This window comes from Leptolyngbya sp. FACHB-321 (assembly GCF_014695975.1).
In the GTDB taxonomy this organism is placed as follows: Bacteria; Cyanobacteriota; Cyanobacteriia; order Leptolyngbyales; family Leptolyngbyaceae; genus Stenomitos.
In genome coordinates this window covers 1-115343 of record NZ_JACJPI010000061.1, presented here as the reverse complement: position 1 = coordinate 115343, position 115343 = coordinate 1, and the positions used below count along the sequence as shown (strand labels likewise).

General features: G+C 50.3%; 86 protein-coding genes, 1 tRNA gene, 2 pseudogenes and 1 CRISPR repeat array. Of the genes and pseudogenes, 45 read left to right on the top strand and 44 right to left on the bottom strand.

The window, feature by feature from the left end:
- Positions 1-232 precede the first annotated feature (232 nt).
- Complete coding sequence (locus H6F76_RS15225; protein WP_190447226.1) at positions 233-436, top strand: hypothetical protein; 204 nt, start codon at positions 233-235, stop codon at positions 434-436.
- A gap of 89 nt (positions 437-525) precedes the next feature.
- On the opposite strand, the gene nblB is transcribed toward H6F76_RS15225, so the two are convergent.
- The 5 genes from nblB to H6F76_RS15200 form a co-directional block, all read right to left on the bottom strand.
- Positions 526-1185, bottom strand: coding sequence for a phycobilisome degradation protein NblB (nblB, locus tag H6F76_RS15220; RefSeq protein WP_190509443.1), 660 nt, complete (start codon positions 1183-1185; stop codon positions 526-528).
- A gap of 100 nt (positions 1186-1285) precedes the next feature.
- On the bottom strand, positions 1286-1753 hold the full coding sequence (locus H6F76_RS15215; RefSeq protein WP_190509441.1) for a CBS domain-containing protein: 468 nt from the start codon (positions 1751-1753) through the stop codon (positions 1286-1288).
- Between the two features lie 235 nt (positions 1754-1988).
- Complete coding sequence (locus tag H6F76_RS15210; protein ID WP_199322133.1) at positions 1989-3038, bottom strand: S-layer homology domain-containing protein; 1050 nt, start codon at positions 3036-3038, stop codon at positions 1989-1991.
- Between the two features lie 203 nt (positions 3039-3241).
- The gene (locus H6F76_RS15205; protein ID WP_190509437.1) at positions 3242-4048 is read right to left on the bottom strand and encodes an RDD family protein; all 807 of its coding nucleotides are present in this window, start codon (positions 4046-4048) and stop codon (positions 3242-3244) included.
- 7 nt (positions 4049-4055) lie between these two features.
- On the bottom strand, positions 4056-5057 hold the full coding sequence (locus H6F76_RS15200; RefSeq protein ID WP_190509435.1) for a DUF975 domain-containing protein: 1002 nt from the start codon (positions 5055-5057) through the stop codon (positions 4056-4058).
- Positions 5058-5141: 84 nt separating this feature from the next.
- On the opposite strand from H6F76_RS15200, the gene H6F76_RS15195 reads away from it, so the two are divergent.
- The 5 genes from H6F76_RS15195 (at position 5142) to H6F76_RS15175 (ending at position 10865) form a co-directional block, all read left to right on the top strand.
- Positions 5142-6116 (top strand): stage II sporulation protein M, encoded by a 975-nt coding sequence (locus H6F76_RS15195; RefSeq protein WP_190509433.1) that lies wholly within the window; start codon positions 5142-5144, stop codon positions 6114-6116.
- A 283-nt stretch (positions 6117-6399) separates the two neighbouring features.
- Positions 6400-7521, top strand: coding sequence for an iron-containing redox enzyme family protein (locus tag H6F76_RS15190; RefSeq protein ID WP_242036676.1), 1122 nt, complete (start codon positions 6400-6402; stop codon positions 7519-7521).
- 190 nt (positions 7522-7711) lie between these two features.
- Positions 7712-8194, top strand: coding sequence for a Fe-S cluster assembly sulfur transfer protein SufU (gene sufU, locus H6F76_RS15185; RefSeq protein ID WP_190509431.1), 483 nt, complete (start codon positions 7712-7714; stop codon positions 8192-8194).
- A 24-nt stretch (positions 8195-8218) separates the two neighbouring features.
- Positions 8219-9496 carry an adenosylmethionine--8-amino-7-oxononanoate transaminase gene (gene bioA / locus H6F76_RS15180; protein ID WP_190509429.1) on the top strand — a complete coding sequence of 426 codons (1278 nt, stop codon included), beginning with the start codon at positions 8219-8221 and terminating at the stop codon, positions 9494-9496.
- 136 nt (positions 9497-9632) lie between these two features.
- A complete protein-coding gene (locus H6F76_RS15175; protein ID WP_347276037.1) occupies positions 9633-10865 on the top strand; it encodes a DUF4336 domain-containing protein in 1233 nt (410 codons plus the stop codon).
- Positions 10866-11064: 199 nt separating this feature from the next.
- On the opposite strand, the gene H6F76_RS15170 is transcribed toward H6F76_RS15175, so the two are convergent.
- The 5 genes from H6F76_RS15170 to H6F76_RS15150 form a co-directional block, all read right to left on the bottom strand.
- Positions 11065-11343, bottom strand: coding sequence for a hypothetical protein (locus tag H6F76_RS15170; RefSeq protein WP_190509427.1), 279 nt, complete (start codon positions 11341-11343; stop codon positions 11065-11067).
- A 218-nt stretch (positions 11344-11561) separates the two neighbouring features.
- Entirely contained in the window at positions 11562-13634 is a 2073-nt protein-coding gene (locus H6F76_RS15165; protein ID WP_190509425.1) for a serine/threonine-protein kinase, read from the bottom strand.
- Positions 13635-14082: 448 nt separating this feature from the next.
- Complete coding sequence (locus tag H6F76_RS15160) at positions 14083-15039, bottom strand: RNA polymerase sigma factor, RpoD/SigA family (RefSeq protein ID WP_190447237.1); 957 nt, start codon at positions 15037-15039, stop codon at positions 14083-14085.
- Between the two features lie 582 nt (positions 15040-15621).
- Entirely contained in the window at positions 15622-18864 is a 3243-nt protein-coding gene (gene carB / locus H6F76_RS15155) for a carbamoyl-phosphate synthase large subunit (protein WP_190509423.1), read from the bottom strand.
- 98 nt (positions 18865-18962) lie between these two features.
- Positions 18963-19355, bottom strand: coding sequence for a nuclear transport factor 2 family protein (locus H6F76_RS15150; protein WP_190509421.1), 393 nt, complete (start codon positions 19353-19355; stop codon positions 18963-18965).
- Positions 19356-19510: 155 nt separating this feature from the next.
- Here H6F76_RS15150 and cysE point away from each other — a divergent pair, with 155 nt between their 5' ends.
- The 3 genes from cysE to H6F76_RS15135 all read left to right on the top strand — a co-directional run bounded on the left by cysE (position 19511) and on the right by H6F76_RS15135 (position 29319).
- Complete coding sequence (gene cysE / locus H6F76_RS15145; RefSeq protein WP_190509419.1) at positions 19511-20335, top strand: serine O-acetyltransferase; 825 nt, start codon at positions 19511-19513, stop codon at positions 20333-20335.
- A 371-nt stretch (positions 20336-20706) separates the two neighbouring features.
- The gene (locus tag H6F76_RS15140) at positions 20707-25686 is read left to right on the top strand and encodes a DUF4347 domain-containing protein (RefSeq protein WP_190509417.1); all 4980 of its coding nucleotides are present in this window, start codon (positions 20707-20709) and stop codon (positions 25684-25686) included.
- 729 nt (positions 25687-26415) lie between these two features.
- Complete coding sequence (locus H6F76_RS15135; RefSeq protein WP_190509414.1) at positions 26416-29319, top strand: DUF4347 domain-containing protein; 2904 nt, start codon at positions 26416-26418, stop codon at positions 29317-29319.
- Between the two features lie 220 nt (positions 29320-29539).
- Here the strand turns inward: H6F76_RS15135 and H6F76_RS15130 are convergent, their stop codons facing one another.
- Complete coding sequence (locus H6F76_RS15130; protein ID WP_190509412.1) at positions 29540-30601, bottom strand: aspartate carbamoyltransferase catalytic subunit; 1062 nt, start codon at positions 30599-30601, stop codon at positions 29540-29542.
- Between the two features lie 246 nt (positions 30602-30847).
- Positions 30848-31399, bottom strand: a complete 552-nt coding sequence (locus H6F76_RS15125; RefSeq protein ID WP_190509410.1) for a peroxiredoxin — start codon at positions 31397-31399, stop codon at positions 30848-30850.
- Positions 31400-31579: 180 nt separating this feature from the next.
- On the opposite strand from H6F76_RS15125, the gene H6F76_RS15120 reads away from it, so the two are divergent.
- Positions 31580-31852 (top strand): hypothetical protein, encoded by a 273-nt coding sequence (locus tag H6F76_RS15120; RefSeq protein WP_190446725.1) that lies wholly within the window; start codon positions 31580-31582, stop codon positions 31850-31852.
- A 161-nt stretch (positions 31853-32013) separates the two neighbouring features.
- Here H6F76_RS15120 and H6F76_RS15115 read toward each other — a convergent pair whose 3' ends face one another.
- From H6F76_RS15115 to H6F76_RS15105, 3 genes are all read right to left on the bottom strand, one after another.
- Positions 32014-32805 (bottom strand): glutathione S-transferase family protein, encoded by a 792-nt coding sequence (locus H6F76_RS15115; protein WP_190509408.1) that lies wholly within the window; start codon positions 32803-32805, stop codon positions 32014-32016.
- Positions 32806-33123: 318 nt separating this feature from the next.
- Positions 33124-35313 (bottom strand): DEAD/DEAH box helicase, encoded by a 2190-nt coding sequence (locus H6F76_RS15110; RefSeq protein ID WP_190509406.1) that lies wholly within the window; start codon positions 35311-35313, stop codon positions 33124-33126.
- Between the two features lie 121 nt (positions 35314-35434).
- Positions 35435-36763 carry an ATP-binding protein gene (locus tag H6F76_RS15105; protein WP_190509404.1) on the bottom strand — a complete coding sequence of 443 codons (1329 nt, stop codon included), beginning with the start codon at positions 36761-36763 and terminating at the stop codon, positions 35435-35437.
- A gap of 817 nt (positions 36764-37580) precedes the next feature.
- Between H6F76_RS15105 and H6F76_RS15100 the strand changes: the two genes are divergently transcribed.
- The 4 genes and pseudogenes from H6F76_RS15100 to H6F76_RS15085 all read left to right on the top strand — a co-directional run bounded on the left by H6F76_RS15100 (position 37581) and on the right by H6F76_RS15085 (position 42587).
- Positions 37581-39596, top strand: a complete 2016-nt coding sequence (locus H6F76_RS15100) for an ATP-binding protein (RefSeq protein WP_190509402.1) — start codon at positions 37581-37583, stop codon at positions 39594-39596.
- A gap of 210 nt (positions 39597-39806) precedes the next feature.
- Entirely contained in the window at positions 39807-40844 is a 1038-nt protein-coding gene (locus tag H6F76_RS15095; protein ID WP_190509400.1) for an aldo/keto reductase, read from the top strand.
- Positions 40845-41063: 219 nt separating this feature from the next.
- A complete protein-coding gene (gene larE, locus H6F76_RS15090; RefSeq protein ID WP_190509398.1) occupies positions 41064-41891 on the top strand; it encodes an ATP-dependent sacrificial sulfur transferase LarE in 828 nt (275 codons plus the stop codon).
- Positions 41892-41897: 6 nt separating this feature from the next.
- Positions 41898-42587, top strand: a pseudogene (locus tag H6F76_RS15085) (Uma2 family endonuclease).
- 43 nt (positions 42588-42630) lie between these two features.
- On the opposite strand, the gene H6F76_RS15080 reads toward H6F76_RS15085, so the two are convergent.
- Positions 42631-43386, bottom strand: a complete 756-nt coding sequence (locus H6F76_RS15080; protein WP_199322131.1) for a VanW family protein — start codon at positions 43384-43386, stop codon at positions 42631-42633.
- A gap of 119 nt (positions 43387-43505) precedes the next feature.
- Entirely contained in the window at positions 43506-43829 is a 324-nt protein-coding gene (locus tag H6F76_RS15075) for a TMEM14 family protein (protein WP_242036675.1), read from the bottom strand.
- 70 nt (positions 43830-43899) lie between these two features.
- Between H6F76_RS15075 and H6F76_RS15070 the strand changes: the two genes are divergently transcribed.
- From H6F76_RS15070 to H6F76_RS15055, 4 genes are all read left to right on the top strand, one after another.
- On the top strand, positions 43900-44856 hold the full coding sequence (locus H6F76_RS15070) for an isopenicillin N synthase family oxygenase (protein WP_190509394.1): 957 nt from the start codon (positions 43900-43902) through the stop codon (positions 44854-44856).
- Positions 44857-45450: 594 nt separating this feature from the next.
- Positions 45451-45804, top strand: coding sequence for a hypothetical protein (locus H6F76_RS15065; protein ID WP_190446734.1), 354 nt, complete (start codon positions 45451-45453; stop codon positions 45802-45804).
- Between the two features lie 56 nt (positions 45805-45860).
- Positions 45861-46475 (top strand): DUF1802 family protein, encoded by a 615-nt coding sequence (locus H6F76_RS15060; RefSeq protein ID WP_190509392.1) that lies wholly within the window; start codon positions 45861-45863, stop codon positions 46473-46475.
- A 179-nt stretch (positions 46476-46654) separates the two neighbouring features.
- Positions 46655-49240, top strand: a complete 2586-nt coding sequence (locus tag H6F76_RS15055; RefSeq protein ID WP_190509390.1) for an AMIN domain-containing protein — start codon at positions 46655-46657, stop codon at positions 49238-49240.
- A gap of 236 nt (positions 49241-49476) precedes the next feature.
- Here the strand turns inward: H6F76_RS15055 and H6F76_RS15050 are convergent, their stop codons facing one another.
- A complete protein-coding gene (locus H6F76_RS15050; protein WP_190509388.1) occupies positions 49477-50070 on the bottom strand; it encodes a DUF3172 domain-containing protein in 594 nt (197 codons plus the stop codon).
- 139 nt (positions 50071-50209) lie between these two features.
- On the bottom strand, positions 50210-50455 hold the full coding sequence (locus H6F76_RS15045; protein WP_199322130.1) for a ChaB family protein: 246 nt from the start codon (positions 50453-50455) through the stop codon (positions 50210-50212).
- 239 nt (positions 50456-50694) lie between these two features.
- On the opposite strand from H6F76_RS15045, the gene H6F76_RS15040 reads away from it, so the two are divergent.
- Entirely contained in the window at positions 50695-51522 is an 828-nt protein-coding gene (locus tag H6F76_RS15040; RefSeq protein WP_190509386.1) for an ABC transporter permease, read from the top strand.
- Positions 51523-51621: 99 nt separating this feature from the next.
- Here the strand turns inward: H6F76_RS15040 and dnaA are convergent, their stop codons facing one another.
- The 5 genes from dnaA to H6F76_RS15015 form a co-directional block, all read right to left on the bottom strand.
- Complete coding sequence (gene dnaA, locus H6F76_RS15035) at positions 51622-53010, bottom strand: chromosomal replication initiator protein DnaA (RefSeq protein WP_190446740.1); 1389 nt, start codon at positions 53008-53010, stop codon at positions 51622-51624.
- 536 nt (positions 53011-53546) lie between these two features.
- Complete coding sequence (locus H6F76_RS15030) at positions 53547-53969, bottom strand: anti-sigma regulatory factor (protein ID WP_190446741.1); 423 nt, start codon at positions 53967-53969, stop codon at positions 53547-53549.
- A gap of 3 nt (positions 53970-53972) precedes the next feature.
- Positions 53973-55679 (bottom strand): SpoIIE family protein phosphatase, encoded by a 1707-nt coding sequence (locus tag H6F76_RS15025; RefSeq protein ID WP_190509384.1) that lies wholly within the window; start codon positions 55677-55679, stop codon positions 53973-53975.
- Between the two features lie 350 nt (positions 55680-56029).
- Positions 56030-56689 carry a chromophore lyase CpcT/CpeT gene (locus tag H6F76_RS15020; RefSeq protein WP_190509382.1) on the bottom strand — a complete coding sequence of 220 codons (660 nt, stop codon included), beginning with the start codon at positions 56687-56689 and terminating at the stop codon, positions 56030-56032.
- Between the two features lie 95 nt (positions 56690-56784).
- Complete coding sequence (locus H6F76_RS15015) at positions 56785-57735, bottom strand: GDSL-type esterase/lipase family protein (RefSeq protein ID WP_190509380.1); 951 nt, start codon at positions 57733-57735, stop codon at positions 56785-56787.
- A gap of 322 nt (positions 57736-58057) precedes the next feature.
- On the opposite strand from H6F76_RS15015, the gene H6F76_RS15010 reads away from it, so the two are divergent.
- Positions 58058-58249, top strand: coding sequence for a hypothetical protein (locus tag H6F76_RS15010; protein WP_199322128.1), 192 nt, complete (start codon positions 58058-58060; stop codon positions 58247-58249).
- A gap of 546 nt (positions 58250-58795) precedes the next feature.
- Here the strand turns inward: H6F76_RS15010 and H6F76_RS15005 are convergent.
- The 3 genes from H6F76_RS15005 to H6F76_RS14995 form a co-directional block, all read right to left on the bottom strand.
- The gene (locus H6F76_RS15005; RefSeq protein WP_190446746.1) at positions 58796-59065 is read right to left on the bottom strand and encodes a GlsB/YeaQ/YmgE family stress response membrane protein; all 270 of its coding nucleotides are present in this window, start codon (positions 59063-59065) and stop codon (positions 58796-58798) included.
- Between the two features lie 372 nt (positions 59066-59437).
- A complete protein-coding gene (locus H6F76_RS15000) occupies positions 59438-60454 on the bottom strand; it encodes a glycosyltransferase family 2 protein (protein ID WP_190509376.1) in 1017 nt (338 codons plus the stop codon).
- Between the two features lie 53 nt (positions 60455-60507).
- Positions 60508-61230 carry a C40 family peptidase gene (locus tag H6F76_RS14995; protein ID WP_347276038.1) on the bottom strand — a complete coding sequence of 241 codons (723 nt, stop codon included), beginning with the start codon at positions 61228-61230 and terminating at the stop codon, positions 60508-60510.
- A gap of 397 nt (positions 61231-61627) precedes the next feature.
- On the opposite strand from H6F76_RS14995, the gene H6F76_RS14990 reads away from it, so the two are divergent.
- The 6 genes from H6F76_RS14990 (at position 61628) to H6F76_RS14965 (ending at position 68462) form a co-directional block, all read left to right on the top strand.
- A complete protein-coding gene (locus H6F76_RS14990) occupies positions 61628-62587 on the top strand; it encodes an RluA family pseudouridine synthase (RefSeq protein ID WP_347276036.1) in 960 nt (319 codons plus the stop codon).
- A 337-nt stretch (positions 62588-62924) separates the two neighbouring features.
- Entirely contained in the window at positions 62925-65204 is a 2280-nt protein-coding gene (locus tag H6F76_RS14985) for an amylo-alpha-1,6-glucosidase (RefSeq protein WP_190509374.1), read from the top strand.
- A gap of 181 nt (positions 65205-65385) precedes the next feature.
- Positions 65386-66000 carry a transcriptional repressor LexA gene (gene lexA / locus H6F76_RS14980; protein ID WP_190446749.1) on the top strand — a complete coding sequence of 205 codons (615 nt, stop codon included), beginning with the start codon at positions 65386-65388 and terminating at the stop codon, positions 65998-66000.
- Between the two features lie 137 nt (positions 66001-66137).
- Positions 66138-67526, top strand: a complete 1389-nt coding sequence (locus H6F76_RS14975) for an AmpG family muropeptide MFS transporter (protein ID WP_199322139.1) — start codon at positions 66138-66140, stop codon at positions 67524-67526.
- 98 nt (positions 67527-67624) lie between these two features.
- Positions 67625-67861 carry a hypothetical protein gene (locus H6F76_RS14970; RefSeq protein WP_190446750.1) on the top strand — a complete coding sequence of 79 codons (237 nt, stop codon included), beginning with the start codon at positions 67625-67627 and terminating at the stop codon, positions 67859-67861.
- 88 nt (positions 67862-67949) lie between these two features.
- Positions 67950-68462: a GNAT family N-acetyltransferase gene (locus H6F76_RS14965; protein WP_199322127.1), complete on the top strand. Its 513-nt coding sequence runs from the start codon at positions 67950-67952 to the stop codon at positions 68460-68462.
- Positions 68463-68484: 22 nt separating this feature from the next.
- On the opposite strand, the gene H6F76_RS14960 is transcribed toward H6F76_RS14965, so the two are convergent.
- The 7 genes from H6F76_RS14960 to H6F76_RS14930 form a co-directional block, all read right to left on the bottom strand.
- Positions 68485-69150 carry a lysophospholipid acyltransferase family protein gene (locus H6F76_RS14960; RefSeq protein ID WP_190509370.1) on the bottom strand — a complete coding sequence of 222 codons (666 nt, stop codon included), beginning with the start codon at positions 69148-69150 and terminating at the stop codon, positions 68485-68487.
- Positions 69151-69272: 122 nt separating this feature from the next.
- Positions 69273-69674 carry a hypothetical protein gene (locus tag H6F76_RS14955; RefSeq protein WP_190509368.1) on the bottom strand — a complete coding sequence of 134 codons (402 nt, stop codon included), beginning with the start codon at positions 69672-69674 and terminating at the stop codon, positions 69273-69275.
- Between the two features lie 83 nt (positions 69675-69757).
- A complete protein-coding gene (locus tag H6F76_RS14950) occupies positions 69758-70567 on the bottom strand; it encodes a YebC/PmpR family DNA-binding transcriptional regulator (RefSeq protein WP_190509366.1) in 810 nt (269 codons plus the stop codon).
- A 132-nt stretch (positions 70568-70699) separates the two neighbouring features.
- Positions 70700-71527, bottom strand: coding sequence for a carbohydrate ABC transporter permease (locus H6F76_RS14945; RefSeq protein ID WP_190509365.1), 828 nt, complete (start codon positions 71525-71527; stop codon positions 70700-70702).
- Positions 71528-71535: 8 nt separating this feature from the next.
- On the bottom strand, positions 71536-72444 hold the full coding sequence (locus tag H6F76_RS14940; RefSeq protein ID WP_190509362.1) for a sugar ABC transporter permease: 909 nt from the start codon (positions 72442-72444) through the stop codon (positions 71536-71538).
- Between the two features lie 285 nt (positions 72445-72729).
- Positions 72730-74343 carry a hypothetical protein gene (locus tag H6F76_RS14935; RefSeq protein ID WP_190509360.1) on the bottom strand — a complete coding sequence of 538 codons (1614 nt, stop codon included), beginning with the start codon at positions 74341-74343 and terminating at the stop codon, positions 72730-72732.
- A 69-nt stretch (positions 74344-74412) separates the two neighbouring features.
- Positions 74413-75153, bottom strand: coding sequence for a DUF928 domain-containing protein (locus H6F76_RS14930; RefSeq protein ID WP_190509359.1), 741 nt, complete (start codon positions 75151-75153; stop codon positions 74413-74415).
- A 218-nt stretch (positions 75154-75371) separates the two neighbouring features.
- On the opposite strand from H6F76_RS14930, the gene H6F76_RS14925 reads away from it, so the two are divergent.
- On the top strand, positions 75372-77192 hold the full coding sequence (locus H6F76_RS14925; RefSeq protein ID WP_190509357.1) for a ShlB/FhaC/HecB family hemolysin secretion/activation protein: 1821 nt from the start codon (positions 75372-75374) through the stop codon (positions 77190-77192).
- A 23-nt stretch (positions 77193-77215) separates the two neighbouring features.
- Here H6F76_RS14925 and H6F76_RS14920 read toward each other — a convergent pair whose 3' ends face one another.
- Positions 77216-79183 (bottom strand): methyl-accepting chemotaxis protein, encoded by a 1968-nt coding sequence (locus H6F76_RS14920; protein ID WP_190509355.1) that lies wholly within the window; start codon positions 79181-79183, stop codon positions 77216-77218.
- Positions 79184-79376: 193 nt separating this feature from the next.
- On the opposite strand from H6F76_RS14920, the gene H6F76_RS14915 reads away from it, so the two are divergent.
- Positions 79377-79604, top strand: coding sequence for a hypothetical protein (locus tag H6F76_RS14915; protein WP_190509526.1), 228 nt, complete (start codon positions 79377-79379; stop codon positions 79602-79604).
- A gap of 55 nt (positions 79605-79659) precedes the next feature.
- Here the strand turns inward: H6F76_RS14915 and H6F76_RS14910 are convergent, their stop codons facing one another.
- Both H6F76_RS14910 and H6F76_RS14905 read right to left on the bottom strand, forming a co-directional pair.
- Positions 79660-80604, bottom strand: a complete 945-nt coding sequence (locus tag H6F76_RS14910; RefSeq protein ID WP_190509353.1) for a peptidoglycan recognition family protein — start codon at positions 80602-80604, stop codon at positions 79660-79662.
- Between the two features lie 66 nt (positions 80605-80670).
- The gene (locus H6F76_RS14905) at positions 80671-84978 is read right to left on the bottom strand and encodes an NB-ARC domain-containing protein (protein WP_190509351.1); all 4308 of its coding nucleotides are present in this window, start codon (positions 84976-84978) and stop codon (positions 80671-80673) included.
- Between the two features lie 511 nt (positions 84979-85489).
- Here H6F76_RS14905 and H6F76_RS14900 point away from each other — a divergent pair.
- The 6 genes from H6F76_RS14900 (at position 85490) to H6F76_RS14875 (ending at position 92463) form a co-directional block, all read left to right on the top strand.
- Complete coding sequence (locus tag H6F76_RS14900) at positions 85490-86683, top strand: BMP family ABC transporter substrate-binding protein (RefSeq protein ID WP_347276035.1); 1194 nt, start codon at positions 85490-85492, stop codon at positions 86681-86683.
- Positions 86684-86686: 3 nt separating this feature from the next.
- Positions 86687-87829, top strand: a complete 1143-nt coding sequence (locus tag H6F76_RS14895; RefSeq protein WP_190509348.1) for an ABC transporter permease — start codon at positions 86687-86689, stop codon at positions 87827-87829.
- 81 nt (positions 87830-87910) lie between these two features.
- A complete protein-coding gene (locus H6F76_RS14890) occupies positions 87911-88861 on the top strand; it encodes an ABC transporter permease (RefSeq protein WP_190509346.1) in 951 nt (316 codons plus the stop codon).
- An 86-nt stretch (positions 88862-88947) separates the two neighbouring features.
- Positions 88948-90513 carry an ABC transporter ATP-binding protein gene (locus H6F76_RS14885; RefSeq protein ID WP_190509344.1) on the top strand — a complete coding sequence of 522 codons (1566 nt, stop codon included), beginning with the start codon at positions 88948-88950 and terminating at the stop codon, positions 90511-90513.
- A gap of 145 nt (positions 90514-90658) precedes the next feature.
- Positions 90659-91351: an isochorismatase family cysteine hydrolase gene (locus H6F76_RS14880; protein ID WP_190509343.1), complete on the top strand. Its 693-nt coding sequence runs from the start codon at positions 90659-90661 to the stop codon at positions 91349-91351.
- Between the two features lie 209 nt (positions 91352-91560).
- Positions 91561-92463 (top strand): sugar ABC transporter permease, encoded by a 903-nt coding sequence (locus tag H6F76_RS14875; RefSeq protein ID WP_199322126.1) that lies wholly within the window; start codon positions 91561-91563, stop codon positions 92461-92463.
- 38 nt (positions 92464-92501) lie between these two features.
- Here the strand turns inward: H6F76_RS14875 and H6F76_RS14870 are convergent, their stop codons facing one another.
- Positions 92502-93179 (bottom strand): DUF1997 domain-containing protein, encoded by a 678-nt coding sequence (locus H6F76_RS14870; RefSeq protein WP_199322137.1) that lies wholly within the window; start codon positions 93177-93179, stop codon positions 92502-92504.
- A 719-nt stretch (positions 93180-93898) separates the two neighbouring features.
- Between H6F76_RS14870 and H6F76_RS14865 the strand changes: the two genes are divergently transcribed.
- On the top strand, positions 93899-94558 hold the full coding sequence (locus tag H6F76_RS14865; RefSeq protein ID WP_190509341.1) for an NAD(P)H-binding protein: 660 nt from the start codon (positions 93899-93901) through the stop codon (positions 94556-94558).
- A gap of 67 nt (positions 94559-94625) precedes the next feature.
- Here the strand turns inward: H6F76_RS14865 and H6F76_RS14860 are convergent, their stop codons facing one another.
- On the bottom strand, positions 94626-96248 hold the full coding sequence (locus H6F76_RS14860; RefSeq protein ID WP_242036680.1) for a Ppx/GppA phosphatase family protein: 1623 nt from the start codon (positions 96246-96248) through the stop codon (positions 94626-94628).
- A 608-nt stretch (positions 96249-96856) separates the two neighbouring features.
- Between H6F76_RS14860 and H6F76_RS14855 the strand changes: the two genes are divergently transcribed.
- Positions 96857-97654: an ATP-binding protein gene (locus tag H6F76_RS14855; RefSeq protein ID WP_190509337.1), complete on the top strand. Its 798-nt coding sequence runs from the start codon at positions 96857-96859 to the stop codon at positions 97652-97654.
- Between the two features lie 31 nt (positions 97655-97685).
- On the opposite strand, the gene H6F76_RS30545 is transcribed toward H6F76_RS14855, so the two are convergent.
- The 3 genes from H6F76_RS30545 to pgl all read right to left on the bottom strand — a co-directional run bounded on the left by H6F76_RS30545 (position 97686) and on the right by pgl (position 101053).
- Positions 97686-99080, bottom strand: coding sequence for an FHA domain-containing protein (locus H6F76_RS30545; RefSeq protein WP_190509334.1), 1395 nt, complete (start codon positions 99078-99080; stop codon positions 97686-97688).
- Between the two features lie 294 nt (positions 99081-99374).
- A complete protein-coding gene (locus tag H6F76_RS14845) occupies positions 99375-100163 on the bottom strand; it encodes an FHA domain-containing protein (RefSeq protein WP_190509333.1) in 789 nt (262 codons plus the stop codon).
- 164 nt (positions 100164-100327) lie between these two features.
- Positions 100328-101053: a 6-phosphogluconolactonase gene (pgl, locus tag H6F76_RS14840; RefSeq protein WP_190509332.1), complete on the bottom strand. Its 726-nt coding sequence runs from the start codon at positions 101051-101053 to the stop codon at positions 100328-100330.
- Between the two features lie 119 nt (positions 101054-101172).
- Between pgl and H6F76_RS14835 the strand changes: the two genes are divergently transcribed.
- The 9 genes from H6F76_RS14835 (at position 101173) to H6F76_RS14795 (ending at position 111734) form a co-directional block, all read left to right on the top strand.
- Positions 101173-101946, top strand: a complete 774-nt coding sequence (locus H6F76_RS14835; protein WP_190509330.1) for an HpsJ family protein — start codon at positions 101173-101175, stop codon at positions 101944-101946.
- A 426-nt stretch (positions 101947-102372) separates the two neighbouring features.
- Positions 102373-103104 carry a DUF502 domain-containing protein gene (locus tag H6F76_RS14830; RefSeq protein WP_190509328.1) on the top strand — a complete coding sequence of 244 codons (732 nt, stop codon included), beginning with the start codon at positions 102373-102375 and terminating at the stop codon, positions 103102-103104.
- A 181-nt stretch (positions 103105-103285) separates the two neighbouring features.
- Entirely contained in the window at positions 103286-103915 is a 630-nt protein-coding gene (gene nusB / locus H6F76_RS14825) for a transcription antitermination factor NusB (RefSeq protein WP_190509326.1), read from the top strand.
- A gap of 55 nt (positions 103916-103970) precedes the next feature.
- On the top strand, positions 103971-105524 hold the full coding sequence (ftsY, locus tag H6F76_RS14820; RefSeq protein WP_190509325.1) for a signal recognition particle-docking protein FtsY: 1554 nt from the start codon (positions 103971-103973) through the stop codon (positions 105522-105524).
- 552 nt (positions 105525-106076) lie between these two features.
- Positions 106077-108779: an ATP-binding protein gene (locus tag H6F76_RS14815; protein ID WP_190509323.1), complete on the top strand. Its 2703-nt coding sequence runs from the start codon at positions 106077-106079 to the stop codon at positions 108777-108779.
- A gap of 108 nt (positions 108780-108887) precedes the next feature.
- Positions 108888-109541, top strand: a complete 654-nt coding sequence (locus H6F76_RS14810; protein ID WP_190509321.1) for a cadmium resistance transporter — start codon at positions 108888-108890, stop codon at positions 109539-109541.
- A 329-nt stretch (positions 109542-109870) separates the two neighbouring features.
- Positions 109871-110740 carry a class I SAM-dependent methyltransferase gene (locus H6F76_RS14805; RefSeq protein ID WP_190509320.1) on the top strand — a complete coding sequence of 290 codons (870 nt, stop codon included), beginning with the start codon at positions 109871-109873 and terminating at the stop codon, positions 110738-110740.
- A gap of 163 nt (positions 110741-110903) precedes the next feature.
- A complete protein-coding gene (locus H6F76_RS14800) occupies positions 110904-111617 on the top strand; it encodes an HAD family phosphatase (RefSeq protein ID WP_190509318.1) in 714 nt (237 codons plus the stop codon).
- A 44-nt stretch (positions 111618-111661) separates the two neighbouring features.
- A tRNA-Ala gene (locus H6F76_RS14795) sits at positions 111662-111734 on the top strand.
- Between the two features lie 355 nt (positions 111735-112089).
- A CRISPR array of direct repeats spans positions 112090-112273; the repeat unit is 33 nt; unit sequence TATCCAGCAACGCCTAGGAAGACATTAGCAACC.
- 602 nt (positions 112274-112875) lie between these two features.
- On the opposite strand, the gene cas12k is transcribed toward H6F76_RS14795, so the two are convergent.
- Positions 112876-115044 (bottom strand): type V CRISPR-associated protein Cas12k, encoded by a 2169-nt coding sequence (gene cas12k / locus H6F76_RS14790; RefSeq protein WP_190509316.1) that lies wholly within the window; start codon positions 115042-115044, stop codon positions 112876-112878.
- Between the two features lie 193 nt (positions 115045-115237).
- Positions 115238-115343, bottom strand: a pseudogene (locus H6F76_RS14785) (IS1 family transposase); the annotation flags it as partial.

Sequence of the window (115343 nt, the reverse complement as noted above, 5' to 3'; positions counted from 1 at the left end):
ATCGCACAGTCTCCATAGAACTATTGCTACAAGAGGCTTAGCGGTGGGAATAATCAATCTACTAGCAACTACTAAGGGACACGGATTAAAGACACGAATTAAATAGAGTTACATTCTTCACATGAAGGCGCGGCATTGTGATGCCCCTACAGCTTGTGAGGTCTACAGATATTTAATTCAGCATCCTATAATTCAGAACCCTAAAAACGCACTGGGTTAAAAAGGGAGCATCATGCGGAGCATTCAAGGTCAGCCAAAGGCAACACTTTATCAACTGGTTGATCACATTCTTGCGGCTGGTGAAATAAGTCGGCAGGATCATCTGCAACTCACCTCCATTCTGCTGGCTGAACAAAAACTTCTGGATAGCGAACGCAACAAAATCAACCGCATTTTCGATCAAATCAGTACTGGTCGTCTAAAACTGATTAATTAAGCAGCCTTACGTTCCGATGCCTCGGTGTTTTGATCACTGTGTAGATGGGGCGTTGCAAGCAACGCCCTTTTTTTGCCTATTTTGAGGTTCTACTTTTTGAGGTAGTTGCGGGCTTCCTGGGCGACCTGCTCCATGTCGTCTTGAGCCAGTGTTTCTAAAGTGGCTTGACCCGTCGCATGATCCAGGTGGGCGAGTGCCTGCACGACTCGATAGCGGATTTGCCAATCGGGATTAGTTGCAAACGGGATGAGCAGTTGAATGGCGCGATCGTCGCCTAATTCGCCTAAAGAGCCGATCGCTGCCGTTTGCAGTAGCTCGTTATCAGACTTCAGCGCTTCTTCTAACAAACCAAACGCCCGATTGTCGCCCAGTTCGCCTAACGTCGCTACAATGCTGAACTTCACCAACCATTCAGAGGTCGTGTGATAAAGCTGTTGCAGATCATCAAACACCTCAGTTAACTGGAGTGCCCCGATCGAATCAGCAGCGGCTGCCTGCACGTCTGTTTCTTCGTCACGCAGGCGCTCGCGTAGGATGGTTGCCACCTGAGGCAAATCTTGCTGTCCCAGCGTAGACAATTGACTGACTGCTGCGTAGCGTACACGCGGGTTGCTATCTTGAATGGCAACCTGAATTAACTTAAAGCCGATCGACGGTTCCAATTGTCTGATTTGGTTCACTGCTCGCAAGCGATCGCCAAAATCCGACGACTCCAACAACACGCCAACCGATTCAGGTGTAATACTCATGCTGATCAATCTCGTTTTTTAATAATGATTTATGGGTGAGGAGGACCGAATGAGGAGTCAGTAGTGAATGCTCAGAAGCAAACTAACTCAAAACCGTCCCCTAGCCGTCCTGCTCTGCTGCCATAACCCGAATCACGTCACCACGGGTAAGAATGCCAACCACTTGCCCTTTAGCATCCAGCACTGGCAGACGATGAATTTTATGGTCGTGCATGAGTTGTGCGGCTTCCCGTAGCGATTTTTCAGGAGTGACAGTAATCGGCTTTTGGCTCATGACTTCCTTAACGGTTTGCCCCAATGCCTTATGCAAGTCGCGCTCGTATTGTCCGGGGTTCTCTAGATAGATCACACTGTCTAGCAGCATGATATAAGGCGGCTGTTTTACTCCGGTTTCGCGCCACATAAGGTCAGTTTCAGAAATGACCCCAACAAGTTTGCCTGTGTTGTCAACAACAGGTAAACCGCTGATCTTCCGATCGGAAATTGTCCGAATAACGTCTGTAAGCGGTGTCTCAGGTGTGACAGTGATGGGGTCACGGGTCATCACATCGGCAACGGTTTTGGGCATACTGCTTCGGCACTCTCGTATCGTTTGCTAGGGCGATCGCTAAACAGGTTGTGGGCATTCAAGGGTCTATGGAGGCATTACTCTAGCTCAGGGAACACCCCTTTAGCCTGCCCTTGCCCAGATAGCGACTGCTCTAAAATCATTGTAGGGAACTGTGAAGACCAACCCGACGCGATTCATAGGATGTTACAGACGGGATGACGGCTGCTCCATACGGTCATTGGTTCAAACGCTCTTAAGGCTTGGAAGGTATCTTAAGTGCATCCTGAGCCGACTGCCCATCACCCTGAAAGCCAAAATACCAGAGCGCAGCAGCAGCTTCGGCACGAGTGACAGCCTTCTTGGGTTGCAACAATGTGGTGTAACCAAACGCACGCCGAAGATTGGCTAAATCGCCGTTTTGGAAATCGGCTAACACCGCTCGCATCGCTTTAGGGTCGATGCGGGCAGCATCTTGAAAGCCCCAGGTTTGCTTAATGGCATCCAGACTAGCAGTTGGCAGTGCTTGACGAGTATCCGCCGGTACTTTCCAGAGAATGAGCGCTTCACGGGTGAGCGGCGCATCGGGACGAAAGGTGACAGTCGTGCTATCACCTGTTAACGGGCTGGGAATCAAGCCTGCTTCTGCTAATCCCTGAATGGCTGAAAAGTCAGGGTCTTGGCGAGGCACGTCCTGAAAGGCAGGTTGGGCAGCATCAGTACTGAGGCGAATTTGTTTAGCAGGTTGGGCAGCATAGAGCCGATTGTTTGCCGCTACTAGCCAGCGCACGTAATCACGACGAGTGATCACGCTATTGGGTTCAAACAGTGTTTTTTCTTTTGCCTGGTTGGCTTTGCTGCTGCTGCTTGCTGGTGTGAGAACGCCCAGTTGTGCCAAATCCGACACATATTGTTGTAGCGCTTTAGGCGCTTTCGTCAGGTCACTAAAGGCGATGGCGCCATCTGTCCCTGTCGCTTGCCCACCATTTGAGTTGTTAGACGCAGTGGTGGTATCAATACTGCCATCAGAATTGCCAGACGCACCAACCACTGTACTGTCTGAGAAGGGAGGGATGCTAGCTTGGCTACCGTTTGTCTGAGGCGTGACCGACGGGGACGGACTCAACGTTGGTGTAGGTGTTTCGCTGCCCTGAATAGATGGTTGAAAGGGAGGTGTTGCGCTTACCGTTGGGGTTTCAGTTGGTTGAGAAGACGCATTTTCTTCTAGTTTAGGGTCAGCAGCAAAGGATTGTTCCAGCGATTCACCGAGCGAACTGTTTGCACAGCTTGTTAGGGGAATTAACAAGCAAGCAGTGAGGAGTAAGGAAGCAGGGGAGCGGCTTAGAAACACAACACACGATCGGGCAAGGGAGCAATTTCTACACTAGCGTAGATCGCTCCGGTCTGTAATTTGCAGCCTGTGACTCGCATCTTGCTACTATCACCAATCGATGGGTCTACGCAGCACTGTCTAACCGATGGTTGCACCGACTGCATTACCAATTCTGGCTAACCTCGATCGCTAAATCCCCTCCCTGCCATCTGCTGATACGCCTCATAGACGGCTTCGAGAAATTGGTCAGGCGTAGTGTTGGGGGGAATAGTTTCGAGCGCAATGACCGTCCGAAGCTGCCGTGCCAGATTCATGCTCAGGTCGTTTTTGGCTTGGGTTTCCATCGTGCGTCGTCGTTGCAGGTAGGCGCGGACAACGGCAAAGTCATCCGGCAGTAGTTGGTTCAGATCTGCCAGCTTGGGTAGATCGATCGCCAGTTGCTTTGCTGGGTCAGAAATGGTCAGCGTGGCTTTGCGATCGCCCCGTTGTTCCTGTACGACGAGCGTTCCGGCTGCCCAATCGCCCAGTCGTTTTTCTTGCTTGCCCAAGAGAATGAAGAAAACGCCAATGAAGAAAAGGTCATCTAGTGGTCGCAATAAAGCACGCATTGCGGCTTGCGCTAGCCCAATCGGTCTACCATCATCGCGGATAACGCGAATTTTGGTCATGCGTTTGCCGGGGGTTTGCCCTTGCCAAATGACCTCAAAAAAAGCGAAGTAGCCTGTAAAGAGGAAGAAACTGATCAGTAGCGCGATCGCCAGTAGCCAGAGTGGAGCTGAGGCGTAGCTGAAATTGGCTTGGCTCAGATAGCTCATCAGTCCAAGGCTAAACACGCTCCAAACCACCCAGAAGCCAACCAGCAACAGACCCAAAATTTGGTAGTCAATCGCTAATGCCAGCGTGCGATTGCCGATACCTGCCAGCGTAAACTCTAGCTCGATGCTTTCTGGTGTGGATAACGAAACTCGGTTGAAGAAACGCATGGGGTGATTAGTTCAATGTGCCGCGATCGTGTGTACCGCGATCGCGCAACTGTAAGCCCAAGCCTTCACGGCGACTCCGCAGATCGTAATATATGACCGCTTTGATGGTCTGCCACAGTGGTATGACGACGATCGAAACGGCGAAGCTCAAAACATACGTGATTACAAGAGACAGCGCGGTATAGCTAGGATCACCAGGCGTAAAACCAGCGGCTTCAATCATCGCATTGGTGGCACTAATCCCAATCTGTACCAGCAGTTGAATGGGCATTGTCACCAAAGACGTGATGAACAAAATGAGAGCAATTCGCCAGGCACTGCCTTTTGTCAGTGACCACATGCGATCGATTGTTTTCGTTGCGGTAACTCCAGGTTCCACTGCTAAAGGGACTTCAGCCGCCACAAAGCGGGCAGCAAACCAGAACAGAAAGACCAAAAATGCCAGCAAGAGGAGGAGAAACAGGAGACCGATTAGCACGAATGTACCACCGTTTGCCGCTAGTGCTTCTGGTGATGGGTTCGAGAAAAGCGACAACCCACCCGCTGCGCTTAACAAACCCACAACGGCGATCGCCAGCACCAGGTAAAAGACAATGGCAACACCCATGCCAATCAAGCCCAGTAGCAGTGACGCGATGAGAAAACTCCACTGACGCGATCGCACATAACGACGAGCATCCTTCAAGGATTCGGGCTGGTTGGTCAGTTCACCAAACGCCAGACGTGCGATCAACGCTAAGTTGGTCAGGTACTTGGCAGTGGCATACAGAAGCAGCACAATCAAGGCAGGAATGATCAAGCCCAGTGTGGCGTAGTAGTTCTGCACTGACACAAAAAATAGAACGACCGGGATGACCGCAGCAAACGGCAGCAGAATCCATAGCGTTGCAAAAAGGGCGATCGTCAAATATTGCTTGGCGTGAGTGCTGTAAAGCTGAAACCCAGCGCTAACAACATTACCCACACTAAGCGGCTGGACGGAACTAGGCGAATTAGAAGGAGAAGCCATGAGCTACACTTTGGCTATTCAGAGCATTAGATGTTGACGCGATTCTAAACGATCTTTCTACGGTCCCAGAAAATATCACAGATTATGAACATTCAGCGCTGGCTGGCGCGGCGGCAACCCAGTTGGGGTGAACTGGATACCCTGCTCAAAAAAGCAGAAAAGCAAGGCTTAAAAGCACTGGATGCCAACGAAATCCGGCAACTTGCTAGCTTGTATCGATCGACCGCTGCTGACCTGGCACGCGCCCGCACTCATGAAGTAGGCGACCTTATTGTGCAAGATTTACAGACGCTGGCAACCCGTAGCTATACCCAAATCTATCAAGGGTCGCGCCGTCAAGAATGGCAAGCCCTCTGGTTGTTCTATCGCTGGGGGTTTCCAGCCGTTGTACAGCAGTCACGAGGTTACATTGCTCTAGCAGCAGGCTTATTCGTCATCGCAGGCTTAGTGTCGTGGTGGTTAGCATGGCGTGATCCTGCCTTTTTAGCGCTAGTGGTGCCAGCCGCAATGATCGAGCAGGTACGCGATCGTGGTGAGCTTTGGATGGGGTCGATCGTTGGTATTGAGCCGTTTGCCTCTACTAACATCATGATCAACAACATCAAGGTTTCGTTTGCGGCAGTCGCAGGCGGCATGACAGGAGGGCTATTTACTACCTATGCCATGCTTCTCAACGGCACCCTGATTGGCACGATCGGCACGTTAGTCGGGCAAAACAACCTTGCCTTGCCGTTCTGGGCGTTTGTGTTTCCCCATGGAGCGTTAGAACTGCCTGCCATCTTTCTTGCGGGTGGCGCTGGTTTCTTGCTTGCTAGAGCGCTACTGTTTCCAGGTGTTTATAAGCGATCGGAGGCGCTCAAGCTCTATGGTATTCAGGCTGTTCAATTGATCTATGGCATTGTGCCCATGCTAGTCATTGCTGGCATCATTGAAGGGTTTTTCTCACCCAATCCTGCGGTACCAGATGTGCTGAAGTACAGCGTAGGCATTGCCTTATTTACTGCCTTGGTCTGGTATTTGAGGCAGAAACCGGGCGATCGACTTGAGGTGAAGAGGTAAGGGGATGAGGGAGTAAAGAGGTGAAGGAGTGAAGAATTAGTAGAAATATGGCAACGCTAACGCCCCTTCCACCTTTCTACCCTTTCACCCTTTTACCTTCCCGCCTTCCCACTCTTCCACCTTCCTACTCTTTCACCTTCCCACCCTTCCACGCCTTTACCAGGTAAGATATTCTCTCTCTAGATACGTATGTAGACGATTAAATCTACTACTCAAGTAGATGAAGTTTATGTAACAAACCATCACGATAAAGGGGTATTCAGGAAAAACTTCAACGAACCTTATGCGCCGTTACCAAGAGATGTCAGACCGCGAAATGTCAGACCGTTTAACGTCAGCAGTTATGCATCATCCACTGACACGTGCAACTGCACCCGACTACGACGAAGCCGAACAGCTATTTCTTACTCTACTCAACACTCCTGCTCTTGATGAAAACCTGGAGCAATTGCTGCCCACGCGCGAGTCTTTCGAGAAGGCAGTGGCAGCGGCGTTAGTAGCGGCTTATGGTGACGTTTACAATTCCAATGAGGCGCATCGGTTTTTGCAGCGCGTGCTTTACCGCATCAACCGTCTCAAGTTCTTCTGGTACGACGCGCTAAGTAACTATGAGAATGAGCGATCGCTCTATTTGCAAACGATCCGCAACCAGATTGAAGCGGCTTGGCAAAGTTGGGAACTGTCTCAGTTGGATGTGGATAGCTTAAAGCAATTGGATGTTGTCAGTGCTCTGCGCGATCGAGTTGCTGCTGACCTTGATCCTGAGCTTTCCGCTACGGGGCGCTACTTTCGAGACGAAATGACCCTTGCAGGTTACCGCAAGCTGTTAGAGATTGCCTCGCTGGACGGTTTGATTGAAGCTAGTCAGCTTTCTCGGATGCTGGGCGGTGTTGCAAACGAGGTTCACAGCGTTCTGACTCGCCTGGTAGTAGAAGAATATGGCGCTGGCAAATTAGCACGCAAGCATTCTACCTACTTTGCCACCATGCTTTCTGACTTAGGGATGAGTACTGAACCAGAAGCTTACTTTGACGCGGTGCCGTGGGAAGTGCTGGCAATCATCAATCACAGTTTCTTACTGTCTGAACGCAAACGTGATTTTCTCCGCTATGCCGGTGGCTTACTCTATGGCGAGCTTTCGGTTCCTGCTGGCTTTAACCCTTATTATGCGGCTGCTCAACGTCTTGGCTTGTCGGACAATGCTATGAGCTACTGGACACTACACATCAAAGTTGATCAGCTTCATGGTCGCTGGATGATGGATGAAGTAGCGTTGCCCCTAGTCGATCGCTATCCTGCAGATGCCTGGGAACTGGTGCTGGGTTACGACCAACAGCGCTTAATGAGCGATCGTGCGGGCGAAGCAACAGCACGGGCGGTACGAGAGGCAGATTTAGAAGGGTAAAGAAGTGAAGGGGTAGAAGGGTGCTGAGTTTTGGCAGCTAAACGCTGGTTGCTGATTCTTAACCCTAGACGCTCTATTCCTGTCCTCCTTCCTCTACCTTCTGAATTTTGCCTTCCTTGCCTGGATGCCCCCACTAACAAAAGACGCTGATAGGATGAAGAAGGATGAATAATGTTTAAAAATTTGACTCATGTCTTCTCTTGGCAATCTGCGCGATCTATACCAGCAAGTCATTCTGGAACGCTACAAGAAGCCTCGGCATCGCGGTACAACTGAGCCGGTTGATCGTCGTCAGCGCGGGCACAATCCTTCTTGTGGTGACACAATCGAGCTTACGGTGCAGCTTGATGCAACGGGTGATCGCATTGAAACGGTCAAATTTGAGGGAGAAGGTTGCGCGATCGCGATGGCATCGGCAGACTTGATGGCAGAAGCAATGCAGGGACGCACCTTGGAGGAAGCATTGGCGATGGTGCAACACTTTCATACCATGATGCAGGGTAAGGACGAGTTCCCGACTGAGTTTCGCAAGCTGAACGTGATGCAAGGTGTGTCGCAATTTCCTGTACGGATTAAATGCGCGACGCTGACCTGGCAGACGCTCAAAGCAGCATTAGAAAACCCTCAAGCCAGCCAGTCAGACGGGTTTGTGAGTAATGAGGAAACGGCTTAGGCGATCGCCGTAGTCCATAAACTTATGCATCCAAACATCTGGTATCCCTATACCCAGGCAAAAACTGCTCCTGAGCCGTTGAAGGTGAAAGCTGCACAAGGGGCATGGCTTGAGCTAGAAACTGGGGAACGAATTCTCGATTGCATTTCGAGCTGGTGGGTCAATCTTCATGGTCATGCCCATCCTAAAATCGCTGAAGCGATTTTTCAGCAAGCCAAACATCTAGAGCACGTGATCTTTGCTGGTTTCACCCATGATCCAGCGGAGCAGCTTGCCGAAAAGTTGGTTAGCCGACTGCCCTCATCCTTGAGCCGTGTGTTCTATTCTGACAATGGCTCTACAGCAGTTGAAGTGGCGCTGAAGATGGCGTATCAGTATTGGACGAATCAGGGGCAACCGCGATCAACCTTTCTGGCGTTTGAAGGTGCGTATCACGGCGATACGTTTGGTGCAATGGCAGTGGGGGCACGATCGCTCTTCTCCCAAGCGTTTGCGCCCTTGTTGTTCGAGGTGGAATTTGTACCCTATCCCATTGCTCACTCTGATGCTGCGCTTGCCACGGCAACGGAGCAGACAATTCTTGATGAGATTGCACAAAAACTGAGCGAGTCGGGCGATCGCTATGCAGGCATTATCATCGAGCCGCTGGTTCAGGGTGCTTCTGGAATGCGGATGGGGCGATCGCAGTTTCTCCAGCAGTTGCAGGAGTTAGCATATGCGCATAATACCCTCCTGATTTTTGATGAAGTAATGACGGGTTTTGGTCGTACAGGTGACTGGTTTGCCTGCACCAAAACCAGAGTGGAACCAGACATTCTTTGCCTGTCAAAAGGCATTACAGGCGGTTTTTTACCCCTCTCAGTCACGGTCTGTTCCGAGGCAATTTACAACGCTTTTTATAGTGACGATCCGCTACAAACGCTTTACCACGGGCATAGCTATGCTGCCAATCCTTTAGGGTGCGCCGCAGGGTTGGCATCGCTCGAACTAATGGTAGAGCATGAACCCGCGTTTCAGCAGATGGAAGCCAAGCACAGACAGCATTTAGCCGCCTTAAGCGATCATCCCCGGCTGACCAATCTACGAGTGACGGGAACGATCGCCGCCATGGACATCATTACCGATCAACCGGGCTACCTGAGCCAACTGTCGATCGACATTCGCCATCGATCGATCGCGCAAGGTTTGCTCCTTCGTCCCTTGGGTAATGTGCTGTATCTCATGCCGCCCTACTGCATCACTGACGATGAGTTGGCTTTTATCTATCGCGGTCTTGGCACTATTCTGAATGAGCTTACCTAAGGAGAATGACTAACAGATCAATAAGTTGACTTAAGTGCAGTCAGTCTCCTTCATGGCACGCTGAACGATTTGCTAAACTTTAGCTTCAGCGATCGCATTTAAACGGCGCAAGCATTGGCATAGGAGGCATCGTGGCGTGAGTAAAACCACGATTGACAGACAGGAACGGCAGCAAGAGCAGCGCTCTAGCGATTGGTTGTGGCGATTTTGGCTTACTGTGCCGCTTTACCCACGTAGCCAGCGACGCACGCTGCGAACAGAAGTTGTGCCAGGGACAGCATGGACTTTTGACCAGATCCAGGGCATCTTTTACGTCGTAGTACCCATTCGGATGACGGTGGTGAAGCTAGATGGAGGCGGGCTGTTGGTGTATGCCCCCATTGCACCTACGCCTGAATGCCTACGGCTAGTTAATGAGCTGGTAGCTCAATACGGCGATGTAAAGTACATTATTTTGCCGACTATTTCGGGGGTTGAGCACAAGGTTTTTGTTGGTCCCTTTGCCAGGCAGTTTCAAAATGCGCACGTTTTCGTCGCACCGCATCAATGGAGCTTTCCACTGAATCTACCGTTAAGCTGGCTAGGGTTGCCTGCTAAACGGACGCACATCTTGCCAGATGACAGCAGCCAAGCGCCGTTTGCGGCTGAATTTGACTACGCCATTTTGGGTCCGATCGCGCTGGGTCCAGGGCGGTTTGCCGAAGTCGCGTTTTTTCACCGACGATCGCGCACTCTGCTTGTCACCGATACCATCGTTTCTATTCCTATCGAACCGCCTGCGATCGTGCAGCTTGACCCCTATCCACTGCTGTTCCACGCGAGAGATAGCGCTGATGATGAGGTGGTAGATAGTCCTGCTAACCGCCGCAAAGGATGGCATCGCATTGCCCTCTTTACGCTTTATTTTCGCCCCAGCGTCCTGGCAGTCAGGACTGCTAGCCAAACGATCTACAACGCCTTTAAAGCTACAGACCGTTCCCAAAAAGGCTATTTTGGACTGTTCCCGTTTCAGTGGGAGAAGGACTGGCTGCAATCGTTCCATGCCCTACAGGGTGATGGACGACTTTTCGTGGCACCGATTTTGCAAACCCTCATCCTTAATCGCGCACCACAAGAGACGCTCGACTGGGCTGACCATGTAGCTAGCTGGCCCATGCAACGCATCATTCCCTGCCACTTTGACGCTCCCATTCAGGCAGAACCGCACCAGTTTCGGCAGGCATTTGCCTTTCTGGAACAGACTCCAGCAGACGGCGAAGCTACACGCCCCCCCTTGCCAGAACAAGATTTCGAGCTGCTCAAGGCGATCGATACAAACCTGCACCGCGTTGGTATCGTACCGCCACCAAAGGAGAAAGTCAGCCGATGAAATGGTCGTAGCAGACACACTTTCTTCTATTGTGTTTTGAGATTAGCCGGCACCATGCCTGCAAGCGGTAGTGCTTAACCCAAACGCTACAAAGTTGCAGATCAAATTGTGATCAAGGGCGCAGTATGTATCGGACGATGGCTCCGTCTATTTCCTGTTGGGCAGCTAGATGCGAGTCGAGCAAAGCGCTGTATGCAGCCTAAACACTACACCAATCAGGACAGGCGCTTTCACTTTGCCAACCGTAGGGATGAAAGCCACAAATCAGCGGCGTACGCGATTCACGGCTGTAGCCATATGCCATCCCATGATAATTTGCACAACCGACACAGGGCTTAGGGCGAGTAGAAACAACGTCAGTAAAGCCTAGCTGCGATCGCAGAATGTGCCGCTTACTTTCCTGCCGCTGCCAGTTTGCATGGTCAGCCTTCCTAAACAAGTAGTGAATCTTCCCAAACGGGTACTGGGCAGAGTCCATAAGGGTACTGGTAGAAGGATATTCCTTCAGACTACCCATAATTAAGGCAGTAGACTATCACCCCTGCGCCTGAGATCGGGAAAGATCTCTCTAAAGGCGTAGATAGTCAAGCACATTTTGTAACAGCTAATACTGTTTGTCCAACCGTTTTAACCTGGGTAAAGAGGGGAAGTAAAGAAAAACTTAGCCTTTAGCATTCATCCCTTCTCTTTCATCCCTTACCCCAACTGCCATACTTTCACCTTGCTATCCGAGCTGCCACTAACCAAAAACTTGCCGTCTGCTGTGAGAGCAACCGCATTAACGGCACTGATATGTTCGGTTAAGCTGCCACTAAGAGTGCCTGTTTCCAGGTTCCAGAGCCGGATAGTTGTGTCGCTACTGCCACTGGCAAGGAGCTTACCATCGCCGCTCATAGCGATCGCGTTCACCGAGTCCATATGCCCTGCCAGGTTACGCACTACAGCACCTGCCGTCAGATCCCATACCTTAATGGTTTTATCTTTGCTGGCGCTAACAAGCGTTTTGCCATCTGGCGCAATCACGACTGCATTCACCGAGTTAAAGTGTCCATTCGGCAGTGTGCGAACTGGCTCATTCGTTTTCAGGCTCCAAAGCTTAATCTGGTTATCCAACCCACCGCTAACAAGAAACTGACCATTGGGGCTAAGAGCAACCGATCGCACCATACCGGCTAAACCAGAAAAGGCACGTAGCATTTCACCTGTAGCCAGATTCCACAGCCGCACTGTGCGGTCTTCACTACCGCTAGCAAGCAGTTGCCCGTCGGTGCTAATGACAACTGAGCTTACATCCCTGGTATGCCCGGTCAGCGAGCGCAGTAAATTACCACTTGCTAAGTGCCAGAGACGAACCGTGTCGTCATCACTGCCGCTAATTAACGTTTGAGCATCCGGGCTAATGCTTAAGCAATTAATGGGCTTGTGGTGCCCAGTCAGGGTTCGCAAGAGTTCGCCTGTAGAACGATCCCAGACTTTAATGCTGTCGTCTAAACCGCCACTGGCGATCGTGCTTCCATCGGCACTAATGGCAACGGCTGTCACCCAGCGAGAATGCCCAGTCAAGGTATGCAGGCAATGCCATTGTTGTGAACCTGATACAGGTTGCCTTGAGAGGGGTGCTTTAGAGACAGGCGCTCTAGAGACAGGCGGTTTGGAGGGTAGCGCACCTGCTGCATGGACTTGATTTGCACCAGGCTGACTCACGTTGGGTCGACTCAGGTTCGGCTGACCCACAGAAGGTTGAATAACAGAAGGTTGGCTAACAGGCGACCGGTTCGCAGACCGACTTGCGCTTGACGACGGAGAAGAGGCATTTGTCACCCCAGATGATCGAACGGCACCGCCAACTGAGCTAGCCACAAGCGGAGGACTAGACAGGGCAGTTCGTAGATCTTTCATGACAGCAGCAGCGGAGGGATAGCGTTCACTAACCAAATCCTTCAACATTTTGTCCAGGATTTGAGCGATCGGTTCGCTGATTGCCCGCCCTTTTTCGCGCAAGCGTTCTCGCCAAAGCCAGCGCCCCTCTAGCGGATCGTACAAATCTTCTGGTTTCACCTGAGTCATCAAAAACAGACAGGTAGCACCCAGACTATAAATATCGCTGGCAGGGTATGCTTTGCCGCTCCGCAGTTGTTCGATCGGTGCGTAGCCTTCGGTGCCAATCTTAGTGCCTGGTTGATTGCTGGCTTCAACAGACAGCAGTTTAGCAACGCCAAAGTCAATTAGCACCAGCTTGTTATCAAACTTGCGGCGAATGATGTTGGATGGGGTGATGTCCCGATGAATAACTTGATGATCATGGACAAATTTGAGAATGGGCAAGATGCCAGCCAGCACTTCACGAATGCGCTGCTCGATAAACACACCGTTCTGAGAAAGTTCTTGCAGTAGCGTATTGCCTTCAATAAACTGCTGCACCAGATAAAGGCGTTTGTCGTGCTCAAAATATGCTAACAGCGCTGGAATTTGAGGATGTTCGCCCAATTCATAGAGCCGCACTGCTTCTTGCTCAAAAAGTTTGACTGCCTTTTCAAGCGATTTTGTGCCTTGAATCTGGGGCGAAAATTGCTTGATAACACAGCGTGCTTTGAGTCGATCGTCGTCCAGCGCCAGATACGTTCTGCCAAAACCACCCTGTCCGATCGGTCGCATAACGCGGTAACGTCCCCGCAGCAGCACTGTCAGTTTTGTACCGCAACTGAGACAGAACTCGACATCGTCGGCATTTTGAGGCTGCTGGCAGTCTGGGTTAAGACAACAGGTCATACTTATGCACCAGGAACTTGTACTTTATTTTCCTCCATTCGCTGCGTTCTACACTATGAACGTCGCGCGATCGACAGGACTCGATGACACAATCATTCCCAGAGCTATCCTAAACTTGAACTGGAGCCACCTTGATCGCACTCAGTTATGAGCGTCACTTGAGATAGGAAACGACCACTATGCCTGAGTGAAGTACGCCCCACGGTGATCGTACGAGTAGTTATAGACTCCAGATGATTAGGAACGCTAAAAAGTCGATGTCAGGCTTTGCAACAGCATCCAAAGAAAATGTTTTAAGCCATAAAGTCTTTTGATTTGTAACGCTTTAGTAACTAATAGCTTGCCTAGTGAAGACCGCATCAGTCCCTATTACCCCTGACCATTCTCTTAAGCAAAACCATGAGAAAGGTCAGGAGTAAAGGCATGGTAGGACGTTTTGTTAACGCTACTAGCTCGCTAAGTACTCGCCGATCGCCGCTTTGCGCTTGCGTAGTTTGGTCAAGGCTTCACGTTCAATTTGGCGCACCCGTTCACGACTGATGCTGAGACGATCGCCAATCTTTGCCAGAGTAAGCGCCTGTCCATCTTCTAGCCCAAACCGAAGCGCTAACACTTCTCGCTGCTGAGGCGTTAGATCTGCCATTAGCGTCTCTAAGTCCGCACGCAACGACGATTGCAATGCAAAGTCTTCTGGTGAAGCGCCTGTGTCTTCCAGCAATTCGCCTAGCTCTGTATCCTGGTTGTCACCCACTCGCAGATCAAGGGAGAGGGGTTGGCGTGATCGCTCTAAATACTCTCGTACCTGGCGAGGAGTTAGCTCCAGTTCGCTGGCAAGTTCAGATGCAGTGGCAGCTCGTCCCAACTGTTGCGAAAGCTGACGCTGTGCTTTCTTAATCTTGTTGAGCTTTTCAGTGATATGGATCGGTAGGCGAATTGTGCGACCCTTCTCAGCGATCGCGCGCGTGATTGCCTGACGAATCCACCAGTAGGCGTAAGTTGAGAAGCGATAGCCCTTAGTGGGATCAAACTTTTCAACACCACGCTGCATCCCGATCGTGCCTTCCTGAATTAGATCCAGCAAGTCAACGTTGCGCTTGGTGTACTTTTTCGCAACTGAGACAACCAGACGCAGGTTTGCTTCGACCATCTTGCGTTTAGCGTTCTCGCCTTCGGCGATCGCGTGCTGTAGTTCAGCTTCAGAAAGATCGACTTTTTGAGTCCACTCAGTTAACGATGGCTCACGATCTAGCTGCTGAGTCAGCGTTTCTTTTACTTCGTATAGTGAGGATAAGCGCTGTACCTGTTTGCCATAGAGAATTTCTTGCTCATGAGTCAGCAGGGGAACACGACCAATTTCTCTTAAGTAAGCGCGTACCAAGTCGGTTGATGTTTGTGCAGTCTTCATAGCGCTATGGAAAAAACGACAGTGGATAGAGGCTGGAGTCAGCAGCCGGTACAACTATGCGAGAGGGTAGAAAAGATAAACGATGTTGAGCGGTCCCAGTCCGAACCGGACAGCCTTTGCTCTTTAACGTTAAGAGCAGGTTTTAAAGGTGATTGAGCGTAGGAGAAGGTTTCAAACAAGAGTGAAGCAGGGTCTTCACATACATGACTGCACTAAAGAATGAACAGGTCTTACACCACGAACTTCATATCAGAATTGCTGATGCAACGTATTAACAAATGTAACATTCATGAGAGAAGACGTATATACCTACGGACGTATTACTTTTAAGCTTGGCTAACTTGTACGATGCGGTGAGTGAGACAAGAGTACCTAGGATAGTGCTTTGTAACTGCATCCCATTAAACAAAATGCACTCCTAGAGCGCCCAACACAAGAAAAGTTCATCTTCTCTTAAGCACTTCAATGTTAAGAAGATTTAAGCTTCTTAATTAAATCGTTTGCTAGATAGACACAGAGATGTTTGCTGACGTACTAACTCAGCTAAGAGTTGCAATGGGGCTCCTAACTGAGTCAGTCGTGCTAATGGATGTAGTCCTGTAGTGCTTTCACAGATAGCGATTGGGACTGGAGCGATCGAATAGCGGCAGTCGTTGCTTTAGCCCCAGCGATCGTTGTCACGATCGGAATTTTGTAGGACAAAGCAGTGCGGCGAATCAAGCGACCATCTGCCTTGGCTTCTTCACCTGAGGGCGTGTTAATAATGAGTTGAATCTTCTCATTTTTAATCGCATCCATGACGTTCGGGCGACCTTCGTGCAACTTCAGCACTAGGTCAACAGTCACCCCGTGTTCGCGTAGCGCTTTGCGGGTGCCTTCAGTAGCGACAATATGGAAGCCAAGTTCCAGTAAGTCTTTGACAACAGTTACTACAGCCGCTTTGTCACGATCGCTGGTGGAAACAAAGACAGTGCCGCTCTGCGGTAAACGCTGCCCTGCTCCCAGTTCAGCTTTGGCAAAGGCAGTACCAAAGTTGTCATCAATGCCCATCACTTCGCCTGTAGAGCGCATTTCGGGACCGAGAATCGTGTCGGTGCCGGGAAACTTTTCAAAGGGCAGTACGGCTTCCTTGACAGCAATATGTTTGGGAATGACTTCTTCCGTGTAGCCTAGTTCTGCCAGAGATTTACCAGACATCACACGGGCTGCCATTTTTGCCAGGGGTACACCAATCGCCTTGGACACAAACGGCACAGTCCGGGACGCCCGAGGATTTGCTTCCAGAATGTAAACCTGTTCGCCCTGCACCGCGTACTGAATATTCATCAGCCCAACCACCTTTAGTGCCTTTGCCAGTGCTACCGTCCAGGTGCGAATTTGAGTTAACACAGTTTCACTCAGAAAAACAGACGGCAGTGAGCAAGCTGAGTCGCCTGAGTGAATCCCCGCTTCCTCAATATGTTCCATAATGCCGCCAATGACGACGTTACCTTCCTGGTCGGCGATCGCGTCTACATCCACCTCCACTGCATTTTCCAGGTACTTGTCAATAAGAATGGGATGATCAGGTTCCACCAAAACTGCTGCCGTCATGTAGCGCTGTAGCTCGGTATCGGAGTAAACGATTTCCATCCCGCGCCCGCCCAGCACGTAACTGGGACGCACAACAACAGGATAGTTAACGCGACGAGCAACTTCTAGCGATTCGCCATAGCTGCGGGCAAGTCCGTTAGCAGGTTGTTTAATATCGAGTTCGCGCAGAATTTTCTCAAAGCGCTCTCGGTCTTCAGCAATGTCGATCGCGTCAGGCGAGGTGCCCCAGATTTTGGTTGCAACAGAGCACTCCTCACTGCTCAGGTACTTTTGCAGGGGTACTGCCAGCTTCAGCGGCGTTTGTCCACCAAACTGGATAATTACCCCTTCAGGCTTTTCGGCTTCGATGATATTGAGGACATCTTCTTTTGTCAGCGGCTCAAAGTAGAGGCGATCGCTGGTGTCGTAGTCGGTCGAAACCGTTTCGGGGTTGGAGTTGACCATGATTGTCTCGAAGCCATCGTCGCCCAGGGAAAACGATGCATGACAGCAGCAGTAGTCAAACTCAATGCCCTGACCAATACGATTGGGACCACCGCCTAAAATCATCACCTTACGTCGGTCAGAGGGAAGAATTTCGTTTTCGCCCTCTTCGTAGGTGGAGTAATAGTAGGGCGTGAGTGCTTCAAATTCAGCCGCGCAGGTATCGACCGTTTTGTAAACAGGGATCACGTTCAGCGACTGGCGATAGGTGCGAACTTCGTCCTCAGTGGTTTTAGTAGCGAAAGCAATCTGACGATCGCTAAAGCCCTGCCGCTTGATGTCAAAAAGCTGCTCTTTGGTCAGACTGCTGAGGGCAGTGCGCTTCAGTCTTTTTTCGGTATCTAGCAGTGCATACAGCTTGTCTAGAAACCAGGGATCGATCGCCGTTAGCTCGTATACCTCATCGACCGTCATGCCAGCCTGAAAGGCATGGTGAATGGTGAAAATGCGCTCTGGATTTGGAGTCCGCAAGCCAGCGCGAATTTGCTCTAGACTCGGCACCTTGTCGTTGCGATCGCAGCCCCAGCCTGCTCGTCCCGTTTCCATGGAGCGCAGCGCTTTTTGAAATGATTCCTGAAACGTACGCCCGATCGCCATTGCCTCGCCCACAGATTTCATCTGAGTTGTGAGGGTCGACGTCGAGCCGGGAAATTTCTCGAAGGCAAAGCGGGGAATTTTGGTAACAACGTAGTCGATCGTGGGTTCAAAGCTGGCAGGCGTTTTCTTGGTGATGTCGTTGGGGATTTCGTCTAGCGTGTAGCCAACCGCAAGTTTTGCCGCCATTTTGGCGATCGGAAAACCTGTTGCTTTGGATGCCAGCGCGGAACTACGCGACACACGGGGGTTCATCTCAATCACCACCACATCGCCATTATCGGGATTGACGGAAAACTGGATGTTGGAGCCACCTGTTTCGACGCCAATTTCGCGGATGATTTTGATCGAGGCATCGCGTAAGCGCTGATATTCCTTGTCAGTTAAGGTTTGGGCTGGCGCAACGGTAATCGAGTCGCCAGTGTGAACGCCCATGGGATCAAGGTTTTCGATCGAGCAGATGATCACCACGTTATCTGCCAGATCACGCATGACTTCGAGTTCGTACTCCTTCCAGCCGAGCAGCGATTTTTCGATCAAGATCTGGGAAACTGGACTGGCATCAAGACCCGACTGCGAAATTTCTTCAAATTCTTCCTGGTTATAGGCAATACCACCACCCGAACCACCCATCGTAAAGGCAGGGCGGATGATCAAGGGATAGCTACCGATTTCATGCCCAATTTGTCGTGCTTCGTCTAATGTCGTGGCTAAGCCAGAGGGACAGACAGCCACACCAATTCGCGCCATCGCTTCTTTAAAGAGCTTTCGATCTTCTGCCATCTCGATCGCAGGCAATTTCGCCCCAATTAGCTCTACGCCATACTTTTCGAGTGTGCCATTTTTTGCGAGCGACACCGCCAGGTTGAGTGCGGTCTGTCCGCCCATTGTCGGTAGCAGGGCATCAGGGCGCTCTTTATCAATAATCTTCGCGACAATTTCTGGGGTTAGCGGCTCAATATAGGTGCGATCGGCCGTTTCCGGGTCAGTCATAATCGTCGCCGGATTGGAGTTTACCAAGACGACTTCATAACCCTCGTCCCGTAAAGCTTTGCAAGCTTGTGTGCCCGAATAGTCAAACTCGCAGGCTTGCCCAATCACAATGGGACCGGAGCCAATCAGCAGAATTTTGTGGAGATCGTTGCGACGTGGCATGGCGTTGTTGAGTCTAGGGCTAAAATCCCACTTATTGTAAAGGCTTTCTTCAATCTAGACGGTAGCCTTTTTTCTAATCCTAGAGTTTGTGATCTGCACTAGTTTGATTTACCATCGCTGCCAAAGTATTCTCGGTAGGCGCAAAGACGATCGCCCCGTACGTCAAACGAGACTGCCACTCGGTTTTTGTAGGGTTGCCCTAACAACAAGCCCTCATCCCGAAACTCAAACACAACGGTTGTTTCATTGCTAGTAACACGGTCAAGCGTGAGCGTCAGACCCTCACTGAAACTCTCTGAAACATACTGGAGGAAGGCGATCGCCCGCTCCTTGCCCACATTTAACCCGTGGTAAGGTCCGACAGGAAACCAGAACGTAAAATCATCGGAGAGCATATTGATAAACCCTTGCCACTCTCCAGTTGCCAACCCATGCTCGAAATGCCCAAACGCTTGATAAGCAACGTTTAATGGGTCTAAATGCTCGGTCATCAGTGACGGTGACGGTTAGGGTGAACGAGACATGAATCGCATGAGACACGTTCTGTTAAAGAGTATGCCATGTTGGCTACCACGACACTCGTTGATTCAAGTCATTCAGACGTTAAGATAGATAGTGATTTGTTCTGCCGCAGGGTTTGTCTCTCGTGCTAACTAACCTTCTTACCGATTTTCGCATTATCTTTGAGCGTGACCCGGCTGCTCGCAATTGGTTAGAGGTTTTGTTCTGCTATCCAGGCTTGCAGGCGCTAGTGTTTCACCGCTTTTCGCATGGGCTGCATCGGTTGGGCTTGCCGTTCTTTCCCCGTTTGCTTTCTCAACTAGCACGGTTTTTGACAGGCATTGAAATTCACCCTGGGGCACAGATTGGGCGAGGCGTTTTTATTGATCACGGCATGGGTGTTGTGATTGGGGAAACGGCGATTATTGGTAACTATGCGCTAATTTACCAGGGCGTGACTCTCGGTGGTACCGGGAAAGAGGGCGGTAAGCGGCATCCAACCTTAGGGGAGAATGTCGTGGTTGGCGCGGGTGCCAAAGTGCTGGGTAATATTCAAATTGGCGATCGCGTTCGCATTGGGGCAGGCTCAGTGGTACTACGGGCAGTCCCTTCAGATTGCACAGTCGTTGGCGTACCGGGTCGCATTGTGCATCGATCGGGCGAACGGGTTGATCCACTTGAGCATGGGCGCTTACCGGACTCCGAAGCACAGGTTATTCGCGCGCTAGTCGATCGCATTGAATCGCTAGAACAACAAATTCAACGCCTGCACACAAAGCAGCCTTTGAACGAATCGCGGGTGCTGGTTTCGGCAGTTGCTGCAACAGCTAATGGTGGCAGTAATGGTAGTACAAACGGCAACGGCTCGTATGTTGCTAACCAGCCTGAGGTGTCTGCTGAGGAGACTTCTCGTAGTTGCCGCATCCGTGACAAGGTAATCGAAGAATTTTTGGACGGTGCTGGCATCTAGGAAGAACAGCGCGACGTTGTTCCGACCATCCCCGTAATACTACTGCTGAAGCGATCAGGTTTCTTTCATGGTGGCTAGTTAGTTGTGAACTAACTAGCCACCATGAAAGTATTGCTGTGGTTTGTTTTTGGGTATGAAGGCGTAATCGTTGCTGCTAGATGGTAGGGACTTCGAAAGGTGGTTTTACCCACGTTATGAGTGATAAGGGACGCTCAAACCTGTGCGAGTCCCTTATCTATTAAAAGCGAGAGTGTAACTACTGTATAAGGCGTTACGGTTTTGGCAAATGACCGTAATTAAACGGATTCTACAAGTAGAGGAAAATCTCATGATCTACTTAATTCCGCCACCAGTCACCCTGGATTTTACCCATGCCTGCTCAAACTACTTCGTTGTCGGCTCTCTCCACGGCTGATTCTGCTCTTTCGATACCCTTGTTGCTTCAGCCTGAGGTCGGTGGGTTAGTTGACCCGCTAGGTGTGAATCGCCCGAATCAGTCAAGCCGATCGCTGCTGTTTGTGGATGGCGGGGTCGCAGATTATCAAACCCTGGTAGCAGGAGCGTCTTCGGGCACAGAAGTGCATATCCTGGACTCTAGCCAGGATGCCGTCACCCAAATTACGAATACGCTTCTAGGGCGAAACGGCATCTCTAGCCTTCACATCGTCTCCCACGGCGAAGCAGGCGGATTGGACTTTGGCACTGGCAAGCTGAACTTGAGCGACCTGCCGGAGTATGCCGCGCAGTTGCAGAGTTGGGGCAAGGCGCTAACAGATGATGCCGACATTTTGCTGTATGGCTGCAACGTGGCGCAGGGGGAACTAGGCAAAGCCTTTACCAGCATCCTCAGCCAGTTAACCGGAGCTGACGTTGCTGCGTCAGATGGTTTAACGGGGAATGTAATCCTTGGCGGCAATTGGGATCTGGAAGTTCATATAGGAAGTATTGAGTCTGCCCTAGTATTCAGTGCTGATAGCATACGGTCTTACCAAATGGTATTACCTATCTTTTTCAGTCAAAATTTTGATGCTGTTTCTGCTGGTACATTACCGTCTGGATGGACAGTTGCTAGTACTGGTGCAGTTCCAGTTTGGACAACAGTTAACTCAAGTAGTAGTTCAGCGCCCAATAGTGCCTTTACCACGGATTTCGGCTCCACCAGTACCAATTACCTGACTTCACCTGTCTTTAACCTGCCTTCAACGACCCCGTTGACCTTTGACCACCGTTATGGAACGGATGGTAGCTTTGACGGTGGCGTTTTAGATATTTCGATTAACGGTGGCGCTTTTACTGACATCCTGTCTGCTGGAGGCAGCTTTGTGCAGGGCGGCTATGTAGGAAATCTGAATGGGGCCGAAAGTAGTCCGTTTGGTATACGGCAAGCCTGGTTTGGGTCTTTAAGCACTTTTTCAACAGTTGTTGTTAACCTACCAGGTGCTGCCGTGGGTCAGAATATCCAATTGCGTTGGGGCTTTAGCGCCGGTTCTTTTGCCGGAGGACTCGGTTGGTTTATTGATAACATTATTGTCGGTTCCAACGCTCCGCCTACGCTTAGTAGTGGTGCTCCATTAACTTACATCGAGAACCAGGTAGCGAAAGCAATTGATCCCGCCATCACGCTCGACGATATAGACAACAACAACTTAGTGGGAGCTACCGTTCAACTCACCAGCGGCTACGTTAACGGTGAAGATTTGCTGGCGTTTACTGATCAACTGGGAATTACAGGCAGTTTTAATGCGATAACAGGTACCCTCGCTCTGACGGGAGACAGCACTCTAGCAAACTATCAAACTGCCTTGCGCACCATCACTTACCAGAACAACAGTGATAATCCCAGCACAGCTACCCGCATAGCTACCTTTACCGCCAATGATGGCAGTTTTAACAACAACTTTGGTACCACAACTCGTAACATCAGTATTACGGCTGTAAACGATGCACCCACTGTCATCGCTTCTGCCGCGATCGCTGTAACTGAAGATGTCACTACCACTCTCTCAGGCATTTCGTTCGCCGATCCAGATGCTGGCAACGGCATCGTAACTGCGACTTTAACCGTTGGTACTGGCACTCTGGGAGCAACCTCTGGTGGTGGCGTGACAGTCGGCGGTACAGCTACGAATCGCACACTCAGCGGCACTCTTGCAGCCATTAACAGCTTTATTACCGGTAACAACCTCACCTACATCACAGACTCGAATGCTACTGCCTCCCAAACACTCAGTGTCAGCATCAATGACAACAGCAGTACTGGCGGTGGGGCACTGTCTTCGGCTGTGACTAACGTGGCATTGAATGTAACAGCGGTAAACGATGCACCTACTGTTACGGCTCCGGCGGCGATCACTGTCATTGAAGACAGCGTTAGCGTACTAGCAGGTATTACGTTTGCTGATGTAGACGCAAGTAGCGGCAGTGTCACCGCCACCTTCACTGTTGGTGCAGGCACTCTGGCTGCGACTTCTGGAGGTGAAGTTACTGTAGGCGGCACTGCCACAAGCCGCACCATCAGCGGCACCATCACCGCTATCAACAGCTTCATTGCAGCTAACAGTCTCACTTACATTCCAGTCCCCGACTCTGTAGCGACTCAAACGCTGAGTGTCAGCATCAATGACAACGGTAATACAGGCACAGGTGGCTCCCTGCCTTCAGGCACGACAAACATTAGTCTCAACATAACTGCTGTAAATGATGCACCGTCATTTACCAAAGGCTCGGACCAGACCATTACAGCCGGAGCCGGGGAGCAAACGATCTCCAACTGGGCAACAGGCTTCAACCCCGGACCTGCTGACGAAGTGAGTCAAACCGTGCAGGCGTATGTCGTCACCGTAGACAACGCGGATATCTTTGCCGTCCCACCGACGATCGACAACGCTGGCAACCTCATCTACACACCTGCCACCAATCTCGCCACTGCCACGACCGCGACGATCAGCGTCAGTGTGCGTGACAGCGGTGGCACTACAAACGATGGTACTGACACCTCCGTTGTGCAAACCTTTACAATTACCGTCAAGCCCCAGCCCATAATCAGCATCACGTCTGTCAGCCAGAGCGAAGATACCACCCCAGGCCCCACTCCTCCTTATACCTTCACCGTCAGCCTGAACGACACCAGCACCCAGGAAGTGCGCGTGAACTATGCCACGGCTGACGGCACCGCCACGCTTGCAGATAATGACTATACAGCCGCATCTGGCACGCTCATCTTTGCCGCAGGTGAAACCAGCAAAACCTTCACTGTCAACGTCAACCCTGATGACAAGTATGAGAACACCGAAGCCTTCTTGGTGAATCTCTCAGATGCCATCAACGGCGTGATCGGTGCTGGCAGTAACAGCGTCAGCGGCACGATCGTTAACGATGACAGCATACCTGTGGCGAATATCATACCTACGCTCATCCAGGCTGAAGGCAACAGCGGTGCTACCGCTTATGGGTTCACAGTCACGCTCTCGAACTCCAGTTTTGAGGCGATCAACATCAACTACACGACTCAGGATGGCACGGCGACTGTTGCTGATGGCGACTACACCGCCGCTACGGGCACGGTCAACTTTGCCCCTGGTGAATATAGCAAAACCATCACGGTTAATGCCACGGGTGACACTAAATTTGAGCCTGATGAAACCTTCCAACTCTCTCTAACGGGCGCGGCGACTATTTCTGGTGCCGTTAATCTTGGCAGTACATCCACTGCTAGCAGCACCATCACCAATGATGACAGCCAGCCGACCATTAGTATTGGCAACGTCAGCCAGACCGAAGGCAACAGCGGCACGACTGCCTATAGCTTTACAGTCAGCCTTTCTAATGCCAGTACCCAAACCGTTGCCGTCAACTACACTACCGCTGATGGCACAGCTACAATGGCTGACAGTGACTATGTTGCTGCTACTGGCACCCTCAGCTTTGCCCCTGGTGAAACCAGCAAAACCATTACCGTACTAGTCAATGGTGACACCAAGTTTGAAGCAGATCAGACCTTTAGCGTCGCATTAAGCAATGCCAGCAATGGCACCCTTGCCAGCAATGGCGGTAGCCTTGGCAATAACATTGGCACTGGCACGATCGTCAATGAAGATACCCGCCCCACGATCAGCATCAACAGCGTTAGTCAAACTGAAGGCAACATTGGCACTACACCGTATGCCTTTACTGCCAGCCTTTCTAATGCCACCGATGAAACGGTCACCATCAGCTATGCGACTGCCAACGGTACCGCAACACTTGCAGACAATGACTATACAGCCACGTCTGGTGTCCTCACCTTTGCCCCCGGTACCACGAGCCAAACCATCACTGTGCTAGGCAAGGGCGACAGTCTCATTGAAGCCAACGAAACCTTCCTGGTCAATCTCACGGCTCTGACCAATGGAACGATCGCGACAGGTACAGGCACAGGCACGATCAATAATGATGATGCTGCCACACTCCTCTGGCGCAATGGCACCACGGGCACAGCTCCCACTGGCACGGGTGAGAACGTGGTCTGGCAACTAAAAGACTTCACACTCCAGAACAGCTACTACATGCCCACCGTGGCTGATTTGAACTGGCAGATTATCAGTACTGCCGACTTTGACCGTAATGGCTTTGCCGACATCGTGTGGCGCAACCAAGTGACGGGTGAGAATGCCCTGTGGCAAATGAACAGCACTGGCTACCAAACGGGCTACTTCCTCACCGCGGTTGCCGATGTGAACTGGCGCATCATGGATACGGGCGACTTCAATGCTGATGGCACGGCTGACCTCGTGTGGCGCAATCAGGTCACGGGTCAAAACGCTATTTGGCAGATGAATGGCTTTAGTATCCAAACGACTGCCTTCCTCACGACTGTAGCTGACGTGAACTGGCAAATTGTCAGTACCGCTGACTTTGACCGTGACGGGGCGACTGACCTCCTCTGGCGTAACCGAGCCACAGGCGAGAATGCCATCTGGCAGATGAATGGCTTGACGACCAAGAGCACCTTCTTCTTCACCCGCGTGGAGGATACCAACTGGCAAGTGGTTGACACCGCTGATATTGATGGGGACGGCACGGCTGACATCGTGTGGCGTAACCGTGCGACGGGACAGAATGCGCTTTGGCAGATGAACAGTACGGGTTTACAGAGTGGCTACTTTGTCACGGCTGTGCCGGATGTGAATTGGCAGCTCGTGGGTGTGGCTGATTTAGGCGGTGACCGGACACCGGAGTTCCTCTGGCACAACGCAGCGCTGGGGCAAACGGACATCTGGCAACTGAATGGCTTTAGCCCTAGCTATTTGCAGTCGTATCAGCTCCCTAGCGTACCGAGTGAGTGGCGCGTCAGACCGTTCGCAGTCGCATAAACCAACATTGCTCAGTTAATCGGTTAACCAGTATTCTATTCAATCGACGATCCTAATTCCTACGGGTTTAGCGATCGTGTTTCAACTAGGTTCAACACGTAATGGTGCAGATTCTGAGTGGCTTTCAACGCTACTCAGAATCTGCTGTTAAGGTCTTTGGTTACCAGGTTAATAGAAGAGCCTGTAAGAGCCTGTCTGGCAGATGCCAAGAGGTTACGACCAGGAACCAAGCGGCAAAATAGAAAGTCCGTGTCAGAGTAGGACAACTCTGCCTAACGAATTGACATATCTTAGAAGCGATTAAAACAGTTGTGCTTAACTGAAGGACTTGGTGACATAGCAGTTAGCGCTGAGGGACAGTTTGAGCTAGCAGCATATCGTGTCATGAAGATGCGAGATGTGACACTAAGTCTTTAGAACAGACTAAAGACTCATAGAGCCTAATTGTCCAACTTGCTCTGTAACATTACTGAAAAAATTGGTTTATCTTAAATTGTTCAGTCACTTCTCTAAGTGCCAATACGGAGTGTAAACTTTTTGTGAAAAATTATTTTGAGGGGTTTAAATGCAATGATTACTCTGCTTGCAAGGTAGGGCACAATCTTAGAGAACAAATTAAAGTGCAGACATACCGGATGATCTCTGTAAGCAAGTACGACTCCTTTGCTGTCGTCTAGCCTATATCGAAGTCTGGTGTTGTCCTGCACTCCATCTCTGGAGCGAAAAACGATGACCTTTGAGCTTCCTCGGTTGACAACAGCTTCTGCTGATGTGCTGTCTACCGCTAATCTTGCACCAGCGTTAGCTACAACCAGTTTGACAACTGTATTGCCAGCGTTAGGACAATCTAGCCAATCCCTCTTGTTTGTTGATGGGGCGGTAGCTGACTATCAGCAGTTGATAGCGGGGGTATCTCCGGGCACCGAAGTCTATGTATTAAACTCTACCCAGGATGCCGTTACTCAAATTACTAATACACTGCTGGGACGCAGCAACGTCTCTAGCCTACAGATTGTTTCTCATGGTGAAGTAGGTGGACTAAACTTTGGCAGTGGCGTACTGAACTTGACAGACTTGCCTCAGTACGCGGCGCAGATTCAATCGTGGAGTCAGGCGCTGACAAATGATGCCGATATTTTGCTTTATGGCTGCAATACGGCGCAGGGCGAACTGGGCGAGGCGTTTGTCTCCATTCTGAGCCAGTTAACAGGAGCAGATGTTGCGGCATCGAATGACTTGACTGGAAGTAGCGCCGTAGGTGGTAACTGGAACCTGGAAGTGTCCACAGGGGAAATTGAATCTTCTTTTGCCTTACAGAATACAGCCCTGGAAAGCTACGAGAACGTTCTAGCCCTGATTGTTGATACAACTTCAGCCTGGAATCCTCGTACTTCAGTCAATCCTTTCGGGGAGGATGGTTCAGCCACCTATGGGCAGGTCTTCACTGTACCCTTTGGAGAAACAACTGTAACCTCTTTCACCTTTTACTTGAACGATACAACTGCAGCGCCAATCAAATTCGGTGCTTACATCATGGCTTGGGACGGAGCAGGAGCAAGACCAACAGGACCCGTACTTTACGAGAGTCCTCAGCGAGCCACTACAGGACAACCTGATTTTGAGGAGTTCAAATTTACCACCGGTGGTACTAATGTCGTTGCAAATTCGCAATATGTTGCTTTTTTGAGTGTTACAGAATACTTGGATGCTGCACCTGACTTTGATTCTGGTAGCATGGGCAGTGTTGCACCCACTACTTACCCTGGTGGAAACCTTGTTTATAGCAACAGCAGAAGTTTTGGTGAATTAATCACGACAGCACCTTGGTTGACAACCCTTAATGTAGATGCTGCTTTCAATCTTCAATTCGGTGTTTTTAGCGATCCTCCTATCGTCACCCTTCCTGGTGCGCCCCTCGCCTACACTGAAAACGGTCCTGCGGCGCCGATTGACCCTACCGCTACTGTAAGGGATGATGATTCTCCCAACCTAAACACAGGTACTCTGACAGCAAACCTCTCCAACACGGCAACGGCTGACGATCGCCTCACCATTTTGAATCAGGGCAGTGCACCCGGTCAAATTGGTGTTTCTGGTAACACCGTGACCTACGGAGGTACTACTATTGGCACCTTTACTGGTGGTGTCGGTACAACACCGTTAGTTGTCACCTTTAATAACGCCTCCACCCCAGTTGCCGCCCAAGCACTACTCCAAAGGGTTGCTTATAGCAATGTCTCAGATGCACCTTCAACCACCAATCGTACGGTCAGTTTTGTGGTAGCGGATGGTGCGAATGGCATCAGTACGGCTGTCAACAAAACGATTACGGTCGCTGCGGTCAACGACGCACCCACTGTTACCGCTCCCCCTAGCGCAACCATCCTTAAGAATACTGCCAGTGCCATTAGTGGTATCACGTTTGCCGATGATGGGGCTGCTGATAGCACCCTCACTGCCACCTTTAGCGTTGCGGCAGGAACCCTTGCTGCTGTCACTGGTAACGGAGTCACTGTTGGCGGTACAGCTACAAACCTTACCCTGGCAGGTACCCTAGCAGCCATCAACAGCTTTATTACTGGTAATAATCTCACCTACAGAGCAAGCCTGAACAATACTACAGCCCAGACGTTGAGTGTTAACATCACTGACAATGGTAATCCTGGTGCTGGTGCACCACTGTCTTCAGCTTTAACAAGCATTACGCTGAATATAGCAGATGCAAACCTGCTGTGGCGTAATGGCACCACGGGCACAGCTCCCACTGGCACGGGTGAGAACGTGGTCTGGCAACTAAAAGACTTCACACTCCAGAACAGCTACTACATGCCCACCGTGGCTGATTTGAACTGGCAGATTATCAGTACTGCCGACTTTGACCGTAATGGCTTTGCCGACATCGTGTGGCGCAACCAAGTGACGGGTGAGAATGCCCTGTGGCAAATGAACAGCACTGGCTACCAAACGGGCTACTTCCTCACCGCGGTTGCCGATGTGAACTGGCGCATCATGGATACGGGCGACTTCAATGCTGATGGCACGGCTGACCTCGTGTGGCGCAATCAGGTCACGGGTCAAAACGCTATTTGGCAGATGAATGGCTTTAGTATCCAAACGACTGCCTTCCTCACGACTGTAGCTGACGTGAACTGGCAAATTGTCAGTACCGCTGACTTTGACCGTGACGGGGCGACTGACCTCCTCTGGCGTAACCGAGCCACAGGCGAGAATGCCATCTGGCAGATGAATGGCTTGACGACCAAGAGCACCTTCTTCTTCACCCGCGTGGAGGATACCAACTGGCAAGTGGTTGACACCGCTGATATTGATGGGGACGGCACGGCTGACATCGTGTGGCGTAACCGTGCGACGGGACAGAATGCGCTTTGGCAGATGAACAGTACGGGTTTACAGAGTGGCTACTTTGTCACGGCTGTGCCGGATGTGAATTGGCAGCTCGTGGGTGTGGCTGATTTAGGCGGTGACCGGACACCGGAGTTCCTCTGGCACAACGCAGCGCTGGGGCAAACGGACATCTGGCAACTGAATGGCTTTAGCCCTAGCTATTTGCAGTCGTATCAGCTCCCTAGCGTACCGAGTGAGTGGCGCGTCAGACCGTTCGCAGTCGCATAAACCAACATTGCTCAGTTAACTGGCATTTAAGTGCTGTGTCTCTGAGTGTCATACAACGGATTAAGGTAGGTGAGGCGATCGCGATCGCCTCACCTACCTTATTTTTGTACCCTAGAGACAACAAGTGACAGCAGGGCAATGTACTGGGTCTGAAAAGTCAGTCAGTAGCTTTCATATTTTGTAAAGCGAGGGGTGAACTCACACCACTCCAAAATGGTCTCTAAACCTTGCTGCTACCCATAAGGTAGAGTAGCGCCATCCGTACTGCGACACCGCTAGTGACTTGTTGTGAAATGAGGCTGAACTGGGGATCATCCATTAGGTCAGAGCTGATTTCGACACCACGATTAACGGGACCGGGATGGAGCAGTTTCACATCAGGATTACAGAGCTTCAGACGATCGCGCGTAATGCCAAACTGCTGGTGATATTCCCGCAAGCTAGGCAACAGATGGCTAGTCATGCGCTCTTTTTGCAGCCGCAGCGTCATCACAAAATCAGCATTACGGAGAGCGGGTTCTAACGACCAATGGAGGAAGAGCTTGCGGGAAAAAGCTAAAGGATTAAGGCTGGAAGATGAATCAGGCTGCTTACTGCTAGCCTTAAGCCCTAAGCCTTCATCCGTAGGCTCCTTGACAAAGTCCGCAAAGAGTTGTGGTACTAATGTTGGTGGTCCTGCTAAATGCACTTCGGCACCGCTAGCAGTAAGACTCCAAAGGTTAGAGCGGGCGACACGGGAGTGCAGAATATCGCCAACGATCGCAATTTTCTTGTCTTTTAGCAAGGACAACTGCGGTTGATTCGGATCTAGAAGTGTGGTGATGGTAAAGAGGTCTAAAAGCGCTTGTGATGGATGCTCATGCTGCCCATCACCCGCATTCAGTACACCAACTTTAACGCCGAGCCGATCCATTTCGTTGGCGATCGCCTGAGGTACTCCAGCTTCGCGGTGACGAATTACCATCATATCGGTGCCCATTGCCAGATAGGTTTTGGCAGTATCCAGAATTGTTTCGCCTTTTGTGAGGGACGAGGAGCCGGGCGCAAAGTTGAGGGTATCGGCAGAAAGACGCTTGGCGGCTAGCTCAAAGCTGCTCCGCGTGCGGGTAGACGATTCAAAAAACAGATTGGCAACGACCTGTCCTTGCAGCGTAGGCACCTTTTTTGTCCGGCGCGACAGCACCTCGCGAAAGCTGTTGGCAGTTTGCAGTACAGTATCGTACTCGTCGGGAGTAAAATCTGCCAGAGAGAGAACGTGATGCCGATTCCAGGTGTCAGTCATAAGCGGGAACAGAGGATGTGACGGCGATCAAAAGTACGATCGCCCAAATGGGTTGAAGCCTTGCACCCGTCATTGTGGTACATCCACAGCACTTCGGTAAGCAAGGCACTCACCTTAAATTACATCCTTTAGACTTCTCACTCGATCGCAGCCATCAGGTTAAACTTGCGGTCGCTTGAGTTTTTAGCAGGACTATGGCTCATAAACCCGCTCAAGCGCTCCGATTTCTGCATGATGTAGCAATTTCTAGGCGTTTGCCTGAAGCTCATCGAGTTTTGCCAGCACCTCAGTACTATGAATCGCTGGATTGACCCCAGTGAACGTTGCACGGAGAATGCCTTCTGGATCAATGACATACGTGTGACGCAGGGCGACGATGCCCATCCATGACCCATAGCGTTTGCTGACAGAGCCATCTGTATCAGCCAGGAGCGGAAATTTTAGCCCTTCAGAATCGCAGAATTCGGCGTGAGAATCAACTGAGTCGGCACTGATGCCAAGAATTTGGGTATTGCGATCGTTATATTTCGGCAAATCTTGCTGAAACCGACGTGCTTCCAGTGTGCAGCTAGAGGTAAAATCTTTGGGATAAAAGTAGACCACAACCCATTTACCCTTATAGTCAGCCAGAGAAACCGTGCCATCGCCTGTATTGGTAGAGAGAGTAAAGGCGGGCGCGGCTTCATTAAGAGGAGGCTGTGAACCGCCCATTGCAGACGCTGCCATCGCTGAACTGAAGGTGGCAAAAGCAGCTAGACAAACTGTAAGCATCAGCTTGAGAAAACCACGACGAGACATGAGCGTTTTGCCTGAATCACTGCTTCATAAGAGTTTACAATAGTTGCACCAATGGCGATCGACCTACTGCCTGAGCTTTTGCAAGAAGTAAACATTCGACCAAGCAGCCCGAATGCTTAAAGAATCCGGAGCCTTTAAACTCTTTAAGGGAGTAACGTTTAACTGACGTTTGACTAATCGATGCAGTACATCAAACCACTGTTAGGGATAGGACTGATCGCGATCGCTCTCTATGTAGGCTTTGTGGGCATCTCGCCCTGGATAATTCTGCTTGTAGGAATAGTATTTACAGCCGCTTACATTCAAGACAAATGGTTTCTGTGGCATGACCTGTTTCAACGGCGCGATCGAGCCTTCTATCAATCGCTGCTGATCACATACTTGATCCAGGTTGTTGTGGTTGCCATTCTCTACCTGTTAGGTCTTGGCATTGGACGTTTGATAGGGCTGTAGTTTACCGCCTAAAAAAGGACATACCTTCAATAGTCAGCCCCATCAGCCCTAAGTGTGATTCATAGCCTCAAGCTTGGGAAGCTTTGGCACCGGGTAATAACGTTGGATAAACACCAGATTCAAGTAAGTCGATCGCCCGTTCAGCCAGCGCTGTTAAACACTTAATCAATGTTGATGGCATTGGGCGAGCGCGCTGAAGACGAGGAGCCAACGAGCGGTTTACGGTACTCAGCATATAGGCGATCACGCCAGCTAAAGAACGGCTCAAATGTACCAACATCGGCAATACCTGGTACGCCTTTACCTTTCAAAGCGTCAGGAATTTCGAGAAAGTCTCCCGTTGGAAACTTCAGGTACATACTCATCCCAGCCACAGCAAAATCTGCAAGTGTGGGGTGGTCAGTCACTAGGTAAGGCTGATCGTGCAAAAGAAAGCAGAGCGATGCTAGATCACGTTTGATCGCTTCAGTTGCTGTTTTGATTGCATCGGGTCCGAAGCCAACGCCCTGTCCCAAAATGCTCAAAAACTCTCCTGGAACCGCACCGACTAAACTCCTGACTACATCTGGGACGGAGCTAGGCAAAAGGGCAGCGCGAAAGCTCTGATCCTGGTTCAGCGCGCCAATCAGCACTTTGCGAGCATTCAAGCCGATCGACTCATCTGCCCATTGTTCCATTAACAGCGTTAAGCCACGGAGTTTTGGTTCGGTAGGAATGATGGGGCGATCGGGGTACTGCCGTTCTAAATACTCGGCGATCGCGGTTGAATCAGCAATAATCTGGCTACCGTCTTGCAATACAGGTACTTGCCGCTGCCCAGACAAACGGTACAAATCGATCTGACCAATGCCGGGTGTGACTTCCACCTTGCGGTACGCCAACCCCTTATAGTCGAGGATTAGCCGCACCTTCTCAACATAGTGGGATAGTTCAAACTGGTGTAGCTCTAACATTGCGGATCTCCTGTGGGGCTTTCGAGAAGCAGCTTGCGGTTTCAGCGACGAAACACTTGGGCTGGTTAACAGCTTTGTAAAGCTATCGTAATTTTCTTCCAAAGCCCAGGACAATACAATCTGCTGAAGGTCTCATCTAGTAGCTGGTCAAGCCCTTTAAAGGCTCTAGAGTCTGTACCGTTCACAGAGCGATCGCAATTTTATCTCTAAGCGGTTTTGCAGACTCTCTGGACTAGAGGCAATTGTCTCAGTTGGTGCACAAGCACCAGACAGCATTGGGAATCTGATCGCGCAGTTCCAGTTGTGCTGCAATGCTGGCTACCAATCGTTGATAAGGCTTCCCAGGGCTGTGACATCTAGTTGGTCGCTTGCAAACGCTCGACGCAGGAGATCGGTCGGTATGAATTCGTCATATTTTTGCAGTTTGGGTGCCTCTTCTTCGCCTAGTAGCTCGATCGCGCTGAGCCGACGATCGTTCAGAGATTTAAGTTCGTGATACAGGCTAACGGTGCTGCATTTGCCCATATTGACGACCAGAAAATAGGGCGATCGTCCCACTACACCTTTGATCTTGAGTGCATCGCGGCAATGGAGACGCAAAAAACGTTCTAGGGTGCGAACTGCGATCGTGCCAGCCCAGGGCAAAATGCAGCAGGCATTCCCTTCCAGAGGAAAGAGGTGACTGCTCTCTAATCCTTCTTTCTGAGCGAGTTTGCGTGCTGCGGCTAACCGAGCTTTGGCACCAGGCTGAAGATAGAGGTATTCAGTCTCTTCTAGTAACGCCTGTCGCATTCGTTGCAGCACACGGGTATGGATGTTGCCGCTGCTGCCGCGCCAGGAAACGGTAGAAACGCCGAGCGCAGGCTTCACCTGAAGCACCTTACGGCTGCTGTTTACTTCAGTCACTTCCCAGGTGCGTCCAGCGAGGGAAAGGCGATCGCCAACGGCTGGCGGCACAACAACCGTACCCAGTTCAATGCCGTCACTCCATACGGCGTAATCTTCCGTGTCGGGGAAGATCGCGTAAAACTTGAAGCTTTTCACAATCCGTTCGGCGGTTAGCCCGATAATCAGTCCGTTTTCCTTAGTGCGCTGGATGTGGTCAAGCTCAATCAGATGGCGCAGCACCTGGCGGAAATCATCCTGAGTGATGGCACGAAAGGGCGGCAAGGTCAGGACGCGCTGCGCCAGGGCTGCGGGAGAGAGTTCACCCAACGCAACTAGAGTGCTCATCGTTTGCTGATACAGGAGGCTAAAGGGATAGTGCAGTGGGGCGATCGGCTCAATCCACTTCTCTTCTAAATAAAGCTGAATGACGGCGATGCACTGAAGCAACTGCCAGGGAATGAGTTCGGGGAGCGATTCACCACCCGTCGGCTTGTCTTCAGCGCAAACAAACCGCATATCGGCAGGGCTACCCCGCCGACCCGATCGCCCCAATCGTTGTAGAAAACTGGCAACCGAGGGTGGTGCTTCAAGTTGAATCACGCGATCGAGCTGCCCCAGATCAATCCCCATCTCAAAGGTGACGGTTGCCGCTGTCACGGTAGGACTAGTCGGATCGCGCATGGCGTTTTCTGCTGCTTCCCTTAGCGGTGCCGCAATGCTGCCGTGATGAACGTGATAGATGTCGGGAGATCCTTTAGCCTGGGCAATTTGTCGCAGTGAGGCGATAACGTTTTCGGTTTCAGACCGTCCGTTGGCAAAGATCAGGCATTTGCGACCCTGGCTTTGCTCAAAAAGGTGACGCTGATACGGGCTAAAAGCTTCATCTCGTGTATCACCGCGTGCCCGCACAACAAGACTGGCTGTGTGGAAGTGCTCTAGCGCCAGTTGAATTTTACGTGGCACTGCTGGCAGATGGGGTGTGGTGACAAGACGATCGGTGCCTGCTCGCAACCAGTCTTCTGCCATACCGTAATCGCCTAGCGTGGCAGATAGCCCAATCCGTCGTGGCTGGTTTTGCGTAATCTGAGCCAGACGAGACAACTGGCAAAGAATTTGCGCCCCACGATCGGAGCCGATAAACGCATGAATTTCGTCAATAATGATAAAGTGCAAGTCACCAAACAGCCGATCGAGTTCGGTACTCTTGTTGATTAACAAGCTTTCTAATGATTCGGGCGTAATTTGAAGAATGCCTCTAGGCTGCCGAAGCACTTGCTTTTTCCGGCTTTGGGCAATATCACCATGCCATGCCGAAACCGGAATATCCGCTTGCTTCAGAAGATCGGAGAGGCGATCGAACTGATCATTAATCAGCGCTTTGATCGGTCCAATGTAAATGGCACCGATACTGGTCGGTGGGTCATCATGCAACAGCGTCAGCACAGGCAAAAAGGCGGCTTCGGTCTTGCCAGAAGCGGTACCGGCTGCAATCAACAGATGCGCGTCAGTTTCAAAGATGACGCGACACGCCTCAAGCTGCACGGGGCGCAGATCAGCCCAGCCCTGATTGTAGATATAGGCTTGAATAAAGGGCGCAAGACGGTGATAGGAGGAAGACATAGCAATTACAAGAAAGGCTCTGGTTTAAAAAGCTCATTCTAAGCTCAGAGTCATGTGACTAAGCCTGGTTATGACTAAGCCCGAGCCTCTTTACGCACAAAGCGTCTTGAGTTTGCACGCTTTAAACCGTAAATTCAGCAAACTCACTGGTTTCGTCGATCGACACATCTTTATGCGCTTTCGATGGCTGAAAACTGGCACTGTGTACAATCTGATTGAGTGTCATTTGCGGGTTCTGCTGCAAGATATTTAACACCCCAATGAAATCGCGCACGACTTCGCCCGGTGTCAGGAGAGTTTCTGCACCCACGCGATTAGTGACGGCTCCTAGAAAATCCTGAAGCTCTCGTTGGGTAAGCTGCGGCTGGCTGGTATGATGAGCCGCATAAATTTCCGTCAGGCGTTGCAGTAGTTGTAGAATATCTTCTTTCGTAAGCGGTTCTAGCCAAATAGCAGGACCCGACATATCCTGAACGCCAGCTTTGACAAAACGACTTTTGGCAGTACGACGCTGCCAAGCTGGATCGCTGTAAAGCCCTCGACGTGGATCTTCCAGCAATTGCGGTGTGCCGCCGATCACTGTGCCCAGGTGACCAACTCGCCCCTGCATGGCATCGTTAAACATTGCCAGCAACTTGTCGTAGTTATTCTGACGGGCGATCGTTGTGTTGATTTTGTACAAATGAATGGCTTCATCCAGAAAGATGAGCAAGCCTTTATAACCCAAATCTGACACGAATCGAGCTACGAGCTTGATGTAGTCGTACCAGGTTTCGTCATCAATAATCACCCGTACGCCTAAAGCCGCCCGCGCTTCCGTTTTGGTCGCAAACTCGCCCCGCAACCAACGGAGTGCCGCTGTTTTCTTGGTGTCATCATCCGTGCGATAGCCCGACCAGTAGGCAATAATGACGTTGGCGAATTCAAAGCCATTCACTAAATCAGCGACATCTTTGACCACTTCGCGAATTTTTGCTTCGACCTGACTGTCAAACCCATCGTCGTTTGGTTTTTTGCCCGTTTCTTGAGCTACCTGCGTCTGTATACCGGCAATCCAACGCTCTAGAATAATCGTCAGTGCGCCACCATCGGGTCTACTTTTCGTTGCCAAGTTGTGCATTAGCTCACGGTACGTAGCAAGACTGGCACCATTGCTGCCTGCCAAACGACGTTCTGGAGTAAGGTCGGCGTCGGCAACGACAAAGCCTTGTTCCATCGCGTGATTGCGAAGCAACTGGAGAGTGAAGCTCTTACCTGCGCCATAGCGCCCCACCACAAAACGAAAGGCTGCTCCACCCCCTGCAATATTGTCAAGGTCTTGCAAAAGTGCCTGTATCTCCCGTTCGCGCCCCACAGCGATGTGTTCTAGCCCAACCCGTGGCACAACACCAGCACTGAGGGCATTAATCAGCGCAGTCGAGACTCGTTTGGAAAGTTTGGGGGGTGACATGGGCGTTTATTTAGTTCATTCGTACCCGGTTCATGTGTACCAGGGCGATCGCATTATTCACCATAGTAAGACTTGAATGGCAATACGCTGCGTCTGTTTAAGCGATTCATCAGCTTGATGCCATCCTACAGGGGCGTAGAAGCTGTACCGAACTGGGAGCTACACAGTAATTTCACGGAGTTTTGTGTCTAATGTTAGCGACGGTTTGTTAACCTGTAGTGAATTGGTAGCTTTGCAAGCAATTGCTGTCCTACTTGTTGCAATAGCGTAGCGGCGTTGAAGGCAGACCAGCTTTATGGGATGTCTACTTTTACGTTAAGGAGATTCCTGAGAAAGAATGTACCGCTTTTAGGGAGCAGGTTTTGCCAGAAGCTTTGCGAATAGCCGATCACGTTGGTATCAAACCTGCCCCTACGGGTATTTTGCTTGCTAGAAATCTCCTGAGCAATGATGAGGGTCTTGGGTCAATGCAGTTGCATCTTTTAGCGTTACGCCCCTACGTTCTATCGTCTGCTAACCCGTCTCATCGTTTAAGAACGCTTTTTTGCAGTCCGTCCCTTTCTGTGCCGCTAGCCATCTTGTTACAGCACTTATTTCCTAAGATTCGACCAGCAGACTTAATGCCTTCAGGCGAATTGATCGCCCACTGCATTAGGTGGACCTGCTCAAGCTACGTAGAACATTGGGCATCTAAGAGATTGGCTGCTTGTAGCACCGGGATCGCAGAGGCTTCACTTTCTTTGCCCTCTTCGATTTCATTGCCTTACCTTGAGAGTCTTGCTTGCCGACTGCTCGTCGGTTAATTGTTAGGAGAGCTATGCTTCAGCCTTCAGATGTGCCGGGACAGGATGGTAAGGGCGCACTATCTCCCCCAATAACGGTGGCTCCCACAACACTAGAAGGAGCGAGGACAGGGCAGCAGCTAGCGGTAGAACTGCAAGCTGAACGATGCTTGAACCAATTAGGGCTGAAACTAAATGCCTGCGTTTCAACCTTCCTTGCTGCTACTTCCCCTCTAGAGACGATCGACTCTACTAGAGTGCATTTAGCACAGATTTTGGTGAATGAGCTGAGTGCAGCACTGAGAGAATGGTGTGCCCTTGCGTTGCAGCCTACAGACGTTTTGAGCGATCGACCGACACCCAACGAACCACCAGCGGCAACATTTACCGTGTGGGCGATCGCCTCTAGTGACTCTCATACAACTGCCCCACTGCCAATTGCCGTTGGTCAAACCCTGAGCGATCGCGATCTCCAATCTTGGCAAGCCTATTCTTCTGCTAGCAGTTGGCAGGTTCGCCACGGTCAGGCTGCTGTGGGCTGGCTGCTCTTGGCTCCGGTTGCTACGGCTCCCCACGAGCGCCTTAGTGAAGCAGAGTCCTACTTGGCGCAGTTGAGACCCTGGCTGCTTGAACAAAGCTGCGATCGCTTCTGTTCTGCTCTGCTTCAGGTCGAGCTAATCCAGGCTCAGCGGCAGCAGCAGCAAGAATTAGTTGCCCGCAACCGAGAACTGAACCAAACCAGCCAGCTCAAAAGCGATTTTTTGGCAAACACTAGCCATGAGATTCGCACCCCTCTTAGCTCGATTCTGGGTTTTACCCATCTCATGCGCGAACAGGGCTTTAACGCCAGTAGCAAGCGGCATCAAGAGTATCTCAACATCATTTTAAGCAGTGGTCAGCATTTACTGGCGCTGATTAACGATATTTTGGATCTCTCGAAAATTGAAGCGAATCAGCTCGATCTATTTTGCGAATCCACTGCCGTGAAAGCGGTTTGTGAAACGGCGATCACATTAGTGCGGGAGAAAGCAAGCGATAAGGGGCTAACGCTGAAACTAGAGATTGCACCACAAGTTGATACCCTCGTCGTCGACGCGCTACGGCTGAAGCAAATGTTGTTTAATCTGTTGTCAAACGCGCTTAAGTTTACCTCTAAAGGTAGTGTGGGGCTGCAAGTCAGCGCGATCAATGGCGGTCTTTGCTTCACTGTTTGGGATACTGGCACAGGCATTTCAGAAGACCAGCAGCAACTATTGTTTCGCCCTTACTCTCAGCTTGTTAACGCAGAGGCTAACCGTGATGAGGGCACGGGTTTGGGGCTGGCGCTGACTCAAAAACTAGCGGAACTCCACGGTGGTTCGGTTGAAGTCAGTTCGACTTTGGGGTTTGGTTCACGCTTTACGATCGTCCTGCCACTGGTGCCTCCTATGCTGGCATCCGGTGAAGATAAGTCCGGTGAAGATAAGTCCAGTGAAGATAAGTCCGGTGAAACTAAATGCAATGAAGAGAAAGCAGTTGAGCGATCGATCGCCCAGCCAAGCTCAGAAATTCATTTTGCAGTACAAGCAGCAGTGACAGGTAAAGGCTCGAAGGTGGTAGAGCGACTACAGGCTGGCAACACTTCCCACGACAATATTTCTCAGATCAGCTCTAAAACAACTAAAACACCGTCCCGATCGAATCATCTTCTGCTCGTCGAAGACAACTACTACAATGCCAAATTAGTGTTGACCTACCTCAGCCGTTTGGGCTATGAGGTGACATGGGTCAAGGACGGCTACGAGATGCGACAAGCCTTATTGCGTGCGCTGCCAGCATTGATTTTGATGGATGTCAACTTGCCCCATGAAGACGGGTTAGCTCTGACGCAAGAACTCAAGCGCGACGCTCGCTATCGATCGATTCCCGTTATTGCTCAAACCGCTATGGCGATGACCGGCGATCGTGACCTTTGTCTAGAAGCTGGCTCCACTGCCTACATTTCTAAGCCGATTGATTTGAAAGCCTTAGCGCAACTCCTAACCCAGCACGTCAAATTGGCTAGAGATTGATTCGTTGTGAATTGATGTGGGACGAGCAGGCATTCACCTTTTATGGGTCTCAGCCGAAGCTGTATTAATCAGGAAGCCTTTGGCTAAAGGGCACGATCGCGCTCATTTTTTGCCAATCGTGATTTCTGTCGATCGTTAGATGCTGGGCAACTGCCACTCTGCCACTTTGAAGGGAATAGATTTAACCATCCCTACAACCAGGAGAGTTTCGTGGAAATCAATCGACGCGATTTGCTGAAGGCTGTTTCGACTTCGAGCGTCGCTGCCGCAGGTGTGGTAGTAGCTGGGGGTTTGTTAAAACCACTTTTGGCTCAAACGACTGCTACTCCCAGTTCAACGAAACAGGGCGAAATGCTGTATCGCACCCTTGGTCGCACCAACGAAAAAGTCTCGTTAATTGGTTTGGGTGGTCATCACATTGGTAGACCCAAAGAGGAGCTAGAGAGCATCAAGCTCATTCAGAGTGCGATCGATCGCGGTATTAACTTCATGGATAACTGCTGGGATTATCACAACGGCGGCAGCGAAATCCGTATGGGTAAAGCACTTCAGAATGGCTACCGCGAAAAAGTCTTTTTGATGAGCAAAATTGATGGTCGGACGAAGAAGGCGGCTGCCCAGCAAATTGATGAGTCGCTCAAACGGCTGCAAACCGATCGCATTGATTTGATGCAGCATCACGAAATTATTCGGATGGAAGACCCCGATCGCATTTTTGCAGTGGGTGGTGCTCAAGAAGCAATGCTAGAGGCACAAAAAGCAGGCAAGATTCGTTATATCGGTTTTACAGGGCACAAAGACCCGGTTGTCCATCTGCGAATGCTTGAAATTGCCGCTCAGAACAACTTCCGCTTTGATGCTGTGCAAATGCCACTTAACGTGATGGACGCTCACTTTCGCAGCTTTGAGAAGCAGGTTTTGCCCGTTTTGCTCAAGGATGGCATTGGTGTTTTGGGGATGAAAGCGCTCGGCGCTAACAGTATTCTTCAAAGTAAGACGGTAACGCCGATCGAGTGTCTGCATTACGCCATGAATCTACCCGTTTCAACGGTCATTACAGGCTTTGAAAAAATGGACATTCTCGCTCAGGCATTGGAAGCTGCGCGGACATTTAAGCCGTTAAGCCAGGAACAAGTAGCTGCATTGCGTCAGCGTACAGCCCAGGCAGCTGCTAAGGGAGAATACGAAAAATTCAAAACCAGTAGTCAGTTTGACGGCACTGCCCAAAATCCGGAGTGGTTAGGCTAACGATCGATCGCTGGCTTTAACCAAACGACTAGCTAAGGAAGGGCATCAGTGTCAGCAGTCGGAGCATCACAGTTCTGCCAGATGCCCTAACTGGTGGTTGCTCAATTTCTTTTTTCTGTCGCAGCATTTGAACTGGTATTAGACTAAAACGATCGTTGTTCACAAACGTTAAGGTAGTAATGGGGTGCTCCCTGCTGCTGTAGCGAAGGACTTTTAGCAATGTCGATCGACAAACTTGAACCACTCAAGCGCCTGTTTGCAGAAATGGAACGGGCGCTGATTGCTTACTCTGGCGGCATTGACAGTACCCTGGTCGCCAAAGTGGCATATGATGTGCTGGGCGATCGTGCCCTTGCCATTACCGCTGTTTCACCGTCTCTCTTGCCAGAAGATCTCGAAGATGCCCATGTGCAGGCTGCCGAGATTGGTATTGTCCATGAACTGGTGCAAACCCACGAAATGGATAATCCCAACTACACGGCGAATCCGGTCAATCGTTGTTATTTCTGCAAGAGTGAACTGCACGACACGCTAAAACCGTTGGCACTGGAGCGCGGCTATCCCTATGTGGTGGATGGTGTTAATGCCGATGACCTCACTGACTATCGACCCGGCATTCAGGCAGCCAAGGAAAGGGGTGCCCGATCGCCCCTAGCGGAACTGGGCATTACCAAAGCAGACGTGCGTGCCCTTGCCAAACATCTGGGGCTTGCCTGCTGGGATAAGCCTGCCCAACCGTGCCTCAGTTCGCGCTTTCCTTATGGTGAGGAAATTACGATCGCCAAACTACAGCGTGTGGGTCGAGCCGAAGCCTCATTGCGACGAATGGGGTTGAGCACCTTCCGAGTACGATCTGAAGGCGATACCGCTCGGATTGAGCTTCCTGCCGAGCAGCTTAAAGAGTTTGTCCTGACTACAGATTTGCCTAGACTGGTCGCGACCTTTCAATCCTTTGGCTTTCTCTACGTCACCCTCGACCTGGAGGGTTTTCGGAGTGGTAAGTTAAATCAGGTGCTTCCATTTGCTGTTGCGAACACGCACGGATAAGCTGCCATGACACGATCGCCTGCACTCAACCAAGACATCAGCTATCCCGACAGCGATGGGCAACCAATGGCTGACAATACGAAGCAGTTTAACTAGATTGTTTACATCAAGCTGGGCTGTGAAGCTCTGTTCAAACATGATCCCAACGTCTTCATAGCAGGCGATTTGCTCTGGTATCCCGTAGAGGGAAGCAAGACGATCAAAGCGGCTCCCGATACGATGGTGATTTTTGGTCGTCCGAAGGGCGAATCGCCAGAGACGACGCTTTGCGAACGTGGTTCTTACCAACAATGGAAAGAAGGAAACATACCGCCCCAAGTCGCGTTTGAAATTCTTTCCCCTGGAAATACGCTCGTAGAAATGGCAAAGAAGTTCCGCTTTTACGAACGCTATGGCGTTGAGGAATATTACCTCTACGATCCAGATAAAGGTGATTTTAGTGGTTGGCTGCGTGCTGGCGATTTCCTCGAAGTGATCGAAAACCCGATCGGCTGGATCAGTCCCCGTTTGAACGTCCGCTTTGAGCTGGTAGATGGCGTAGAAATTTATCGCCCTGATGGGGAGAAGTTTGCGACCTATCTAGAACTGATAGAGCAGAACCAGCAGGCTCAACACCAGCTAGAACAGGAACGGCAACGATCGGATAAGCTGGCTGCCAAACTGAAAGAATTGGGTATCAATCCAGAGACTCTGTAACCGTTCGTTGTAGTGCATGATGCTGACCCAAGTGTTGCAGCATTCAGGCTTCTGCGAGTTCGGCTTGCTTCGTTTGATACACTGTAGAATGCAGCACTTCAACGTTCGTCTCGCTATTGAGTAAGCGCACGGCATTCACCCTAATGCCACCATCTACGTTCTCCCGCTGAAAGTCGATCGCATACTCTGGAATTGGCAGAGGCGCACAGAGCATGGCGCGGATTGCTCGATCGCTCAATTCAAAGCGAAGGCAGATTGGCATGGCAAGCGTCTGCTTAAACCGAAAATCTTTGTAGCCATAGACAACAGTGGCATCAGAGCCTAGCGGCGCGAACCGAGTGGCATCAGTATAGATATCTTGTGAATGGGGGTGGCGCTCCAGCACTTTGAGTCCAGCTTTTAAGCTTAAAACGTACAGTAGACCAGAAAGCTGGCAAAGGCCACCACCCACGTCTGCTTTGAGCTGATTTTGAATAATCGTCCGTCCTTCGAGATAGCCTTTAGCGCGGTTCGGTTCCCCGACCAAATGCCAGAAGGAAAAGATAGCTCCAGGCTGCACGACGACGTTTTGAAGACGCTGTACTGCCAACGCCAAATTATGCTTTTTATTTTCGGAAAGGGTCGTGGCAGGAATGGGTTGGGCGATCGTCACCTGTGGCGTGAATTGCTGTAACTGGCTGCCACCCATCGGGCTGAAGGGCACTAATCTTGAACGCTGCCCGGTGAAGACATCAGCGGTTGATCGCTGGATCACCTTGTACTGCACTCGCCAACGGGCTGGAATCAACTGCTTCATCATAGAACGGCTTTCTAAGAGCGCTTTTTCCTCTATACAACGTTTTCGCGACTCATTTCGCAACCCGATCACCCGTTCGTCTTAACAAACGGGTGTTGTGCCAGAAGGATTACAGTAGTCGTTCAAGCTTGTGGTAGGAAAAAGGCAGTGACAAACAAAACCGTCATAACCAAACTCAAAATTGCCAGTAAGCCTGCGGGCATAAACTTGCCAGTAGCGCGAAAGCGGAGGGCAAAGACGACCAGCAACGCAAGTGCAATGACGGCTGCCAGCGCCAAACCAACCGTAGGATTTTGGAGACTGATGTACCAGGCGATTGCCAGTGCAACCCCGCTACCTAAACCTGATATGAGTGATTGGTTGCTCTTTGCTTTGACATAGCCGATAACGCCACCAATCGCCACCAGCAGTGCGTAGACTAAAATAAGCCAAATAATAGATGCCAAAGGTGTGTCTCCTTCTTGCGACATTTCACACCCTACACCCTATTCTGGTCGTTCGCTTCTCGTCGTTATAATGCTTCTTACACAGACTATTCCCGTCCTGGATTTACGCGACTTTTACGCAGACGATCAGAAAAACGATCGTCGCCAAGCCTTTATCCACCAACTGGGCAGTGCCCTGGAAGACATCGGCTTTTTTGCTGTAACCCATCATGGGGTTGACTCAACGCTCATCCAGTCTGCTTACGAAGCCGCTCAAGCGTTTTTTACGTTGCCGGAGTCTGCAAAACGTTGCTATGAAGAGCCAGCCTTGCAGGGGCAGCGTGGTTTCACAGCCTTTGGACGCGAACACGCTAAAGATCATCCTGTTCCTGATCTCAAAGAGTTTTGGCACGTTGGTCGATCACTACCACCCGACCATCCCTTAGCGGCTCGTTATCCAGCTAATCTTTCGCCGCTGGAAGTATCGCAGTTTACCACTGTGATGAATCAGCTTTATGCCCAACTAGAGGCGTGTGCAATGGCGTTACTGAAAGCTTGCGCCCTGTATCTAGGCGAACCAGAGTCTCTGTTGAGTGACATGATGCGAGACAGTGATACCATTCTCCGCGTAATTCACTATCCCCCGATCGCCCCAGATGCTCATCCAGCAAGCCTGCGTGCAGCAGCGCATGAAGATATTAATTTACTGACGCTCTTGTGCGAAGCAACCGACGACGGGCTGGAGTTATTGCAGCGCGATGGCACCTGGCGACCGATTCGGGCACTACCAGGACAGATCATTGTCGATAGCGGCGATATGCTCCAGCAGATCACCAACGGACGGCTCAAAAGCACAACTCATCGGGTCGTCAATCCAGTGGACGATCGACGACGGCGCTTCTCTATGCCGTTTTTCGCGCATCCACGCCCCGACGTTGACCTGACTCCACTTTCCAGTTGCATTGCTAACGGAGCACAACTATTTCCAAGCATCACTGCCGGAGCGTATTTACAGCAGCGGCTACGAGAAATTGGCTTGGCGGGGTAAAGCAAGGGAAGCCAGTGGTCAGAAGGAGCAGGGGAAGCAGTGGGCAGAAGGCTGAGGGAGATAGAAGGAGCAGGGGAAGCAGCGGAGCAGAAGACGGACAGAAAACTCAGAACTTTCAGCCCTCATCCTTTAGCCTGCATCCCTCGTTCCTCTCCCCCTTAGCCTCCAGCAGCAAACATTCCCATAACAGCAACGGAGAGAAGAATGCCGGGACTTAGCATCAGCACTAGCATCAGGAGATCATGAGTAGTCATTGTTTTTCTTTGGTAGTTGGTACAAGGTGGCGATCGCAGCCACTGATGGCTAGTGCTTTTGTGGCTGCGATCGCGACTTTAGCTTTATCCTAGTCAACCTGGCTTAACGCTCGATCGCAAAAGCATTGAGAAAAGCTGAAGATTGTACTAAGCGCTCGCTACTTTTTGTCTCAAGGCAGTAGTAGCGGCAGCAGGGGATGCTGGTACTGTATGACAAAAATCTTACACTTGTAGAACGCTGCACACTCTTCTATGTAATCCACATAAAGGCGCTCAGTTTGTGTAGAAAGCGATTTCTGAAGTATCTTGCTTCTATGCTTGCATCAACCTTGGGTCACTTATGAGCAACTTTTCTTTTGACGACCTGTGGCGGAAAGACTTTATGAGGGGCTTCGTCCTCTGGATCGTAATTGAGGTGTTTAGTTTTTTGATCTTGCCAGGGATTGGAGCTATTCAACCGGGCGATCGACTGAAGTATTGGTTTGGTCTCAGCATTCCGCTAGGGATCGGTGGCGCGTTTTTGCTTGGTGGCAGTTCCCGCTTTGTAGCGGTGATGAATGAACGTGCTGCTAGCAGCAGCAAAACTCTTCTTAGTCTGTTGGGGCAGTTTGGCGGCTCGATCGGGATGGCAGGGATTGTTTTTCCATTTGTGATGGTGGCAGGAGAATTTCTTGCCAAGATTTTTGTGAAATAGGACTGGACTTGAGGAGGACGGAGTAGGAAATTGAGCGGGCGATGAAGGAGGGTGGAATGACGATCGCAAAGCAAAGCCTGCCGACAGTAACGTATGGGCTAAAGGAGTGGCAGGTAGCAGTGACGGCACTGGAGCAGGGCGAGATGATCGTCCTGCTGCGGAAGGGCGGGCTGCGTGAGGCAAAAGGGCGGTTTACGATCGCGTATCAACACATCTTGCTGTACCCCACCTATGAGCATCAGCAACCGCACCTGGTGAAGGCACAGTACACGAATGCTATCGTTCCTGTTGCATCGGGTTGGCATCCTGAAACGGTTCGGCTTGGCTCTTGGGCAACGATTACTGATAGTATTCAAGTCAGCGAAGCGGCTCCATTAGCAGCCTTGCTCCCCTTCCACATCTGGAACGAAGCCTTTGCAGCAGAACGGCTCAAGTGGAAGCCTAACCAGCCGATCGAGGTACTGCTGCTACGAGTTTATCGGCTGGGTCAGCCGCAGATTATTCCCTACAACCCTGTCTATGGTGGTTGCAAGTCTTGGCTTGACTTGAGTGAGGCGATCGCACAGACAGACGGTTTTGCTAGTGCGTTGGCTGACAGCACGCCTGTATTAGAGACAGCAGACTACCGTGCTCGATGTGCCCACGTGCTAGCGCTTGTACAGCAGGAATAGTCGTAATAAAATTTAACGTATAAAGTATGCAAACTCTACACCTAGTGCCATCATGGGATGCAGTAATAGGTGTCATCCCTAAATAGGTATACAGTCAGTCGTGTATGCCTGCTTGCCTAGCTTCAGTCTCAAGCCAAGCCTATCAGCCAAATTTGTTAGATGCGTTCAGCACTAAAGTGATGCAAAGTCAGATTAAGCCGGAATTTCAGCCTTCGGAATCTCAGCTACAAGTAAGGCAACCAGCCGCGCCGCCGTTGGGTATGCCACAGTTACTTTTGGGGACTATTGTTGCTTTAAGTACGATCGTAGGAGACGCGGTTCTTTGCTCAGTGCAGGCAGCGTCGCTCACAAACTGGAGCTTTGACCCAACCGTCAATCAGCTTGAAATCACGGTCAAAGATGGCACAACGCCCCGTTACTTCCTGATGGCTCAGCCCGCTCGTATTGTGGTTGACCTGCCTGACACTGCGATCGGCAACGTGAGTGCTCAAAAAACCTACGCGGGTCCAGTACGCCAGATTCGGGTCTCTCAGTTTGAGCCAGGGCTAACCCGCATTGTGATGGAAATCTCGCCAGGGGTTTCGTTAGCACCGGGGCAGGTAGAGCTGCAAAAAGTTGGCGACCGCACGGCGCAGGCAGGCAACTCGCGCTGGGTGGTGCGTCCTCTCGTCAGTAAATCGCTTTCTGCCAATGTAGCAACAGCGGTTAACCCGTCTGCTGTGAAGCCTCTGCAACCCGTTGCGTCGATTGCGCCTACAAAGCCAACGACTGTAGCACCGTCTGCTTCTGTGCCGATTGGCAATGACCCAATCCGCCAGCCAGCCACGATCGGAAGTAATCTTCCTTCGCCGCCACCTGCGCAAAGCGCTAATCCATCCGCAATAACTAATACGGCAGCAGATGCTAAAAATGATGCTAACGACAGCAAACCTGCTGGCTCAATGAGCGCTGCGCCAACGGCTCCTGTAGCTCTAGCTCCTGCATTACCCGCTGCACCGATTGACAAGAATTCAACCCGCCAACAGCCAGCCGCGATTGGGAGTAATCTTCCTTCGCCACCACCTGCGGAAAGCGCTGATCCATCCGCAACAACTAATACGGCAGCAGATGCTAAGAATGATGCTAACGACAGCAAACCTGCTGGCTCAATGAGTGCTGCACCAGCGGCTCCCATCGCTCTGGCTCCTGCGTTACCCGCTGCACCGACTCAAAACGCAGCAAAAAGAACACCTGCTTCACTGAACCCTCTTGACCCCAATATGGGCATTGATACTAGCGGTGGTGTGGCGATCGCAGTGCCGTCACCGGTTGCTAACCCCTCAACACCTGTGGCACCACCACCAGCCACGCCTTCAATAGTTTCACCTTTAGCAGCCGCATTGCCAGCTACACCAAAACCAGTAGCGAATGTCCCTACAAAGCCTGCTGCCCCAACGCCACGATCGACCACCAGTATGGCGTCGCGCATTCAGCCTGCTAACACCGCTCGTCCTCTGACCACTGCAAAACCAGCGCCAACTGCTACGTCAGACACAGCAGCCAATATACCCCTATCCCTAGCAGCACGACCCTCAGCAGACGTTCCTAGTGTGAGCGTGCCGCCACTGGATCGTAGGCAGAGTGATCGAATCCCGACTAATCAGAGTGTTAGACCAGCGCCGTCCTCTAACTTGATCGCGCCACCCTCTCCAACTACAACCGCTCCGGAGATAGTATCTGCCGTGCCAGCTATTGCTCCAAACCAACCAAGCATCAGCGTACCTCCGCCTATTCAAGTTGGCACGCCTGCTCTAGGCTCTTCCAATAGTAGACCACGTATTGAAGCAGCACCCTACACGCCATCTTTAAGCGCAGCGCCATCTGCCGTCAGTGTGCCACCCCTGCAAAGTTCGCCTCCCCTGCAACAAACAGTAGCCCCATCTACGCCTTTACCACCAGAAGCAGGTGCGTCTTATGATGCAGATACCATCAGGCAGGCACCAACTACACCACCAGGGGTGACTGCGTATGATGCCAACACAGTGAGGCAGCCACCATCAGCTAACCTGGCACCACCACTGGAGCTTGCACCCTTACAAGCACCTGCTATGCCCGCGCTCGCCTCGCCGACTTATGATGCCAGTACCGTCAGACAGGCTCCAACAAAGCCTGCCCCAACACCGATCGTCAATTTTGGGCAACCATTGCCAGTAACCTCTAGCGCCGCGAGAGTTAGCGGTCAACCGTTGGCATTGGTGAATCAATCGCCAGGGGTTCGTCAGGCGCTGAACCCTACAGCACCCAATGTTTTGCTGCCTGCTGGCACACCCTTGAACCTGCGTTATCCCGGCAAGTCAGCGCTGAGTTTACGTACAGACAGCCCGCAGCAAGAAGTGCTGGTACTGCAAGCAGATTTGCGTGATGTCTCTGGCAATGTTCTAGCACCCGCAGGTAGTCTGGTGACAGGACGCTTTGAAACAACAACCGCAGGCAGCCAATTTGTTACGCAGGCGATCGCTTTGACAGGTCGTACTCTGCCGCTGATGGCGCAGTCTGAAGCGTTAAATGGTAGCCGTCAGGTTGCAGGCACCGACCTGGCACGCAATTCTGGTATTGGTGTTTTAGCAGGTGGTGTGCTGGGTGCCATTAGTGGTTCAACTGGCTTGGGCGCGCTCGGTGGTGCGGCAGCGGGTGCGGCAGCTACATTGATTACTGCGCCTAAACCTGCCATGATACAGCCCGATCAGTTGATTCAGGTGCGTTTGACGCAAGATCTGAGCCTCTAAGCCGCACAACATTTTGAGGCGATTTCTATAAAAAACCTGTAGGGACAGTTTCAGCGATCTGTTTAGCGGCTGAAGGTAAAAACTTTGGCAAAAGCTGCCCTTACAAAACGGTAGCTTCTTGCTTAGAATCTATTGGCTCCCAAAGTATGCAACGTAAAAAGGGACGGTAAAAGTAGACTTTAGCAGTCCAACCTCTACCGTCCCTTTCACTTTAAAGCTAGCCTTTACCCTTAAGTTTAGTACTTCTCATTTTCTGGCATAGCGGCACCGCCAGAACCAGGACTGTTCAAGAAGAAGTTTTTGGCAGCGTCGTTCTGGTAGATGCAATCAATCCGAGGCGTTCGTTCGAGTGCATCAATGAAGCCAAAAGTATTCATACGGTTTTTGCAGTCCCGCACCTGATCAGGTTTAACTAAACCCTTTTGCTCCAGAATTGACCAGTTGTTTGTACGCAAAACACAGCCTGGTTGAGTGCTTGGCTGAGAGACATAAACATTCAACGGATCAAGTGTTACAAAAACACGGGTATCCATAGTAATGGCAGCAGAACCGAACTGAGCACAGAGTTCAGGGCTAGGTGCTCGCTGGCTCAAGTCAAGGGCAGTCACGATCTTACCGGAAGCCGAGCTGGAAACAGAGCTGAAGCCAAGCCCAATCCCAATGCCCAGGATAAAAACACCTGCCAGCACTGCAAGAGCAGTGGCGTTAAAGAGTGCCGCGATCGATGATTTGGCTGGTTTCTGCTTTGAGGAATCGAAATCGTCGTAGTCGCGATCGTACTCACGATCGACATCCCGGTCATAGCCGGAGTTCCTGGATTTACGTTTCATACTCGTCTGACCCGGTTTGGAAAGCGTTAAAAAGAGGTATCCTTCTTCCCCAGTATGCCGCTAATTGGGAGCAGACTGCACAGATCTAACCGCTGTTCTTCCTACGGCACTCCTAGACCTTTCCTATACAGGAAATAGTTTAGTTGCCGCCTGTAGTGATGGCTTTGTTGTGGATGCCTGTGTCTGACGCTTGTTTAAAGTGCCATTTGCCATCAGCATCTTGCTCGTAATTGGGCTTGAGCGAGTTCCAGGCAACCTCAGTGGCAGCATCTTCACTTAAACCATCACTGACAGCACTGTTGAAAGCGGTGACAAAAATCTGTTGTGCACCATCCACTAAGTTTTGTTGAATCTCTTGTGGAAAATCTTCAATTTTTTTAGTCATAACCATCTCCTTATCTATTACTGAAACCAGCATAAAAACACGGCAGTAAAGGTTCCTCTTCCTAGGGGCAGAGCCAGTAAACCTTTGCAGCAGCGACGCAAACTCAGGGACACTTGCTTGAAAGTGGCAGGATCAAACGTTTATGTTGGAGGGTTCTATGTTTTATAAGGGCGATCGTGTACTCTTGGACACGCATTCAAGGTGTCACAATAGACGAGTGCTATCAATCAGTTAAACTTGTGAGTCTTCAAACCCGCGTACCATTCAGCAAGCCTACGTCCTACTCAACGCTACAGACGCTTTGGAACGATTGCCTCACTGTTTTTTGGGGCGATTGGCTCGACTTGCGCGTGCGGTTAGTGCAGGTCATTGCTTCTGGGTTAGTGTCGCCTTTGATCTATATTGTGGGCTTTGGGTTAGGGCTAGGCAGTACGCTTGATTCTGCCATGAAGCCATCAGCTGGGGATAACTACTTGCAGTTTATTCTGCCAGGAATGGTGGCCCTGTCATCAATGGTGATTAGCTTCGGCGGCACAACGTTTTCTATTTGCGGCGATCGCCTCTTTACCAAAACCTTTGAGGAAATGCTGTTGATGCCAGTGCACCCGTTGGCGCTGCACGTTGGCAAGATGATGGCAGGCATTGTACGAGGGATGCTGACCGCAGGTTCAGTTATTCTGGTTGCCATTGTCTGTACGGGCAAGGTCTGGAGTTTTCTAAATCCGCTGTTTTTGCTAGTGCTGGTGCTAAACTGTGCGGTCTTTTCGGCTCTGGGCGTGATTGTAGGGTTAAATGTCAAGTCGCTAGAGAGCGTCGGCATCTACAACAACTTTGTGATTGTGCCAATGTCGTTTTTGGGTGCCACGTTTTTTGACCCTACAACGCTACCGATCGCCCTCAAAGCCGTTGTGTATCTACTTCCTCTGACCTACACGAGCTTGGGGCTACGAGCGGCTGCTTACTTACCGTTTGCTCAATTCCCCTGGTATGTGGTTCCCGTGCTGCTGCTCTCGGCGATCGTGCTCTCGGCGATCGGTGCACGTCAGTTTTCCCACCAGCAAGATTGAGGAGGAGCAGTCAGCTATCAGCATTCAGCTTGAGAGCTAGCGCTAAACATGGATGGTCGGCATGATTTCTACTCTGACCGCTGACAGCTGATGGCTATTTCACTTCCGCATTTGGCTAGTGTGGTTGATGCGATCGCCTAGTTGCCGTAACGTTTGCGCCATGCTGGGATCACTCTCTTTAAGCTGAGAAATTTTGTCGCAGCTATACATAACAGTGGTGTGGTCTTTACCGCCGAACTCCTCACCAATCTTGGGCAGGCTCAAGTCGGTGTGGTGCCGCATCAGATACATCCCAATCTGACGAGCAACGCTAATTTCTCGACGACGAGAGCTGCCTTTCAAATCTTCGACAGACACATCAAAGGTTTCGGCGATCGCCAAAATCACTGCTTCTGGCGAGGCTTCTACCTTCTCTACAGGCGGATTCAGCACTGGGGTAATATTTTCCACGGTCATAGGCAGCCCAGAGATAGAAATATACGCAACGGCTCGAATGAGCGCCCCTTCTAGCTCGCGAATGTTGTTGGTGTAGCTAGAGGCGATGTACTCAATCACATCGCGGGGCAGGCGCATATTCTCGTACTCTGCTTTTTTTTGCAGAATCGCCATCCGCGTTTCCAGATCGGGGGGTTGAATGTCGGCAATCAAGCCCATCGAAAAGCGAGAGCAGAGCCGCTCCTGAAGGCGGGGAATCTGGTTGGGTGGGCGATCGGATGCCAGCACAACCTGCTTACCGGTCTCGTGCAGCGTGTTGAAGGTGTGAAAAAACTCTTCCTGTGTGTATTCTTTGCCTTCAATAAACTGAATATCATCCACTAGCAGCACATCAACGGCACGATAACGCTCCTGAAAGCTTTGACGACTGTCTTTACGGATGGCAGTAATTAAGTCATTGGTGAATTGCTCGGTGGAGACGTAGACGATGCGCGACGAGGGGCAGATTTCCAACCGATAGTGCCCGATCGCCTGCATAAGGTGCGTTTTGCCCAGCCCTACACCACCGCAAAGAAAGAGCGGGTTAAATTCGCGTCCAGGTGATTCTGCCACTGCTAAGGACGCTGCATGTGCCATGCGGTTATTGGCACCAACGACCAGTCGCGAAAAGACATATTTGGAATTGAGAGCGCTGCGCGCACCGTTGTTTGCTGCTGCCGAGTCCGGCGGGGATGGTTCAGTAACGTTTTCGTGGGAGGGGAGGGGCCAGAACATCTCTGGGTTCTCAGAGGCATCATCGCCCTGCGTGATCGTAATGTGGATGTCAATCGGATGCCCCATCACTTCCTGTACCACTTCGGCGATCGTTTTGATGTAGTACTTTTGAAGCCAGTTACGGGCAAAGGGATTCGGTGTACGAATAACCAGACAGTTGTCATCCAACTGCTCCGCGATCGCTGTTTTGATCCAGGTTTCAAAGGTAGGGCGGCTGAGCTGAAGCTGCAAGCGTTCCAGCACCTGTATCCAAAGCGTTTCAAGCGTAATTTCGACCACGAATCGTTACCCCTTACCAGTAAATGGCGACATGAAGCAGAGTGAGCCGAGGCGATCGACTCTCTTGCTTTGGGCTGCAATCATTGCACTGCCCTACAAAGATGCACCGAAGTTAGCTTGATTGCAAGTCCAGAATGAGCAAATCAGGATGAATAAGCACAAGCAAATTTAGCAATCTGGCTCTACATATGGAGTTGAGTTCATCTAACTAGTCTACAGATAGCGTATCAGATCTCGTCCGAACGATCGTTCCAGGCTAGCACTGAACTACCTAACCCTACTTCCTAAATGTAGGCTCTCAAACCATGACGATCGTCACCTGCTAGAGGAACACTAGCTACAACATCCCTGCCAAGGCAGCAGAGAAGTAGTCTACCTGATTTTCCCCAGGCAACGGCTTGCGCTTAGACCATCTTTAGATTTGAGGCGAGACGTAAGGCTTGAGAGCTGCTGCCTTAAGACTAATCACTAGCGCTTCTAAGCAACTAACCACTGCGTCTGCCTTTTGCCCTTTATCTTTTGCCTTTCCCTAGCGACTAGACAGACTCCGGTAAGCTCGCTTCCATCTTCAGGCAATTCAACCCATCGACCTGAAGCTGATATTCAACGCGATCCATTAGTCGATTAAGGATAAGCCAGCCGTAGCCCCCTTCTTGCATCAGCTCTGGCGTGGGTTCTGTATAGGTCGCCACATCATAGCCTGTCCCATGATCCCAAAGTTCAAGGGCAATATCACGCTCTTGCAATTCCAGTCGAATAAGTACAGGTAGCGCTGGCTGATCTTTATGGGCATGACGGACGACATTGGAATATGCCTCTACTAGCACCAGACGTAGACGATTGGATTGACGGGTCCAGTCAACATGATCGCCAAGTTCGACCTCCAAGCTGCCCAAGAGCCAATTTTCGACAATTGACAAAAACTTTAGGTCGCTGGGTACGTGAAGCTCAGTTCTCATTAACTACAGAACCTCCAGAGAAAGTATGGTTTGGTCGTCTTCTTGAATTGTATTGTGCGATCGAATCCGCGAAAGCAGGTGGCTCAAATCAAGGGGGGCGTGTTCTTGCATCAGCATTTGCCATAATCCAGACTGTTGCAGCATAGCAGTGACCGTCTGAGGTGTGCCGACGTTACCACCTGCTGTTGCCACAGTTGCCTCTGTAATACCATCGCTGGTCAGCAGCATTACCTCACCAGGATTGAGCGCCACATTACCGGATGCTGCCTTCCAATTGGGTAAAATGCCCAACGGCACGCCTCGGACTTTAAGGTAGAGCGGTTCGACAGCGGATGCTTCCCCAGCGGCAAGCTGTGCAGCAACATTGCGACTAGACCACACTAAGGGGTAAATATGTCCTGCGTTTGCGTAAACAAGCTGGCAGGTTGAAGGGCTGTAGCGAGCCAGCACCATCGTAATAAAACAGTTGGTACTAACCAGATCTTCAGACAAGCTGCGATTTAAGTTTTGCATGACGAGATGCGGCTCTGGTGGTGATTCTTGCGATAGCTCTCGCCGCAACACCGAGATTGCACTTGCCATAAACAGTGCTGCTGGTACACCCTTGCCAGAGACATCACCCACTGCCAGCCAGATATCGCCCTGCGGATGAGCATATACCTCAAAAAAGTCGCCGCCAACTTCACGGGCAGGGAAGCAGCACGCCTGGACTTTCATGCCATCGAGATCAGGTAGACTCTGGCGTAAGAGGTTGCCTTGAATTTGACGGGCAACGGCGAGTTCTGCCCGCATTTGTTCGGCTTGTTCTTGGGTGCGCTGGTAAAGCTTTGCTTGCGAAAGAGCGAGTGCTGCCTGTTCTGCTACGCCTTGAATAAGTTCGATGTCTTCAGGCGACCAGGGCTGGTCGATCGCCCGACGATACAGCGAGAGCACTGCCAGAGCTTCTTGCTGATAGGTGAGAGGCACCACAAGTTGAAATCCCTCTCCAGAAGGCAGGGGTGCTGTCTGAATCTGACGTTGCACAACAGCCTGCATTAAGAAATCGTCAGTGGGGTGGGGCAGAGGTGACTGCAACGCCTGGTCTTGCGTTTTCTGAACACCTTGACTGCCTTCCTGATAAATGAATGCTTCTGGTGAGAGGCGATCGTCTGTTACAGGGTGCAGTGTACAACAACTGGCAGCAAACGTTCGCCCCAACGTATCGGCAGTAGTTTGCAGCATACTGTGATAATCCAGCGATTCACGAATAGCTGTGGTCATTGTGTTGAACAACGACTCTCGCCGGAGTGCCCGTCGCAGCTCGTTTGTGCGCTGTTTCAAAACCTTGTACGTTTCAGCAGCTTGCTGGATAACTCCCTTCAGTTGATCAGGGTTCCAGGGCTTTGTGATGTACTTAAACACCTTTCCTGTATTGATGGCTTCGACTAGATCCTCAACATCGGTGTAGCCAGTCAGCACAATCCGAATCGTATCAGGGTAGCGATCAACTGTCTTGCTCAAAAATTCTGTTCCCAGCATTTCAGGCATCCGTTGGTCTGAAATGATGATCGCCATTTCTCCCTGCTCTTCAAGCATTTGCAGCGCTGCGATCGCGCTCTCTGCTTGCAGAACCTCAAAATCACGTCGAAACGTCCGATACAGCAGATCCAGGTTGTCGGGTTCATCATCAACAACCATCAATCTGAGTTTAGTTCCTATTCCTTGAGCCATACGAACACTCCACTGTTAAGCACAAGGTGCCCACGCTAAACCCTACGAAGTAGCCGTACGTGATTAAGCACAATCCCTGTAATTCCCCTTGCTATCAAAAACAGTGATAGCCAGAGAATCAGGTAATTGTTCACGTCTGAGTACTTAACGCCATTACTCTCCCTAGCGTAAAGTACCCTAGATACTTAGGTTGATAACATTAGGTTGATAACAAGGGAACGTTAACAAGTCAGCACCAGCAAGCGAAAGGTAAACGGTAAACGGCAGTAAAAAGCAAACGCTGTCAGCAAAACTGAGGACGTTTTCCTTGCTTGCCTGTCTTTACGACCCGTTCTGCTTTTCCTGATTACTTACTCTCTGCGCCGAAACTGATAAGACTCCGCCGTTGCGCCCCAAACCTGCTTACCAGCAGCATCAAAGCCACGATCCCAGGTATCCATGCCGATTGTCTGCAGTACGATATGGTTTTTGATTCTGACTGCGCCTCGAATATTAGCAGGGCAGCCATCTGCCGGAGTATTGCCAACGTAAGCATCCCCTGAAGGCTTGAGAAAGACACTACAAACGGCAGTACCAAGGTCGCGGAGCTGAATGGTGCGATCGCCCCCTGGTTTACCACAAAAATTGATCCAGTCCGTTAGTGTTGCAGGCTTGAAGGAGAGCGAGCGCACACTCTGACTGTAAGCACTGGGGCTAATCTGCAAAAAGCGCTGCCGATAAGGGCTTGCCAGATTTTTTGTTAACGCCTGCTCTTGATAAAGAAAAATTGAGTTGGGTTGCCTTTCTGCCTCAGTTGCTGGCAAGCGGACACGACAAGTGGTCATTCTGACATTAGGAGCTTTGGCGTTGACGAGGGCTTGAGCCGATGTATCCATTACTCCCTCGAGGCGTGAGGCAACAGCCTCAGCCTGCTGCTCTAGCGCTAGCTGAGCCGTGTCACCAAAGGCAGGTCGGACGATCGTTATGAGGCAAAACGTTCCAACCAACGCGATCGCAGATTGATACTTCACAGCAGTGTATGAGTTAAACAGAACACGATTAATTGTGAAGATACTAGCGCGATCGTGAGACAGCTACTAAACGTTACGCTCAAAAGCTCGACCGCTTACCCTCCCCGTGCCAGCCGTGTATCCGTCTGGGCAAGGGCTGCCTGCCAGGTTTGATAGCCAGTCGCATTCAGGTGTAGCCCATCAGTCGTCAAGTCATCGCGCAAACTGCCGTCTACATCTGCAAAAGCGGTATACAAATCGAGGAAAGCGGCACCGTCCTGTTGCGCGATCGTCGCTAAACGTTGATTAAGCCAGCTAACACGATTGCCGGGAACAGCAGCCGTACGGGTTGGTAAAATCGACTGCACTACGATCTGAGCCTGCGGATGTGCCCGTTTCAAGCGACGGACAATCTGACGCAAATTCCATAGAATTTCGTTATCGGTTGCGCCTTGCTTAAGGTCGTTCACACCTGCCATGACGTAAATTGCTTGGGGACGGGCACTAGCAAAGGTTGATAGTCGCCGCAGGATAGCGCTGGTATTTTCGCCAGAAATTGCCTGGTTGAGCCAGAGTTGGTTAGCAGGGAGGCGATCGCTGGGAAACCAAAGGCTTAGTGAATCTCCCACCATAATGGACAGACGATGATCGCCCTGTCCCCTAGTTGCGGCTCTGGCTTCCATTGCAAGCAGTTGCCGCCATTGTCGATCGGTCGGGTTGCTAGTGGTCTGCTGCCAGATCTCTCGGAAACTATCGATCGGCAGGCGCGTGTAAAGACGACCCGAGCGAATGGCGGCAAAACGTTGCCAGTAGAGTTGTCCTCCCGATCGAGGCAGCACAGAAGCTGGTTGAGCAAACTCTGTAACGCTCTGGTTAGAATCAGGGCGTACGCTCGGTTTCAAAAGCGCCTTGTTTTGAGAGGTTTGCTTGGTAGCATCTGCCTCACGTAAGCGGATGGTCTGCCAATCAAAGGCGGTCAAAGATGCATTTGGCGGTGGTGGAGTCTTGAGGGCCTGTTCGGACGAAGCTTTTGCCATCACCGCAGCCAACAGGGAAAGATCAGTCATTGTCGCTGTAAGAAACCTATGCTTTCTTAGTCGCGATCGACAGGCTTCATCAGGAAAATTTTGAGCAGAATTTGTGCTACCAAATAAAATTTTCTCCCCGTTCAAGCTGCCTGGGCAACGTTAGAGACTTTGGAACGAGCGATCAAGCTGTTTGACAAACTGATCAACACTCTATCTGTAGACAAGTGATGTTGAAAGGCATCAAGGTAAGATAGAAAATGGAAAAGTTGCTGGTATCAAAGTACAAGAGCGCTGGCATTAGGCTTACGACCCCTTAAGTAGCCATAGTCAGAAACATTTTATTTTTGAGTTGGAGCAAAAAATGGCAATTAATTGTGCTGAAGCCTGTATTAGTGGGTGTGTTTTGGGTGACAAATGTCCCAACCTCGAATACAAAGCCAAAGCAGCTAAGTTTATTAGCGAAACTTCGTTAGACCAGATGCTAGAGATGGCAGATAATGCCATTCGGAAGAAGCGGATGGAGCCGCCTCAGTGGGTTTTACCTGAAGAGTAAAGTACTTCGTAGCTAAACACCATTTACGCTCTGAGAATGACCTTAGGTTCTAGTAGCCTTAGGCTTGAGTCTTGCTAGTAATACAAGCTACCTAAGGTCATATCTCTCCTGTATAAACATGGCAGCGTCATGTTCTATAAATTGTTAGGCTTTGAGTTATTAACTCTCGATTCTTATAGTATTTCCTTAATGCTTAAGGTTAAACCCAAGCAGCGCCAAGGCAGGCTTTAGGACTCTCCCCTTGTCGCTCTTATTGCAGCCAGAAACGCTATGCCAATAATTTAAAGCCAGCTAAGGCAGACATTAATGGTTACACTACTAAAGAAAGGTTAACCAAATTAAAACAGGTTCAGTCAAAGCGCGTATCACGCTTAACTAAACCTGTATGTTACTTGCAAAATCAAATTTTAGAGAAGAATTTAGGCTAGTGGCTTCAACATTTAAGTTCCACTTATAGCTACTAGCTAGTAACCCTTGCTTTGTCGATCGCCCTTGCTCTAGTGATCGTTAGTGTTTGTAATCCGTGCGCTTTCAACTGCTGCCAGCTTAAGCTGCGCGGCGGGTAACCAAACCCCAGAGGAAGATAGCAATGATAGCGCCGATGACAGCAACAAAAATACCAGGAATGCTCAGACTTGCAGCTGCTAAATTAAGTGAGCCAGTATTTAGCAAGCTAAACAGAGAACCACCAACAAATGCGCCAACAATACCCAGGATCATTGTGCCGAGAATGCCACCACCTTGAGAACCAGGATAAATTGCCTTTGCGATTGCACCAGCAATCAGACCTAAAACGATCCAAGCGATAATGTTCATGTTTGTTTACCCAAAGTTTTTTGCTGACAAGTAAACAATATCAAGATGGCTTTCATTAACCAATCTGCCGAAGGATACAACACTCAATAACCGTAAGGCATAGACACAGTTCGTAAGTCTAAAAGCGGCGGCTTGTAAAACTGTAAGAACTGCTACACAAAGCGAACAGACATTTGTGTTTAGGCTCGTGGCTCAACTAACGCCAAGATTTCACCTGCGTAGGTGCGGTTTACTCTATGCTTTCGTCGGCTGGCTAAGTCAATGGGAAAGAAGCTACAGCACAAGCTACGGCAAATACTTTTGAGGTAAGGGAAAGAGTTTTGCTGAGAGCTGCGCTGCTACAAAGGCTCAAACTGCTTTTGTGCTTGATCCTTAACTGTCAACGTTGTTGCCTGGTTCGATCGTTTCACGGATGCGATAGATGGGTCGTCCTTGCGATTCGTGATAGGTACGCATCAACAGTTCTGCCAGCAAGCCGACGCTGAAAAGCTGCACACCAGCTAAGACTAGAACAACTGCCAAAATGAGCAACGGGCGATTGCCAATGCTAACGCCATAGCCAATTTTAAGTACGGTGAGATAAAGCCCGATCGCTGTGCCGATGGCGATCGAACCTACACCAAAAAGACCAAAAACGTGCATTGGTTTCGTTAAAAACTTACGCATAAACCAAACGGTGAGCAGATCCATAATGACGCGGAAGGTGCGGTCTAACCCATATTTGCTTTTACCAAAACGACGCGCGTGATGACGCACAGGCAACTCAGTAATCCTGGCTCCTTCAATAAAGGCTAATGCAGGTAGAAACCGATGTAATTCGCCATAGAGATTCATATCAGCTACCAATTCAGCCCGATATGCCTTGAGCGAACAACCATAATCATTCAGCTTGACACCTGTGACCAACCCAATAAGCCAATTCGCAATTTTTGAGGGCAATAGGCGAGTGAGAGCTGCATCCTGTCGGTTTTTTCGCCAACCACTGACTAGGTCGTAGCCGTCCTCTAACTTTGCAAGCATAACGGGAATATCAGCAGGATCGTTTTGCAAGTCACCGTCTAGCGTGACAATAACCTGCCCTCTAGCACAGCTAAATCCCGCTGCCATTGCTGCCGTCTGACCATAGTTACGACGCAAAATCACAGCACGTAAGTCGTTACGAGACTGGGCAAGCTGTTTTAGCAACACGGCAGAGTCATCCGTCGAGCCGTCATCTACACAAATAATTTCGTAGTGGAGGTGTGCTGCATTGAGGCTGGCAGCGATCGCCTCCACTAAATGGGGTAAACTCTCGTATTCGTTATGAATCGGCACTACAACCGAAACTTCAGGTTTAATGGCAAGTCGGGACGCACTCGCCAATCCTTCAGGGTGCAATGACGTACTCATAGTCAATACCGCTAGATGTTAAGAGAAGACTGACAGCACTGTATCAAAAAAAGTCAGCGCAATGAGCCACAGCAAGATTGGTAGCTTGCAACGACTCGTCCTGCCCCGCGTAGTTGAGCGTAGTAGGTCTGACTAACACGATCGCCTTGAGCCGATAAGCAATCAATGCCAATGCCGTTGCGTCCCTGATCTTTGCCAGAACTGTGAAGGTAGCAGCCATCCCCCAGATACAGCCCAACATGAGTCGCTTTTGCAGGCGAACCGAAAAACACCAAGTCGCCAGGACGTAAATCTGGTAGCGCAATCGCGTGTGTAAACGCCTCTTGCTGATACGCATCTCTAGGTAGCCAGATGCCGACCGCCGCAAAGGCTGCCTGCATTAAACCAGAACAGTCATAATTGGGTGCCACAGTGCCGCCCCAGAGATAGTGGTTGGGCTGTGCCATCGCAGCCTGAGCAAAGGCGATCGCGCCCTGCACTCTACTGCTAATGTCCCTTTCGGCAAGGACAATCGCCTGATAGGGAGTAGCAGCAAGATCCAGATGCTCTAGGTCAGCGATCGCCAGCCAGCCAGGATAATCGTCCTCACATAAACAGACTTCTACGGCACCCTGACTTGTTCCTGCTGACGCATCCGGCAACGATACAACGCGCAAATATCGTCCTGCTGCTGCCTGCGTCACTAGCCCTTGCATGGAAGCGTTGTAGAGGTTGAGATTTTGGCGACAGCAGTAGTGAGCGCGATCGCCATCAGGTAACGTTTGGTGTGCTTGCAGTTGTAGGAGAGAAACCACGGCAGGAGGTTGTTAGTTGTTAGAAAGGAATAGAAAGCAGAGGTGAGAGGTGAGGCGGAGGCAGCAGGGGGAGCAGCGGTGACAGGGGAGGCAGAGAAGATCACTCAAGACGCTAGCCAATAGTCAGACAGAATTAAACCTTTTAGTCTTCATCCCTCATCCTTTATCCTTCATCCCTTATCCCTTCTTCCCATTCTCCAATTTCCTCCGGATCGTGTGGGGCGATTCGGTATAGAGGAGTGGTAGATGCACCCTGATCATGCCCCTGGCTTCTGGCTGGGGGCATTTATTTTTTGAGGGCTGAAGCAGGCATTGTAGACAAGCGGTAGAATGAGCCGATTTGGATTAAAAGCGCTACAGAGTTCAGAATACAGGAGTTGTGCAGTTTGCTAAATGTGTGAATAACGGTTGGACGTATCGAGAGCAGATTGATCAATCAGCGCAAGGCTTAACCGTGCTCGATTACTATACTCAGCGCTATCGTCACTCCAGTCGGGCTGAGTGGGCAGACCGCATTCAGTCAGGACAAGTCTTGCTAGATGAGGTAGCAATCACGGCAGAGACTCGTCTGCTAGCAGGTCAACAACTGAGCTATCGCCGTTCTCCCTGGCAAGAGCCGGACGTGCCGCTGACGTTTGAAGTGCTTTACGAAGACGCAGATTTGATGGTGGTAGCAAAGCCGTCTGGGTTACCCGTGTTGCCAGGAGGGGGCTTTTTAGAGCATACGCTGCTCTGGCAGTTGCAGCAGCGCTATCCAGCAGAGACACCACTGCCGATTCATCGACTGGGACGGGGCACCTCTGGGCTACTGTTGCTGGCACGATCGCCTGCTGCCCGTGCTTATCTTAGTCAGCAATTGCGTGAGAACACGTTGAAGCCGTTACACGATCGCTCAATGCACAAAATTTACCGAGCGCTGGTACAGGGCAACCCGCCAGACGATCGCTTTACCATCACTAAGCCGATCGACAAGCAGCCTCATCCCGTTCTGGGCTATGTCTATGCTGCGTCGCCACAAGGTGCTTTTGCTCAAAGTGATTGTCAGGTCTTACGGCGCGACACCCAAACAGCAGTGGTTGAAGTCAGCATTTTGACAGGCAGACCGCACCAGATTCGGATTCATCTCGCTGCTGCTGGTTATCCACTGGTGGGCGATCCGCTATATGCGATCGGTGGGCAGCCCATTACCTGTACGCCATCCGACAGTGGTGTTTTGCCAGTTCCGGGCGATTGTGGCTATCATCTGCACGCACTGCACCTTACATTCGTGCATCCTCAAGGTCACTCTATGACGTTTACTTGCCCACCACCAGCACTGCTGAATGTTGAGGAAAGCTGACATTGTGGAACCATAAAGCAACATTTATACAGATTGGTGCAGGATGAATGAGTTAATAACCTAGCTGCAAAGCCGTTCTACCAAGAAGTTATGAGTTTGGGGTTCCGAATGCCACGATCGCTACACAAGCTGCAAAAATTCTGTAGCCTTGAAGATGGCTAGTCAGCACCAAAACATCAGCTCCTAAACTAGACCAAGCATTCTAACTGACCTTGGAGTGGTTTCCTGCCCGTTGTCCCACGTCTCAGCTTTGCCCGATCGCCTCAGTACGCTCAAAAACGCGCTTGAGCACTGTCCCCCCCAACCCTTACCCTGTTACCCGAAACCTGTGGATCGAATGACAATAGAAACTCTTGAATTGATTGAACTCGACGGTCGTACGTTTGCCTCCGCTGACCAACTACCCGCTATTGAATGGCCCCCCTGTGTCCTTAGTGAACGTCCTCACACGACTCTGACCCTAAAAGACGATGACCTGTTTTTGCTGACCGATACTCTGGGTAATATTGGCGGCTGCATGGAGAACGATCGCAGCTCCAGCATGGGCTTGTTTTGCTGCGATACTCGCTTTCTCAGCCGTCTAGAGCTACAAATTGAGGGTCGATCGCCCATTCTTTTGAGCAGTACAGCCGATAAAGGCTTTTTTCTGTCAGTCTTGTGTGCCAACCCGCAGATTGACGATCGCATCCGTGCTGAATCGATCGGCATCAAGCGTGAACTGGTACTCAATGGGGGCTTGTTTGAAGAAATTGAGGTCTCTAACTACACCACGAACACGGTCAGCTTTGAAATCAGCCTGAGCTTTGATGCCGACTTTAAAGACCTGTTTGATATTCGAGGCTACGGACGCGAAAAACACGGTCAACTATTACGGCTTCTCCCGCCTGATTTTGCAGCAACTGACCAATCAGAGGCGGCTGTAATGGATAGCTTACTTAAACCAGCAGCAAAGCCTTCAGAACTAACGCTTGCCTATAAAGGGTTAGACAGTTCACTGATGGAGTCACGCATCTATTTTGTGCATCAACAGCCCGACGTGGTGAAAGGCTTTACGGCAATTTGGCAGTTAACGATCGGCTCTCACGAAACGCTGAAGTTGGGCTATCGCCTCCAAATGTTCAACAACAACAACGCGATTTCAGTCGTCAGTGCTCCCGTGACGCTCTCGCAGGCAAAAGCGGCTGAACTGATGGAAGAGCAAACCTGGCAGCAACAGGTAACGCGGATTCGCTCAGACAAAAGCACCTTTAACCAAATTATTGAACGGGCAGAACAAGACATTTATTTGCTGCGGCAATCCTTTGGTAAAGGGAAGGCGCTCTCGGCTGGCGTGCCCTGGTTCTCGACACTCTTTGGGCGCGACTCCATCATTGCCGCGTCTCAGGTGCTGATGCTCGATCCGCAGATTGCGCGCGAAACACTCATCATTCTGGCGCAATATCAAGGCAAGCGGGACGATGAATGGCGCGATGAGCAGCCAGGGAAAATTCTGCACGAAATCCGCTTTGGTGAAATGGCACGCTGTCAGGAAATTCCGCACACGCCTTATTACGGCACTGTGGATGCCACTCCACTGTGGCTGATGCTCTACGCCGAATACTTTGCCTGGACTGCCGATCGCGAAACTCGCGACCAACTGTGGTCAAATGCGCTGGCAGCGATGGATTGGATCGATCGCAACTGCAAAGAAACAGGCTACCTCAGCTATCTCCGCACCTCTAAACGTGGGCTGGCAAACCAGGGTTGGAAAGATTCTGGCGACTGCATCATCAACCGACGCGGACAGCTTGCTGAAGGCGCAATCGCCCTTTGCGAAGTGCAGGCATACGTCTACGCTGCCAAAATACGTCTAGCGCAAATCGCCCGGATGAAGAAGCGCATTGACCTTGCTGACCGCTGGGAAGAGGAAGCAAGAGACCTCAAAAACCGCTTCAACGACGATTTTTGGATGGAAGACCAAGACTTTTGCGCGTTGGCATTAGATGGTGACGGCAAGCCTGTCGATAGCATTACCTCGAATCCGGGGCACTGCCTCAACTTAGGTATTCTCACACCCGAAAAAGCCTATAGCGTTGCCGAACGCCTACGAGCACCTGATATGTTTAACGGCTGGGGTATCCGCACTCTCAGCAGCCTGTCGCCTGCCTATAACCCCATGGGCTACCACATTGGCTCTGTATGGCCCCATGACAATGCGCTGACCGCGATCGGGCTGCGATCGCTGGGTCTGATCGATCAGGCGCTTGAAGTGGCGAAGGGCATTCTAGATATGACTAAACGCCAACCATATCAGCGTCCCCCAGAACTGTTCTGCGGCTACGATCGCATTGAAGATAATGCTCCTGTGCAGTATCCAGTGGCTTGTTCGCCCCAGGCATGGGCAACGGGCAGTGTTTTCCAGCTTATTCAGATGATTGTGAACCTTGTTCCGGATGCGCCAGGTAACTACCTCCGCATCATTGATCCTGCCCTGCCAGAATCGATTAACTACCTCTCGCTCCAAAACCTTCGGGTTGGACCCACATTGCTGGATCTAGAGTTTGAGCGATCGGGTTCTAGCACTGCCTGTCGTGTCTCTAAAAAACGCGGCAACCTGCGCGTGGTGATTGAAGCGTAAAGGAGTAACCACGATCGACTTCAAGTTGAGTTGGTGAAATCTGCCTGCCAACTCAGCTTGAAAGCCGAAACTTTAAACTCCGTGAAGTAAAGCCTGGACTACAAGAGCTAAAAAACTACTGGACAGGTCGCGATTTTGATGGTACAAGTGTTCTAAGTACTGCGATCGCTTAATTATGGCTATGGAAACCCTTACCGAGCCCCAACAAGAGCTTTACGACTGGTTGGTGGGCTACATCCGTGAATATCAGCATTCGCCTTCGATTCGGCAGATGATGAAGGCAATGGGCTTAAAGTCTCCCGCTCCTGTCCAGAGCCGTCTAGAACACTTAAGGACAAAGGGCTATATCGACTGGAACGAGGGCAAAGCCCGCACAATTCGCCTCACTCAGGCATCCTCTCCAGGTGTGCCCATCTTAGGTGCAATTGCAGCAGGTGGCTTAGTAGAGGCTTTCGTCGAAACAGACGTTGAGCATCTCGATTTTTCTAATCTGCTGTTTAATCCTCGCTTTTTTGCACTGCGAGTGCGTGGGCAGAGCATGATTGAAGCGCTCATCGATGATGGAGACGTGGTGATTATGCAGCCAGTTCCTGACCCCAAAGCACTGAAGAATGGCACGATCGTCGCTGCTAGAGTCGAAGGGCAAACAACGCTCAAGTACTTCCATCGCAAGGGTAGCAGAGTTGTATTGCAACCTGGCAACCCTGATACCGAGGCGTATCCAGCGATCGAAGTGCCTGCAAAGGATATTGATGTTCAGGGTAGTCTAGTCGGCGTGTGGCGCGAAAAAATGTAGCTACCTGTGGGACACAGTTGATTACCTACAGAACTACTTTACAGATTATTGCCTACAGAACTGCTTTAGAGAGCGCTGTGATGCAATGCGGCTATGGCATGATGGCTGAATGCTAGAGGTACACTCAATTGCCCAAGTTGCCAGATGCCGCCGCAAAACCTGATCAATCGTTCCTGCAAGTCTTCCAAAGCCGCAAGATAGCAGCAATTTTGCTGTTGGGCTTTGCGTCTGGGTTGCCGTTTGCGCTGACAGACGATGCCTTTCGTGCCTGGATGACTAAAGCAGGGTTAGATCTCCGCACGATCGGCTGGTTTGGTTTAGTTAGCTTGCCCTACTCGCTCAAATTTATCTGGTCGCCACTGCTCGATCGTTTCGTGCCACCTTTTTTGGGACGCAGGCGTGGCTGGATGGTACTGGCGCAGGTAGGGCTGATTATAGGAATTGTGGCACTTGCTCTACAAATGGGCATGATTGCAACGCTGAATCCAGACCAGCGATCGTTCAGCCTGCAACTGCTGGCTCTAACAGCTTTGGGAATAGCGCTGCTGAGTGCTACGCAAGACATTGCGATCGATGCATACCGCGCTGATGTACTGACGGAGCGAGAGGTTGGGGCAGGTGCCTCAATGACAATTTTGGGCTACCGGATTGCCCTTTTGCTGACTGGATGGATTGCCTTTAACCTGGCAGATCGCCTTACCTGGCCCTGGGTTTATGGGTTGATGGCGCTGCTAATGGTTGTAGGACTCCTCACCTCCTTTGGGGCACCAGAACCAGTAGAGCGCGATCGCCCCCCTGAATCGCTTCAGCAGGCAGTTGTGATGCCATTTGCAGAGTTCCTCCGTCGTCTCGGTTGGCAGCAGGCGCTCTTTACATTGATTTTTATCATCGTCTTTAAGCTAGGCGATGCAATGGTTGTCAAAATGGCAGTACCATTCCTGGGTGGAAAGGGACTTGGCTTTGCTGATGCTGATATTGGTAATATTCGGCAGGGAATGGGGCTGATTGCGACGATCGTCGGCACCCTGGCAGGTGGAGCTGTGCTGAGCAAAATTGGCATCAACCGATCACTCTGGGTTTTTGGTGCGCTGCAAGCCATCAGCAATGTGGGCTACTACGTTCTGGCAGTCGTGGGCAAAAACTATCCGACGATGGTAGTGGCGATTAACGTTGAGAATTTCTGTGGCGGGTTGGGTACGGCTGGTTTTCTGGGCTTTTTGATGAGCCTTTGCAATCCACGTTTCTCAGCAACTCAGTTTGCGTTGTTATCCAGCCTGATGGCAGTCGGCAGAGATTTATTGGCGAGTCCGGCAAGTGGTGAGCTAGCGCAACGGCTGAAGCCGTTCATCCAGTCAAACCCAGCACTCCTGAATAACTCTTACCTGGCAGGCGCAACGCAGGAAGGCTGGGCACTGTTCTTTTTGCTGACGCTTGCAGCTTCGCTCCCTGGTCTTTTGCTACTACCCCTATTTGCGCCTTGGAACGGTACACGATCGCATTTTGTAAATTTGCCTGATGATAATTAACAATGTCGCGTTACGATAAATGAGAGGAACTTCACAAATCTTGAGTGAAGTCTCAGAATTTTCAGACTGAATTAAATACTATTCATACGGCTACTGTCATGGCGTTTTTTAGGCAATACATTGCTCCACTCTTTATTTTTCTAATCTTTTTTGTGGCATTAGCAGCCGTTAGTGCCCGCATTTTTCTGCCATCTGATATGGCAGCACCGGCTCCTGTTAGTGAAGTTAGCCAGCCGAAGGCTGCAATGCTTGGTGCTGAGTCTCTTGCTGGGCTGCCACCATCACTTTCAGCTTTGGTCAAAGGTTTGCCGGATGATCCAGCTTTATTTCAATAAGGACAAGTCGGTTGTTTAAGTTTTGACTCAAACAACTTGAAGCCTACTACGGCAGGGTGAGCGCGTTGGTTGTCGCTTTTGGATGGCAATGCTTGTGTCAAATCTCATGCCAGTTGGTTATGACCTGCATTTGGGTTCCAGTCTCGATCGTGCTCGGCTGGTACAGTTTATGCAGCGCACCTATCAAGAGATGGAAGCATCCGATAGCTATGCCCATCTGGCACAGACTGTTGATCAGTACTTGTCGCGCGAGACGCCCCTTTGGTGGGTGGTTCTTACATCTGAGCCTGGCGCAGATACCCTGTCCAACTTGGGCTTAAAGCGCTCGCAACAGCCGATCGCTTGCTTGTGGCTGGGAACGGCGATCGACCAGCTACATGGCGATCGTCATGCTCACATTTTTTTACTCTATGTCCTTCCAGAGCATCGGCGCAAAGGGCTTGGTAGAGCCTTAATGCTTGAGGCGGAAGCATGGGCAACTGCAAGGGGCGATCGTCAAATCGGGCTGCAAGTGTTTCAATCGAATCATGCTGCCCTAAGTCTTTACAACACGCTTGGCTTTCAAGTGCAGTCTGTCTGGATGGTGAAGCCATTGCGCTAGAAAGTGCTCAGTTTGCTTGTGCCTATGCTTCCAGTGCCTTTAACAGTGCTGCTTCAAGGGCTGTGGTGATTGCTTGAGCAGTTTGCTTATCAGTGCGCTGGTGATAGTCAGCGGTAGAGAGCGGTGGACTAATGGTGATAGTGATGCGCGATCGCCAGCCTGGAGCGGGTTGATACTGGATGGCAATCGGCACGATTGGAATCTGTAGAGGCTCTAGAGCAGAGGCTTCGGCTTGAAGGACAAGACGGGCTAAACCAGGTTTTAGTGGACGCACACGCTGATCGCGAACGATGCCACCTTCGGGAAACAGCATCAGTTTTTTTCGGGCTTGCAGCAGCACGATTGCATGACGAAAACTAGCAACTTTTGGGTGGTTTACATCTACTGGAAAGGCACCTAATCGCCACAAAAACCAGCCTTGTACGCCAGAGAATTGATTGGAGTTGGTCATAAACCAGAGCGGTTCGGTGCTCAACACTGCCAACACAAACGGGTCCCAACGGCTGTAATGCTTGGGTGCTAACACAACTGGTCCTTGTGTTGGCAAATGTCTGGTGCCGTGAATGACGATCGAGCCGAAATAGAGGCTCAAAAACAAACGATGGATGGGTAAGAGCAGCCAGTAGAGCCAGGGCGAAACTGAAGCGCGATCGATGTGCGCTACTGGATCTTGAGAACTTGTAAGCATACAGGAGAAAGCCGAACATCAAAGCGTCTGACCAAAGCCTTACACGCATAAACTGTAAAAGCAGAGGAGCGATCGTTCCTCTGCTTTTACAATGCCACTATTACTACACGATTGCCAGCAAGTTAGGCGCTTTCACTTGACGCTGCTTCTGGTGTGTCCGCTGCTGCAACGTCTTCAGCAACAACTTCCTCAGTTGCCTCTGGTAACACTTCTTCGACTTCTGGCGCTGGTGGCTTAGGCTTTGTTGGCTTGGGTCCGCGCAGCAGCGCTGGGCTAACCATCTGCTTCGGCTCCTCATCACGCCCTTTGCCTCTGCCTCTGCCCTTGCCGCGATCGTTCTCTTTGCCGCCGCCGCTTTCCTTGTCTTTAGTTTTATCTTTATCTTTGTTAAGCGTTGGGCGCTCGACATTCCGTGTTGGCAACGCCACTGGCAACACAGTTGGCAATGCTTGAGCAACGCTCTCGCTGCTTTCGCCTTCAGGTTTTGCCTGACGCTCAGACTTTTTAATTGGACGCTCAACCATCACTAGAATTCCTTTCTACCTACCGTTATCCTAGCCTGCATCGGTCACAGCACGCGCATTTATCGACAAATGGGGACATAGACTTACGCAACGCTGAGAGACATCAGCTCATCTGTCATTTCAAAATTAGCGGTGACGCTCTGCACATCATCCAGATCTTCTAGCGCATCCATCAGTTTCAAGAGCGATCGTGCCTGGTCAGGATCGGTGACCTCCAGCGTGTTGTTGGGAATCCAGCGCAGCTCAATACGGCTCACTGCGTACTGCTTCTCCTTCAGCGTTTGGCTCAAGGTTTCTAAATTACTGACTTCGGTTACAGCCTCGGCGGCAGCACCCTGTTCCGCTTCAATTAGTTCATAGGTGTCTGCGCCACCGTCTAGGAAGGCTTCCAGCAATGCATCTTCCTGGATGACAACAGTATCCGATCGCCGTTTGCGTCCAGTTTCTATGGGAACCAAGGAAACTTCCACGACTCCTTTTTGCTCAAACATCCAACCCACACAGCCAGTTTCACCCAGATTGCCACCGTTTTTGCTAAAGGCAACCCGCAAGTCCGCTGCTGTGCGGTTCCGGTTATCGGTCAGCGCTTCAATAAGGATGGCAACGCCACCAGGACCATAGCCTTCGTAGCGAATTGCCTCTAGCGCAGCATTATCTGCACCTAGTTTGCCAGCGCCTTTAGCGATCGCCCGATCAATGTTGTCATTGGGAATCCCTGCGGCTTTGGCTTTGTCGATCGCCGTCCGCAGTTGAAAGTTGCCCTCTGGATCGGGCACCCCACTCCGCGCCGCCACAATGATCTCTCGCGAAATTTTCGTAAACACCTTCCCCTTTACTGCATCAACTCTGGCTTTCTGCCGCTTGATGTTTGCCCATTTACTGTGTCCTGCCATAGCGCACTGCGACGTTTCAACGCGATCAAACTAACTCCATTCAATAGGATAGACAAAAGATTGGGTAATGGTGAGGCAGAAGGGCAAAGGCAGCAAAATTAGTTCAAAGCTTCAGCCCTTATCATTCATCCTCTAGCCTTTTCCACCTGTAAATGCCACGCCTTGAATAAAGTAGCGGTTAAAAAAGGCATAAACGGCTAGAGCAGGTAGCGTAAAAATCATAGAAGCAGCCATGATGTAGTTCCAATAACTAACGTATTGCCCTTTGAAGGCATTTAAACCAAGCGGCAGCGTAAACATTTCGGGATCAGAAAGAATCACTAACGGCATCAAAAATTCATTCCAGGAACCCATAAAAACAAAAATTGTTTGTGCGGCTAGAGCAGGTTTTGCTAGCGGTAGAACAATTTGAAAAAAGGTGCCAAAGCGTCCCAGTCCATCTAATGCCGCTGCTTCTTCTAACTCTTTGGGAAAGTTAAGAAAAAACTGGCGCATCATAAAAATAAACGTAGCGTTGACAGCTGATGGCACAATCAAGCCCTGGTAGGTATTGAGCCAGCCAAACGATTTTAGAATTAAAAATTTGGGCAAGAGTGTCACTTGTCCTGGCACCATAAGAATGGCAAGGATCAGAAAAAACCAAACTTGATTGCCTGGAAATTGAATCCTAGCTAGGGCATAGCCTGCCATTGAGTTGAACAAGAGGTTGAGCAAGGTAATGCAAACAGCGACGATCGCGCTATTCATGAGCCATCGCCCGAAAAGCGGTTCTTGTACAAAAATGGTTTGATAATTCGCTAGCGTAAAGTTCTTGGGCAGCAAACTCAATCCGCCTGCTGAAATCTCTGCTAGCGACTTAAACGAGGTAGCGAATGCCCAGGCAAAAGGAAGTAATGTGATTAGCGTATAGGTGATAAGGACAAGATATAAGAGGCTGATTAACCAACGGTTACTTTTCATCCGTTCTCCTAGTCCAATCGTTCTTCTTTAAACAAAGCCTGCTGAATAATAGTTGAAAGCATTAAGATTACTGCCAGTACTAAGGTTAGCGCTAGAGCATAACCCATCTCTAGATTTTTGAAAGCGTATTGATACATGAGCAGGACGATCGTCAGAGTTGAATTATTAGGACCACCAGAACCAGCGGAAAAAATGTAGGACTGATCAAAAAGCTGAAAGGTGCCAATAATACCCATCACAATCACGAAAAACGTGACAGGCTGTAAAAATGGCAATGTGATGTGCAGAAGTTTCTCCCAACGGTTCGCTCCATCCAACATAGCGGCTTCATACAGTGTCTCTGGAATATCCTGTAGTGCAGCCAAATAAATCACCATAAATAATGGTGCCGTTGACCAGATGTTCATGATCATAATGCCTTTTAAGGCAACGGCTGGATCGCCTAACCAGTTATACGTTGGCAACTGCAAAAAGCTCAAGATACCGTTGAGCAAGCCGTTGCGATTATAGATCCACATAAAAATGAGCGTTAGAACAGCCGAGGATGTCACTGTTGGTAGAAAGAACGCAACTCGAAACCACGATCGCCCCTTAATTTGACTATTGAGAATCAGGGCAAGCACCAGAGCAAGCACAGTTTGTAACGGCACCACGATCACCACATATTCAGCCGTGTTTTTGAGTGCAATCCACACGCGCTCATCTTGCGCCATGCGGGCAAAGTTTTTCAGCCCAATAAACCGATAGCTTACCTCACCCAAAAGCTGCACTTTCTGAAAGGCTAAGGCAATGGCGTAGCCGATCGGTAGAAGCAAAAAAACGCTCGCAATCAAAATCGTGGGAGCCATAAACAGATAGCCTGCGATGTGTTCACTGACCTTCTGCTTTTTCCAGCGATCGTTGACTACTGTACTCATAATGATCAATTTCTTTTGAATTTCAGATTTCCTTCGGTTGTCGGGGGTCTAGATAGTTTTATTTAAGAAGAGATGTGGACAAGAAGGCATGGATTTGTAAGCAGACGTTAGCTAATCATGTATTAAAAACTTGACTGAAAAACTGTAGCTACTAGAATTGGCAGGTAGTGGGCGATCGCAGTGGACAGATTTTGTTGGCGATCGGATTTCTTTGAAGAGCTACAAAATCTAGGTCGGGAAGCGATCAATGGCTCTTTAAAGCGCAGGGTTGCATTTGTTCTTTTATTAATGCTTTCTGGCGCTTTGATGGAGTTGGCGGGTTTCTTCAAGCAGGGTTTCGACATCGACTTCTGCCGATCGTTTCACATAGTTCAATTTCAATTCTTCGAGAAGATCATTGACTAGGCTTTTCAATTCATCGGTGACGTGTTGTTGTTGCACTTCATCACCCAATGTTTGCCCAAAGTTTTGTACCAGGCGTTTAGTTAACTCGGCTCCGATCGGGTCTTCCAGTGCTGTTGTTAGAGTGCTATAAGTTGCTTGCACCACTTCGGTAATGAGGCGATCAATCAATTGAGTCGGCACTTCACTCAATCCCGGCACTGTTTTAAGCGTTTGATAGGCAGGAGCTTGGTTAAGTACGGCTTCAATGTTATGTCGCAGTAGTGCCTCGACATCGGGCTGCACTTTGGGCAACACTTGATAGACCGTCAGCTTGATGAAAAGGGAAATGAGTTCAGCAATTTCATCGACATTATTGACGGTGATTTGATTGGGTTTGGGCTGTAGCAGCCAGCGCACAATTTCGCCCTGACGAATTGCTTGCTGCACCTGACTGAGTACCTGCACCACGACAACCTCGGTTAACTCTTCGGCAATACCGCCCACAAAGCCCTGCGTTGCTTGCTCTCTGAGCCGCTCTAAATCAACGAGGCGCGCTTGATGGAGGCGAATAGCAACAGGAATGATGCGTAACCATGCCCAAGAGTAGAACAAGATGCCAAACGGAAAGAACAGCAAGACATCGTACCAGCGCCAGAAGATAGCATCACGCCAACTGACGCTTTTGAACTGACGGCTGATATACCAGGTACGGGCAAGAAATTCGATCGCAAACAGAATGACGAACGGTGCATCCAGCAGCCAGAATTGATTTGTAAACTCACCGTTTTCTTCAATCGAACGGTAATAGTTGGTTTGAATCAAATGACGAATGTGAGTATCAAACCAGTCAAGTTCTTGCTGCGCGCCTGCTTGAGCTAGATACTCTGGACTCCAAAAGATGTTGAAAGCAGTTTGTGTCGATCGCTTCGCCTTGCGCTGCACGCCCTCCTCAAACGTAGCTCTTTGGGCTGGATTATTGCCAACCACACGAGCAGCAACTGAGGCATTTTCCACGTAGAGATGATCGCGCAAACGGTCTTTTACCTTCTCCAGAGTGCCGCTTTTTTCGGCAACAGTAAACCAGTTTTCGGAAACCATGAGCGTGCTCTGCTCTCGTAGGCTTCTCAACGTTTGGGTAACCGCAGCAGACTGCAACCCGTTTTGCTGAAGTTGCTGTTTCAATTGGTTGACGGTATCGAGATATGCCTGCGTGTCGCGGTATGCCTCAATGCCTTTGGTGCGATCGTAGCAAGCTGTAATGAGCGTTGCTCGATCGGGTTTTTCGCCCAGAGGTTTGCAGATGTCTGGCGCAGGCGGCAACGGTAAGGTAAGCGTCGGCAATAGCGGTAGCTTAATTTTTCCTAGCAGCCAAAAGTTGCGGAGTGGAATATAGGTGAGGTCAAAGAATACCAGCCCCAGATTTGCTAGTGCGACGATCGCCATCATCCGCTCGAACCATAAATTCTGACGGCGCTTCAACGGTTTACGTGCAGGCGGCAACTGGGGGGAAAGCATGGGAAGGTAAGCCGGTGAAAGATCGGGGCTGGAACGTGAAGAGCAGCATTAACTCAAAAGGCAAAGCTTCTACTTCTGGCACTGTTGAAGCAAGGGTTGATCGGCGATCGTCCCTAGCTGTACTGATTGCAATAACGCTGTCCAACTCTTGGTTAGTGCAGCATCTTTGGGGTTAGTGCAGCGCTGGTCTGCCAACGTTGTCACTGTGTCAAACCAGATGCCATTGCTGGCATAAAGGCGGACGCGATCGCTGGGTTTTGCGGTTGCCAGTTGCTTCGCCAAATCAGCTTTGACTGCAACTCGCTGTACCCAACCGTCTACAGTGATATCCTTAGAGCGATCGGAGGCGCTACATACCAGGCTTACAGACCAACGATAATCCTTACCGACAACGAGCGGGGGGAGCGTCGCATTGCTGGGCAGCGACAGGCTGGCAACTCCAGCCGTACCATCAATGCTGAAAGTGGTTTTGTAGAGCGACGTGCGGTCTTCACCCCGTTCATCCACCTCAAACAGGGTAAACTCAGCAAGTTTTGCCTTGCTTTTGGGCATAAACCAGAAAAAGCGGGGGTATGCGGCGGTTGTCAGCCCCAGGTTAGTCGCTGGCTGCAGGGCAATCAGTTGTGACGGGCTACCCTGAATGCAGGCAAACGGGTTACGGGTGCCACCACCTTCTCGTCGCCCTGGTACGCCGCGTTGAGGTGGCTGAAATTCTGCTGCCATTGCTACTACTGGCAGACCGCAAACCATTAGCCCTAGTAGTACGCCTACCCAGGGAGCCGCGATCGCAGAACGATTAACCGAACGCATACTTCACCATCCTTTCCTATACAGTCACATTAAGCTTGTCGTACCAATTTAGCCTGTCTTGTGCGCCCAACCTCGTAAAATGGGGCAGCAAAAACAAATGATGTCTGTCAATTATTTTCGGTCAGTTTGCATCATTGCTCGATGAATCGGTTACGTTTGTGCGGTTAAGAGTTTCTCTCTAGACATTAAAATCCTGCTTTTTCAAAGACGAGTGACCTATGCAACGATGGCTTTTCGGTTCTGAGTGTGGAGTGGCGATCGCCGGTAGTCTTTTCTGTTTTCTGCCACAGGCGCTGGCTGTCACGCCAGAGGGTATTCCCGGGGGAGTAGTAAACCCTGAAACACTAGTGGCACAGGTACCTAGCCCAAGTCAGGTTCCGCTGCCACAACTTCCTGACCCAAGCCAGCTTGCGCCAGATCCAAACCGCGATCGCCTGATTCAACCCGCGCCCACGCCAACAGCACCAGAGCCAAGCCAGCCTGTTTTGCCGCCTACGCCTACACCGACTCCATCGCCAGAACCATCCCCTAACCCACAAGCGCCAACTATCACTGTCACTAGCATTAAGGTCATTGGCAGCACAATTCTTGGTGCAACGGAACTTAACCCGCTTACGCAACCGCTGGAAGGGCAAACCGTTACCCTGGAGCAACTCAGACAGGTAGCTGATGCTATTACCCAGCTTTACCTCGATCGTGGTTACATTACGTCACGGGCAATTCTGACTGACCAGACCATCACAGATGGCGTTGTGCAGATTCAAGTAGTAGAAGGGTCGCTCGAACGCATTGAGATTGAAGGAACACAGCGGTTAAGCCAGTCCTATGTGCGGAACCGGATTCAGCTTGGCACAACCCCGCCTCTTAGCCGCGACAAGTTGGAAGACCAGCTTCGTTTACTAAAAGCCGATCCCTTGTTTACCAATGTGGAGGCTAGTCTGCGAGCGGGCACTCAGTTGGGGCAGAGCATCCTGATTGTGCAGGTGACAGAGGCAAAGGCGATCGACGGACTGTTGCAAACCGACAATTACTCACCACCTAGTGTCGGTGCGGTGCGTCTGGGTGGAGCCATCAGCTATCGCAATTTGACAGGTATTGGTGACCAGCTATCTGCCTCGTACTTTGGCACCACTCGCGGCGGATCAGATGCCTTTGATTTCAACTACAGCGTGCCCGTCAATGCCATGAATGGCACGGTGCAGCTACGCGTCGCGCCCAGCAAAAACCGCATTGTTGATCCTGCCTTTCGAGCGCTAGATATTCGCGGTGAGACATCGCTGTATGAATTGAGCTACCGTCAACCGCTACTCCGTACGCCACGCGAAGAGTTGGCGCTCTCGTTAGGGTTTGCGCTTCAGGACGGGCAGACGTTTTTGTTTAATGATTTGGGCTTCCCGTTTGGGGTGGGTCCGGATGCAGAGGGCAATAGCAAAACGCGCGTCCTCAAGTTTGGGCAAGATTATGTTAAGCGTGATCCACAGGGTGCTTGGGCATTGCGATCGCAGTTCAGTTTGGGACTGGGCATTCTCAACGCGACCGAAAACGAAGCTCCGACTCCGGATGGGCGCTTTTTAAGCTGGCTGGCGCAGATGCAACGGGTACAGCGGCTTGGCAATAGCAATTTGCTCATTGCTCAACTGGATTTGCAGCTTACGCCTAATAGCCTGCTGCCATCACAACAGTTTGTCATCGGTGGTGGGCAATCGCTACGCGGCTATCGCCAAAATGTCCGTTCGGGTGACAATGGCTTTCGTTTTTCGATCGAAGACCGGATTACCGTGCTGCGTGACGAAGCAGGTTTGCCGACCATTCAGCTTGCACCGTTTTTTGACATGGGTGCCGTCTGGAATCGTGCAGGCAACCCAAACCCACTACCGTCGCAAACGTTTTTAGCAGCGATCGGTCTGGGGCTACTCTGGCAACCAATACCCCGTTTGAATCTTCGGCTTAACTATGCCATCCCGTTTGTAGATATCAGCGATCGCGGCAACGATGCTCAGGATGAAGGGTTTACTTTCAGCCTTAGCTACGAGTTCTAGGCATTGAGCCGAGAGACTTGATTCTATTGTTCACTGGTAGCTTGCTTCAGAGCATTCATCGCACTGACAACTTGCTGAATTGCGATCGCCTGCTGCCTAGCCGTAAAAGAAATTTGTTGGCTATTGATGGTAATCGTTTGTACAGCGACGACAATCTCTTCAACTGTTTTGTGACCTTGAGCCGATACAGTCACGGTTGCCTTTGTTGCTTTTTGAATACCTAAGACCAGTTCACTAATTTGCTCGGCTGCTTTGTGGCTTCTATCGGCTAGTTTCCGAATCTCAGCAGCAACAACCGCAAAACCTTTACCGTTTTCACCTGCCCGCACCGCTTCTACAGCAGCATTAAGCGCCAACATATTGGTCTGAGTTGCTAAGTCGCTGACCAGGTTTGAAATCGTATTAATCTGAGTTGTTTGTTCTTCAAAATGCAAAATTTGCTTACTAATTTGTTCGACCTTCGCTTTGAGGCTAGACGCATTTCTGGAATTCTGTTCTTGCTCATCCCCGTCAATCAACATGAGAACCTGTCGTGCTCCTGTGGCAGACGCTTCGGCTTGGGCAACGGCTTGACGAGCAGAGGCATCTAACTCATCCATCGTGGCAGTCGTTTGATTAACTGAAATAGACTGTCGCTCTAAAGTCCTCTGCAATTCTGTGGTTCTTGCGGCTACCTCTTGTGCCATCGTGTTAAAGGCTTGAGCCAACTGCCCTAGCTCATCTTGGCTACTGCCATCAAGCATGATCTGAAAATCTCCCGTTGCAACGCGATTGGTTGCAGCCGTGATTTCTTTTAAGGGATCTGAAATGCGCCGCCGTAGAACCCAAAAGACGATCGCTACAACAACTAAGAGAGAACCAATGCCCAAAAGCAAGGTAAAGCGAGCAAGTGCGAGTGCTTCTTCGGCTAAAAGTGACTTTGGTAAAACGGTAACAAAATACCACTCAGGACCCTGTAGTGTCGTGACAGCTAGATAGTCACTCTCTTGTGGATTGTCGATAATTACTTGATCAGCCGCTTTATTTTTGACTGATTCAAAGATACGTTTTAGCTGAGCATCGCCTGATTCCGAAATGTTAAAAGCCCCCTTTCGTTCCTGAATCTCCTTCATTAATTTTGGATGAGCAATCAAACGACCATCTTTGCGAAAGATCAAGTTATACCCTCCCTCAACATGCTTCTCGATCGTTCGCTTAAACAAATCACTTAGCAACACATCTTGCCCAAGCGTGCCGATAATTTTGTCGTTGATATAGATTGGAGTCACGCAAGAAAGAATCCAGATTTTAGCAACGCCATCAAGTTGTGCGCCTGACCAAACTGTTTTTCTATCTGGATTATTTTTCTCATCGCCTACCCATACATATTCCTCTTTTGATAAGTCAAACCCAGCCGGGGCATCCTGTGCCCAAGTTGGATAGTCAGGCCAGTAGATAACAGCAATGTTCTCCGGCATGTTTAAATAAAGGTCTGGAAAGCGGTTGTGCCAGGGAGGACCGTAAGCATTAATTAAATCGTAGGAAGTAACGACACGGCGGCGAATATCATCATTGATTAAAACTGACTTGTCAATAAAGACCCCAGCTTGCCGTTTGCCATCAAAAAGGTTTGGTCGATTGCGGGTGACATCATCAGGAAACCGCATAAATAATTGATCAAAACGGGCGTTTAAATTCGAGCGATCGACACTTTGCAGCCGTCGCAGCCACTCGTCCTTAAAGATAGTGTGGTTATCTTCTGCCATTAAGAAAATGCTTTGTTCTCGTTGGCCTCGCTCGATCACATGGGCTTTAAGTTGCTCTAAAGTTTGAGATTTAAGAGTAGAAACACTTTGAAAGTAGCTAACGGCTGTAGAACCTACAATGACAGTCGTAACACAGGTCGCAATTTGAATAAGTGTGCGACGAGCAAGTGAGCTTTTCGTTTTAACAGTGTTTTGTAGTTTCTGATTCTGCAATTCTTCCTTGAATAGTGGTTGAGGAACAAACATTTTTTAGTTGTGCAGGTGTTCTATAGAACTAAGTTGCCCACCCCCTATCAAGAACCAACAAATACTTACACTTTGAAATAAGGCAGCAATCTGTGTGATTGTGTCAAAATCAACAGAACCAAAAACTCCAATGACGATCGCAATTTAGTTTGGGGCTATAGCAGTCGAAGAGAACGTCGGACAGACGTAAACCTTGAAGCTTCCTTTGAGCAAAGGCTTCTATTCATCCCTTATCCTTCATCCTTTTGCTGTAGACATTCTCAGCGTGACTGAAGATGCTTTGATTTCGGCTAGGCGCTTTTTAAGCTGGCTGGTGCAGATGCAACAGGTGCAGCGACTCGACGATAGCAATCTGCTCATCGCTCAACTAGATTTGCAGCTCACGCCTATGCTTAGGATGACGGGTTTAATTTCAGCCTGAGCTACTAGTTTTAGAAGGCAGAAGGCTAAGGGCTAAAGGCTAAGGGCTAAAGGCGCTATACAGGAGGAGTACAACGAATCGCAATTTCAGCCCTGCGAGGCTGTGCGTTCAGCAATGAGAAAAAGGTGGTATCGCTAAAGCTGCGGGGATCGATGCGTGATCGTGAGCGATCGACTGCTTTATGCGTTGTAATTCTCTCGTCAGCAACCCCTGTTTTGGCAACCAACCAGCTAAGAGCTTGATACTGGGCTAGCGTATAACCACTGTGCGAATAACCGTTATTGCTGCCGTCATAGGGCGTTTCGAGAGAGATATGGTAAGCAAAATTATTGACCGATCCGGGAAACTTGGCATTGGTTCTTACCGTTTCAGCCCCAGACGTACCCATAAAAACAGAATTACCTGCGCCATACGCCCGTTTGTCGGGTGGCACCAGATAAACAACCGTGCCATCCAGCTTAATTAAAGCGTGATAGCTGACCTGATCATTATCATTCGGATGGAACGCCCGAAAAAGGTTGAGGGCACTGCTAGCAGTGCCAACGGTTTCGTGTAGAACAACGATCGGCTCCAGAGTGGCAGGCTTACCATTGACATCAGCGAGATAGCGATCGCCATAGTTTGTCGGATCAACAAAGGCAATTTCCTCGCGGGGCGCATAGCCGTTAGAAACTGGATCACTTCCTGGCATTGCTTTATCGTTCACCAAAGATGCGCTGTTAGACTCTTGCCGAAAGCGTGACAGAGGGAAAGAGCCACTGGCAAGCAGTTGCGCCCGACGCTGCAACATTTCTTGTCTCCGTGCGCGTGCCGTTCCTTTTGTCGGCTGTATGAGGCAAGCAGTGGAGGCGTACCCCGATCGCAATGCTGCTGGAGCCAACGTGGATGTAGGCGTACCATCTTGAGCCGTTGCCAACTGGCGGCGATCGTTAACAGCCAGGATAAAGGTCGTCAGGCACAATGCAATCAATGCGATCGTCAGCAAAAGTCTTCGTTTCATTGTCGTTCGTTGTAGACAGTCATTGAGTCAGTAAGGGAGTCAGTGATGCCGCGATCAGGTAACGGGTTAACGGTATGGGGCATTGCTGCCAAGAGGTTCTGGTGCAGCAGCATGGTCGATCGCCCCTAGTAGCTTTAACGTCTCTTTCTGAGCGGCAGTCAACCCTGTCGCCCCTGTAATATCAGCCTTTTCACACGGTCTCTCCACCCTCAATGTTTCTAAACACGTTGCCGTTTGCTCATCCCATAGTTTTACTGTGCCATCCTGACTACAACTTGCCAGCACACCAGCAGGGCTGTAAGCAAGAAAGCGTACCCAGTTTTGATGCCCGTAGAAAGTTTGGAGCAAGGGAGGTGCGGGGAGAGTCGTGCAGGGAGAGGCATGAGGAGTATTTTGAGTTAATGCTGGCGGCTGGTGGTTGATGTCTGAAAGATCCCAGCACTTGATGATGCCATCACCACCACTACTGGCAAGTACGCGATCATCCGGACTAAAGGTCACAGCCAGCACTAGATTCGAGTGTGCCTGAAAGGTGTGCAGGCGATCGCCCGTTGCGATTTCCCACACAATTACGATGCCGTTAGAATCACCACTTGCTAACAGCGTGCCATCGGCATTAAACGCAATACAGCGAATCCAACCTGTATGACCATACAGTGTGTTGAGAGGCAGCACGGCAACGCTAGCTGATCCGGTTATTGCATCCAGCACAGGCGCTTGAGTTGTTACTGCCCAGAGGCGAATGGTCTGGTCTTGGCTGCCGCTAGCCAGAAGTTGGCGATCGTGCCTTGCCACAGCAGCTTTTTTAGATGCCATTACAGGGAACCCAGGCGCAAAAGCAACCGCGCAGACTCCGCTCTCGTGTCCCTTTAAACTGTGATGACAAGCGCCAAACGGTTGATACCAGAGGCGAATCGTACCATCCAGGCTACCGCTAGCGACACTTTGACCATCGGCGCTAAAGGCAACCGACCAGACCGCGTGAGTATGTCCGGTAAGGGTAAGGGGTGAGGAGTAAGGCGGTGAAGGGATAAGGGAGTGAAGAGATAAGTTCTTCCTGGTTACCGGTTGGCTGCCAAGCTGAGAAACATCCCACAGGCGCACCGTGCCATCTTCGCTGCCGCTAGCAATGGCTTGACCATCTGGGCTAAAGGCAACTGACCAGACCCAACTGGTATGTCCGGTGAGAGTATGAGGCGAGTGGGTAGGTTGCGCCCTTGCTCCCGCCGCCGCCTCTACCCCCTCTGCCGCCTCTGCTCCCTGCCTCCTGATTCCTGCCAGATTCCAAAGTCGAATCAGCCGATCTTGCCCACCACTGACTAGGGTTTGACCATCGGGGCTGAAGGCGATCGACCAAACGCCGCTGTTATAACCTTGCAGCAACCGTAGGCATTGGTTCGTCTGGCTATCCCAAAGCCGCACGGACTGATCCTCGCTACCACTAGCTAGAAGGCAACCATCAGGGCTAAACGCGACGGCAGAAATCCAACTGGTGTGCCCTTGCAAGACCCGCAGACAATCGCCGCTATGGTTCCATAAGCGGATGGTGCGATCGTCGCTCCCGCTAACTAGCCAAGTACCCGCCCGATCACTAGTGGGGGCAGCAAAGGCAAGCGCTCGTACGGCTGCTGCATGCCCAACGAGTGTTTTGTAGCAGTGCTGTGTTTGGACATCCCACAGTTTGATGGTGCGATCGCTGCTGCTGCTTGCCAACACTTGACCATCTGGGCTGAAGGCGATCGACCAGATCCAGTCAGTGTGTCCCGTAAGGGTAAGGAGCGAAGGGTGAAGGGGCGCAAAAGTGAGGGGATTGTTACTGCGTAGTAAAGGCTCTGCTGGGTCTTGATTTCCCTGACTACTGACCGCTGATGGCTGATGGCTTACCGCCGACCGTTGATTACCCAACGCTGAGACATCCCATAATTTGATGGTGCGATCGTAGCTGCCGCTAGCAAGTAGGCGACCATCGGGGCTAAAGGCAACGGAATGCACTTCGTCGGTATGGTCTGAGAGAACAGCAGTGAGTGTGCCAGTGGCTACGTGCCAAATGTGGATCTGTGGATCTTCATTACCGCTGGCAAGATGGGTGCCAGTGGGGCTAAACGCTAGAGAAAAGACGCGGCTGGTGTAACCTTTAAGCGTCTGCACGCATTCGCCTGTTTGCAGATCCCACAGGTGAATCGTGCCGTTAGCGCTACTGGCAAGCAGACAGTTGTCGGGACTAAAAGCAACCGACCATGCCCATCCGTCTTTAGCTTTACAAGTCAGGAGCTTTTTGCCATCTGCAACTCGCCAGATATGGACTTCATAGCTAATATCACTCGCTGCCAGCAGTTTGCCATCAGGGCTAAAGGCAACCGCTAGAATTTGGCTGAAGGTTTCGGTAAAAACAGACTGACTGAGATCAGAGTAAGAAAAATTGGTGCCATGCAGGTTTACTTTTTGCAGGTAGGCTTGCCAGAGGGTGAGATGGGAAAAGTCACGATCGCGCAAGGTCTTGCCGGGTTGAGCGCCATCCTCTTGCACAGTCTGAAGCTGGCAGAGCAGATTGATGACATTGCCACCGATATAGCCGATCGTTTGGGGTGGTTTGCCTCGCATTTTCTCTAGGAGCTGCATCAGGCAATGGTCTAGCTCCAGTCGGGTGCTGGTAGTAAGGAGACGATCAACGATCGGCTTGAGCAGCAAACGTATCTGCGTTTCACGCACGTAATCTTTTGCCTGTGCTTTGATCAACGCATGAGAGCGGAGTAAGGGTGTGGCGGGAAGTTTTGAGTTTTGCTTGCGACCTGAGCTTGAGCTGAAGGGAGTTTTGAGTTGATTTTCGGTTCCTGTCTCTCTTTCTCTAAGGTGATTAGCGCCTACTTCACCGATGGAGCCAATCACTTCAACTCCCCATGACCCAGTTTCTATCCCTTTAATCTCCTCATACACGCCCTCGATCAGTCGCTCGGTCATATACTCCATCACGACTGGTTGCAGTGTGAAGCGATTACCGTTTTTCTCAATTAAAGAGCGGCGTTCAAGTGCAGTGAGGGTGTCAAGCAGGTGAGAAGGAGAACTAAGGGACAAGCAGTCTGACTGGAGTTCGGCAAAAAGCCCGGGTTCACGGTTGATGGTGAGCCAGAGCATGACCTGCTGCTCGAGGTCTGACAGGCGACCGATTTGGCGTGCTAGCAAATCTCGAATATCGCCAAACACAGAGCTGCCTTGCTGAGAAAACTCTAGAAACTGCGTGAGATTGCCATCAAAAAAATCGGCGATCGCCGTTGCTACAATTTTCAGCGCTAAGGGATTACCTGCATAGTGGTTGACCAGCGTTTGCCATTCGACCGCAGAACCAGAAAACGTACCTTTGACGCTTAAAAGTTCGCGTCCAATGGCGGGGGTTAAACCAGAAAGCTGGAGCGATCGCACTGGCAAGCTATCACCTTCTCTAGGAGCAAACCCCTTCGGTTTTTCGCGGCTAGTAATTAGCAGGCAGCTTTGATGTGGGGTTTCGCCAACGCAGCGCAAAAGCTGACCATAGCCTTCGTACCCTGGCTGATAGCCACCCTCGCGATCGCCCGCCTGCATAATCGTTTCGGCATTATCCAAAACCAATAGGCAGCGATGCACCCTTAAAGACTGCAAGAGCCGCAAGATCTGCTGGTCTAGCGTTTCGGTGTCCGTCAAGAGGGCTTGCACTGCTTGATTGGCAACAAGCTGAAGGAGATCGTTCAGCAAACTGCGAACAGGTGGGGCATTGCGGAGCGATCGCCAGATCACATACTCAAACTCATCCTGAATTTGCGTTGCCAACCGTACAGACAAGGACGTTTTGCCGATACCGCCCATCCCAAATAAGCCAATTAGACGGCATCGATCGGTCATTACCCACCGTTCTAGCGTCGTCAGCTCAGTCGATCGCCCATAAAAAACCGAGACATCGCTGGCTTCGCCCCAGTCAGTGTGAGGAAGTGGGGAGTGGGGAGTAGAGAGTGGGAAGAGTTTTGAGGTTTGAGTCGCGCTTTGCGCCGCTGCGCTAGAGCGTTCTGAGTTGATGCTAACCGCTGACCGCTGACTGCTGACCGCTAAAGACTGACCGATGCCTTCTGCCTTTTGCCTTCTGCCTCCTGCCTCCTGCCCCACATATCGCTTTAAAGTGATGTGGAGATTACTCTTGCTAACCTTCTCTCCTAAAGCGTTTGAGAGCGATCGCCAGAGGTGGGAGCCAGTTTGTTTGATATAACCAACTTCGTAGCCTGCGTCTTTGGCAATCTCTTGATACGACAGCTCGTCCCACGTTTGTCGAAGCACGATCGCCTGCAAGCGGCTCAAACCTTCGTCGCTTAAAATGTCTTCGACAAGTCTGAGTGCTTCATCAGCAGTCATAGCTGAACAAACGCCCCCAAAACAAACAATTTTTCAATGTCTTACCGTTTGGTAAACAACTCTTGAGCTGTTAGCAGGTGCGTCAGTGCAATTGCAAAGAAAGCGATCGTGGCTCAAAAACGGTTCTTAGCTAGTTTCTCAACTGTTTGTTACAGGTGGTCCCAGCAGTCGTTCTGGCTGTTAAAGTGCTGGCAGACTAAACCTAAAGACCACTTAAATCTCTAGTGTCGTTGCTTTTCGCTTCCACATCCTATGAGCTTCCGGCTCTCCGCTTTGTCATACTAATGACATTCTTCTCACTTTATACACACCTTTAACGAACCCTGCTGGAACCGCTAACTGTAAAATCTGGCACATATCGAGTTTTTTTTTTCTCATAGGCTGACAGACAACTTCACTACTATTAGCTGATTAATTGCTGCTACAGCCTTCCTGATCGCCCCTTCACTACACTTTGTTTGTTGCGCCTTCATAGCCCCCGCCACCACTGTTTCTCAGGAGAATTCAGAACGTGACCACGAAGAGATCTTTATATGTTCCCCGTCGCCAGGTGATTCGGGGTTTGATGGCAACTGCTGCCTTTGGTGCTACATCTAAGTTATGGACTGGATGCTCCTCCGAAACGCCTCAAACGCAAGCAAGTAGCGGTGGTACAGCCAGCCCCGTTTCCGACAAGCCGATCGTGATCGGCTTTATCTACAACGCGCCTAAAGATGACTACGGCTGGAATCAGGCGCAGGCAAAGGGTGCTGCTGCGATCGCCAGCATTCCCGGCATCAAAATTGTGGAGCAGGAAAGCGTACCTGAAACCAAAGAAGTTCAGGAAGTCATGCGGAACATGATTGACCAGAATGGAGCAACCGTCGTTGTTCCTACCTCGTTTGGCTATTTCGATCCCCATGTCTTAGCTGTCGCTAAAGACTATCCAGAAGTGCAGTTTCTCCACTCTGGTACGCTCTGGAAAGAAGGTTTGCCAAACAACGTTGGCAGCTATTTTGCGTTGCTCGACGAGGGGCAATACCTCGCTGGACGCATCGCTGCCCAAGCAACTAAGACAGGCAAACTGGGTTTCGTTGGCGCGAAACCCATCAATCCGGTTTTGCGGAACATTAACAGCTTTATCCTAGGTGCCCGCAGCATCAAGCCCGATCTCAAGTTGCAAGTGATCTTTACAGGCGATTGGTCACTACCAGTGAAAGAGGCAGAAGCCACTAACTCTCTAGCAGACCAGGGTGTGGATGTTGTCGGCGTACATGTAGACAGCCCCAAAGTAGTCATCGAAACGGCTGAGAAACGCGGCATTTTTTCGACTGGTCTCCACTCTGATCAATCAGCGCTGGCTCCTAAGGGCTATCTGACTGGCACGATGTACAACTGGGCAACAATCCATAAGCAATATGTTGAGTTGCTTAAAGCAGGCAAAACTCTGATGAATGGCGGCATTCCGCATCAGGTTATTGGTGGTTTGAAGGAAGATTTCATCAGTCTGGCAACGTTTGGTCCAGCCGTGTCAGCCGCCATCAAAACGGATGTTGACGCGACGAAAGCGAAGATTGTCGATGAGTCCCTCGCAGTCTACAAAGGCTCGATCAAGGACAACACGGGTGCAGTGAAGATTCCAGCAGGCACCTTCTATAAAGTCACGGATGTAGCACCGACTGAGATCAATTGGTTGGCTGAAGGTGTTATTGGGAAGGTAAGTTAACTGATGGCACTGAGTCGTTCTAATTGGCGATCGACTGCCGAGTCGATTTGCATCCCCGTGGGTGCGTTGGTAGTGGCACTGGTTCTGTTTGGGGTCTTTTGCGCCATCTGTGGCAAAAATCCTTTTCTCGTTTATGGCGCAATCTACAAGTCAGCGTTTGGCAACTGGCGTTCCTTTCAGGGCACATTGTTACGCGCTGCACCGTTGATGCTGACTGCCCTTTGTACGGCTTTGCCTGCTCGTCTAGGGCTGATGGTGATCGGCAACGAGGGTGCCTTAGTCATGGGTGGGATTGGCGCTGCCATCTTCGGGCTTTTGTTGTCCTACGGTACTGTGCTGCCGTCACCCGATCAGGTGCAGAACCTTCTGGGCTTGCCGCCGCTTGTGGTGCAGCTTGGCATGGCGCTGGGCGGCATTCTCTTTGGTGGCATATGGATTGCGATCGTTGGTGCGTTGCGCCACTACCGAGCCGTCAACGAAACCATCAGCAGTCTGTTGATGAATTACATCGCGATCGCCCTGCTCAACCACCTGGTCGAGGGTCCGATGAAAGACCCGGCATCGCTGAACAAGCCTTCTAGCTTTCCCATTCCAGAGCTTTACCAGATTGGGAATATTTCCTCAACTCGGATTCACTACGGCTTGATTTACGGCATCATTGCGTGCGCGATCGCCTACTTCTTGATCCAACACACAACCTTTGGGTTTGCTGCCCGTACTGCCGGTGGCAACGTCAAAGCCGCTCGTATTGCTGGGCTACCTGTTGGCAAGCTCACCATTATCATCTGCTTTCTGGCAGGCTCCTGCGCGGGCTTGGCTGGCATGGTTGAGGTTGCAGCCGTTCAGGGTCAGGCAAATGCCTCGATCGTCGCAGGCTACGGCTATGCAGGCATTCTGGTTGCCTTTGTTTCCCGTTACAATCCCCTGGCGGCTGGTCTGGTTGCGGTTTTGTTAGGCGGCATCATCGCTAGCGGCGGCGCACTCCAGCGATCGTTCAACATGCCCGATGCCACCGTTTTGGTCTTTCAAGGCATCGTGTTCATCATCGTTCTTTACAGCGAGTCGCTCTACGGACGGCTAAAGCTTTTCAAAGAGCCAGAGCTAAAAGGCACGCCACCCGCGACGGCAACAGCGGCAACGCTTTAGGAGAAAAGGATGAAAGCTAAAAGCTAAAAATTTTAGCCTTTATCCTTTTCTCATTTCATCAACCTTGTTCGGAGTACTGTCATGGCAACGGAAGCATTAGGCGCATGGGGTGTAGTACTGGGGATTTTTGCAGGTACGCTGCGGGGTAGTGCCCCCTTCCTGTTTGTGAGTCTGGGCGAGTGTCTGACTGAAAAGAGCGGCAAGATCAACCTGGGACTGGAAGGAACGCTGCTGACAGGAGCAATGAGCGCCTATGCTGTCTCCTACCTGCTAGAAGATAAGGTGGGTGCTGCGCTGTCTCCCTGGATTGGCGTTTTAGTGGCAGGTCTTGCTGGTATGGGGCTGGGCTTCATTCATGCCTGGCTATCGCAACAGCCAAAGGTAAATGACATCGCAGTTGGCATCGCCATGATTATTTTTGGCAGTGGGATTGCGTTCTTTTTAGGCAAGCCGTTTATTCAGCCCAAAGCCCCACCGCTGCCCACGATCGACCTTGGTAACTGGAGCAATATTCCCGCCGTGCAGTCTGCTCTCAAAATTAGCCCACTGTTTGTCCTGGGTGTGGCGATCGCTCCCCTCATGTTCTGGTTTTTCAAGTCTACGCGCTGGGGGCTGTTCATTCGTGCGGTTGGCGATAGTCCCGATGCAGCGCTGGCGATGGGAATGTCCATTTCTAAGGTGCGGATGCTCTGCATTGTAGCGGGTAGCTTTCTCGCTGGTATTGGGGGTGCATCGCTCTCCCTTTACTATCCGGGTTTATGGTCTGAAAGTATTTCTAGCGGTCAGGGGTTGATGGCAGTGGCACTCGTGATCTTTGCCCGTTGGAATCCCATTCAGTGCCTCTGGGCATCTCTCTTTTTTGGCGGTGCTCAAGCGGTGGGTCCCGCATTGCAATCAGTCGGTATTGAGCAAGGACGTTACCTGTTTAACGCAGCACCGTATGTTTTGACGTTGCTGATTATGATCATCACCTGCTCCCCCAAGAAAACGCTGTCTGGGGCACCAGGCGCTCTGGGAACTATTAATGGCTAAGGCGATTAGTACTTAAGGCGATCGTGCCCCACTGAGTTATTCATCATCCATCCAGCATCAGCAAGCTTACATCTCCAGGAGGCAGCATGACAGAAGTTGCAGACCCTTTGACCCGTACTTCAACAAACAACGCCCATGCCCTAATGAGTCCGCCTGACCTGGAAGTAGTCAGTATGACCAAACGGTTCGGCTCGTTCACAGCGTTGGAAGCTGTTTCGATGAAGCTGAAGCCTGGAACCTTTCATGCGCTGCTGGGAGAAAACGGTGCGGGCAAAAGTACGCTCGTTAAGTGCATTATGGGCTTCTACACTCCAACAACGGGTGAGGTGCGGATTGATGGTCAAGCGCGGACAATCAGTAGCCCTCGTGATGCTCATACTTATGGCATTGGCATGGTGTATCAGCACTTTACGTCCGTTCCTGCTATGACGGTGGCTGAGAACCTGGTCTTATCTCGTTTTGACAACACCAACATCATTAACTGGAAGAAAGAGTTTGAAGCGCTGACCGCGTTTATGGAAACTGCACCCTTCAAAGTGCCTCTTGAAATGACGATCGCTCAGCTTGCAGCAGGGCAAAAGCAAAAACTCGAAATCCTTAAGCAACTGTATCTTCAAAGCAAGATTCTCATTCTGGATGAACCAACGTCTGTCCTTACGCCTGCCGAAGCCGATGAAGTGCTGGGTTTGATTCGAGAACAGGTGACAGATGGCAAATTGAGCGTTTTAATGATCAGCCACAAATTCCGCGAAGTCACTGCGTTTGCAGATGAAATTACAGTGCTTCGCAAGGGCAAATTTGCAGGTAATGGCAGAGTAAAAGACATGACCGTCTCTGAAATGGCGGAGATGATGATGGGTGAAAAACGAGAACCACAAAAGGTTGAAAAAACCATTCATAGTGATCCTGCTGTGGTACTTCAGATCAAAAATCTTCATGCAAACAAAGATAATGGTTTAGAAGCTGTTGGTGGCGTAAATTTGACCGTTCACAGTGGTGAAGTAGTGGGGATCGCAGGGATTTCTGGTAACGGTCAGCGCGAACTGGTAGAAGTGCTGGCAGGTCAGCGTCCAGCGACTGCTGGTGAAGTGCTGGTCGATGGCAAAATCTACAGGATGACTCGCGCTGAAATGTTCAAGAATCGCGTGTTTGTTCTACCGGAAGAACCCCTCCGTAATGCCTGTGTAGCTCATATGAGCGTGGCTGAGAACCTGGCGCTGCGTACCTTCGATCGCTCACCCCAGGCAAAAGGTATCCTGCTCATCTTTAAAGCAATCCGCGAGATGGCAGTAGGTTTAATCAGTTCCTTCAAAATCAAAACACCTTCGCCAGACACACCTGTCGGCAACCTTTCTGGTGGTAACGTTCAAAGAACTGTCCTGGCACGCGAACTGTCCGAAGATCACATCAAGTTACTCATTGCCGCTAACCCCTGCTTTGGTCTGGACTTTGCGATGGTGGACTACATTCACGGACAAATTCTCGAAGCCCGTAATCGAGGTGTTGCTGTGTTGCTAGTGAGTGAAGATTTGGATGAGTTGCTGAAGCTCTCCGATCGCATTTTTGTCATCAGCGGCGGCACCTTTGCCTACGAAAGTAAGATCGAGGATGCTGATTTTGCGTCGATCGGTCAAAGCATGGCAGGGCACTAGAAGCATTCAGCGTTTAGCTGTCAGCAATTAGCTGAAAAAATTGTTAATTGTTGGCTTTTAGTCGTTAGAAGAACTAAGGACTTAAAGTCAACAGATGTCGATCGCAGATTGTTGCCCAACAACTAACAACCAAGAACTAACAACTATGGTTACAATTTCTGCCCAACCTTACGATTACGAATTGCCTGCTTCTGGGAATGTTGCGCTTATTGTCATTGATATGCAACGAGACTTTATGGAACTAGGTGGTTTTGGCGATATTTTAGGAAACGATGTTAGCTTGCTACGGACGATCGTCCCCACGCTTAAACAATTAATTGAAGGGTTTCGTACCTTAGAACTACCGATTTTTCATACAATCGAGTGTCATCAATCTGATCTTTCTGACTGTCCGCCATCCAAAATTAAGCGTGGTAAAGGCGAGTTAACGATCGGCAGTGAAGGACCGATGGGGCGCATTTTAGTCAAAGGCGAACCTGGCAATGGCATTATTCCCGAACTCGCTCCACTGCCCAACGAAACAGTCATCTACAAGCCGGGGAAAGGGGCTTTCTACGCCACTGATCTGGAGTCCATGCTGAAAGCGCAAGGCATTACCCATCTATTCATCACAGGCGTGACGACAGAAGTGTGTGTACAAACAACCATGCGCGAAGCTAACGATCGCGGCTACGAGTGCCTTATGGTCGAAGATTGCACCGAAAGCTACTTCCCTGAATTCAAGCAAGCTACCCTCGAAATGGTACGTGCTCAAGGCGGCATCGTCGGTTGGACAGCTACTGCTGCTGACGTTCTCAAAGGTTTAGAAGCCTGGAAGCCTCTGGAGGCATTGGTTTAGTGCGGAAAAGGAAGCAGAAGCCTGCAGCAAAGGAGGCAGGGGAAGCAAAGGAAGCAGGGGAAGCAAAGGAAGCAGTACAGCATCAACTCAAATTTCAAAACTTCCCTATTTTTGCCTTTTACCTTTTGCCTTTCCCTACTCCCTACTTCCCACTCCCCATTCCCCTTATGATGAGCTAGACCTGCTTATCGTTTGCCACTCACGCCGCAATGCCCAAATGGATGCTGAAGGATCGGAGCCTACTGTTACAGCGGCTCACGCCTTACCTTTTTTTGCTGCCTGCTCTGGTAGTTCTCAGCCTGACCGTGTTTTATCCAGCGCTACAGGCGTTCTACCTCAGTTTTACGCGCTACGACTTTGATTTGACGCAGCCACCTCTATGGATTGGGCTGAAGAATTTTCGTCGTCTGTGGGGCGATCGCGTCTTTTGGGAGACTTTTCACAACACGGTGCTGTATCTGGTGGGCGTAGTTCCCATTCTGGTGATGCTACCGTTGGGCTTGGCAATTTTAGTGAACCAAAAGCTACGCGGCATCCGCTGGTTTCGGGTGGCATATTATACCCCCGTCGTGATTTCAATGGTTGTAGCAGGTATCGCCTGGAAATGGCTCTATGCTGACAACGGCTTGCTCAATCAACTACTAAAGCTACTGGGTCTCTCAGCAGGCATTCCCTGGCTCACTAGCCCCAAATGGGCAATCTTCAGCGTGATGGTTGTAACTATTTGGAAAGGCTTGGGCTACTACATGGTGATTTACCTAGCGGGCTTGCAGGCAATCCCTGAAGATTTGTATGAGGCGGCGGCGATCGACGGTTCCGATGGCATCAAAAAACATTGGGATATTACCGTCCCGTTGATGCAGCCATACCTATTACTGGTGGCGGTCATTTCTGCTATTTCTGCCACTAAAGTCTTTGAAGAAGTCTACATCATGACGCAGGGTGGTCCGCGCAACAGTTCTAAGACGATCGTGTATTACGTCTATGAGCAAGCGTTTCAGAGCCTGGAAATGAGTTACGCCTGCACAATCGGTTTAGTGATGTTCTTGATCATCCTGGGTTTGTCAGTGTTGCGACTCGGCGTAGAGCGGCTAACTGTAAGCGATCGCTAAACCAATCAACACTAAACCAGCAGACAGCTACACCCGATCTAAACCGAATGCTCATCGCCCGACGGATCTTCCAGGCAGTCATCCGACTTTTGGAAAAACCACCGCTTGGCAAGTTTGGGAGCAGGTAACCCATGCGTTTTATGAAAGTCTTCTAGCACCTTGCGAGTGAGACGGTTGGACACCTGGCGCACAATTTGGCGGAGTAGGCGATCGCCGGTACTTTGGACCAACGACTTGGGCAATGCCTGAATAAACCGTGGAAATTGAATCGACACGGTTAGATCTAACTGCCATTCAACGCGCGTCACTGGGGTAGAAAGTTTGCTAGTGCGATCGCTTGTAGGAGAAGACGCATCTGCCCCTGCTTCGATCAGTTTCATCGCTGCTTGAAAATCAACGTCATAGCCCGGGGTGACATAGCCAGGAATAGGAATGGTTTCAATCCGGTAGACTCGATGATCTTCAGGCAGCAAGTGCAGTCCGATTTTTGGCTCCACCTGATAACCATGTGAACCAAAACGACCAATCACCAGGGCATAGCCATTATCACCTAGTGGTTCTGCAACCATTGGTTGAGCACAGTTACGAAACCAATCGGAATGAGCATCAAAATACTCAGTTACCGTTTGCATTTCGGCGGGCATCTCCATGCAATCCACAAAATGGGTGCGAAACTGGGTCGGTTCAGTGAGATGTTGAGTAGAGTCCTCTGTCATCTGGTAATGCGTCTCTGGGATGACCGATGTAGTGTGGAGTGAGCCATCAGAGATCTTAGCGGATGAGAATCCAGTAGAGTGTGACTGCATGATAATCGGCTCGACGTTGATTGCTGTATGCCTTGGGTCTATACTGCCCCTTTAGCCCTCACGCTCTCACCGAGGTTTTACGGATTTCTCAAAAAGTTTATCGAATATCAATCAGTGTATAAAGTAGACCCTTGTAGAAGTGAAAGCTACGCTCGACGATTAATAACGGCTCTGGCTAACCAATACAGCTATTACGCCATGTACCAAAGGGGCAAAAACGCTTCACATTCTTTAACATAGCACTACTATAGAGACAGCCTGCCATCAGTTTACGGTAATGAGTCTCTTTGTACGCTAGCTTTATCGGCATAGAGCGATCGATAACTCTTGTATGGAGCCTGATGCAAAGCGAACGTAGGGGAGACTCTTGAAGCGCTCACTACATGATTCAAAAGGCAGGGCGATCGTCCTAAATTTGCCTTGAACAGGTCTTAGACTAAATTAGCAGCAGTGAAGCGGCTTTAACTTTGGTTGCCGTTGTGGGACTGAGGTGCTTACCTAGGAAGCGGCGTGCTGGATTTCATACCAGACATAGATGAAATCCGAGTTCTCTAGCCCCTATTCTGTGGTTTCTCAGGTCATAGTCCTTTTTTAGACTGCACACGTTGACGACTACAAGGAGCAAGAGCATGAAAGCATTTGTCGCTGGAGCTACAGGGCAGACAGGACAACGTATTGTGAAAGAGCTAGTAGCGCGAGGTATCCCAGTGCGTGCTCTGGTGCGTGATTTAACCGCTGCCCGCTCCATTTTGCCAACAGAAGCCGAATTGGTCGTAGGTGATGTTTTAGACCCTACAACGTTAGCCAGTGCCATAGGGGATAGCACTGTTGTTCTTTGCGCTACTGGCGCAAAGCCAGGGTTTGACCCAACCGCCCCGTACAAAGTTGACTATGAAGGCACAAAAAATTTAGTCGAGGCTGCCAAGCAAAAGCAAATCGAGCAGTTTGTGTTTGTTTCCTCTCTCTGTACATCGAAACTGCTGCATCCTTTGAACCTCTTTTTTCTCATTTTGGTTTGGAAGAAACAGGCAGAGGAATATCTACAAAAAAGCGGCTTGACTTACACGATCGTCCGTCCCGGTGGGTTAAAGAATGAAGACAACACGGATGCTGTCGTAATGTCCTCTGCTGACACCCTATCTGATGGCAGCATTCCTCGTACCAAAGTAGCTAAGACCTGTGTGGAGGCACTTTTCTCACCATCTGCACGCAACAAAATTGTCGAGATTGTGGCTAAAGCGGATGCGCCTGCTAAGAGTTTTGATGACCTATTTGTGGGCGTTAGTTAAGTCCGTTGCGTGGGCTAATGGCAGTCTCGAGCAGTAGGCTCATTAACTAAAAACTAGCAATGAGCCGCTAGTATGCTCCTATTGGTGCTATCTCTACCGATGTTGCTTCTAAAACAGGTATTAACTTCAACCCAAATTCGGTTTCAAAGCTACCTTTTTTATAGTCGAGGCTCCAGAGTTCTAGGGCGCAATCATCATCGGGCTTCGTTGGCTGAATGAGCAGCCAGAATTCCTGCGTTTCGGGATGGGGTTGGCAGACGACACGTTTAATAGCACCAATCTGGCGACGATCGAGCGCGACAGCAAGACGCAGCAAGGCGCTAAGTTGATCAACCACGCGACGATACCGTTTGCTAGTTAGATTGCGGTAACTTTCGTGCTTTTTCTTAGGTGCACTTTTGCGGTGATAGCGAGCAAGGTTGGCGATCGTCTCGATTTCGGTTTCGGTATAGCCAAGCAGGTCACTATTACGAACCAGGTAGTAGGAGTGTTTGTGATGAGAGGAATGACTAACGTGATGCCCACAGTTGTGCAGAATGGCGGCTGCCCACAGCAGTTCCCGTTCTTCTTGTCCCCAACTGTGCAGGCTGCCCTGAGTTTGGTCGAACAGGCTCAACGCAAAGTCTGCTACCTGTTCGCCGTAGTCTAGCTTCACCTGATATTTGATGGCAGTTTCGAGCACGCTGCGCTGGCGGACAGAACCTTGATAGCGCAAGCGATCCTCGATCAGTCCATGAGTCAGCATCCAATCGACGATGACACCTTCTCGCAACGATCGTTCACAAATGACGATCGACTCCATCCCCAACAGCGTCATCGCTTCTTGAAGAATAAGTGCCCCTGCCAAGATAATTTCGGCACGGCGCTCATTGATGCCCGGAATTTCAGCCCGCTCTGCAACTGATAGACGACGCAAGCGATCGACAATCTCTCGTAAGTCTCTAAGGCTAAACTCATAGCCATTCAGTGGTGATGGCACGGCACCCGTTTTTTCGCGGGCATGGATCATTGCCAGGGTTTCGATCGTGCCTGATGTGCCGACGAGCCGAGGATGTTCACCGACTTCTAGACCAGCTTGCAGTTCTTCGATCGGACGTTCTAGCATCCCGCGAATGTAGGCTTGGAGCGACTGAAACTCGCTGTTGCTAATCGGGTCAGTGGTGATTTGTTCAGCCGTAAGCCGCACTGCACCAATTTTGGTACTGCTGAGGGTGCGGGGTTCGTGCCCATCACCCAGAATCAACTCAGTCGAGCCACCGCCAATATCAATGATGGCATGAGGTTGACCGCTAAACTCCATGCCCGATAGCACGCCCAGATAGATCCGACGCGCTTCTTCAGGACCCGAAATGAGGTTAATCCACAGCCCTAATTCGGCTTCGATCTGCTGCAAAAAGCTGCGCCCGTTGGGTGCTTCACGCATAGCGCTAGTAGCGACCGCGATCGTTTGCTCAGCGTTCAGGCTTTTGGAAATCTCCTGACAGCGCTTGAGGGCATCCATTGCCCGTGCCATCGCAGCGTCGGTGAGATTGCCTGTTTGCTTGTCACGAGCACCCAGTCGTACCGTTGTTTTCTCCCGCGCAATAATCGTAAACGCAGGTAGAGCAGGCTGAATGCGTACCACAACCATGTGAATGGAATTTGTACCCACATCGATCGCAGCGAGAATACGCTCATGCTCGGCGTTCATGGCAGAAAGGCTCACCAGTTGTTGCTTGATTTTATGAACTGAGCTAACCATCTTGATATATCCAACGATTCAATCAACCAGACTGAAAGGATTGATCTAACAATCTCTTTTAATTTGTGAACAGTCCCTGTAGTCGCTTTCAGCCTTGAGCCTCTCCTGAGCCTGGTGTCTGACCGCTGCCTGCTTCAAGAGCGGCGTACCATGCATAAATGCTTAAAGACTGCTATGTACACTAATTTTGTCTACGCTTTGAAAACAAATTGATCAGGACACGTAGCTACATTTGACACCCTACTTAGAGTCATCCCGGTTCATTTAATCACTTTTTCACCCCATTCCGATATTGCTAGAAGACTTTTTAAACTTCCTTGAGTATGACAATCTTTTCTACCGTTCACACGTCACGCTGTATGCTCCCAAGCGGGAAAGCACAGTCTGGTTTTAGAGCGGTTACGGCTGTGTAGAAGCGCGTTACGTAACATAATGTTAAGATGGTCGCAGTGTCAGTTGTTGGTTTTGTACTCCACTTAACTAATCTTTCGCTTGCTAACTGTTGACCGACACTCAATGCTGCTATGGCTCAAAGTTGCTCTAGCTCAAGCCGACCTATGCCTTCATCTTTAGACAATCAACCGTTTTTCTCGTCGAGCCAGCCAGACACTGTTGCGTCACAGTCGATCGATGAGCGTTTGGTGCAAGCGCAGGTTGAGCAGCAAATGCTGAAAGAGCAGATTGCACAGCAAACGCAGCTCCTGCACTTACTGACGCATCAATTAGCAACGCCATTGACCGCTCTGGGTGGCTCTTTACCGCTATTGGCAGAAAACAATCTAGACGCAGCGCACCGCGAAGAATTTTTGGATGTTGTGCAGCAGCAGGTCTACCGCTTAAAGCATTTGCTGCATGATTTGATGGCGCTACGCAATCTGGAAACTGGCGCACTGGAAACTCAGGCTGTAAGCCTCTGTTTGCCAAGCCTGCTAGAAGCGGTGGTGAAAGATTTTCATACAAATCAGGTCATTTTTCAACTTAGCCCAGACCTACCCCTTGTGCGGGGCGATCGCTGGCAAGTGTCGCAGGTGTTGGTTAATCTATTGTCGAATGCGCTGAAGTACTCTCCTGCTGGCAGCCCGATCGAAGTTGGTGCAGCCGTGCAAGACTTTAATTGGGTCGAAGTTTGGGTGCGCGATCGCGGGCTGGGTATCCCCGCTGCCGATCAACCGCATCTCTTTGAGCGTTTCTATCGGGTACATCACCGCGATCGAGCTGACATCAAGGGCACTGGGCTGGGCTTGTCTCTCTGCCAACTACTGGTTGAAAATCAGGGTGGACAGCTTCGGTTTGAATCCACTCATGGTGAAGGTAGCTGCTTTTTCTTTACCCTACCAATAGCCACAGCACCATAAGGTTCTAAAAGGCAATTAAGGTTAAGAGCGTCTACGAAGTGACCGAAATGTCTAGAAGTGCAGCCGCCACTTCTTTCGCAGAGGCGTAACGTTCCTCTGGCTGCGGACTGGTAAGGCGACGGACGATCGTTACAAACTCTGCCCCTAAACCAGGCACATACTCCGGGTAGAAGCGGAACCCTTGCTCTCGCTGGGCGTAGAACGCACTGGGCGACTCCCCAGTCAGCAAATAGACCAGGATCGGTCCTAGGGCGAACAAATCAACTGCAACCGTTTTTTGTCCCTGCTGCTGTTCAGGTGCCGTGTAGGGTGAAGCAGCAGTTTGTTCGCCTATCGCTAAAGACTTGAGGGAGACAAAGCCAACGATCGTAGGGTTGCCTACCGCTGCGTTTTGAATTAGATTTTCGGGTTTTAAATCCTCATGCACCAATGAGGGAGACTGCTGATGCAGATAGTCTAGGGTGTCACACACTTGTACGATCGACGCGATCACCTCTGCTTGCGTCGGAGTACCTCGCTGACTCACCCGTTGCTGTAAGCTTTGTCCGTGAACTCGACTTCGCACAAGATACGGCTTGCCTTCAATGACGAAAAAATCACTAAAGTGCGGTAACCCTGGATGCTCCAGCGCCAGCAGTTGTTTTGCTTGCTGTGTAAAGGCTTCGACCGTTTCGGGCTGTTGCCATTCTGGCTTAAGTGTTCTCAGAACGACGTTCTGACCATTGCACCAAGCTAATTGAGTTACGCCGATCGTATCCTGGCGTACAGTTTTGACCACCTGATAATCACCCACTGTTTGCATTACCTGCAATGGTTGCCCACAGTCGGGGCAAAACAGCGTATTTCCCTGAGCGCGTGGATGCGTACAGTTGGCTGAGCTAATTGGTGACAAACTATCCTGATCTGGCTCGTTTTCAACATCCATCGCTGTAGAACGCTGCGTTAAAACTCCAGACTGCGGTTCCTCCTCTTCAGGTTGGCTCGTCACAGGGATCGGAAGATTGGTCAGTGGTGCTTCACCGGATTGGGTTGGTTCACCTGCCTCATCAGTAGCAATGCCGCCAAGGGGAGGCTTCATCTTTTGTGCTGGCAGATTGCTTTGCAGCTTGGCAGCCGTAGCAGGCAAAGCGCCAACGTGAACCTGAATGTTGGGTCCCGATCGGGCAAGTCGAAACACGATACTGCCATCGATCGGCATTTGCGTAATGCGCTTGCCATCAACATAGGTGCCATTCGCACCCAGGCTCACGACTTCCCACTGCGAATCGCCTCGGCGCAATTCGACATGGTGACGGGAAACCACGGCGCTATAGAGAATAACATGGTTATCGGTCGATCGTCCGATCCGAATCACAGGTTCATGCTCAAACGTCCAGTGCTGAACCGGAATCGACTGAATCGGATGCAAAAGGGTCAGAGTAATCACACTAGCAGTATAAAGTCTGAGTAATGACCTGTGGCAAGAAGTGCGACCAAAGAATGTAACTGCTCCGCCATGCGCCTTAAGCAGACTCGGCGTTTACCGTGGCGAAAGCAAAGACTTCGCGATCGATAGCAAGTTTCTCTAACGATACACGACTATCTGAAGTAAAGCGTGAACGTTCTGTTGAATGGACAATCAAGGCAGTGACGATAAGCAGACAACACGTGTATCCAGCGAACTAGCAACACTAATCACTTAAATTAGCGTATAACACCAGGCATCAAGAAAGCTGAAACATTAGGAAAGCTGAAAGAGAAATGTCACCTTGTCACCTTTGCCAAGTGAAATGCGATCGCCCGGTCGCAGTCGATGCCGATTACCCATTGGCAGCGGCACATTGTTAATGTAAGTGCCATTGGAGCTACCGACATCCTCAATATAGTAGGCATCACCCTCAACCCGAATATCAGCATGGATGCGAGACACAATCTCCGAATCCGGAAACCCAGACACGTCAATATCAGGCGGAATCCGCTCGTTGGGTTTGCCAATATGAACGACGGTAAGGCTTTGCGGCAGTTCTAACGAGGCACTGGTTTGCAGATGCAAAAGGCGTGCTGTTTGCTGCTGTAGCTGGGTCGTCGAGACGTATCCACCAGCGTTAGATGCTGCTGGCGCTGACGAGGCTACTTCATAGCTGGACGGCTCAGCGGCTGAGATCGCGCTTGGCGGCGGTAATTCAGCAGGTGCAGCCTGCACCGGTTCTGTCATGGCTGGGGGGCTGGAGTTGGGAAGAGGCAGCGGTGGAGCGACTAAGGGATCGGGTGGTACCAGAGGATCAAGCGGCAGCAGGCTAGGTATTGATGACGAAGTGTCTGAAGCCAGCGATGGACTAGCAATGGCGGCAGACTGTTGGCTGGCAGCAGTGCGGAGGTCGTTACCACACTGACCACAAAAACTAGCATCAGCTTGCACCGTTGTACCGCAGTTAGGACAACTCATGGTTGCAGGTAACGGCGTATAGCAGGCTTCACACTGAACTGCGCCATCAGGATTTTGATGATTGCAATTCGGACAAACAATCATGACCTCTTTCCCCTTTATCAATTTCCATCCTCAGAACACCCAATTGAATCAGCTTTTAGCTTTAACCCCTATGCTGACTAGCGATCGACGATCGCTACGTGCCATCTCGTTATTCTAGTTCTACTGTGGAACAGGGCTAATGTCATCTAGTTTTTGTGGCTGAATCAACTCCTGCGGAGGTCTTGCCCTGCAGCTTGATCCAGCAGCCACCAAAGTTCTCCTTCTGGCTGAATCAGCCGCGCCGGATAGATGTTGTCATCAGCAACAGGGGCAAAGATTTGCGCTAGTGCAGGGCGTTTGCTGGCTCCTGCCACCATAAATAGGACAGTACGAGCGTGGTTGATCAGCGGTGCAGTAAAGGTGATGCGAGGCTGCCCGTCTTTGTTACCTACAGTAACGAGACGGTCACGAACCTGCAAAGCTTCTGTATGAGGAAAGAGTGACGCGGTATGTCCGTCGTCCCCAATGCCCAGCAGGATAATATCGAACCGGGGAAACTCACCAGGCTGAAGCTGAAAGAATTGCTGCAACTCTGACTCATGCTGACTCGCAGAGACGGCAGGATCAGGGTTGGCTGTGGGCATCGGGTGAAGGTTTGCAGGCGGAAACGCTACCTGATCTAACCAGGCGTGACGCGCCATACCTTCGTTGCTGTCAGGATGGTCGGCTGGCACATAACGTTCATCACCCCAAAAGATGTGGATGTTGTCCCAAGCAAGATCGTGTGTGGCAAGCTGTTCATAGAGTGGTCTGGGTGTGCCGCCGCCTGCAAGGGCGATCGTGCAGCGTCCCCGTTCCGCGATCGCTGCCTGGATTTTGTCGAGCACGATCGCCAGCGATCGCTGAATGAGTGCGTCCTTATCGGGTAGCACTTCTACAATTTTGTTCATGGTTTTAGCTACTCAAGGTTTTACCCACTCAGACCCATCGAGAGATCCAGTTCCGTAGTCTACTATAAGAGGTTGCCAGGGCAGTTTTAGCCTACTGCCGATCAAATCTATAGAAGCCGATGAAAACATCTAACGCCTCCCCTCTTACTGCCCTCATTCTTAAAAGCGTCGGTATTGTCCTGATTGTGCTTTACTTGCTCGACTGTGCAGTCGTGCTCTCATCGACCAGATTTCAGGACAGCCAATGGCTGTTTACCACGACGACTCAACTGATCGATCGTGGCTTTGTACCAATGATGGGTTTTGGCTTTCTGTTTATCGGCTTCTGGGTCGAAAGTGCGTTAGAGCCTGCCCTTGCTGGAGAGCGGTCTCGCGGCTTGAAGCTTGGTGTTGCCTTACTGTCTAGCTTATTAGCCTTACTCTTTTTGCTGTTTATCCCCCTCAGCGTCAATGCCACTAATGCAGCAGCCGACGATCAGATGAAACAGATTACGCAAGATGCTAGCCGGGCTGAAAGCCAGATTGATGGACAGGTACAGCAACTTAGAGCCCAGATTGATGCTCAGTCGGGTCAAATCGATCAGCTGATTCAGAGCGGCCAGCTTCAGGGCACACAGTTGGAGCAAGCAAAACAAAAGCTAGCGGAGCTTCAGAAATTCAAATCTGATCCCAAAGCACTGGAAGCACAAATCGCACCTGAGCGCGATCAGAAATTGACGCAGATCCGCGACAATAAGCGCAAACTCGAAACCCAGATCAACGACAACAAGCTGCGATCGGGAATACGGAGCGGCATTGCTAGCCTGGTACTGGCGCTCGGCTATGCTGTCATCGGTTGGACTGGATTACGGTATCTCCTCTCTGCCCAAAATCAACGCAGCCAATTACCCTAACTGCATAGAGCCAGATCCCTGATTTATCAAAGAAATCGGGGATCAGAATAGCTAACACTATTTGTCATGTGCGATACCGAATCACGTAGGGTATTCTGTTGATGTGAGACCGTTTGCATGGCTAATTGCAAGCCAACCACTGCAAGCTATTGGGCATGGTTAGAAGACAGCATCAGCACTCTGGCACTGCAATGTTTCTTTACAGAATTCGTTACAATTCTTGGTAAGGTGTACAGGCAGTTGCTTCGCAGTCGTCCATCTTCTGTTTTGCGTTGAGCTTAGTCTCTCTGCTCTGCAAATCTAGTTAATGGAGCCGTTCCAGCCCCTTCGCTGACGCTGATCCCATCACAATAGTTGCGTGTTCGTTTAGTTTGTCCGACTTGTTACGATCGTTTTCACGGCTAATCGCAGGAGAATGGGTGACTTGTGCTCCAACACCTCAAGCAAGACTTCAAAAATGACCTGATTGCCGGGTTGCTGGTGGTGATTCCCCTAGCGACCACAATCTGGCTCACGCTCACGATCGCAAACTGGGTGATCAACTTCCTCACCCGCATTCCCAAGCAACTCAACCCTTTTGATGGGTTGAACCCGCTTTTGGTTAATGTCTTAAATTTGACCGTGGGCTTGATGGTGCCCTTGCTTTGCATTCTGCTCATTGGCTTGATGGCGCGCAACATTGCCGGACGCTGGCTCCTGGATTTAGGCGAACGGGTGCTACAAGCAATTCCACTGGCAGGCTCCGTTTACAAAACGCTGAAGCAGCTTCTAGAGACACTTTTAAAGGACTCTGGCAACAAATTTCGACGGGTTGTGCTGGTGGAGTATCCCCGTGAGGGGGTCTGGGCACTCGGCTTTGTCACAGGTGTGCTCACAGGCGAGTTTCAATCCCATTTTTCGAGTCCAATGCTGGGAGTGTTTATTCCCACGACACCCAATCCGACGACAGGTTGGTATGCAGTGGTGCCCGAAGATGCTGTGATCAATCTCTCTATGCCGATCGAAGATGCATTCAAAGTCGTGATTTCTGGCGGCATTGTTTCTCCAGAAGCGGCAAAAGTGGCATCGCTGCCTGCGTCGAAACAGCGTCCACTTGATCCGTTCCTAGACAAAAATCGGCAAGCGCTCACCTTAGAAGAAGACCTGTGGGAGGGGTAAAGGATAAAGTATGAAGGGCGCGAGTGACGCAGAGAATCCCTTGTCCCGTTGCTAATGCAGAGTTGAACTGCCTTTATTCCGACTTCTCTGAGGGGCAAGTGGGGACGAAAACGCTTGTTCCCTTTGCTCTCTAGTGTCCTGAATCACGTTATCCTTAAGCCTTGATCCTTAAGCCTTCCTTATGCAAGCTCGTCGAATTGCCCGTGAACTGGCACTGTTAAGCGTCAGCCAGTTGCCATCCAATCCAGAGCGCCTGGAGATGCAGCAGCTTCAGAATGTCGTCGTTGCGGCAGTGCGGACACTCACCAGCGAGGCGCAAGATGCCCTGGAAACAGCATCGGCTGAACTACAGCAAGGCAGTGCTCGCTTACTGACGAGTGAAACCCGTGCTGTTGACGTTGAGAGCGCCAGAGCTATGGTGAATGAGGCGATCGCCCTCGCCCAAACTGCCATTAACCGTCTGGGCGTAGCGATGGATGTGCCAGAGTTTATTCAATTAGCAAACCAACAGGATGTGCGCCACTACGCGCTCGAAATTATTAGCAAGCTAAAAGCCAACCGAGAACAGATTGACCAGATTCTTTCTACGGCGCTTGTCGATTGGCAACTTTCGCGGCTGGCATGGATCGATCGTGATATCCTTCGCATTGCAGTAACGGAGATTGTCTTTTTAGGCATTCCCGATCGTGTTGCCGCTAATGAAGCTGTAGAGCTGGCAAAACGCTACAGCGGCGAAGATGGGCACCGCTTTATCAACGGTGTGCTGCGTCGAGTGGTGGAGCAGCTTAAAACAGAGAAGAAGGTTATGTAAGGCGAGTGAGACGTAGGGCATAGGGAGTAAGGAGTGGGGTTAAGAGGAAACGGCAATGACTTTTGATTGGTTTCGTCGGCGATACGCTAACAAGGCTGAAGATGGTTCAACGGTAGAATCTGAGCCAGTGTCGTCAGATGCAGAGGCAACGGCAGAGCCTGTTGTAGCAGAGACAACAGCAGAAGCGGAGCCTGCTGTAGCTGACGACTACCTGAACTGGGCGAAGGCAGCCTATCAAAATATTCAGAAGCGGCAGCAAGCCGAAGCACCCCCAGCGGAAGTGGTGGCTTCACCAGAGGCAACGATCGCCGCCGAACCCGCGATTGACCCTGAAGCAACTTCTGATGCCGATGCAACTATTGCAGACTCTGCAACCATTCCAGACGAACCTGTTGCAGAAACAATTGTTGCTATTGAGCCTGTTGTAGATCAGCCTCTAGAGCCAGAGACATCCGCACCACTGCCATTTTGGGCGCAATCTGAAGCAGACCGACAAGAACGATTGGAGCGTCTGAAGCAAAGCGCGATCGTCGAACCAGAGCCTGCGATCGCGCCTGTAAGTACAGTAACGGCTCCTGTCGAGCCGTTGCTAGATGAAACAGTGCTGGATGAAGGCTTCCTCTGGTCATCCGAAATTCTAGCTGCCCAGGGACGACGACCTGACCAGATTTCACTCGAAGAAATCACCTGGCTCAAACGGCTGCGTCAAGGGTTAGATAAGACGCGGCGAAGCCTGATCAATCAACTGCGCTCCATTGTGGGGCAGGGTCCGCTTAATGAAGATGCTGTCATCGAGATTGAGTCGGTGCTGCTGCAAGCGGATGTAGGCGTTGCCGCAACGGATGCAATCATCGCTGCTCTGCAAAGTAAGCTCCGTCAAGATGTGCTGCCGCCCGACGCTGCCATTACGTACCTGAAGCAAATCTTGCGAGAGATGCTGGATACGCCACTAGAGAATGCAAAAACTCGCTTCTTTGCGCCAGAAGACGATGTACTCAATATCTGGTTAATTACAGGCGTGAACGGTGCCGGAAAAACAACCACGATCGGCAAACTAGCCCATATTGCCCAAAAGTCTGGCTACAAGTGCCTGATTGCCGCTGCGGATACCTTTAGAGCCGCCGCCGTTGAGCAAGTTAAAGTCTGGGGCAGTCGTAGTGGCGTTGAAGTCATTGCCAATCCAGGGCAGAATACTGACCCGGCAGCAGTTGTTTTTGACGCGATCGCCGCTGCCCAGTCGCGTGGTACAGACTTACTGCTTGTTGATACTGCTGGACGCTTGCAAAACAAAAAAAATCTGATGGACGAACTCAGCAAGATTCGTCGCATCATTGACAAAAAATCTGCCAATGCAGTCGTCGAGTCACTGCTGGTACTCGATGCCACCCTGGGACAAAACGGACTGCGGCAAGCAGAAGTCTTTGCCGAGGCTGCCCAACTCAGTGGTGTCATTCTGACCAAGCTCGACGGTACGGCAAAAGGCGGCATTGCGTTGGCGATCGTCCAGCAGCTTGGTTTACCCATCCGCTTCATTGGTGCCGGAGAAGGCATCGAAGACCTACGACCCTTTTCAAGCTACGAATTCGTCGAAGCGTTGCTGAATGGCTAAGTGGCTGGATGTCATTAATGAAGAATAGTTTTACGGTTGAAGAGAAGTAACTTTCTTGCCTGAGACAACGCTTCCAAACTTTCGTCTTACTAAACATAAGGATTATCTGTTTGCTAAGACGGAAATGGTAAGGATGTTAACAAGGTCACTATCTGGGGAAAGATAGCTACGCAAACGCGATCATATTTTGCTATATCTTGCCCTTGCATCAAAGCAGTTTTAATGATACGAAAACCGTTGTTTTCCTTGAGAAGACCATGACAGAGCGAGTAACCTATCAACGATTAGGTGCTAAGAGCAACTTCTAGCAAAGAACGTACCTCGATCAACATCGTAGGTGACGCTATGCATTGCTTAGATGCCAAACGTTTTACACCTTTCTCAATCGTTAGTAGTTTTTGTGCGTTAGCACGCTTCTGCTCACTTTTAACGTGTTTAGCAACACATCATATCAAGGGTAGACGGCGAGTCTCTACGAGTCATCAGTGGGACGCCAAAAACCTAAAGTCGTATTGTTCCTTTCCCTACTCATAAGCCGCCTTGAGGTCATTTATGAACGCGACAGCGCCAGAGCAAGAGGTGCAGAGACTTGCCAAACTGCTTAGTTACAAAATCCTCGATACTCAGCCAGAGACGGGTTACGATGATCTCGTGGAACTGGCAGCCCACATTTGTCAAACGCCGATCGCCCTTGTGAGTCTGGTTGATGCCAAGCGGCAGTGGTTCAAAGCAAAAGTGGGGCTGGAGATCAGTGAAACGCCGCGTGAGCTCGCTTTTTGCGCCCATGCCATTTTGCAACAAGATCCCTTCGTTGTGCCCGATACTAAAGCGGATGTCCGCTTTGCCAATCATCCGCTCGTGATCGGAGCACCGTACATCCACTTCTACGCAGGTATCCCTCTCCATACTGCTGATGGTTTAGCGCTCGGTACACTCTGCGTCATTGACAACCAACCCCGCACACTTTCCAATGTGCAAATCAATGCCCTGAAGGCGCTCGGTCGGCAGGTGATGAGCCAGCTTGAGCTACGGTCGAGCAACCAGAAGCTTCAGCAAGAGATTGCGGACCATCAGCAGGTGGAGGTTGTGCGTCAACAGGTCACAGCGCACTTGCAGAAAGAGCAAGAATGCCTCAAAGCCATGCTGGACAGCCTGACGGATGGCATCGTTGCTTGCGACGACAAGGGCGATTTGATGCTATTTAACCATGCCACCCGCACATTTCACGGTTTACCCGAAGTCGCTCTGCCAGCAGACCAGTGGGCACAGCACTTTGACCTTTATCTAGCAGATGGCATTACGCCTATGCCAACGCATGCGATCCCCTTATTCCGAGCGTTTCAGGGAGAGCAGGTTCACGAGGCTGAGATGGTCATTGTGCCCAAGCACGGCACCCCCCGCACCTTGCTGGCAAGTGGGCGAGCGTTTTTTGATGAGGCTGGCAATAAATTGGGTGCAGTGGTTGCCATGCATAACATTACCGAGCGCAAACACGCTGCGATCGAACATCAGGACATGGAAACTGCCCTGTACCAAAGCGAGAGCCGCTTCCACAACTTAGCTGCTAATCTACCGGGTACGGTCTACCAATTTCGTCTGGGTGCCGACGGTGTGGGGAGTTTTCCATACATGAGTGCCTTCTGCAAAGAATTCTATGAAGTAGAACCGGAAGCCGTTCAGCAAAATGCTGGTGTCATTTTGGAGCGCATCCACCCCGACGATCGCGATTCGTTTTTTGCCTCCGTTGCAACCTCCCAGCAAACTCTACAACCCTGGGATTGGGTTGGGCGCTTGGTCATGCCGTCTGGTCAGGTCAAGTGGTTGCACGCTATCTCTCGCCCAGAGCGTCAAGCTGATGGTTCTACCGTTTGGGATGGCTTACAACTGGACATAAGCGATCGCAAACAAGCCGAACTTGCGTTGCAAGCACTGCAAGAAACTGAATACCAATCTCGCCTCTTGCGAACGGTACTTGACTCGACCCAGGATTGGATTTTTGCCAAAGACCACAATTTCCGTTACATCCTTGTCAATCGCAGTTTTGCAGAGGCACTCGGTCAAGATGTAGAAGCAGTTCTGGGTAAGGACGATCTAGAGCTAGGCTTCTCGCCAGAGCTAATCTTCGGCACGCTTGAAACAAATATGCGAGGCTTCCGTGTAGATGATCAGGCAGCGCTGGCGGGAGAAAAGATTCATCATCACTATGAGCCAATCACCACCGCTGATGGCTTACTGCGCATCTTGGATACCCGCAAAACGCCGCTCCATGACTCAGACGGAACCGTTTTTGCAATGCTTGGCTATAGCCGTGATATCACTAAGCAGCACTATGCAGAAAAGGCGCTACGGCACTCTGAAGCACAACTTAAAGAGAAAGCAGACGAGCTAGAGCAAACGCTGCGGGAACTACGTCAAACGCAAACGCAAATGATTCAGGCTGAGAAAATGTCTGGTCTAGGTCAGCTTGTGGCAGGCATCGCTCACGAAATCAATAATCCGGTAAACTTCATTCATGGCAACCTCAACCCAGCGCAGGAGTATACGCAAGACCTGTTGAGCCTACTGAATCTCTATCAAGCTCAAGTGCCTAACCCTAGTCTAGAGATTGAGGCAACGATTGAAACGATCGATTTGGACTTTCTTCGAAAGGATCTGCCTAAATTGTTGAGTTCTATGAAAATGGGCACAGACCGCATTCGTGAAATTGTGCTCTCGCTACGCAACTTTTCTCGTTTGGATGAAGCCGATCGCAAAGCCGTTAATCTCCATGAAGGCATTGAAAACACGCTGATCATTCTGGGCAATCGCCTGAAAGCACAGGGCAAGGAGCCTGAAATTAATATCGCGAAACAGTACGGTGACCTACCGCTGGTGGAGTGTTATGCCGGACAGTTGAACCAGGTTTTTATGAATCTTTTGAGCAACGCGATCGATGCTCTTAGGGAGGAAAGCGAAAACCAGGACAGACAAGCTGAAAACGCATTAGCAAGCACCACTCCTACCATTACCATTCGGACTCAATTAATTGATCCTCAGTACGTCCAAATTTGCATCGCCGATAATGGAACGGGTATGACCCCCAACGTGCAGCAAAAATTGTTTGAGCCGTTTTTTACCACCAAAGCCGTTGGCAAAGGCACTGGGATGGGACTGGCAATCTGCTATCAAATTGTTGTCGAAAAGCACGAAGGCACTATTGAGGTTAGTTCTACGCCTGATAAGGGCACTGAATTTTGTCTTACATTGCCTGTCTAACGTCTAGCCAGGCTGCACTATCTAGCCGCGGCGTGTAGATGAGGACTTAGCTGCAAGAGGCGTACTTGTGTGGTAAAACCGGAAGGCGTGTCATCGTGCTAGATCTTCATGACGGAGTTAATTCAAGCGGTTACTGCCAGCGTTGCCGCTTTTGCTGCTACTAACATTGATGACATCGTGATTCTCATGGTGTTCTTTTCCCGCATTAGTCCAACGTTTCGTCCTCATCATGTGGTGGTGGGTCAATATCTTGGCTTTTTACTGCTGCTGCTTGCCAGCCTCCCTGGCTTTCTTACCGGCTTAATTATCCCGCCCGTCTGGTTGGGCTTACTGGGCTTTCTACCCATTGCCATTGGTATCCATCAACTGTTTGCAGGTGAAGCTGATGCTACAGATGTGCAAACGGTGACTGAAGAAAGCAGCGCCAAAAATGGCTGGCTAGGGCGATCGCGATCGTTCCTTAATATCCCTCCTCAGACGTTTCAAGTGGCAGCGGTGACGGTTGCTAACGGTGGAGACAACATTAGTATTTATGTGCCGCTGTTTGCTAATAGTACGTTGGCAGCAATGGGAGCCATTCTGAGTGTTTTTCTCATAATGGTTGCTGTTTGGTGTGGCATTGCCTACTATCTCACCCGTCACGCTGTGATAGCCCACTACTTGACCCACTATGGACATCGTGTTGTGCCGTTCGTTTTGATTGGGTTAGGAGTCTTTATTTTGCTGGAAAGCCGCGTCTACCAGCTTTTGATCTCATCCTGACCGTATTGGTTTTGCCTGCTTACTTAGCGATCGTTGTTGTTGAACGAGTCGTTGCCACTTACCGCTCCTGCTAAAGAGCCTCTTCCTCTAGCAAAACCGCCAGCACTCACAAAACTTTAAAACTCATTAAACTGAAGTGGGTAACACCAATGCTTTTTGCAACGGCACAGAAGCAACCACAGTCGATCGTATCCTCTGGCTCTAGTGCTGCGGCACAACCACATAAGGACGATGACAGCTACGTGATTAACTACGTGTGACTTCGTAGCAAACTGGTATGAAAATTGCCGCCTTTTGCCCCCACTTGAGAAAAGAGCTGAGTAACGCATATGGCACGCAACGATACAATCTTCGAGCGCTTCCTTGCTCCCTTTGTCAAAACCTTCCTAATCGATGAAGACAAGCTGCGGCGCTTTCACGAAAGCATTGACTGGCAAGCTGCTAGCACCCGCTTGAGCGATCGTACTCTCACTTATCCTACCTATTACAGCAGCCAAAACTTCCACGGTATTGAAGGCGGCTACCTTAATGTCAGTGCGGCTGTTTCTTATGATCCTATTACGCAATATGCGTTGCCCCCTGGTGAAGCTCTGGTACGCCAGAGTTTGCTTGATGCCATTCAATCGCAGCCACGCCGCATTCTAGATTTGGGCTGTGGCACTGGTTCCACCACGTTGTTGCTTAAGCAAGCGTTTCCTGAAGCTGAGGTTATTGGGCTAGATTTGTCACCCCAGATGCTAGTCGTTGCCGAACACAAAGCAGAACAAGCCAACCTCGCTATTCAATGGCGACACGGTAACGCTGAGCACACACACTTCCCAGATGCTTCGTTTGATCTGGTGACGGCATCGCTACTCTTCCACGAAACGCCTCCTACTGTTTCTCAAGCGATTCTGCGTGAGTGCTATCGCCTGCTGACTGTAGGTGGCGAAGTGGTGATTCTTGATGGTAATCAAAAGGTGCTACGCCAAACAGAATGGCTGACCCAAATTTTTGAAGAGCCTTATATTCAGGCTTTTGCAAGTGGCAGTGTCGATGCGTGGATGGGTGCAGCGCAGTTTGAGGCAGTCCAAACGCATGATTGCTGGCTCATCCATCAGGTAACACGCGGTGTCAAACCCTTGCCCTATAAGGCGGTGGAGTTTTCGCTCCCTACGTATGTGGCGGCAGTGGGCGATCGCCCCTGGGTTTCGAGCTGAGGCATTTTGGCAATTCGTTGCTAGTTGTTAGAGAATAGATTTTCGAGCGTTGCAAGCTTTTGCTAAAAAGCAGGATGAATGGCAATCCATTTGTCTGTTGCCTCTACGTCCCCAATATCAGCAACATCTGCTCTAAAACGCCTTAACCTTCACTGTCCATTCAATGCTGAAAGCGGTTCTTTTTGACTTTAACGGTATTATCATCAACGATGAACCACTCCATGAAAAGCTGATCGATGAGCTTTTGTTGGAAGAGAACCTGCGACCGAAGCCAGGTGAATTTCGCCAGTTTTGCCTGGGACGGAGCGATCGTGCCTGTCTTATCGACCTGCTGCAACACCGAGGGCGAGTAATCACTGAGGAGTATGCCAGTAAGCTGATTGCGCGTAAGTCTATGGCGTATCAAAGCGCGATCAAAAACCTTGAAACGCTACCCATCTATCCAGATTTACAGGATTTCATCTTCAAATTGCGAGTTGCCAAGGTCAAAATGGCGATCGTGAGTGGTGCCTTACTAGCCGAAATTGAACTAGTGCTGAAGCGTGCCCAACTAAGCGACTATTTTTCAGTCATTATTGCTGCTGATCAACGCCTTCCCAGTAAGCCAGAACCCAATAGCTATCTACTGGCGGTCGATCGTCTTAACCAAGCCGATCCGACACTTAACCTCAAACCCTCAGAATGTTTGGCGATTGAAGACACCTTTGCGGGTATTGAAGCGGCTAAACGAGCGCGCATTCCGGTCGTAGGCGTTGCCAATACTTACCCGTTTCATATGCTGCAACGCCGAGCGAACTGGGCTGTAGACCGTCTCTCTGATCTGGAATTCGATCGCGTCCAGCGGGCTTACGACTCAGTAGCAGCGAAAGCAGGATAGAGCCAGCGAATGGTACGATAGCAAAGCAAATTTAATTGTGTCCTGGGGAGTTAGCTCAGTTGGTAGAGCGCTGCGATCGCACCGCAGAGGTGAGGGGTTCGATTCCCCTACTCTCCATTCCTGTGCATTTGTACTGTCCATTAAAGAGCTATTTGTCAGTTTTAAATAGCTACTGCCAAGAAATTTTATTCTCCCTGGGGTTTTCAGGGGTTTCAGGCAACACCCTCCAATCCAGGTCGTTTTTAATTCTACAAAATCAGTTTTAATTAGCTCTTTCCGTAGGATATTCGCAAGCATAACACAATTCTGTAAAGCCATGCTCATATGGCATAAGTTATGCAATCTTGCGATCAATGTTGGTGCGATCGCAGCGCTCCTTTCTATCCACTTTTAATTTTCAAAGACTTGATGACTATTCACACACCAGATAAATCCCTCGCATAAAGAATAACCAGCTTGAGTTGGACGAAGCCTCTTTATCCAGCAACGCCTAGGAAGACATTAGCAACCACGGAATCCTGCTTACTTAGGCATCATAGATCGGCTCTCTATCCAGCAACGCCTAGGAAGACATTAGCAACCACAGTTGCATTTCACACTTGACCCGGTTTACTGCCACTCTCTATCCAGCAACGCCTAGGAAGACATTAGCAACCCAGCGCTCTCAAACCCTTTCCCAGCGTAGTCTTCTCACATGGTTTTGGCGAAGGTCTTAAGGTGGTTCAAAATCAAGGTCTTAATTTCAAGTATAGACCCCACCTTCTTTGACTTAAAGCCGCTGTAAGCTTTTGCTGTGAAGGGTTTTAAGATTCTGGCAAACCGACTGGGAAATTTGCTTCCACTATGACTTGCCAGAAAATGAAGGATTTTGTGGATACCCACCCAGAGTTTGGCTACCCCAAACTCTGAGGGGCGGTTCAGTCACTGTGATGACAGCACTTACCAAGTAAGTACGACACCGAAGAAGAAGTCTCCGCCCTTATTACCAAAGAAGCTTTAGTAACAAGAGTCTAACCCTTATGCATGGGAGCGACCTGTGTCATACTTCATAGAGGGATTAACTCTACACGTATAACTTCCCCTTACTAACAGGAAAACCTATCTGCAAGGGCAGCTTAAGAAGGGTTACAGCAACTATGGTCGGAAAGAACTCACCTTGCGATGGTAAAACTCACCCATTTCCTCCACACAGAGGTTCCTTCAAACATGAAGAGGAGGCGCTATAAAAAATATTCTACTGTCAAGGTTCAGATTTGATCTATGCGATGTGCGGCTTCCGGTTATGGAACGCTGACATTGCGACAGCCTTGGCTTGATCAATAAATTGCCCCGTTGCTGGCTGATAGCCAAACTTAATCGCAATTTCCGTTTGTGCAGCTTTACCTCGAATGTAATCAGAGAGCCTGCTATAGCTCCAGTGGTGAATGTTGTTTTTGTATTGCTTCGTATAAGCCTCCTGCTTCGCCACATCACCTGGAAACTTTTCTTCTGCTGTAGCTTCGATCGCGCTCGTTAACCGTTCTCGCAATCCTTTCAACCTTGGCAGACCGATACTACCCGCCTGATATTCTTTCGCCAGTGCAACAACAGCTTTTGCAAGCAGGCGATCCAGATATTTCCCTTGCTCTGACTCCGAAATCTGACGCACTCGACCCTTCACCTGATCCTTATAACGTTGACGAGCATTCTGTCTCTGCTTGAGCCGATAAGCACTGAGCAGGGGGTAATCCTCTCCCAACAACTGACGAGTATTGCGACAAGTAATAAGCTTTCCTGTCGTTGTATCGATCACTACTGCGGTGACAGGTTCTTCACGGCTAAAGCCAAGACCGACAAGAATATTTGACTTTCCCTTATATAGCCGCCTTTGGGGGCGAGGAAAAGGGTTTTCAAGACGCTTGAGTTGGTTATGTAAGTTGTCACAATGCTTTTGCTGTTCCTTGTCCAACTCTTGTACTTTCTTCTGCTCCTCATAGCTCTTAATTAAGCGTTGCTTGTCCTTAACTGCCTCTGCGACCATAAGTACCGTTCCTTCAGCAGTAAGGCGATGATGATCAATTGCACAGTGGAGATAGAGTTCATATTGCTCCCACGGCTGTTGGTTCTGCTGTAGTTGCTGTTCTGAATTTGGCTTCTCGCTGTTTTGCGGGGCTTCACGATCGAATGCCTTGTCTTCTCGTTTTTTCCAGATTAAGGTTGCTGAACGAAGGAGAAATGGAGTGGCAGAGTACCGCTTTCGATCAGACTCAAATACCTCCTGATCCTTGAGGAATTGCTGAAAGAATGGCAGTTGACGGCGATCGCAACAAACCTCAAACACATACGTTCCTTCCATACCCTGGAAGTGGACAAAAATCCGCTCCTCAACTTTCTGAGTGATTGGGTGCTTTCGCTTTAACAAGCACCAGTTCAAATCAGTGTTGCTGTGAAACAATAAAGGGTAAGGTACATTTTTAGGTACCCTCAGCAGATTTGCTTGCCAGACTCGAAATTCGTTGTCATCAGCAGGAACCTGTTGAGTGGCTGTTTCCAAAGCTTGCAGAAACTTTTCGCCAGTTAGATCTCGCCCTTTCGGTAAAGAACCAGCCAACTGTACTTCCAACCGTTCAAGCTGTTTTTTTCGCTGATTAAACTTCTCGGTGAATCGTCTTCGATTTTCTCGTCGCTTGACAACCTTGTCATCATTCTTGATGATGTGAGCGATCGCACACTGACTGAGAAGATCCTTTCCTTCAAACTCAGTGTATTTCTCAAATAATGCATCAGTAAGCGTATCGGTAGTACCCTTAGCAGATTTTTTGGTTCCTTTTTTCGCTTTTTCCCCAGACTGCTGAGTCGAGTTTGCTGAAGTCTGTCTTCGCTGTTTTTCTCCTACAGGTTTTTGCTGGGGTCTCTTCTGCCCTACTGCATTGACTGTCTGTTTAGATTGATCTGCCTCAAACTCAGCTTTGACTACTTCAAGGATTTCATGTGCCTTGGCTTTCATTTGCTCCAATTCGCAGCCACACAGTTGAAGCAATTCAACATCGCTTTTGGCTATATCCAGCCAACGCTTGAGCCGATCTAACCGGGTCTGCAAACTTTGTCTCAGCGCCAGCCAACTATCATAGACTACTTCAGTTGTTAGCCAAGCTGAGCGGGCAAGCCGTTCAGGTAAGTTCTTGTAGGGCAAATTTGCTCTATGGTCGTTCCAAAGCTTCTTTAGTTCTTTTTCAGAAAGCTTACCACTCCGTTTCCAGACCTCAAAATCACTGTGTGCCGCAACTTCGACTCGCAGCGTTTCAATCAGATCTGAAACAATTACTGCTGACTCCCAGGTTTCCTGTTTTACTGTTTCGCTGGCATGAGCAAAAACTTCACCCTTCGTCTTTCTACTGACACTTCTTTCGCTTGGAATCACCCGCGCTCGAACTATAAAAATAGCCATAAATAATTTTCTGAATCAATGTGAACTTCAGCAGAGTCTCACCATATAGGCACAGAATCTCACCACATAGGCACAATTGAAATATCACCACATAGGCACAGAATCTCACCACATAGGCACAATTGAAAATATCATCACATAGGCACGGAGACTCTTTGAGAGGTGCTGTAAGGTTATTCTATTTCTGGTAGTGCTACACAAGTAATGATGCGTTGTAGTGATGGATGAAATACCAAAGGGCACCAATATGATTCTCTACGGATTTTGAAAATGACAAGGTTTTGCGAACCAGTCGAGAC

Coding starts and splice junctions, on each gene's coding strand:
- H6F76_RS15225 (WP_190447226.1), top strand. CDS start 233: ATGCGGAGCATTCAAGGTCAGCCAAAGGCAACACTTTATCAACTGGTT.
- nblB (WP_190509443.1), bottom strand. CDS start 1,185: ATGAGTATTACACCTGAATCGGTTGGCGTGTTGTTGGAGTCGTCGGAT.
- H6F76_RS15215 (WP_190509441.1), bottom strand. CDS start 1,753: ATGCCCAAAACCGTTGCCGATGTGATGACCCGTGACCCCATCACTGTC.
- H6F76_RS15205 (WP_190509437.1), bottom strand. CDS start 4,048: ATGCGTTTCTTCAACCGAGTTTCGTTATCCACACCAGAAAGCATCGAG.
- H6F76_RS15200 (WP_190509435.1), bottom strand. CDS start 5,057: ATGGCTTCTCCTTCTAATTCGCCTAGTTCCGTCCAGCCGCTTAGTGTG.
- H6F76_RS15195 (WP_190509433.1), top strand. CDS start 5,142: ATGAACATTCAGCGCTGGCTGGCGCGGCGGCAACCCAGTTGGGGTGAA.
- H6F76_RS15190 (WP_242036676.1), top strand. CDS start 6,400: ATGCGCCGTTACCAAGAGATGTCAGACCGCGAAATGTCAGACCGTTTA.
- sufU (WP_190509431.1), top strand. CDS start 7,712: ATGTCTTCTCTTGGCAATCTGCGCGATCTATACCAGCAAGTCATTCTG.
- bioA (WP_190509429.1), top strand. CDS start 8,219: ATGCATCCAAACATCTGGTATCCCTATACCCAGGCAAAAACTGCTCCT.
- H6F76_RS15170 (WP_190509427.1), bottom strand. CDS start 11,343: ATGGACTCTGCCCAGTACCCGTTTGGGAAGATTCACTACTTGTTTAGG.
- H6F76_RS15165 (WP_190509425.1), bottom strand. CDS start 13,634: ATGACCTGTTGTCTTAACCCAGACTGCCAGCAGCCTCAAAATGCCGAC.
- H6F76_RS15160 (WP_190447237.1), bottom strand. CDS start 15,039: ATGAAGACTGCACAAACATCAACCGACTTGGTACGCGCTTACTTAAGA.
- carB (WP_190509423.1), bottom strand. CDS start 18,864: ATGCCACGTCGCAACGATCTCCACAAAATTCTGCTGATTGGCTCCGGT.
- H6F76_RS15150 (WP_190509421.1), bottom strand. CDS start 19,355: ATGACCGAGCATTTAGACCCATTAAACGTTGCTTATCAAGCGTTTGGG.
- H6F76_RS15140 (WP_190509417.1), top strand. CDS start 20,707: ATGCCTGCTCAAACTACTTCGTTGTCGGCTCTCTCCACGGCTGATTCT.
- H6F76_RS15135 (WP_190509414.1), top strand. CDS start 26,416: ATGACCTTTGAGCTTCCTCGGTTGACAACAGCTTCTGCTGATGTGCTG.
- H6F76_RS15130 (WP_190509412.1), bottom strand. CDS start 30,601: ATGACTGACACCTGGAATCGGCATCACGTTCTCTCTCTGGCAGATTTT.
- H6F76_RS15125 (WP_190509410.1), bottom strand. CDS start 31,399: ATGTCTCGTCGTGGTTTTCTCAAGCTGATGCTTACAGTTTGTCTAGCT.
- H6F76_RS15120 (WP_190446725.1), top strand. CDS start 31,580: ATGCAGTACATCAAACCACTGTTAGGGATAGGACTGATCGCGATCGCT.
- H6F76_RS15115 (WP_190509408.1), bottom strand. CDS start 32,805: ATGTTAGAGCTACACCAGTTTGAACTATCCCACTATGTTGAGAAGGTG.
- H6F76_RS15110 (WP_190509406.1), bottom strand. CDS start 35,313: ATGTCTTCCTCCTATCACCGTCTTGCGCCCTTTATTCAAGCCTATATC.
- H6F76_RS15105 (WP_190509404.1), bottom strand. CDS start 36,763: ATGTCACCCCCCAAACTTTCCAAACGAGTCTCGACTGCGCTGATTAAT.
- H6F76_RS15100 (WP_190509402.1), top strand. CDS start 37,581: ATGCTTCAGCCTTCAGATGTGCCGGGACAGGATGGTAAGGGCGCACTA.
- larE (WP_190509398.1), top strand. CDS start 41,064: ATGTCGATCGACAAACTTGAACCACTCAAGCGCCTGTTTGCAGAAATG.
- H6F76_RS15080 (WP_199322131.1), bottom strand. CDS start 43,386: ATGATGAAGCAGTTGATTCCAGCCCGTTGGCGAGTGCAGTACAAGGTG.
- H6F76_RS15070 (WP_190509394.1), top strand. CDS start 43,900: ATGCTTCTTACACAGACTATTCCCGTCCTGGATTTACGCGACTTTTAC.
- H6F76_RS15065 (WP_190446734.1), top strand. CDS start 45,451: ATGAGCAACTTTTCTTTTGACGACCTGTGGCGGAAAGACTTTATGAGG.
- H6F76_RS15060 (WP_190509392.1), top strand. CDS start 45,861: ATGACGATCGCAAAGCAAAGCCTGCCGACAGTAACGTATGGGCTAAAG.
- H6F76_RS15055 (WP_190509390.1), top strand. CDS start 46,655: ATGCAAAGTCAGATTAAGCCGGAATTTCAGCCTTCGGAATCTCAGCTA.
- H6F76_RS15050 (WP_190509388.1), bottom strand. CDS start 50,070: ATGAAACGTAAATCCAGGAACTCCGGCTATGACCGGGATGTCGATCGT.
- H6F76_RS15045 (WP_199322130.1), bottom strand. CDS start 50,455: ATGACTAAAAAAATTGAAGATTTTCCACAAGAGATTCAACAAAACTTA.
- H6F76_RS15030 (WP_190446741.1), bottom strand. CDS start 53,969: ATGAGAACTGAGCTTCACGTACCCAGCGACCTAAAGTTTTTGTCAATT.
- H6F76_RS15025 (WP_190509384.1), bottom strand. CDS start 55,679: ATGGCTCAAGGAATAGGAACTAAACTCAGATTGATGGTTGTTGATGAT.
- H6F76_RS15015 (WP_190509380.1), bottom strand. CDS start 57,735: ATGACTGATCTTTCCCTGTTGGCTGCGGTGATGGCAAAAGCTTCGTCC.
- H6F76_RS15010 (WP_199322128.1), top strand. CDS start 58,058: ATGGCAATTAATTGTGCTGAAGCCTGTATTAGTGGGTGTGTTTTGGGT.
- H6F76_RS15005 (WP_190446746.1), bottom strand. CDS start 59,065: ATGAACATTATCGCTTGGATCGTTTTAGGTCTGATTGCTGGTGCAATC.
- H6F76_RS15000 (WP_190509376.1), bottom strand. CDS start 60,454: ATGAGTACGTCATTGCACCCTGAAGGATTGGCGAGTGCGTCCCGACTT.
- H6F76_RS14985 (WP_190509374.1), top strand. CDS start 62,925: ATGACAATAGAAACTCTTGAATTGATTGAACTCGACGGTCGTACGTTT.
- lexA (WP_190446749.1), top strand. CDS start 65,386: ATGGAAACCCTTACCGAGCCCCAACAAGAGCTTTACGACTGGTTGGTG.
- H6F76_RS14970 (WP_190446750.1), top strand. CDS start 67,625: ATGGCGTTTTTTAGGCAATACATTGCTCCACTCTTTATTTTTCTAATC.
- H6F76_RS14965 (WP_199322127.1), top strand. CDS start 67,950: ATGCTTGTGTCAAATCTCATGCCAGTTGGTTATGACCTGCATTTGGGT.
- H6F76_RS14960 (WP_190509370.1), bottom strand. CDS start 69,150: ATGCTTACAAGTTCTCAAGATCCAGTAGCGCACATCGATCGCGCTTCA.
- H6F76_RS14955 (WP_190509368.1), bottom strand. CDS start 69,674: ATGGTTGAGCGTCCAATTAAAAAGTCTGAGCGTCAGGCAAAACCTGAA.
- H6F76_RS14950 (WP_190509366.1), bottom strand. CDS start 70,567: ATGGCAGGACACAGTAAATGGGCAAACATCAAGCGGCAGAAAGCCAGA.
- H6F76_RS14945 (WP_190509365.1), bottom strand. CDS start 71,527: ATGAAAAGTAACCGTTGGTTAATCAGCCTCTTATATCTTGTCCTTATC.
- H6F76_RS14940 (WP_190509362.1), bottom strand. CDS start 72,444: ATGAGTACAGTAGTCAACGATCGCTGGAAAAAGCAGAAGGTCAGTGAA.
- H6F76_RS14935 (WP_190509360.1), bottom strand. CDS start 74,343: ATGCTTTCCCCCCAGTTGCCGCCTGCACGTAAACCGTTGAAGCGCCGT.
- H6F76_RS14930 (WP_190509359.1), bottom strand. CDS start 75,153: ATGCGTTCGGTTAATCGTTCTGCGATCGCGGCTCCCTGGGTAGGCGTA.
- H6F76_RS14925 (WP_190509357.1), top strand. CDS start 75,372: ATGCAACGATGGCTTTTCGGTTCTGAGTGTGGAGTGGCGATCGCCGGT.
- H6F76_RS14920 (WP_190509355.1), bottom strand. CDS start 79,183: ATGTTTGTTCCTCAACCACTATTCAAGGAAGAATTGCAGAATCAGAAA.
- H6F76_RS14910 (WP_190509353.1), bottom strand. CDS start 80,604: ATGAAACGAAGACTTTTGCTGACGATCGCATTGATTGCATTGTGCCTG.
- H6F76_RS14905 (WP_190509351.1), bottom strand. CDS start 84,978: ATGACTGCTGATGAAGCACTCAGACTTGTCGAAGACATTTTAAGCGAC.
- H6F76_RS14895 (WP_190509348.1), top strand. CDS start 86,687: ATGGCACTGAGTCGTTCTAATTGGCGATCGACTGCCGAGTCGATTTGC.
- H6F76_RS14890 (WP_190509346.1), top strand. CDS start 87,911: ATGGCAACGGAAGCATTAGGCGCATGGGGTGTAGTACTGGGGATTTTT.
- H6F76_RS14885 (WP_190509344.1), top strand. CDS start 88,948: ATGACAGAAGTTGCAGACCCTTTGACCCGTACTTCAACAAACAACGCC.
- H6F76_RS14880 (WP_190509343.1), top strand. CDS start 90,659: ATGGTTACAATTTCTGCCCAACCTTACGATTACGAATTGCCTGCTTCT.
- H6F76_RS14875 (WP_199322126.1), top strand. CDS start 91,561: ATGCCCAAATGGATGCTGAAGGATCGGAGCCTACTGTTACAGCGGCTC.
- H6F76_RS14870 (WP_199322137.1), bottom strand. CDS start 93,179: ATGACAGAGGACTCTACTCAACATCTCACTGAACCGACCCAGTTTCGC.
- H6F76_RS14865 (WP_190509341.1), top strand. CDS start 93,899: ATGAAAGCATTTGTCGCTGGAGCTACAGGGCAGACAGGACAACGTATT.
- H6F76_RS14860 (WP_242036680.1), bottom strand. CDS start 96,248: ATGAACGCCGAGCATGAGCGTATTCTCGCTGCGATCGATGTGGGTACA.
- H6F76_RS14855 (WP_190509337.1), top strand. CDS start 96,857: ATGCCTTCATCTTTAGACAATCAACCGTTTTTCTCGTCGAGCCAGCCA.
- H6F76_RS14845 (WP_190509333.1), bottom strand. CDS start 100,163: ATGATTGTTTGTCCGAATTGCAATCATCAAAATCCTGATGGCGCAGTT.
- pgl (WP_190509332.1), bottom strand. CDS start 101,053: ATGAACAAAATTGTAGAAGTGCTACCCGATAAGGACGCACTCATTCAG.
- H6F76_RS14835 (WP_190509330.1), top strand. CDS start 101,173: ATGAAAACATCTAACGCCTCCCCTCTTACTGCCCTCATTCTTAAAAGC.
- nusB (WP_190509326.1), top strand. CDS start 103,286: ATGCAAGCTCGTCGAATTGCCCGTGAACTGGCACTGTTAAGCGTCAGC.
- ftsY (WP_190509325.1), top strand. CDS start 103,971: ATGACTTTTGATTGGTTTCGTCGGCGATACGCTAACAAGGCTGAAGAT.
- H6F76_RS14815 (WP_190509323.1), top strand. CDS start 106,077: ATGAACGCGACAGCGCCAGAGCAAGAGGTGCAGAGACTTGCCAAACTG.
- H6F76_RS14810 (WP_190509321.1), top strand. CDS start 108,888: ATGACGGAGTTAATTCAAGCGGTTACTGCCAGCGTTGCCGCTTTTGCT.
- H6F76_RS14805 (WP_190509320.1), top strand. CDS start 109,871: ATGGCACGCAACGATACAATCTTCGAGCGCTTCCTTGCTCCCTTTGTC.
- H6F76_RS14800 (WP_190509318.1), top strand. CDS start 110,904: ATGCTGAAAGCGGTTCTTTTTGACTTTAACGGTATTATCATCAACGAT.
- cas12k (WP_190509316.1), bottom strand. CDS start 115,044: ATGGCTATTTTTATAGTTCGAGCGCGGGTGATTCCAAGCGAAAGAAGT.